The following is a 112810-nucleotide window of genomic DNA, read 5'->3' on the forward strand; positions in this document are numbered from 1 at the left end:
TCGGTCCGCCAAACCCGCCGCGCCTGAACCACCACTACCCGGCACTGCTTCGTTTGCGTCGCTGCGTCTGCAGCAGAGAAGCGAGATTATGGAGAAATTCCGTCGGATCGTCAACAGGTTTTTATCACTCGCCTAACCTGCCCACGCCGCCGAAGCCCACGCCATCAAAGGCTTCCCGCTTCTCCGCACCCCGGCGTCCGGAGCGCGAAAGTGCGGAATTCTAGTCGCCGACATCGGGACTTGCAAGCGAAATCTTGGGGTTTTCCTTAGGGGATCTTTCCCATACGACCCGGATCGTCTATCGATGGGGTTTTCACTTCGGGCGCCAGCGTCTGGGCAGCGGATGCGCCGATCGTCCAATCATGCAGCACGGTATAAGCGACCGCCAGCAACGTCGGGCCGATGAAAACACCAAGAAAACCAAACGCAAACGCGCCGCCCAGGATGCCGAGCATCACCAGAATCAACGGCATGTCACTGTTTTTGCCGATCAGGATCGGCTTGATGACGTTATCGGCCATGCCGACTACCAGCAGGCCCCATATGACCACAAAAATCGCCCATCCAGTCGACCCGCCCTGATACAGCCAGATCGCTGCCGGCAACCAGACAATGACCGGACCGCCCGGCACCACCGACAGAAAAAACGTCACGAGCCCGAGCAACGCCGGCGCCGGTACGCCCGCCATCCAGAAACCGAATCCCGCGAGAACCGCCTGTACGAGGGCCGTACCAAGAATCCCGTAGACCACCCCCTTCACCGTGCTGCCCGCCAGCGCCAGCAGATACTCGGCGCGCTCACCGGCTACTCGACGCATGCCGGCGTTCAGCCAGGCGGCCGCCCCCTCGCCACCGGTATAAAAGAAGAACGCGAGCACGATGCTCAACGCCAGCAGCCCCAGCCCATGCGTCACCGCAAGCGCCGCCGCCAGAATCCACTTCCCAGCCGGCGCGGCGAGCGTGTGCAATTGCGCGATCAACTCGGAATTGCTGCTGGTCAAGCGCTCCCAAAAGGCCTCGATGCTCGAACCAACCAGCGGGATCCGCTGCACCCACGGCGGCAGATCGGGCAACCCCGACTCGAAAAGTCTTTGCACCAGCGCAACGATGTCGTGAACATGCGCGCCGAACGCGAAACCCGCATAGACGAACGGCCCGAGCACCACGACCAGAATAATCAGCACGATCAAGGTCGCGGCCAGCTTGCGCCGCCCGCCGACCACGCCAGTGAGTCGCCGGTAGAGTCCCCAGGAACTGTAGCTGAGGATGGCGCCCCACAGCAGCGCGGTCGTAAATGGCGCCAGCACCAGCAACGACCCACCCACGAGCACAATCAATGCGAATACCGCGGCAAGTCGCTCGATCAGTTGGTCAGATTTCACGATGAATCTCCTATTGCGCCAGACCGTGGCAATGACATGACACACGCCCGTCAGGCGCCCGCTGAACGCCGTCAGTATAGAAGCGAGTTGGGCGTCCGGGGTGTCTTATACCATCCCGCCAGGGTGTTGCGAGTCGCTTGCGACTGTGCCGGTGGCGACCGCATTTTTTGAGATGAAAGCGCCCAAATTGCCCGGAGATTGCTGGCCAATCCATATAGCTGCCTGGAAAAGACTAGAATATAAGGTTCCGTGCCCCCAATTTTTCTGGATTTATGCGCTCGCGAATCACCAAACGTCTCCCTCCCGACGCCGACAAGCTCGTCGGTCTCTCGCTCGCGCTTTTCGCGTCGGGCAGCCGTACCGAAGATCGCTTCTGGGAAGCGAAGCTCGACGCGCTGCTGGCCAAAGTCGTGCGCAACGCCAACCAGACTACGCTGGACGCCGCGCTCGACCATCTGCAGCAAAACCATCCGGATGCCTACGGCGCGCTGGCCGACATGGCGGAAACGCACAGCGAATCGTTCGTGATCGAACATGAAGGCGTGTCTTATGAAGCGCTGCTGATCGCCGCGCCTGTGCTCGCCTGGACCCGCTACGTGATTCCGTCCGGCCCGCTCAAGTCCGACGCCGCCGACGCCCTGCGCGCACACCTGCAAGCGCACGTGCTCGCTGCCAACACGCGCGTGGCAATGGCTCCATTCCTGTTCAGCATCGACCAGTTGCCGCGCCATCACGTCGAAACGTGGCGCATCGCCCAGCAACTTGCGCAAGCCGCGGTCAGCGGCGGCAACGCGAAGCTCAATTTCGGCGAACTGCCGGAGACCTCGCCGATTCTGGCGGACCCGCGCTTTCTGCTCGCCGTAGTCGCCGCTCCCGTCGGCGACGCGACGTTCCGCTGGCAGGAAGAAGAGCACGGCACTCGCATCGAGCGCGGCCAATGTCTCGATCAATGGGCCACCCAAGGCGGCGCGAATCTGTCGGTCGTGCTGCCGGGCTGCGAATTCGAATGTCTGCTGCCGGATGCGTACTACTCGGCGTGCCGCGACGCCGATGAAAGTGTGCGTCCGCACACCGTGCGTACCGCCGTGCGTTATCTTTTCGACACTATTGGCGCGGCGCCGCAGGATCTGCGCGCGGTGGTCGCCGGCTTCGGCGAACGGCGCATAGACGAGTACCGCGTCGGCTTCACGCGCAAGGGCAGCAACGACGTGATCTACGGTGTCGTGTGGCCACTCTACGGCCGCGAAAACGGCGAGGCGGGCATCGACGAGGAGCCGGAGGAAATCACCGGCTCCGACGAACCGCTCGAGGAAATCGTCGCGCTGCTCAAGGAAACCGGCATCACGGATGTGCGCCGCCACGCGGGCCGCTTCGAGCCGGAATATTGCGACGACTGCGGCGTGCCGCTGTATGCGGACCCGCTCGGCGAAATCGTCCACGCGGAAATGCCCGAAGACGCCGAGCCCGCGCAACCCCATTTCCATTGACACCGAAGTCGACATCCCTGCCTTATCGCAAAAAAGCCCCGTATGTACGGGGCTTTTTTGTTGATTGTCCGCATTTCTTATGCCTTTTGGACAGCCGTCAAAACGAGGGGAATTTGTCATCATAGGCACGGTGACGCATCGCCGTGATCGAGTCAGTTCCACGAGTCCCACAGATGCGTCGCGCCATTTCGCCCGATACATCTGGAGACATGCATGCGCTTCGCGATTCTCAATTCAAACGCAGAACGACGTGATGGACTCAAGGCCTTGCTGCGGCAGATCGACCGGCTGGCACGCTTCACAGAAGCCGATGAATGGCGTCTGCTCGAACGTCCGTTCAAGCGTTATCGGCCTGATCTCGTCGTGATCGACTGGGAGGACTGGATGTCGGTTGCGCAGGTGCGCGCGTTGCTCAGCCACTTTCCGGACCTGCGCATCAGCGTGCTCACCGACGGGACTTTGCCCGCGCTCGTGCGCGCGCTGATGGACGAAGGTGTGCTCGGCGTTGTTCCACGCGACACCGATCCCTGCCTGATCGTGCGCGCATTGGAAATGGTGCTGCTCGGCGGTCACTACGTGCCGCCCGGCGCGCTGGCGATCGATCCGCCGCTGCCGACCGACACCGCGATCCGTACGTTCGACGAAGAAAGTCCGCCGCCCCGCCGCAACAAACTCTCGGGCGGGCTGTCACCGCGGCAGGAGCAGATCATGCGCTGCGTGCACATGGGCAGCACCAACAAGATGATCGCGCGCACGCTCGGCATTAGCGAAGGTACGGTCAAGATCCACCTGACGAGCATATTCCAGCAACTTGGTGCGCCCAATCGCGCCGCCGCGGTCGCGCTTTACAACGGATGGCTCACGAATCATTTGCAAGTGCTGCGCAACAACGGCGAGCACAGCGCGCGGCCGGTCATCCGCGGGCAGCCTGGCCCGGTTCCGCTCCGGCGCCGCACACGTGCGCGCTTCCAGTATCCGTTGCCGGGCAGCGACACCAGCAGCGCGCTACCGATGGCCGCGGAGCCCGCCACGTCGTACGGTGAGGCCCCACCCGGCCGGCCCGCGCGGAAGTCGGTCGGGCCGGGTTCCGCATGACGCGGGGCGCGGGGCACGCCGCGCGCATGGGTTGGAACGTCCGCATGCGCGCGGCGTCGAGGGTGGGCTGGCATGGAATCCGCTCACACCTTTTGTCGTCCAACGAGTAATATGAGACACATGGGTTTCCTCTACACACCGCTTCCGTTTTGGGTCGCTGTCGGTGGCTGGATTGCCACTGCGATGGTGATCGCGCTCGCGCTGTGGAAAAAACCTTTCAAAAGACTTCAGGACGGCACGCTCCAGCATGTCTGGCTCGCGATAATCGTCGCGGTGTCGGTGCTGTGGTCGAGCAACGCCTGGCTCGACGACGGCACCGTGATGCACCTGCTCGGCGCCACGCTCGTCGTCACGCTGTTCGACTGGGGGCTCGCCCTGATCGCGATGGCGGTGGTCGCGGGTCTGGCCGCCGTCGTCTTCGATGCGCCGTGGCAGGGCATCGCGCTGACGTTCCTCGTGTACGGAGCCCTGCCCGTCGCCATCTCGACCTTGCTCCAGCGCATCTGCACCGCGTGGCTACCGCGCAATCTTTTCATGTTCATCTTCGGCCAGGGCTTCGTTTCGCCCGCCATTGCCGTGTCGTTGACGGCCGCGGCAGCGCTCGGCATCCATATCGTCGTGTCCGGCGGTTCGATGACCGTGGTGCCAATCGGCTACGCGCTCAGCGTGCTGCTGCTCGCCACCGGCGAAGCATGGTTCACTGGCATGGCGACCGCGCTGATCGCGGTCTACCGTCCCGCATGGGTGACCACCTACGACGTGCGGCGCTATCGTCTGGGCGGCCCGCGCACCTGAGAATGCGCGCTTTGACGTCGCGTGCGGCGCATCTGTGATAATCAGCGCCTCGTCACCGGAGACTTTCCGGGCGTCCCCGCCAGGACAAGGCAGAATATTTGCAGCAACATTGAACTCAACCCTTGCGCGGGGCATCTTATTTGCCTCATCTCCCATTTGCGTCTAAAGAACTAGATGGATCGCACCAATGTACCGAGCCGGTTGCTGCGGGTGATCGGCCGGTTGGCAGCCTGCGCAGCGAGTCTCTCGCTCATCTGCGCGGCTCCCGCATTCGCTGATCAGCTCGAACAGCACAACGACCTCGTCAAAAGATTTATCACCGAAATGCACGCGGATCCGCTCGTCGCGGACTGCGCCGCGCATGGCGACTTCGTCGCGAGCACGTCGACCGCTTTCGACCACGTCGAATTCCCGTCCAGTTCGTTCGACAGTGCGCACTCGTCGGTCACACCATGGAACGACTCGTTCGACGAAGGCAAGCAGCGCGTCAAGGTGGACAGCATCGTCACCGTCGAGGGCGTCGGCGTGCGCCAGGACAACTCGGGCGAGCCGGCCGATCTGAAATTCCGCTGCGGCTACGTCGGCTCGCAGATGCTCGCGTTCAGCTGGAACGATCCGGTACCGCCAAACCGCGCGCATAGCGCGGGATCGGGCAAGCACAAAGGCGGCAAAGGCAAGCATGCGGTCGGCGGCAAGACGTCGAAGAAGTCGTCGAAGACAGGCTCGGGCCAATCGTCGCGCACGACGTCGAGCAAATCGGCAAACAAGAGCTCGAAGAAGAAGAGCCAATGACATCTGGCGCTGATCGAGCCGCGCCAACGTCCGATCAGTCGCCCCAATAAAAAACGAGGCACGCACTTTTGCCGTGCGTGCCTCGTTCTTTGTGTCCATCCGTCCGCTTCTTCAGGCGAACGTCTCCACGTGTCGCAGGATCGCTTGCAACATTGCGGCGCCAAGCGATGCGCTGCGCTCGCCGTTCCAGCCGACCCGCTCGTCGGGCAGATTTGCGTTGTCCTTGAACGGCATTTCCAACGTCAACGACAGACAGCCGAATTCGTTGCCGATGTACTTCGACGCGAGCTTCAACGCATCCTCGCGATACTTGCTCGCCGCATAGCCATACTTGTCCTGAAAATCCGGACTCGCGTGCTTGAACGCCTCGATGAACGCCGTCTGCTCGCGGCCCTGCCGCTCGGTGAAGCCCGGCAACATTTCGGAGCCCGCGACGAACACATACGGCAATGCCTCGTCGCCATGAATATCGAAGAACAGGTCGCAGCCTATCGCATGAATCGCGTCGCGCACCACCAGCACCTCGGGACTGCGCGCGGCGTCCGGTTCCATCCATTCGCGATTCAGGTTCGCGCCGGCCGCGTTGGTGCGCAGATTGCCGCGCACGCTGCCGTCCGGATTCATGTTCGGCACGATGTGAAACACCGCATGATCGTAGAGCTTGCGCGCGACCGGGTCGCCCGCCCAATCGCCCCAACCGACGAGGCGCTTCACGAACCCCTCGATGAACCATTCGGCCATCGTCTCGCCCGGATGCTGCCGGGCAATCAGCCAGATGTTCTTTTTGGGCGCGGCGTTGGCGGCATCGTTGGCGGGCGGCGTGCCGAGCGTGAGCAGCGAAATCGGCCGGCCTTCGACCGTCTTGCCGAGTTCGGTCAGCGACGCGTGCGGCATCTGCTGCACGGCGCCGAGAAACTCGGCATGACGCTCCTCGCTGTACGGTTCGAAGTACGCGTAGTAGATGCTGTCGAAATCGGGCGTATGGTCGATCGTCAGCACGCGGCCGTCGTACGACGTCGGCACGCGAAACCAGTTCACGCGGTCGTAGCTCGCGACCGCCCGATAGTCGCGCCAGCCCTCCGCGAACGCGCACGCGGCGGCGTTCTCGAAGGTCATCACGCAGCGCTCGCCCGCCGCGCCCGACAGGCGGAAATAGAACCACTGCGCAAACTCGGCGTGGCTGTCGGGCCGTACGCGCAGGCGAATATTGCCGGCGTCCTCGCAGGACAACACATCAACTGCGCCTGCGTCGAAATTGCTCGTAATCGATAACGTCATCGGAGTCTTCCCTGCCTGAATTCACGCTGCCTTTTTAGCGCAGCGGCACGCTTATTCCGCAACGCGGCGGCGAAATACGAAAGTGGAGTCGTTCGAGGCTTCGGCACTGAACGCGTAGCCTTCGGTCTCGAAGTCCTTCAACTGCTCGGGACGATCGAGGCGATTTTCCACCGCGAAACGCGCCATCAAGCCGCGCGCGCGTTTTGCATGGAAGCTGATGATTTTGTAGCGGCCGCCCTTCCAGTCTTCGAACACCGGCGTGACGACCGGCGCGTCGAGCAGCTTCGGCTTGACCGACTTGAAATATTCGCCCGATGCGCAATTGACCAGCACGCGCGAGGTGGCCGCATTCTTCTTCAACTGCGCGTTCAACGCGTGCGTGATCCGCTCGCCCCAGAACGCGTACAGATCCTTGCCGCGCGGGTTGACGAAACGCGTGCCCATTTCGAGCCGGTACGGCTGCAGCAGATCGAGCGGACGCAGCAGGCCGTAGAGGCCCGACAGCACCCGCACGTGATTCTGCGCATAGTCGAGATCGGCCGACGACAACGTCTTCGCATCGAAACCTTCGTACACGTCGCCGTTGAAAGCGAGCACCGCCTGCTTGGCGTTGTGCGTGCCGAATTGCGGCGACCAGTCCGCGTAGCGCTGAAAATTGAGGTGCGCGAGCTGATCGGAAATGCTCATCAGCGAAGCGATCTGTTGCGGCGACAAACGGCGCAGGCCGCTGATCAGTTCGGCGGCGTCATCGACGAAATCGGGGATCGTGTGCTTTTTGACGTGCGGCGGGGTGTCGTAGTCGAGCGATTTCGCCGGCGACAGAACGATTATCATAGAGGCTTGCAGGCACGCCGTGCCTGGCGGTCAAAGACGAAAGCCCGATTGTAACGAATGCCCGGTTCCCTCGCCTCAAGCGGCGCGTTGCGCGTCGTACTCGATTCCAATGTCTGGATCGACATACTCGTATTCGACGACCCGCACACGCGGCCGATCGCCGCCGCGCTCGAAAGGGGCGCGCTCGCCGCGCTGATCGACGCGCGCTGCCTCGCCGAGCTCGCCTACGTGCTCGACTATCCGCAGTTCGCGCACCGCAATGTCGACAAAGCCGCTGCGCTCGCGGTCGTCGCGCGGCTGGCGCAACTGGTTAAGCCGTGTGAGCCGACCGAGTCCGCCGCCGACGCGCGGCCGCTGCCCCAATGCAAGGATCGCGACGATCAGAAGTTTCTCGAGCTTGCGCATGCGGCGCAGGCCGACTGGCTCGTGTCGAAAGACCGTGCGGTGCTGAAGCTCGCGAAACGGATCGCGCGCGACTTCGGCTTCAGGATCGCGCAACCGGCACCGTTCGTCGCGGCAATCGGCATCGCGCAGAATGCTGGGGGCGAGCCCGTCAACGCGTGAATCCGACCGTCCGTGCGGCGCGTTGAGCCGAGCGCATGTTGAAGGTTCATCGTCAGGCGGCTTCTGACGATCAACGTGACACCCGCGGCGCGCACAGCGTGTCGCGATTCCCTACAATCAGGCTTCGCCCTTCGCAACGACAGTTCGAGAACCGGCCCACCTTATCGCCCTGCTACCCACGACGCCATGAACGCACCGCACGACACGCCCACGAGCCCCACGTTTCCGTCTCGCCTGCCGAACGTCGGCACGACGATTTTCACCTTGATGAGCGCGCTCGCCGCGGAAAAAGGCGCGGTGAATCTGGGTCAGGGCTTTCCCGACTTCGCCTGCGATCCGCGCATCGTCGACGCGGTCGCGAACGCGATGCGCGACGGTCACAACCAGTATCCGCCGATGGCCGGTGTGCTGCCGCTGCGTCAGGCGATTTCGGACAAGATCGCGAATCTGTACGGCCGCCACTACGACGCCAATAGCGAAATCACCGTGACCGCGGGCGCCACACAGGCGTTGCTGACCGCGATTCTTTGCACTGTCCATCCCGGCGACGAAGTGATCGTGATCGAACCGACCTACGACAGCTATCTGCCGTCGATCGAACTCGCGGGCGGCAAGCCGGTTTTCGTCACACTCGACGCACCCGATTACGCCATCCCGTTCGACAAGCTCGCCGCCGCGATCACGCCGAAGACGCGGCTCATCATGATCAATACGCCGCACAATCCGACCGGAACCGTGTGGCGCGAACAGGACATGCGCAAGCTCGAGGAGATCGTGCGCGGCACCAACGTGCTGATCCTGTCCGACGAGGTGTACGAGCACATGGTCTACGACGGCGCGCCGCATGAAAGCGTCGCGCGTTATCCGCAACTCGCGCAGCGCAGCTTCGTCGTGTCGAGCTTCGGCAAGACCTACCACGTGACGGGCTGGAAAGTCGGCTATGTGGCCGCGCCCGCCGCGCTGACCGCCGAGTTCCGCAAGGTGCACCAGTTCAACGTGTTCACCGTCAACACACCGATGCAGATCGGCCTCGCCGATTACATGAAGGACCCGGCGCCGTACGTGGAGCTACCGGCGTTCTATCAGCGCAAGCGCGATTTCTTCCACGCGGGCCTCGCGAATTCGCGCTTCAGGCTGCTGCCGTGCACGGGCACGTATTTTCAATGCGTCGACTATTCGGCGATCAGCGACCTGCCCGAAGCCGAATTCGCGCAATGGCTGACCGGCGAAATCGGCGTCGCGGCGATTCCGGTCTCGGCGTTCTATCACGAGGCGCACGAGTCGGGCGTGGTGCGCTTCTGCTTCGCCAAGCAGGAAGGCACGCTCGCTACCGCGCTCGAACGGCTCGCGCGGCTCTAGGATGCCTTGCGCGATGCCACGAACGAACCCACGTTACTTGCCATCGCGCTGCGCGGCACGGGTGTGCGCTTCGCAACCATGCGCGCTTCATGGCACTGCGCTCATTCCCTCAGGACGCACGCGACGCCGCGACACAGGCCTTGCGATCCTCCGTCACGCGCTGCGCAGCCGGCCGCGGGTTGATCGTCTTCACGTAGCGCTTCCAGTCGATCCCCGCTTCGAGCAGAAGATCGCGGCCGTAAATGGTCTGTGTCGCCATACCCACGAGCGGCAGGCTCACGTAGCCGGCGGTATCCGCCACGCTGAATTGCTCGCCGCACAGATACGGCGAGAACTTCGCGATCCGTTTGAAACCGGCGATGTGATGCGTGAGCAGCTTCTCGACGCGCCCTTTCGTCGCGTCGCTGACCGTGCCGCCGAAAAACGCTTCCTTGTACAGATTGCGCACTGTCAGCTCGAGATGTACATCGACGAAAAAGATCATTTCGCGTTCCTTGGCGGCCTGCCACGGATCAGCGGAGAAGATCCGCTTGTCGGGAAAACGCGCAGCCAGATATTCGACGATGCACTGCGACTCGCAGAGGTCGCCGTGCTCGGTCTGCAGATATGGCACCTTGCCGAGCGGCGAATGCTCGAGCAGCGCTTCTTCATGACTCGGCTTCACGAACTGCTCCTCGAACTCGATGCCATGTTCGAGCAGCACGAACTTGACCTTGTTGTAGTAGTTGGACAGCGCAAAACCGCACAGTTTGATCATGGGGTGTCTCCTTGTGTCATGGTGTGTGAGACCGCGCGTCGAGGTTGAAGCAGCGGCTTTCCATCGAATCATCCAAGAAATTGCACGATCGTGCTATTCTAAAATAACCATGGAGTCGGGCATCACAATGAACTCTCGCAATTTCAGCATCGCGACCATCGGCATCGTCGGCACCGGCGCGATGGGCCGCGGTATCGCGCAAATCGCGGCGCTCGCTGGCCTGCGCGTACGGCTCTACGACACCCACGCGGCCGCCGTCGGCGCCGCGCGCGACTATCTCGCGGAGACTTTCGCCAAATTGACGGCCAAAGGCAAGCTGGAGCAGTCGCGCTCGCTCGCCGCGCTCGCCAACGTGAGCGGCGTGCAGGCGATCAGCGAGCTGGTCGGCTGCGATCTCGTCGTCGAGGCGATCGTCGAAAAGCTCGAGGTGAAGCAGGCGCTGTTTCGCGAGCTCGAAACCGTGGTCAGCGGCCGCTGCATCCTCGCGTCGAATACGTCGTCGCTGTCGATCACCGCGATTGCCGCGGGCTGCACCGATCCGTCGCGCGTGGTCGGCTATCACTTCTTCAATCCGGTGCCACTGATGAAGGTCGTCGAAGTGATCGACGGCCTGCGCAGCGACCCCGAAGCCGGCGACGCGCTGATGGATCTCGCCCGCCGCATGGGCCACACGCCGGTGCGCGCGAAGGACATGCCGGGCTTCATCGTCAATCACGCGGGCCGCGGCATGAATACCGAGGGCTTGCGCGTGGCGGGCGAAGGCGTCGCGAGCTTTGCGGACATCGACCGCATCATGCGCGAGCAGGCCGGCTTTCGCCTCGGGCCGTTCGAGCTGCTGGACCTGACCGCGCTCGACGTGTCGCATCCGGTGATGGAGTCGATCTATCACCAGTTCTACGAAGAACCGCGTTACACGCCATCGCCGATCACGGGCACGCGGCTGTCGGGCGGACTGCTCGGCCGCAAGAGCGGCGAAGGTTTCTATCGCTACGTGGACGGCAAGCAGCAGGTTGCCGCCGAAGCGCCCGCGCCGACCACGCTGCCGCAAAGCGTGTGGGTCAGCCAACGCTACCGCGACGCGTATGAGGCCGTCGTGCAACTGGTCGGCAAAGCGGGCGTAAAGCTCGACGAAGGCGCGACGCCCGCCGCCGGTTCGCTGATCCTCGTCACGCCGTTCGGCCACGACGCGACCACGGCCGCGGTCGACGAAGCGCTCGACGCGAGCCGCGTCGTCGCCGTCGATGCCCTGTTCCCGCTCGTCGGCGCGCAACGCCGCACGCTGATGACCACGCCGGCCACGACACGCGCCGCACGCGATAGCGCGCATGCGCTGTTCGCCGCCGACGGCATCCCCGTCACCGTGATCCGCGATTCGACCGGCTTCGTCGCGCAGCGGGTGGTCGCGACGATCGTCAACATCGGCTGCGACATCGCGCAGAAGCAGATCGCGACGCCGGAGGACATCGACCTCGCCGTCATGCTCGGCCTCGGCTACCCGCGCGGACCGCTCGCGCTCGGCGACGCGCTCGGCGCCACCACCATTCTCACGATCCTGCGCAACATGCACAGCGTGCTCGGCGAACCGCGCTATCGTCCGTCGCCGTGGCTCGCAAGACGCGCGCAACTCGGCCTCGCGCTCACGCAGCGCGACGCCACCGACATCCCAACCGAGACCCAATCATGAGCGCCGCCCTGCTCGCTTCACGCCCGGCCAGCAGCGAATCCACGCTGGTCCTCACGCTGTCGAACCCCGGTGCGCGCAACGCGCTGCATCCGGACATGTACGCCGCGGGCATCGAGGCATTCGATACCGTCGAGCGCGATCCGTCGATTCGCGCCGTCGTGATCACCGGCGCCGATGACTTCTTTTGCGCAGGCGGCAACCTGAACCGCCTGCTCGAAAATCGCGCGAAAGATCCCTCCGTGCAAGCCGATAGCATCGACATGCTCGCTCAATGGATTTCGGCACTGCGGCTATCGTCGAAGCCGGTCATTGCCGCGGTGGAAGGCGCGGCGGCAGGCGCGGGATTTTCGCTCGCGCTCGCCTGCGATCTGATCGTCGCCGCGGACAACGCCAAATTCGCGATGTCCTACGCGCGCGTCGGTCTGACGCCCGACGGCGGCGGCTCGTGGTTTCTCGCCGAGGCGCTGCCGCGCCAGCTGGCCACCGAGGTACTGATCGAAGCCAAGCCGATCGGCGCCGCGCGTCTGCACGAACTCGGCGTCGTCAACCGGCTCACCAAAGCCGGCACCGCGCTCGATGACGCGCTCGCCTGGGCCGACGAGCTCGGCGCGATTTCGCCCAATTCGGTCGCGCGCATCAAGGGGCTGATCGCCGCGGCCGGTACGCAGCCGCTCGCGGATCATCTGGTCGCCGAGCGCGACAACTTCGTCGCGTCGCTGCATCATCGCGACGGTCTCGAAGGCATCACCGCGTTCCTCGAAAAACGCGCACCGATCTACAAATAAACGACGAGAGAGCCGCCCGACATGCCCGACTACCAACTGCCGAAACGGCGCCGCATCTTCCTGATGCGTCACGGCGACGTCACCTACTTCGACGACTCCGGCCGCGCGATCGATCCTGAAACCGTACCGCTGAACGCGAACGGCCGCGAGCAGGCGAGCGCGGCGGGCCGCGTGTTCGCCGAACAGCAGGTGCGCTTTGACCGCGTGATCGTCAGCGGCTTGCCGCGCACGATAGAAACCGCGCGGTGCGTGCTTGCCGAAACGGGTCAGCAGATCGAGCCCGAAATCGAGCCCGCGTGGCGAGAAATTCGCGGCGGACGGCTCGGCGGCATTCCGCCGAGCGATATCGAGGCGGCGTTTCTCGGCGTGTTCGACGGCATCGTGCCGGAGAGCATGCGCTTTCTCGACGGCGAAACGATCGGCGAGCTGTTCGATCGCGTTCTGCCGGCCGTCACGGCGCTGCGCGAAGACACGTCGTGGGACACCGCGTTGCTGGTGCTGCACGGCGGCGTCAATCGCGCGATCCTGTCGCACGCGCTGACGGCCGGCGGCCGCACGTTCTTCGGTCATCTGGCGCAGGCGACCGGCTGCATCAATGCGCTCGACGTCGGCGCCGCGCCGCGCGACTGGGTGCTGCGCATGCTCAACTATTCACCGCCGTCGCCGTTGCATCGCGACGTTCGCAACACCACGATGGAAATGCTCTACGCACAGTTCATCCGATACCAGCGTAGCTGACACCGAACTGGAGGAGACACATGGCGCAAGCCACGCAGACCGGCGAACCGGCACGCAGACAGGACTACTCGGCTTTCGAGGGCACCCGCCCGGTCAACGAGCGGCAACGCTTCGACAACGACGCGCTCGCCGCGTGGCTGGCCGGACATGTCGACGGATTCGAGGGGCCGCTCACGCTCGAGCAATTCGCGGGCGGACAATCCAATCCCACGTTCAAGCTGATCACGCCGTCGCGCGCGTACGTGATGCGCGCGAAGCCCGGACCCGCGGCGAAGCTGCTGCCGTCCGCGCATGCGATCGAACGCGAATATCGCGTGATGCACGCGCTCGCCGACACCGACGTGCCGGTCGCACACATGCTCGCGCTGTGCGAGGACGAAAGCGTGATCGGTCGCGCGTTCTACGTGATGGAGTTCGTGGAAGGTCGCGTGCTGTGGGATCAATCGCTGCCCGGCATGACGCCCACCGAGCGCGCGGCGATCTACGACGAAATGAATCGCGTGATCGCGGCGTTGCACAGTGTCGACGCCGCCACCGCCGGCCTCGCCGACTACGGTAAGCCAGGCAATTACTTCGCGCGCCAGATCGGCCGCTGGAGCAAGCAGTATCTGGCGTCCGAGACCGAGCCGATCGACGCGATGCACCGGCTGATCGAATGGCTGCCGCAGCATATGCCGGCGGAGACGAACGAGCGCGTGTCGGTCGTGCATGGCGACTACCGGCTCGACAATCTGATTTTCGATCGCAACGAGCCGCGCGTGCTCGCGGTGCTCGACTGGGAACTGTCGACGCTCGGCGATCCGCTCGCCGACTTTGCTTACCACTGCATGGCGTGGCATGTCGACCCGACGCAGTTCCGCGGCATCGCGGGACTCGATTGGGCCGCGCTCGGCATTCCCGATGAAGCGCGGTACGTCGAGCGCTATTGCCAACGCACCGGTTTCGAGATTCGTGGCGACTGGAATTTCTATCTGGCCTACAACATGTTCCGCATCGCAGCGATCCTGCAAGGGATCATGAAGCGCGTCGTCGACGGTACCGCATCGAACGCGCAGGCGCTCGACGCCGGCCGGCGCGCGAAGCCGATGGCCGAACTCGCCTGGCACTATGCGCAGAAGGTTCTCTAGACACAAGGGCGCGCCCTGCTCCCCATCATTCGCAGTCCGTTACCCGCGAGGTCCAAGATGAATTTCGATTACACCCCGAAGGTCCAGGCGTTGCGCGAAAAACTGCTCGCCTTTTTCGACGAGCACATTTACCCGAACGAACAGGCGTTCTATGCGGAGATCGCGCGCAACCGCCAGAACGGCAACGCATGGGTGCCGACCGAACTGGTCGAGCAACTCAAGCAGAAGGCGCGCGAGGCCGGTCTGTGGAATCTGTTCCTGCCGCAATCGGAGCGCGGCGCGGGCCTGACGAATCTCGAATACGCGCCGCTGTGCGAGATCATGGGCCGCGTGCCGTGGGCGCCGGAAGTGTTCAACTGCAACGCGCCGGACACCGGCAACATGGAGACGATCGAGCGCTACGGCAGCGAAGAGAACAAGCGCGAGTGGCTCGAACCGCTGCTGCAAGGGCAGATCCGTTCGGCGTTTCTGATGACGGAGCCGGAGGTCGCGTCGTCGGATGCGACGAACATCCAGACCAGCATCGTGCGCGATGGTGACCATTACGTGATCAACGGTCACAAGTGGTGGTCGTCGGGCGCGGGCGATCCGCGCTGCAAGGTCTATATCGTGATGGGCAAGACCGATCCCGACGCGCCGCGCCATCAGCAGCAGTCGATGATCCTCGTGCCCGCCGACGCCACCGGCATCACCGTGCATCGCCCGCTCACGGTGTTCGGCTACGACGACGCGCCGCACGGCCACATGGAGATCACACTCGACAACGTGCGCGTGCCCGCTACCAGCATGCTGCTCGGCGAAGGCCGCGGCTTCGAGATCGCGCAAGGCCGTCTCGGCCCGGGACGCATCCACCACTGCATGCGCCTGATCGGTCTCGCCGAACGCGCGCTCGAATTGATGGCGAAGCGCTCGCTGCAACGTGTCGCGTTCGGCAAGCCGGTGGCGTCGCAAGGGGTCACGCAGGAGCGTCTTGCCGAGGCGCGCTGCATGATCGAGCAGGCGCGTCTGCTCACGCTGAAGACCGCGTACATGATGGATACCGTCGGCAACAAGGGCGCGCGCGGCGAGATCGCGATGATCAAGGTGGTCGCGCCGAACATGGCGTGTCAGGTGATCGATTGGGCGATTCAGGCGCATGGCGGCGGCGGCGTCAGCGACGATTTTCCGCTCGCGTATGCCTATGCGTCGGCGCGCACGCTGCGTTTCGCCGACGGCCCCGACGAAGTGCATCGCAACGCGATCGCCAAGCTCGAACTTGCGCGTCATATGGATGCGGGCTCGGCGGCTCGCGTTGAGATGCCGGTCACACGCGTTTGAGTGCTTCGGCTCGGTGTGAGCGTGGGGACTGAGCCCGCGGCAAGCAGCGTCGCGCGATCTATGCTCTAATTTTCGGCAACGGCGGCGCCCTCTTTGCGGCGCCGCTTCGACGAACAAAGGAGCCAGGATGATCGACGTCTATAGCTGGGCGACCCCGAACGGCCACAAGATTCATATCATGCTCGAGGAAACGGGCCTACCCTACAACGTGCATGCCGTGAACATCGGTGCCGGCGACCAGTTCAAGCCGGAATTTCTCGCCATCAGTCCCAACAACAAGATTCCCGCGATCGTCGATTCCGAAGGTCCGAAAGGCGCCGACGGCCGGCCTTTCGCGCTATTCGAATCGGGCGCGATCCTGATTTATCTGGCCGAGAAAACCGGCAAGTTTCTACCGAGCGATCCGGCCGCGCGCTACGCGGCACTGCAATGGCTGATGTTCCAGATGGGCGGCCTCGGTCCGATGCTGGGGCAAACGCATCACTTCCGCGTGTATGCACCCGAGCAGATCGAATACGCGGTCAATCGCTACACCAATGAGGCGCGACGTCTGTACGGCGTGATGGACACGCAACTCGGCAAGACGCGTTACCTGGCCGGCAACGACTATACGATCGCGGACATCGCCGCGTTTCCGTGGACCCGTTCGTGGAAAAATCAGGGCATCGAGCTCGATACCTTGCCGAACGTGAAGCGCTGGCATGAAGAGATCGCTGCGCGGCCGGCGGTGGTGCGCGGCGTCGACGTGCTGGCGTCGGCGCGCGCGCCGCTGATGGACGACAAGGCGAAAGAGATCCTGTTTGGCGCGACGCAGTACGCGAAACACTAGTTTCGGCCGTCTCGCTGACGCGGCTCGACACAAACCGAAAGCGCGAGCGGCATGCCTGCCGGCTCGCGCTTTTTCATTTCGTCTGCAAAGGGAAAACGCTAGAAATAATGCCGCGTGATGAACTCCGCGACGCACACCGGTCGTTCGCTGCCCTGACGCTCCAGCGTCACGTTCCACGCGAGTTGCACGCCGCTGTTGTCGACGTCGGTCACCGACTCGACGGCAAACTTCCCGCGCAGCGACGACCCCACGAGTACCGGCGACACGAAACGCACGCGGTTCAAGCCATAGTTGACACCCATGCGCTGCTCGATCTTCACCGTTTTGCCGAGCAAAGCCGGAATCAGCGACAGCGTCAAAAACCCATGCGCGACCGGGCCGCCAAACGGCGATTCGCGTTTGGCCCGCTCGGGATCGATGTGAATCCACTGATGATCGCCGGTTGCCTCGGCGAAACGGTCGACCCTCTCCTGATCGACGCTCAGCCATTCGCTGACGAGCGGCTCGGCGCCAATGAGCGCGCGCAAAGCACCCGCATTGTCGAAAGCGACTGGCGTCGCCGCGCTCGCCGTCATGCCGCCGCTCCCGGATTGCGCAGGCCGAACATGCCGTTCGAGCGCACGGTGATCACCGTTTCGCCGTGCTGATTGATGCCCTCCCAGCGTGTCGACACGATGCCGCGATCCGGCTTGCTCTGCGACACGCGCTTGTCGACGATGACGTTCATCATCGTGATCGTGTCGCCGACTCGTACCGGCTTGAGCCAGCGGATCTCGTCGATCCCGGGCGAACCCATCGATGTCGAATCCGCCAGTACCTTGCGCACGAGCATGCCCATCATTACCGAGCAGGTGTGCCAACCACTCGCGACGAGGCCGCGGAACGGCGATTCGGCCGCGGCGGCTTCGTCGAGATGAAACGGCTGCGGATCGAACTTCTGCGCGAACTCGACAATCTCCTCGCGCGTGAACATGTGCTTGCCGATTTCGCGGCTCGAGCCCACTTCCATGTCTTCGAAACTGATTTTCATCGTGCACCTCCTTTGTCCGGTGGAACGGCCCGATCAGTCTTCGGCGACCGCAAATCCGGGCAGCGTGGCAAACCGCGCGAGATGATGATCGACGTCGCCAAGCGTGGTCTCGATGATCGCGAGGCGCTTGAACAGATGCGCGGCCGCCACTTCGTTCGTGACACCCATGCCGCCGTGCAACTGCACCGCCTGTTGACCAACGAAACGCGCGGCCTGGCCGACCCGAACTTTTGCCGCGGAGATCGCTCGACGGCGCTCGTTCGCGTCTTCACTCGCGTAGCGCATCGCAGCCAGATACGTGATCGAGCGCGCCTGCTCCGCGTGGATCAGCATCTCGACCATGCGATGCTGCAACGCCTGGAAACGCGCGATCGGCTGGCCGAACTGCTGGCGCGTTTTGGTGTACTCGACGGTGGCGTGATTGAGCGCGTCGAGCGCGCCGAGCGCTTCCGCGCACAGCAGCAGCGTGCCGTAGTCGGCGATCTGCTCGAGGGTTGCCGCCCCCGCGTGTTTGCCGGCGAGCCGGCGCGCGGGCGTGCCATTGAATTCGAGCGTCGCCGCGCGTTGACCGTCGATCGTGCGGTACTCGGTGAGCGTGACGCCGGCCGCGTCACGCGCGACGACAAAGAGTGCGATTTCGCCATCGAGGCGCGCCGGCACGATCCAGTGGTCCGCCTGCGCGCCGTGCAGCACGACCGATTTGGTGCCGCTCAGCGTGTGCTGCGCACCCTGCCCGCTCGCGGTCGTCGCGACGTCGAACAGATCGTAGCGCGCATGCGGCTCGTGAAACGCCACGGCCAGCCTCGCTTCGCCCTGGGCCGCCCGTTCGAGCAGCGCGGCATCTTCGCCGTCGCCGGCGCCGGCAAGGCGCAGCGCTTCGATGCCGACCGCGGTCGCCCAAAACGGCTCGACGACGAGCGCGCGACCGAGCTCCTGCATGACCACGAGCATGTCGATCGGACCACCGTTGAAGCCGCCCTGCGTTTCGGGCACCGGCAACGCGGTCAGCCCCAGTTCGGTGAACGCGGCCCAGTGCACAGCCGATACGCCCGCCTCCGAGCGCACGATCTGCTGGCGCGCTTCGAAGCCGTAGCTCCTGTCGAGATAGCGGCGCAGCGCATCGGCAAATTGCTGTTGTTCGTCGTTGAAAGTGAAGTCCATGCGCCGCTCCTCAAAGTCCGAGAATCATCTGCGCGATGATGTTCTTTTGAATTTCGTTCGAGCCGCCGTAAATCGACGTCTTGCGGAAGTTGAAGTAGTACGCGGCAAGCGGCGCGGCATCGTCGTCGCCGGCAAGACTGTGCTCGCGTTCGCCTTCGAGGAACGGCACGTCGAACGGCGCGGCCAGCGGGCCGATTGCTTCGAACATCAGCTCGGTGAGCCCCTGTTGCACTTCCGTGCCCTTGATCTTCAGCATCGACGCTTCCGGGCCCGGGCCGCGACCGCCCGCCTCGTTGGCTACCACCCGTTGCACGGTGACTTCCAGCGCCATCAACTCGATTTCGAGACTCGCTACCTTCGCCGCAAACACCGGATCGTGCAGCAGCGGCTTGCCGTTCTTTTTCTGATTCAGCGCGACACGCTTCAGAAACGCCAGCTCACGCTTCGACGCTCCGACTCGCGCAATGCCGGTACGCTCGTGGCCGAGCAGATATTTCGCGTACGTCCAGCCGCGATTTTCTTCGCCGACGAGATTGTCGACCGGCACTTTGACGTCCTCGAAGAACACCTCGTTGACTTCGTGATCTTCGTCGAGCGTGATGATGGGCCGCACCGTGATGCCCGGGGTTTTCATATCGATCAGCAGGAACGAGATGCCCTCCTGCTTTTTGGCGCCGCTGTCGGTGCGCACGAGGCAGAACATCATGTCGGCGTGCTGGCCGAGCGTGGTCCAGGTCTTCTGGCCGTTGACCACGTAATGATCACCGACGCGCTCCGCGCGGGTGCGCAGCGACGCAAGGTCGGAACCCGATCCCGGTTCCGAGTAGCCCTGACACCACCAGTCCGTGCCGTCGAGAATACGCGGCAGATAGTGGCGCTTCTGCGCCTCGTTACCGTACTTCATCAGCACCGGCGCAACCATCGACACACCGAAAGGCAGCACGGAAGGTGCGCCGATACGCGCGCACTCTTCTTCCCAGATATGTCGTTGCGTCGCGTCCCAGCCGGGGCCGCCGTATTCGCGCGGCCACGCGACCGCCGACCAGCCTCGCGTGCCGAGCAGCCTGTGCCAGCTTGCGAAGTCTTCGCGGGAAAGCCGTTTGTGATTGAGAACCTTGTCGCTCAGCTCGCGAGGCAGATTCGCTTCGAGCCAGGCGCGGATGTCGGCGCGGAACGCGTCTTCAGCGGGGGAATAGTCCAGATTCATGCGTAGTGTCTCCTGGCCGCCACCGCCCGGCCGCCTGGAACCACCGCGCTATTGCAATGGTTCCTTCAGCGCAGCTGGGACCGGCAGCGGCATCACTTCGATGCCTTCCTCGACCAAGGCACGCGCATCCTCCGGTGTCGTGACACCGCGAATACTGCGCACAGGCGCTTCGTTGTAGTGAATGCGTCGTGCTTCCTCGGCGAAGCGTTCGCCCACGTTCTCCGTCTTCTCCAGTACCTCGCGCAGCGCGCGCATCATGTGCGCCTGCATTTGCTCCGCGCCCGCCGGCACCTTGGAGCCGGTCGCGCCCGACAGATTCAGACGCGGTGCCGAAGGCAAACGGCTCACCTCGTTCGCACCGCAGATCGGACATTCGACGAGCTTGCGGGACTGCTGCGACTCGAAGTCATCGGTCGAAGCGAACCAGCCTTCAAACCGATGGCCATGCGGACACTGTAAATCGAGGACCTTCATATGGAATCAGGGCTTGCGTGCCAGTTTAGCGCAAAATGGAAATTTGTGAACGATCGTTCGCAAAACTTTAGAGCCGGCGTGCAACCGCCAGCGGCCGCAAGGGAATATGACGCGGGTGGGCGATTTTAACGCTTTACGGCAGGTGCTGCCGAAGGCGGCCCGGCTAGTAAGCGGTGCCACATCTGCTCCGCTCTACGGCCCGCTTGCGGCGCACTGCTACGCCACGAGATTGCTCAGTTGACGGCTCACACGCGGTTCAATCTGACGGGCCTCCTTCGTCAGATTGATCTGCTTCGCGAGTTTTGCGACATCCGCCACACCGACCTCAATCTCGTACCCGCCGCGCGCGGTCAGCCATTCGAGCACGTCCGCCAGATGCCAGACCGACGCACTGCCTTCGTGGACCGGTGACGGGAAGTCGATTGCGTTGTTCAGCATCAGCTTGCGCATGTTTTGCCGCGACACGCCGGCCACCTCGGCCACGTCGGTCAGCCCTACGAAGTCAGGTCCCGCCTCGATCAGCTGCGCGGACGGCACCGCACCTTTCACGTCCTTGAGCGCGCTGGTGACAGCCGCGAGCGCGCTCGCGCCTTCACGGGTGAAAAGCAGCCCGAGGCGGCCGGGTTGCCCGACGCCAATCGTGGCGTCGTCGCACCCCGCTTCGCCCAACCGCTCGACGATTGCGTCTGCATCGCATTCTTCCGCGGCGAGGCGATATTTCAACGTGAACACATATTCCATACGTTACTCCTGTCTTCGTTGAGCCCAGGTTGTTGCGATTCCTGCTTGATACCTGCTTGATACCTGCGTGATACCTACGAACCCACTAGCGCCGTGCCGTGCAGTTGCCGACGATGCGCCGCAAGTGCCTGGCGTGATTGCCGGCATTCTTCGGCGTACTCCAGACGCTCGATATACAGAACTCCCCGCAACGACATTCGGCGTCTCTGTACGGGCAATGGATTTTTCCCCACGCATGACCTCTTCCGCCGTCCTGAACGCGCCAGCCGTGCTGCTCCGCGTATGCCAACGCGGCCTCGATCTCTTTCTTCATGTGCCTTGCTCGAACCATCGAGACCTCCAATTTAGTCGCTCCAGCACAGGTTGTCAATTGACAACCTGTGCTGGAGCAGAAATGAGATCACTGCGATCTTTAACTTCAGTCATCCAAAACAGAATCGACGACGAATTCGGTGATCGAGAGGTTCATATTAGCCGGCCGCCGGCGCCACGACGAGCCAGCCAGATGGCATAGGAGACGGCTTATTTTTCGAGCCAGAAAGAAACCGCGAAGCCAATGAAAAGCCCCTGCCGGTCATCGACCAACAGGGGCTCCGTTCACCTGCAACGCGGATCAGCTATCGGGCAGACGCGAACTTATGCCGTTTCGGGCGCCTCGGTCGACCACGTACCCGACAGCACTTTCTCGAGCCAGAAGGTACCGATGATCGTCTTCACATCGGTGATCTTGCCCGTGCGCACCCACTCGGATACCTGCTCCACGGTCGCGGTGAAAAGTTCGAGAAACTCGCCTTCATCGAGATTGCGCTCACCCGCGGTCAAGCCCCGCGCGAGATAGATATCAATGAATTCGGTCGAGTAAGAAATGATCGGGTGAATCCGAGTCAGGTACACGTACTCGCGCGCGGTATAGCCGGTTTCCTCGCGCAGTTCCCGGACCGCGCAGGCCAGCGCGCCCTCGTTCGGGTCGAGCTTGCCGGCCGGATATTCGACCATCACCTTGCCCATCGGATAGCGATACTGACTTTCGAGCAGCACGCGAGCGTCGTCGAACAAGGGGATCACCATGACGGCGCCCGGATGCTGAACGTATTCGCGCGTTGCCTGTTTGCCGTCGGGCAGTCGGACCGTATCGTACTTGACCGTCATGAACGGTCCTTGATGGACCGTCTTGCTGTCGATACAAGTCTCGGTTAGCGCGGCGTCGTGATTGGGAAGCTCAGCCATGTGCGGACCTCAGAACAGCCAGGCGCGCGCGACGGCGAGACGCCGTCAGCGGCGTTTGACGAGATATTGGAAGGTAAAGCCGGGGAAAGAGAACACGACGAACAGCGCGAACGTGATCGCGTAGAACTGCCAGCCCTGCTCGAAGCGATTTCCCGCGCGCGCTTCGAGCAAAAAGCCCAGCGCGCCGACCACGAAATACAGCACGATCAATTCGGCAATCCGGAGCCAGGCGCTTTTCTTCGCCGCTTTCAACGGCACCGCGGCGAAGAGGCGCTGATTCAGGAACGGCAGGTTGGCGCCGACCAGCGCCAACAGCACGATAAACCAGCCCGCAGCGGACATCAGAGCAGCAGCGTGTGCTGGATCGCCTGCAGGCAGGCGCGCAACAGCGGATCCGGCACGATACCGAGCACCAGCACGGCGACGCCGTTCAACGCGAGCAACGCGCGCGTGCTCGTGTCCGCCACGATCGGCGACTTGTCTTGCGGCTCGTCGAAGTACATCAGCTTGACGATACGCAGGTAGTAGAACGCGCCGAACAGCGACGTGATCACGGCGAGCACGGTGAGCCAGGTCAGGCCGGCGTTCATCGTCGCTTGCAGCACGGCGAGCTTCGCATAGAAGCCGACTGCCGGCGGAATACCCGCGAGCGAGAACATCATGATCATCATCACGAACGCGAATACCGCGCTGCGCTGATTGAGGCCCTTGAAGTCCTCCAGCGTGTCCGCTTCGAAGTCGCGGCGCGCGAGCAGCATGATGACGCCGAAGGTGCCGAGCGTCGTGATCAGGTAGACGATGCTGTAGAACATCGCCGAGCCGTACGCGTTCGCGGCGCCCGTGGTCTTCTGGTCGACCACGCCGGCGAGCAGGCCGAGCAGCACGAAGCCCATGTTCGAGATCGCCGAATACGCGAGCATCCGCTTGACGTTGCGCTGCACGATCCCGGTGATGTTGCCGACGATCAGCGACAGCGCCGCCAGAATCACCAGCATCTGCTGCCATTCGACCGCCAGCGGCAGCAGGCCCATCACGAGGAAACGCAGGCCCCACGCGAACGCCGCGACCTTCGGGCCGCCGCCGACGATGAGCGTCATCGCCGTCGGTGCGCCCTGGTACACGTCAGGCACCCACATATGGAACGGCACCGCACCCATCTTGAACGCGACGCCCGCCACGATGAAGATGACGCCGAACAGCAGCACGGTCGGATCGTAGTGGCTCGTGCTGATCGCCTTGAACACTTCGTTCAGGTCGAGCGAGCCGGTCGCGCCATACAGCATCGAAACACCGTACAGCAGGAAGCCGGAAGCCAGCGCGCCGAGCACGTAGTACTTCATCGCCGCTTCGTTCGACGACGGCACTTCGCGACGCAGCGCGATCACCGCGTACAGCGACAGCGACATCAGTTCCAGACCGAGATACAGCGTCAGGAAGTTATTGCCCGAGATCATCACGATCTGGCCGAGCAGCGAGAACATGCCGAGCAGGAAGAAGTCGCCGCGGAACAGGCTACGGTCTTCGAGGTAGCGACGCGAATAAACGATCGTCACCGCATAGCCGAGCGACACCACTGCCTTCATCACATTGGCGAACGGATCGACCACGTACATGTGATCGAAGAAGTAATGCACTTGCGGGTCGAACGCATTGATCGCGAACCAGATCCCGGCGACGAGCGTCGAGAAGAACGCGATGAAATACGTGGTACGGCGACCCTCCTGGCCGACGAACGTGTCGTTGAGCCACGCGATGACAATGGCGAACATCACCAGTGCGTCGGGCAACAGAGCAGTCATAGGGGCGTTTTGCATGGTCTTAAATTCCTCCGCTCGTCGTTACTGAGGCAACGGCAGCTTCGATTGGGCAACGTGGGAGAGGAGGTTTTCCACGGATACGTGCATCACATCGGTAAAGGGCTTCGGGTACAGGCCCATGAACAGCGTCAGTGCGGCGAGCACAGCCAGCATGAAAAATTCGCGACGGTCGATGTCGAGCAGGTTCTTCACGTGGTCGTTCGCGACCGCGCCGAAGTACACGCGCTTGTACATCCACAGCGTGTAGGCCGCGCCGAGAATCAGCGTGACTGCCGCGCCACTCGCGATCCAGAAGTTGTACTGGACGGAAGCCAGAATCACCATGAATTCGCCGACGAAACCGGAAGTGCCCGGCAAGCCGCAATTCGCCATCGCGAACAGCATCACGAACGCCGCGAACTTCGGCATCACGTTGACGACGCCGCCGTAATCGGCGATCTGACGCGAGTGCATGCGGTCGTACAGTACGCCGATGCACAGGAACATCGCGCCCGACACGAAACCGTGCGAGATCATCTGCACGATCGCACCTTCCGCGCCGAGCTGATTGAAGATAAAGAAGCCGAGCGTGACAAAGCCCATGTGCGCGATCGACGAATACGCGACCAGTTTCTTCATGTCGGCCTGCACCATCGCGACGAGACCGATGTAGATCACCGCGATCAGCGACAGCGTGATGACGACCGGTGCGAGGAAATGGCTCGCATCAGGCGTGATCGGCAGCGAGAAGCGCAGGAAACCGTACGCACCGAGCTTCAGCATGATCGCGGCCAGCACGACCGAGCCGCCGGTCGGCGCTTCCACGTGCGCGTCCGGCAACCACGTGTGCACCGGCCACATCGGCACCTTCACCGCGAAGGCCAGGAAAAACGCGATAAACAGTAGCACCTGCGGCGTCATCGCGATCTGCGCGTGCTGCCACGTGGCGATGTCGAACGAGCCGGTCTGGTTGTACAGATAGATCAGCGCAACCAGCATCAGCAGCGAGCCCGCCAGCGTGTACAGGAAGAACTTGAATGCCGCGTACACGCGGTTCGCCCCGCCCCACACGCCGATGATGATGTACATCGGGATCAGCGTCGCTTCGAAGAACACGTAGAACAACAGGCCGTCGGCCGCGCTGAACACGCCGACCATGATGCCCGACAGGATCAGGAAGGCCGCGAGGTACTGGCCGACGTTCTTCGTGATCACTTCCCACGCCGCGATCACGACGATCACCGTGATCAACGCGGTCAACGCAACGAACCACATCGAAATGCCGTCCACGCCGAGGTGATACGTGATGTGGAAGCGCTCGATCCAGTTCGCCTGCTCGACGAACTGCAGCTCGGCGGTGCTCGAATCGAAGCTGGTGATCAGTGGCAGCGTGACGAGGAAGCTCAGAACCGAGCCGATCAGCGAAATCCAGCGCGCGGGGGCGGGGTTCTCGTCGTTGCCGATCGCGAGGACCAGCAGACCGAAGAAGATCGGCAACCAGATCGCGATGCTCAGAATCGGATAAGCGTGCATGGGTGTCCCTCGCCTTATTTGCCGCCGAGCGTTACGAACAGGGTCAGGAGCCCCAGCATGCCGATGATCATGGCGAACGCGTAGTGGTAGATGTAGCCGGATTGGAGGAAGCGGATCACGCTCGCGAACCAGCCGATAAAGCGTGCGCTGCCGTTGACGATGCCGTCGATCACGACCACGTCGCCTTCCTTCCACAGACCCCGGCCAATGGCCACCGCGCCTCGCGCAAACACGACTTCGTTGATCTTGTCCATGTAGTACTTGTTATCGAGCAACGTGTAGATCGGGCCGAATGCGCGCTTGATGACAGCGGGCAGATCCGGACGGACCAGATACAGGAACCATGCGACCACCACGCCTGCGAGCGCGAGCCAAACAGGCAGGCCCGACACCGAGTGCAGACCCATCGACGCCCAGCCCTGGAATTCTTCGGTCATCTCATGCAGCGCCGGATGGTTCTCGCTGATGTAGATCACCTTGTCGAACGCGACGCCGTGCTGGAAGAAGTCGCCGAACAGCATCGGACCGACGCCGATCGCGCCGATCACGATCGACGGAATCGCCAACAGCACGAGCGGCACCCACACGACCCACGGCGTTTCGTGCGGCTCGTGAGCGTGGTCGTCGTGACCATGACCATGGTCGTCATGCCCATGCGACTCGGCCTCCGCGCCCATCGGCGATTCCGGGTGCTTCGGATTGCGGAAGCGCTCCTCACCGTGGAACACCATGAAATACATACGGAACGAATACAACGCGGTCACGAACACGCTTGCGACCACGGCGAAGTACGCGAAACCCGAGCCTGGCAGATGCGACAGTTTCACCGCGTCGATGATCGAGTCTTTCGAGTAGAAGCCCGAGAAGAACGGCGTGCCGATCAGCGCGAGCGAACCGATCAGCGACGTGATCCACGTAATCGGCATGTACTTGCGCAGGCCGCCCATGTTGCGCATGTCCTGATCGTGATGCATGCCGATGATCACCGAACCCGCGCCGAGGAACAGCAGCGCCTTGAAGAACGCGTGCGTCATCAGGTGAAACACGGCGACCGAATATGCCGACGCGCCGAGCGCGACCGTCATGTAACCGAGCTGCGACAGCGTGGAATAAGCGACCACACGCTTGATGTCGTTCTGGACGATCCCGAGGAAACCCATGAACAGCGCGGTAATCGCACCGATGACCATGACGAACGACAGCGCCGTATCCGACAGTTCGAAGAGCGGGGACATGCGCGTGACCATGAAGATACCGGCCGTCACCATGGTCGCCGCGTGAATCAGCGCGGAGATCGGCGTCGGGCCTTCCATCGAGTCCGGCAGCCACACGTGCAGCGGGAACTGAGCCGACTTACCCATCGCGCCGATGAACAGGCAGATGCAAGCCACCGTCAGCAGGCCCCAGTCGGTACCCGGGAAGTTCAGCGCCGCGAGTTCGGTACGCTTCGCGAAGACTTCGCCGTAGTTCATCGAGCCGGCGAACGCGAACAGCAAACCGATGCCGAGCAGGAAACCGAAGTCGCCGACGCGGTTCACGATAAACGCCTTCATGTTCGCGTAGATCGCACTCTCACGCTTGAAGTAGAAGCCGATCAGCAGGTACGACATGAGACCCACCGCTTCCCAGCCGAAGAACAGCTGCAGGAAGTTGTTGCTCATCACGAGCATCAGCATCGAGAACGTGAACAGCGAGATGTACGAGAAGAAGCGCTGGTAGCCGTCGTCGTCGGCCATGTAGCCGATCGTGTAGATATGCACCATCAGCGACACGAAGTTCACCACGCAGATCATCATCGCGGTCAGCGAGTCGACCAGGAAACCGACTTCGAGCTGGGTCTTGCCGATTGACATCCATTGATAAATGGTCGCGTTGAAGCTCGCGCCGTCCATCACCTGGAAAAAGACCATGACCGACAGGATGAACGAAATCGCGACGCCGAGGATCGTGACCGAATGCGCACCCGCCCGCCCTATTGCCTTGCCGAACAGCCCCGCAATCAGGGAACCAGCGAGCGGTGCCAGCGGAATTGCCAACAGCAGGTTTTCATTGAGTATCGTGGACATAACCGCTTTTCCTGAAATTAACCTTTGAGCTGATCGAGATCCTCGACATTGATCGTGTCGAGACTACGGAACAGGGTCACCAGAATTGCGAGACCGATCGCCGCTTCGGCTGCCGCAACCGTCAGCACGAAGAAGACGAAAATCTGGCCATGCACGTCGCCCAGGTAGTGCGAGAACGCGACGAAATTGGTGTTCACCGCGAGCAGCATCAGTTCGATCGCCATCAGGATGATGATGACGTTGCGGCGGTTCAGGAAAATGCCGACGATGCTGATCGCAAACAGGATCGCGCCGAGGACAAGGTAATGGGCAAGGGTCAACATGATTTCTATCTCCTGTCCGCTCAGCTGTTCTTGGCCGGCGCCGAGTCGGCTGCTGCTGCAGCTGCCGCGGCAGCCGCTTGTTCCGCCGCGAGGGTCGCCGCGGTTTTCTCTGACGGCATCTTCACAACGCGCACGCGGTCCTGCACGCGCACCTTGACCTGTGCGCTGACGTTCTGACGCTTGCTGTCCTTCTTGTGGCTCGTGGTCAGCGCGATCGCCGCGATGATGGCAACCAGCAGGATCAGGCCGGCAATTTCGAACGCGAAGATGTAGTCGGTATAGATGACCTTGCCGATCAGGCGCGTGTTCGACCAGTCGCCCATGCCAGCGGCAGCCGCGGCCGTGTCGTGCAGCGCCGTGGTGGTCGCGCCGTAGCCGTGCCACAGGATCAGCGCGGTTTCGATCACGATGATCGCGCCCACCGCCGAGGCCATCGGCACGAAGCGTTTGAAGTCCTTGCGCAGCACGTCGAGATTGACGTCCAGCATCATCACGACGAACAGGAACAGCACCATCACCGCGCCGACGTAGACCAGCACCAGCAGGATCGCGAGGAACTCGGCCTCCAGCAGCATCCAGATCGCCGCTGCGTTGAAGAACGCCAGCACGAGAAACAGTGCGGATGACACCGGGTTGCGCGAGGTGATCACCTTCAGCCCTGAAACCACCAGGAGCAGCGCGAAGATGTAGAACAGTACGGTCGTGAATTCCATGATTACCGGTTCATCGTTAGGCCATCGTCAGGCATTGTTCTTTGGCACCCGTGGCTGGCAAAAGCGGACGAAAACGCCAGAACCGCCACACAGGTGCGCCGTGCCGCGGCGTTCAGGCCGCGGCGGTCGGCCCGACAGCAGGCCGTGTTACTGCTTTTACTGCCGCATTTGCTGCAAGCGGGAAAACGCTTCAACGATACGGTGCGTCGGCTGCCTTGTTGGCGGCGATTTCTGCTTCGTAACGATCGCCAACGGCCAGCAGCATTTCCTTCGTGAAGTAAAGGTCGCCGCGCTTCTCGCCGTGATACTCGAGAATGTGCGTCTCGACGATCGAATCGACCGGGCAGCTTTCTTCGCAGAAACCGCAGAAGATGCACTTGGTCAGGTCGATGTCGTAGCGCGTCGTGCGGCGCGTGTTGTCCGCGCGCGTTTCCGATTCGATTGTGATCGCGAGCGCCGGGCACACTGCTTCGCACAGCTTGCACGCGATGCAGCGCTCTTCGCCGTTTTCATAGCGGCGCAGCGCATGCAGACCGCGGAAACGCGGCGAGATCGGGGTCTTCTCTTCCGGGAACTGCACGGTGATCTTGCGCTGGAACGCGTAGCGTCCGGTCAGCGCGAGGCCTTTCAGGAGTTCCGTGAGGAAGAAAGTCTTGAAGAAGTTTTGGATTGCGGTCATAGGTTCGTCCGCCCTTTATTTCCAGATGTTCAACGGCGACATGATCCAGAAGCCGACCACCACGAGCCACACCACGCAGACCGGAATGAAAATCTTCCAGCCGAGACGCATGATCTGGTCATAGCGGTAGCGCGGGAACGTGGCACGCGCCCAGATGAACACCGACAACAGGAAGAAAACCTTGGCGACGAGCCAGACGATGCCCGGGATGAACGACAGGAACCCGAACGGGGCGCTCCAGCCGCCGAGGAACAGTGTTGCAGCCAATGCCGAGATCACGATCATGTTGATGTACTCGGCGAGGAAGAACAGCGCGAACGCCATACCCGAGTAATCGATCATGTGGCCCGCGACGATTTCCGATTCGCCTTCCACCACGTCGAACGGGTGACGGTTCGTTTCCGCGATGCCCGAGATGAAGTAGACGACGAACATCGGCAGGAGCGGCAGCCAGTTCCACGACAGGAAGTTCAGGCCGTGCGAGGCGAAGAAGCCCTGTTCCTGCGAGCCGACGATGCCCGACAGGTTCAGCGTGCCGGCCGTCATCAGCACGACCACCAGCGCGAAGCCCATCGAGATTTCGTACGAGACCATCTGCGCGGCGGCGCGCATCGCGCCGAGGAACGCGTACTTCGAGTTCGACGCCCAGCCGGCCAGAATCACGCCATACACGCCGATCGACGAGATCGCCATCGCGTATAGCAGACCCGCGTTGATGTCACCGAGCACCGCGCCCGCCTGGAAAGGAATCACCGCCCAGACCGCGAAGGCCGGCACCACCACCATGATCGGCGCGATCACGTAGATCCAGCGGCTTGCCTGAGCGGGCTGGATCACTTCCTTGAGCAGCAGTTTCAGCACGTCGGCGATCGGCTGCAAGAGCCCGGCGGGGCCGACGCGGTTCGGACCGAGACGCACATGCATCCAGCCGATCAGCTTGCGCTCCCACAGGATCAGGTAAGCCACGCACAGCAGGATCGCGACGGCCACCACCAGGATGCGCACGAGCGCCCACACCGTGGGCCATGCCACACCGAGAAGTTGGGCGCCGCCCGAGTTGATCGTATCGAACAAGCTCATTTACGCCTTCTCCACCACCAGTTCACCGAACAGGCTGCCCAGCGCTGCACCGGCAGGCGTAGCCGCCGATACGCGGACGACCGTGTCCGCAAGATTCGCATCGCGCACGGCCGGCAACTGCACCGCTTGCTCGCCCTGACGAACGCGCACCGCGTCGCCCTCTTTCAAACCCAGTTTGTCGAACAGCGCAGCCGGCAGGCCGACCGAATTCGCCGTACGGGCCGCCGCGGTCAGATGCAGCGACTCCGCGCGACGCACGAGCGCATCGGCATGATAGATCGGCACGTTCGCGAGACGCTCGAACTTGCCTTCCGCCGCCTTCGCGGCCTGGCCGCGCGTCACCGCGACGCTGGTGCGGTTCGATAGACGCGACTTCAGCTCGCCGTCGCCGAGCGCGGCCGCACGCACTTCTTCGACCGTGTCGTATTCGAAGCCCGGCGCGCCGAGCAGGCTGCCCAGCACGCGCAACACCTTCCAGGCCGGACGCGTGTCGCCGAGCGGACGCACGACGCCGTTGAACGCCTGCACCGTGCCTTCAGCGTTGACGAACGTACCGCCCGTTTCGGTGAACGGCGCGATCGGCAGCAGCACGTCGGCATAGTCCGCGCCCGTCTGGAACGGCGACATCACGACGACCATCTCGGCCTGCTTCAGCGCGGCAAGCGCCTGCGCCGGGTTGGCGGTATCGAATTCCGGCTCGAGATTCAGCAGCAGATAGCCCTTGCGCGGCTGCTCGAACACTTCACGCGCGCTCAGGCCGCCTTCGCCCGGCAGCGCATTCACGAGGTGCGCCCCGACCGTGTTGGCCGCTTCGGTAAGGAAACCGAGCGTTGCGCCGGTTACTTCGGCAATCCATTGCGCCGCGGCGTGGATCGCCGCGAAGTCCGGATGACGAACCGCTTCGTTACCGAGCAGCACGACGCGATGCTCGCCGGTGGTCAGCGATTTCGCGATCTGCTTGTGCGCGTCCGTCGGCTGTGTGCCGGCGAATGCTTCCGGCAATGCGACGCCCTTCGCTTCGCCCACCGCACCGGCGATGCCTGCCAACACCTCGAGCCATGCCGACGGCGCCGCGACCACGCGTTGCGCCTGAGGGATCATCGCGTCGTCGTTGGTGGCCTGGAGCAGCGTAAGTGCCGAACCGCCTCGTGCGACCTGGCGCAAACGCGCGGCGAACAGCGGATGGTCACGGCGCAGATCCGAACCGATCACGAGCGCCGCATCGACGTTCGACAGATCGGCGATCGTGCCGCCGAGCCACGGCGCGCCAGTAACGGGCGCCGAGAAATCCGACTGACGCAGACGGAAGTCGACGTTCGGCGTGCCGACCGCTTGCGCGATCTGCTTCAACAGGAACAGTTCTTCGACGGTGCTGTGCGCGCTCGACAGTGCGGCAAGCGCGTTCGCGCCGTGGTCACTCTTGATGCCCTTCAGACCCTTGACCACGTATTCGAGCGCGGTCTGCCAGTCGGTTTCGACCCACTGGCCGCCTTGCTTGAGCATCGGTTTGGTCAGACGCTCGGGGCTGTTCAGGCCTTCGTACGAGAAGCGGTCCTTGTCCGAGATCCAGCACTCGTTGATCGCTTCGTTTTCGAACGGCAAAACGCGCATCACGCGATTGTTTTTCACCTGCACGATGAGGTTCGCGCCGACGGAATCGTGCGGGCTCACCGACTTGCGACGCGACAGCTCCCATGTACGGGCGCTGTAGCGGAACGGCTTGCTCGTGAGCGCGCCGACCGGGCACAGGTCGATCATGTTGCCCGACAACTCGGAGTCGACCGTCTTGCCGACGAACGACGTGATTTCCGCATGCTCGCCGCGGCCCAGCATGCCGAGTTCCATCACGCCCGCGATTTCCTGGCCGAAGCGGACGCAACGCGTGCAGTGGATGCAGCGCGACATCTCTTCCATCGAGATAAGTGGGCCCACGTTCTTGTGGAACACCACGCGCTTTTCTTCGCTGTAGCGCGACGACGACTTGCCGTAACCGACGGCCAGATCCTGCAACTGGCATTCGCCACCCTGATCGCAGATCGGGCAATCGAGCGGATGGTTGATCAGCAGGAATTCCATCACGGCTTGCTGTCCCTTCACCGCCTTGTCCGACCTGGTGCGCACGATCATGCCGGCCGACACCGGCGTCGCGCACGCGGGCACGGCCTTCGGCATCTTCTCGACATCGACCAGACACATCCGGCAATTGGCCGCAATCGACAGCTTCTTGTGATAGCAGAAGTGAGGAATGTAGGTGTCGACCTTATGCGCAGCCTGGATCACCATGCTGCCTTCAGGCACCTCGACTTTCTTGCCGTCTATTTCCAGTTCAACCATGATGGTCAATCTTCCTTAACCTGTTACCGCTCAATCGTTCGCGTGTTCATCGCCCGCTTCGGGCGATGAATCCTGCGGTTGAGGTGTTCGTCTGGTAGTTATCCGTCAGCCAAACCTGTCGGCCCGACTCAGGCAGCCACGGTTTCGGGCGCCGCCGCCATACCGGCATGACCGCCGACGAGGCAATGCTTGTGGGCGACGTGATATTCGAATTCGTCCCAGTAGTGCTTGAGCATGCCCCGGACCGGCATCGCGGCCGCGTCGCCGAGCGCGCAGATCGTGCGGCCCATGATGTTTTCCGCGACGGAGTTCAGCAGATCCAGATCTTCCTGGCGGCCGAGACCATGCTCGATACGATGCACGACGCGATACAGCCAGCCCGTGCCTTCACGGCAAGGCGTGCATTGACCGCACGACTCTTCGTAATAGAAGTACGACAGGCGCAGCAGCGAGCGCACCATGCAGCGCGTCTCGTCCATCACGATCACTGCGCCCGAGCCGAGCATCGAGCCGGCCTTCGCGATCGAGTCGTAATCCATGTCGGTCTGCATCATCATCTCGCCCGGAATCACCGGCGCCGACGAACCACCAGGAATCACAGCCTTGATCTTCTTGCCGCCACGCATGCCGCCGGCGAGTTCCATCAGCGTCGCGAACGGCGTGCCGAGCGGAATTTCGTAATTGCCCGGACGCTCGACGTCGCCCGACACCGAGAAAATCTTCGTGCCGCCGTTGTTCGGCTTGCCGATTTCAAGGTAATTCTGCGGGCCGATGGCGAGCAGGAACGGCACCGCCGCGAACGTTTCGGTGTTGTTGATCGTGGTCGGCTTGCCGTACACGCCAAAGCTCGCCGGGAACGGCGGCTTGAAGCGCGGCTGCCCCTTCTTGCCCTCGATCGATTCGAGCAGCGCGGTTTCTTCGCCACAGATGTACGCGCCGTAACCGTGATGCGCATGCAGCTCAAACGAAAAGCCAGAGCCCATGATGTTGTCGCCGAGGAACCCGGCGCGGCGAGCTTCTTCCAACGCTTCTTCGAAGCGCTTATAGACTTCCCAGATTTCGCCGTGAATATAGTTGTAGCCGACCGTGATGCCCATCGCGTACGCGCCGATCGCCATACCTTCGATCAGCGAATGCGGATTGAAGCGCAGAATGTCGCGGTCCTTGAACGTACCCGGCTCGCCCTCGTCCGAATTACAGACGAGGTACTTCTGGCCCGGGAACTGACGCGGCATGAAGCTCCACTTCAGACCGGTCGGGAAGCCCGCGCCGCCGCGGCCGCGCAGACCCGACGCCTTGACGTCGGCGATCACCTGCTCGGGCGCGATCTTTTCTTCCAGGATACGGCGCAGCTGGGCGTAACCGCCGCGCGCCACGTAATCTTCGAGATGCCAGTTGTCGCCGTTCAGGCCGGCGAGAATCAGCGGTTTGATGTGACGATCGTGTAAAGACGTCATTTCGAAAGTTCCTCGAGCAGCTGGTCGATCTTCTCGCGGCTCATGAAGCTGCACATGCGTTGGTTGTTCACCAGCATCACGGGCGCGTCGCCGCACGAACCCATGCACTCACCCTCTTTCAGCGTGAATTTGCCATCGTGCGTGGTTTCGCCGAAGTCGATGCCGAGCTTCTGCTTCAGGTATTCAGCGGCGCTTTCGGAACCGCCGTCCGGGCCGAGCTGGCACGGCAGGTTCGTACAGAGCGTGATCTTGAACTTGCCAACCGGCGAGGTCTCATACATCGTGTAGAAGGTCGCTACCTCCTGCACGGCGATTGCCGGCATGCCGAGATAATCCGCGACGAACTGCATGAGTTCGGGCGACAGCCAGCCATGCTCCGTTTGAGCAATGGCCAACGCCGACATCACGGCGGACTGTTTCTGATCCGCGGGGTACTTTGCGACCGCACGATCGATTTCTTTCAGGCCTTCAGCTGAGATCATTTTCAGACACGACTCTTTCAATTCCTACCGAACGAAAACCTGTCGCTCACGTCAAACTGCGACAGACCCGGCGTTCCTTTGCTTGACCCGCGTGGCGGTGCGACGACCGCAGACGCGCGTCGATGAATACGTCCTAGCGATCCACTTCGCCGAACACGATGTCCTGCGTGCCGATGATCGTCACGGCGTCGGCGATCATGTGGCCGCGCGCCATTTCGTCGAGCGCGGACAGGTGCGCATAGCCCGGGGCGCGGATCTTCAAACGATACGGCTTGTTGGCGCCGTCCGAGATCAGATAGATGCCGAACTCGCCCTTCGGATGTTCGACTGCGGCATACGCCTCGCCTTCGGGCACATGGAAGCCTTCGGTGAACAGCTTGAAGTGGTGGATCAGATCTTCCATGTTCGACTTCATGCCGACGCGCGACGGCGGCGCAACCTTGTGATTGTCCGTCATTACCGGGCCCGGATTTTTGCGCAGCCACTCAATGCACTGTTTCGCGATACGCGTGGACTGGCGCATTTCTTCGACGCGCACCAGATAGCGGTCATAGCAGTCGCCATTCACGCCGACCGGAATGTCGAAGTCGAGCTTGTCATAAACCTCATACGGCTGCTTCTTGCGCAGATCCCACTCGATCCCCGAGCCACGCAGCATCGCGCCGGTCATGCCGAGCTGCAGCGCGCGCTCCGGGCTGACCACGCCGATACCAACCAGACGCTGCTTCCAGATCCGGTTGTCGGTGAGCAGCGTTTCGTATTCGTCGACACACTTCGGGAAGCGCATAAAGAAGTCGTCGATGAAGTCGAGCAGCGAACCCTGACGGTTTTCGTTCATCTTCGACAACGCCTTCGCATTGCGAATCTTCGACGCCTTGTATTGCGGCATTGCGTCAGGCAGATCGCGATAGACGCCGCCCGGGCGATAGTAGGCCGCGTGCATGCGCGCGCCCGACACCGCCTCGTACACGTCCATCAGGTCTTCGCGCTCGCGGAACGCATACAGGAACACCGCCATCGCACCGACGTCGAGCGCGTGCGAGCCAATCCACATCAGGTGATTCAACACGCGCGTGACTTCGTCGAACAGCACACGAATGTATTGCGCGCGCAGCGGCACGTCGATGCCGAGCAGCTTTTCAATGGCGAGCACGTAGCCGTGCTCGTTGGCCATCATCGACACGTAGTCGAGACGGTCCATGTACGGCACCGACTGGATGAACGTCTTGCTTTCGGCGAGCTTTTCAGTCGCGCGATGCAGCAGACCGATGTGCGGATCGGCGCGTTGGATCACTTCGCCGTCGAGTTCGAGCACGAGACGCAACACACCGTGCGCTGCCGGGTGCTGCGGACCAAAGTTGAGCGTGTAGTTCTTGATCTCTGCCATGACGTTCTCTTAGTGTTTCAGACCGCCATAGCGATCCTCGCGGATCACGCGCGGCGTGATTTCCCGCGGCTCGATCGTCACCGGCTGATAAACGACGCGCTTCTCTTCCGGGTCGTAACGCATCTCGACGTAGCCGGAGACCGGGAAATCCTTGCGGAACGGATGACCGATGAAACCGTAGTCGGTCAGAATGCGGCGCAGGTCCGGGTGGCCTTCGAAGACGATGCCGTACAGGTCGAACGCTTCGCGCTCGTACCAGTTGACCGAATTCCAGATATCGACGACGGACGGCAGGATCGGCATGTCGTCGTCCGGCGCGAACACGCGCAGCCGCAGACGCCAGTTGTTTTGTACCGACAGCAGATGCAGCACTGCCGCAAAACGCGGGCCGTCGTAAGCGCCTTCGGCATAGGTCTGATAATCGACGCCGCACAGGTCGACACACTGCTCGAAACCGAGCGAGCGATCGTCGCGCAGACGCTTTGCCACGTTGAGGTAGTCGCCGGCCTTGACGACGATCGTCAATTCACCGACCGACTCGGTCACGCTCAACAGGAGGCCGCCAAAGGCCGCCTCGAGGTTCGCTTTCAGGGTCTCGAGTTTGCTTGCCATATTGTGGGGAGGCGTTGGCCTTATTGACGGGCGATGGTGTTAGTGCGGCGAATCTTGGCTTGCAGCTGGATCACGCCGTATACCAGCGCTTCCGCCGTGGGCGGACAACCCGGCACGTACACATCGACCGGGACGATCCGGTCGCAGCCGCGCACCACCGAGTATGAGTAGTGGTAATAGCCACCGCCGTTCGCGCATGAGCCCATCGAGATCACCCACCGCGGCTCCGCCATCTGGTCGTAAACCTTGCGCAGAGCGGGCGCCATCTTGTTGCACAGCGTGCCGGCGACGATCATCACGTCCGACTGACGCGGACTCGGACGAAACACCACGCCGAAACGGTCGAGATCATAACGGGCAGCGCCCGCATGCATCATCTCGACCGCGCAGCACGCAAGACCGAACGTCATCGGCCACAGCGAGCCGGTGCGCGTCCAGTTGATCAGTTTGTCCGCCGTAGTGGTGACAAACCCTTCCTTCAAGACCCCTTCGATACTCATTTGCTTTCCACTCCAGACGGGGCGGCAAGCCTGGCCACCCACGCAAACCGGCGATTAATCCATCATTCCCAGTCGAGGCCGCCCTTCTTCCAGATGTAGGCAAAGCCAAGCAGGAACTCGAGCAGGAAAATCATCATTGCCGTGAACCCAGTCCAGCCGATGTCACGCAACGCCACGCCCCACGGGAACAGGAATGCGGTCTCAAGGTCGAAAATGATGAAGAGAATGGCGACGAGGTAGTAGCGCACGTCGAATTTCATGCGCGCATCTTCGAATGCTTCGAAGCCGCACTCGTACGGTGCGTTTTTCTCGGTGTCGGGCTTGTTGGGACCGAGGAGCTTGCCAATACTGACCAGTGCTACGCCTAAACCGGTGCCCACAATAAGGAACAGCAAAACGGGGAAATAGGCTGCGAGGTTCAAGACAATCCTCAATCGGTTGGTTCTGAGTGCCGTCAGGAGCATAGCACCCCTGACGCGAAATCACTTCCTCAACGCGCATGACGTAAGCTGTACAGCGATACGCCAGAAGTGAAAATGCCAGCCGAAGCGAAGCAAACGGCTGGCATTTAGATAACATTTGGTGCCGACGGCGAGACTCGAACTCGCACAGCTTTCGCCACTACCCCCTCAAGATAGCGTGTCTACCAATTTCACCACGTCGGCACTATATGCAATCCGGGAAAACAACTTGCAAAACCCGCGAATCGCTTCAAGACTTGAATTGTAACTTGCTTAAGCAGATTGTTCAACGCACAAGACCACGTCCGCCGAAAATTTATTTCGGCACGCCCGTCGCCGGAACCGACGCAGGCGAAGCCGGCGCTGCCGCCACCGGGGCCGAGCCCGCAGCCGGCGCCGAAGCCGCGACCGGCGCAGTAGCTGCCGCGCCCAGCACGCCTGCCGACGGCTTCACGTGATACGCACCAAGGTAAGTGAGTGCCAGTGTCGTGGCAAAGAACAGCGCTGCGAGCACTGCCGTGGTACGCGACAGGAAGTTCGCCGAACCCGTCGCACCGAACAGGCTACCCGACGCGCCGCTGCCGAAAGCCGCGCCCATATCGGCACCTTTGCCGTGCTGCAGCAACACAAGTCCGATGACCCCGAACGCCGACAACAACTGAACGACGATAATCAATGTTTTCAAATACAGCATCACACTCACCTGAGTCTTTATTTAACCGCGCCGCACACTGTGTGTTGCGCGAAATGGAGTCATCCTCGCCGAGACGCCCAGCTTAACCAGCTACGCTGGTCGCAGCGGCCGCCTTGCAGATCGCCAGGAAATCCTGATCTTTCAACGACGCGCCGCCGATCAGGCCGCCGTCGATATCGAGCTGACGGAACAGTTCTTCCGCGTTGTCCGGCTTAACGCTGCCGCCGTATAGCAACGGCACGTCCGCCGCACCCTTGGCCGCGAGACGTGCGCGCAGGAACCCATGCACGGCCTGCGCCTGTGCCGCCGATGCGCTCTTGCCGGTGCCAATTGCCCACACCGGCTCATACGCGACGACGAGGCGAGCCGCTTCCTGAGCCGACAGCTTCGCGAGCACCTCGTCGAGCTGACCGCCGACGACCTGCTCGGTGCAATCCGCTTCGCGTTCTTCGAGCGTTTCGCCGACGCACACGATCGGCGTCAAACCCGCCTCGAGCACACGCTGCGCTTTCACCGCGACCAGTTCGGCGCTTTCGCGGTGATACGCGCGGCGCTCCGAGTGCCCGACGATCGCAAACGTGGCGCCGAAGTCCGTCACCATCGGCGCAGCCACTTCGCCGGTATAGGCGCCATGCGTGAACGCGGACACGTCCTGCACGCCCCACACGACCGGGCTGCCTTCGAGCAGCGACTGAGTCTGCCCGAGATAGAGGCTCGGCACGCACACACCGACGCGCACGTCGGCCGGCAATTCACTGGCGCCCTGTGCCACTGCCTGCAGCAACGCGGCGTTCGCGGCGAGCCGCCCATGCATCTTCCAGTTACCGACTACCAGTTTGGCTCGTTGTTGATTCGACATCGTCTCGTATTGTCCTGTCTTGCCAGTCCGGCCTGCTGCCGGCGGACTTCGCTCGCGCCTCGCTGCAGTTCGTTCCTGCGCTCGCGGCCCGCCCGTCGGATTGATCCGGCGCGCGCAAAACGCGCAATTTTACTGCGTGGGGTGGATCGGGTCAAACCGATGACGTCAAGCCTCCTGACCCCACGTCAACACGATCTTGCCGACGTGCGTGCCGCTTTCCATCAGCGCATGCGCGTCGGCAGCCTGGGCGGCCGGAAACACGCGATGCACGACCGGCTTGATGCGCCCAGCTTCGAGATGCGGCCACACGCGCTCCTTCAGTTGCGCGGCGATCTGCGCCTTGAACTCGATCGGCCGTGGTCGCAGCGTCGAACCGGTCACCGTCAGACGGCGACGCAACACTTCGTTCAGGTTCAGCTCCGCCTTCGCGCCGCCGAGCAGCGCAATTAGTACGATACGGCCACCGTCGGCGAGAGCCGACAATTCGCGCGGCACGTAGCTGCCTGCCACCATGTCGAGGATCACGTCGACGCCACGATCGTTGGTCAGCGACTTGATGACTTCGACGAAATCTTCAGTCCTGTAGTTGATCGCGCGTTCGGCGCCGAGCGCTTCGCACGCGCGGCACTTTTCGTCCGAACCCGCGGTCGCGAACACACGGAAGCCGAGCGCGTGCGCAATCTGGATCGCCGTCACGCCGATGCCGCTCGAACCACCCTGCACGAGCAGCGTTTCATTCGCACCGCCCTCGCCCTGGCCGAGCTGCGCGCGATTGAAGACGTTGCTCCACACCGTGAAAAAAGTCTCGGGCAGCGAAGCCGCTTCGATATCCGACAACCCCGTCGGCACCGGCAGGCATTGCAGCAGCGGCGCGGCCGCAAATTCCGCGTAGCCGCCGCCCGCGAGCAGCGCGCACACGCGATCGCCGATCTTCAGACCAAACGGGTTGCTCTTCGCGTCGATCGTGCCGCCGACGATCTCGCCCGCCACCTCCAGCCCCGGCAGATCCGACGCTCCCGGCGGCGGCGCATAGCCGCCCTTGCGCTGAAACACGTCCGGACGATTGATGCCGGATGCCGCCACCTTGATCAGCACCTCGCCAGCCTTGAGCTGCGGCGTCGGACGCTCCGCCAGCTTGAGGACTTCCGGCGCACCGAATTCAGTGATTTCGATCGCTTTCATCTGCGTCAACTCCAAGATTGGATTGCGTTACCTACCCGTTGCCGCCGTCTGCCGTAGCGCACCGCTGCGATTCGAATGCGCAACGCAATCCATCCTGCATGAAAAACGGCCGGCGCGCATGACACGGCCGGCCGTTTGTCCGCTACCGCCTTACTGCGGCGTCGGCTCGCCTTGCGGCGCGTCGTTCAGCAATGCCTTCGCCGACAGACGCACACGACCCTTCTCGTCCGTCTGGATGACCTTGACCTTCACCTGCTGGCCATCCTTCAGATAGTCGTTGATGTCCTTGATGCGCTCGTTCGCGATCTCGGAGATATGCAGCAGACCATCCTTACCCGGCAGGATGTTCACGATCGCGCCGAAGTCGAGCAGCTTGAGCACGGTGCCTTCGTACACCTGGCCCACTTCGACTTCCATCGTGATCGCTTCGATACGACGCTTCGCTTCGGCCATGCCTTCGCTGTTCGTGCTCGCGATCGTGACGACGCCGTCATCCGAAATGTCGATCGTCGTGCCGGTTTCTTCGGTGAGCGCGCGGATCACCGAGCCGCCCTTGCCGATCACGTCGCGAATCTTTTCCGGGTTGATCTTGATCGTGATCATGCGCGGTGCGAACTCCGACAGTTGGGTGTTCGCGCCGGCCACGGCCGAGGTCATCTTGCCGAGGATGTGCATGCGGCCTTCCTTCGCCTGCGCGAGCGCGACCTGCATGATTTCCTTCGTGATGCCCTGAATCTTGATGTCCATCTGCAGCGCGGTCACGCCTTGTTCCGTACCCGCGACCTTGAAGTCCATGTCGCCGAGGTGATCTTCGTCGCCGAGAATGTCGGTCAGCACCGCGAAGCGATTACCTTCGAGGATCAGGCCCATCGCGATACCGGCGACGTGCGCCTTCATCGGCACGCCGGCGTCCATCAGCGCGAGGCAGCCGCCGCACACCGAAGCCATCGACGACGAACCGTTCGATTCGGTGATTTCCGACACGACGCGGATCGAGTAGCCGAACTCGTCGGCGCTCGGCAGGCACGCGACGAGCGCGCGCTTGGCGAGACGGCCGTGACCGATTTCACGGCGCTTCGGCGAACCGACGCGGCCCGTTTCGCCCGTCGCGAACGGAGGCATGTTGTAGTGGAGCATGAAGCGTTCGCGGTACTCGCCTTCGAGCGCGTCGATGTTTTGCTCGTCGCCCTTCGTGCCGAGCGTCGCGACCACCATCGCCTGCGTCTCGCCGCGCGTGAACAGCGCCGAGCCGTGGGTACGCGGCAGCACGCCGGTGCGGATTTCGATCGGGCGCACGGTGCGCGTGTCGCGGCCGTCGATACGCGGCTCGCCGTTCAGGATCTGCGTACGGACGATCTTCGCTTCGATGTCGAACAGCACGTTGCCGACCGACGCCTTGTCGGCCGCCACGGTGCCCGCTGCCGCCGCTTCTTCCTCGAGCTTCGCCGAGGTCGCCGCGTAGACTTCCTTCAGCTTGGTCGAGCGAGCCTGCTTGTCGCGGATCTGGTAAGCGGCGAGCAGATCGGCCTGCGCGAGTTCGGTCACGCGTGCGATCAGCGCTTCGTTCTTTGCGGCGGGCTGCCAGTCCCACTCGGGCTTGCCGCCTTCCCGGACGAGTTCGTGGATCGCGTCGATCGCGGTCTGCATCTGCTCGTGACCGAACACGACGGCGCCGAGCATCACTTCTTCGCTCAATTGCTGCGCTTCCGATTCGACCATCAGCACCGCGCGTTCCGTGCCGGCGACGACGAGGTCGAGTGCCGATTCCTTCATCTGCGGACGCGTCGGGTTCAGCACGTATTCGTTGTTGATATAGGCCACGCGCGCCGCGCCGACCGGGCCGTTGAACGGCAGACCGGACACCGCGAGCGCCGCCGAGGCGCCGATCAGCGCAGGGATGTCGGCGGGGATTTCCGGATTCAGCGACAGCACGTGAATCACGACCTGCACTTCGTTGTAGAAGCCTTCCGGGAAGAGCGGACGCAGCGGACGGTCGATCAGGCGCGAGATCAGCGTCTCGCCTTCCGACGGACGGCCTTCGCGACGAAAGAAGCCACCCGGGATCTTGCCGGCGGCGTAAGTCTTTTCGATGTAATCGACGGTGAGGGGGAAGAAGTCCTGGCCCGGCTTCGCGGTCTTCGCGCCGACCACGGTGGCGAGCACCACGGTATCTTCGACGTCGACGATCACCGCGCCGCCCGCCTGGCGAGCGATTTCACCGGTTTCGAGGCGAACGTTGTGCTGGCCCCACTTAAACTCTTTGACGATCTTATTGAACATAGTCATTGCTTTTCCTCATCGTAATGCCGCGCGGACCGGAGCGGCGCGGCAACGCCAAGCCGGCGCCGCATGGGAAGAGTCGTGCTATGCCATTCCAGAGAGCCACGTGCTGCGACTGCGCGCGAACCGCTGGAATGACACAAAACTCCGCCCTGAAGCCCGGCCTTGTTTCCTGTTACTGCTTCTTCTACTGCTGTTGTTCTGCTACTGCTACTGCGCTTGCCCGTAGACGCCGCGCGAACCGGCATACGCCGCGGATCACAGGCGGCGCGCGTTACACGAAGCGCACCGCGCAAAAACAAAATGCCTGTATCAGCGAAACTGACACAGGCATCTTGCTGAACGACTGGCCGATTACTTACGCAGACCCAGCTTCTCGATCAGGCTGCGGTAACGATCCGCGTCCTTACCCTTCAGGTAGTCGAGCAACTTGCGACGGCGGCTCACCATGCGCAGCAGACCGCGGCGGCTGTGGTGATCCTTCGTGTGCTCCTTGAAGTGGGAGGTCAGTTCGTTGATACGGGTCGTGAGCAGCGCGACCTGAACTTCGGGGGAGCCGGTGTCGTTGGCTGCGCGTGCGAATTGCGCGACGACTTCGGACTTCTTGCTTGCTTCAACTGCGGACATGTCAATTTCCTTGATAACTGGACAGGCGGTCACGGAAGAAAGGCCGTGCCGTGGGATACCCGTTTCACAATTTACTGAGTCCCGTTCGTGGCTGAATTAACTGAATCAGAACCCAGCCCAACAACGGGACGCGTATTGTAGCACAGCCGATTCCGGCCGCGAACCCCGGGCCAGCAAGGCGGATTGAGTGTCGCTCGCGGGCGCTCAGGGGCGCCGCATCCGGCAGACCGTCGGCAATAGTGTGCGCTCGGCTGGTATCGCCAGCACCGTGCGAAAGCCATAGCCCGACCCTTCGTTATCGAAATGCACGCCGGGTGTGCCTGCTTTGTCCATCTGCATCACGTAGAGGGGCTGGATCAGCTGATGGTCATCGGCGCGCATCCACGATGCGTGAATACCGTTGTCGAAGCGGATGCCCTCGAGCGCTTTCGCGACCGCCGTCGGAGCGGCGCTGCCGGCGCGGCTCATCGCGGCGGCGAGCGTTTCGATCATCAGTGGCATGCGCAGCACCGGATAGTCGTCCTGGGCGGCCGGAAAGCGCGCGCGGAACGCCGCGTACCACGCGTCGGAGGCCGCGCCACCGACATTCGGATGCCACTCGGCCACCGCGATCACGTGACCCACGCCTGCGTCGCCAAGCGCGGCCGGCGCGCCGAGGCTGTTACCGTAGAACGTGTAGAACTTCGTGTCGAGGCCCTGCTCGCGCGCCGCCTTCACGAGCAGCGTCAGGTCGTTGCCCCAGTTGCCGGTGATCACGGCGTCCGCGCCGCTCGCGCGGATCTTCGCGATGTACGGCGCGAAATCCTTCACGCGGCCGATCGGGTGAAATTCGTCGCCGACCACCGCGATGTCGGGACGCTTCGCCGCGAGCGTCGAACGCGCGAGGCTGCTCACGTCGTGTCCGAAGCTGTAATCCTGGTTCAGCAGGTACACCTTTTTCACCGCCTTGTCGCGCTCGATCACCTCGGCGAGCGCGGCCATCCGCATGCCGGCGTGCGCGTCGAAGCGGAAGTGCCAGAAGCTGCAGTCCGCGTTGGTGAGCGCGGGGTCGTCGGCGGAGTAGTTGAGGAACAGTTCGCGGTTGTCCGGCTCGCGGCTGTTCTGCTTCTCGATCGCGCCGATCAGCGCCGCGGCGACCGCCGAGCTATTGCCCTGCAGGATGTAGCCGATATGGCGATCCGCGGCCGCGCGCAATTGCGTCAGCGCTTCCTCCGTGCTGCCCTTGCTGTCGAGCACGACGAGTTCGAACGGATGCGCGCCGTCCGCGAGTTCCACGCCGCCGTGCGCGTTGACCTGCTCGACACCGAAACGCAGATTGCGCTCGACCGCCGCGCCCGCGTTCGCGAACGGGCCGGACATGCCTTCGATCAGCGCGAGCTGGATTGGCGTGCCGGTGAGTTTGCCGGCCGGCAGGCTGGCGGACTTGCTTGCGTGATTACCGGCCGGGCTTGCCGCCAGCGTGGCCGCGCGGCTCCCCGGCTTGCCGGCGGGCGGAACGGTCCCCGGCGCGGACGCCTGACTCGCGCCCGTCGAGGCCGGATTCGCCGCCTCAGCCACGCCAACTCCCGCCACTGCCATCGAAATCGCCGTCAGCGCAACCGCCGCCGCCCCTCGCCACATCGCCGTCATGGTCGTCCGCTCTGAATCTTCGAAGCGCGGATCATAGGATGACGCGCACGGAATAGGCAAGCCGGCGCATCCGTTACCGTTTGGTGGCGACGTACGTTCAAGCAACGCCGTTCTTTCGCCACAGCGCGTGTCAAAATGGTGTGTTTCGATGATAAGAACCGCTATTCAAACGCCATCGGAGGAATACATGCCGAACCGCCACCACCCCACGGCGGCTGCTATCACAGCCCCGGCCGGCGCCAGTCTGCGCCGCGCCGCGCTCGTTTGCCTGAGCGTGCTCGCGCTCGCCGGCTGCGCCCAGCCGTGGCAGCAGTATCAACAGGGAGCGGACGCATCGACGGTCATCGCGCGTCTCGGTCCGCCGCGCGAAACCTATGATCTGCCCGACGGCGGCAAGCGTCTGATGTGGCCGACCCAACCGATGGGCGAAACCACCACCGCCGCCGACATCAACGCAGCCGGCAAGATCATCAACATGCGCCAGGTGCTGCAACCCAACGAGTTCTACCGCGCCGAGATCGGCAAATGGACACGCGGCGACGTGCTGGTGAACTTCGGCCGCCCGGTCGAAACGTCGTACTTCCCGCTGATGAGGCGCGAAGTCTGGACCTATCGCTATCTCGAAGACAACGTCTGGTACATGATGTACAACTTCTACTTCGATGACCAGGGCATCTTGCGCCTCACGCAGAAGACCCCCGACCCGCTGCACGACCCCGACCGCCGCAACCTGTTCTGAGCACTGAGCACCCTCTTCGGAAGAAGCACCAAATCTCAAAAAAGCCGCCTTCGATAGGCGGCTTTTTTATTGTTTAAGCATAAAACAGAATTTTATCCTGTTTACGTCCACAATTTTGCGAAAGAAAGGTTATTGTAAACGCCGTTCGGGCACCGGCTCGCAATCACGTGCAGACGCGGTTTCGGTCCGGTGCCAGGTCAATTGCCTCTCATACGGAGTTGCTACGATGAACCGACCCAAACACCTGCTGGTCGCCAACGTCGCGTGGGCCCATGAAACCGCGACGCGTAATCCGGCATTTTTTCGCGACCTGATGCGCGGACAGAATCCACACATTCTTTGGATCGGCTGCGCGGACAGCCGCGTGCCCGCCGAAACGATCACGCATTGCGAGCCAGGCGATCTGTTCGTCCATCGCAACATCGCCAACCTGTTTCATCCCAGCGACGACAACGTCGCGAGCGTCCTTGAATACGCGGTGCGGGTGCTCAAGGTCGGCCATGTGATCGTCTGCGGCCACTATGGCTGCGGCGGCGTGCGCGCCGCGCTGCTGCCGCCGGACCCCGCGCTGCCCCATGTGAACCGCCGTATCGCGCCGCTCTGCGCGCTCGCCAAAACGCATCACTCGGAGCTGGACGGCGCGGCGACCGAGCCGGATCGCGTCAATCGCCTCGCCGAGCTGAACGTGCTCGAACAGGTGCGGCAGCTACGGGTGAGCCCGATCGTGCACGAGGCTGAGCCGGCGCCGCTCGTGCACGGCTGGATCTTTGCGCTCGACGACGGGCGCATCAAGGTTCTCACCTCCGGCTATACCGCCGACGACGCGATGACCTGCACGACCGCGGCGCACAGCGCGGCCTAGCGAAGCGCGTCGCCCGTCCCATTCGAACCGCGGACGGAGCCGACAGCGGAATCGTCATCGGGCCATACCTGTTCGTCGCCCATCGTCCCACCTCTCGCTCTTCGACACCATGGATAATCAAACCTCTTTCTCCGCGCTCCAGAGCGACGTGCTCGCCGGAACGGCCGTTTTTCTGGTGGCCCTGCCGCTTTGCCTCGGCATTGCTCACGCATCGGGCGTCGACCCGTTTGCCGGACTGGTGTCCGGCATCATTGGCGGGCTCGTGGTTGCCGCGCTGAGCGGCTCGCGTCTGAGCGTGAGCGGCCCGGCCGCGGGCCTCGTCGTGATCGTCGTCGACGGCATCGCACGGCTTGGCGGCTTTTCCGCTTTCCTGCTGGCCGTACTGCTGTCGGGCGTCATCCAGTTCGGCTTCGGCATGCTCAAGGCCGGCCGGTTCGCCGCCTACGTGCCGTCGCCGGTGATCAAGGGGATGCTCGCGGCCATCGGCGTGCTGTTGATCCTCAAGCAGTTTCCCGTTGCGCTGGGGCTGTCCGGCACCGCCGACTCCGGCCAGTCGGCGGCGGCGGTCGCAACGCCGCTCGGCCCAATCTCACCGACCGCCGTGCTGATCACACTGCTGTCGCTCGCGATCCTCGCCGGCTGGGAAACGCGCGCGCTGCGCCGCTTCGCTGTCGTGCGCATCATGCCCGCGCCGCTCGCGGTGGTGCTGCTCGGCATCGGCGCGACGCTCGCCCTCAATCTCGTCGCGCCATCGTTGGCGCCGCCCGCCGAAGGGCGGGTCGCGTTGCCGTCGCTGGAATCGTTCGCGGCACTGCAGGCCGTGCTCGCGTCGGCCGACTTCGGCCCACGGTTCGCCCAGCTCGTCAATCCCGACATATGGCGCGTTGCGATCACGATCGCCATCCTCGCAAGTCTCGAAACGCTACTGAGCCTCGAAGCGGTCGAACAGATCGATCCGGAGCGCCGCCGCGCGCCTCCCGATCGCGAGCTGAAGGCGCAGGGCGTGGGCAATCTGATCGCGGGTGCGATCGGCGGCCTGCCGATCACCGCGGTGATCGTGCGTAGCTCCGCGAACGTCCATGCCGGTGCAAAAAGCCGACTCTCGGCGATCGTTCACGGCGTGTTGCTTCTCGTCAGCGTGTTCGCGCTCACGAGCGTGATCAACCTGATCCCGCTCGCCTGCCTTGCCGCGATCCTGATCTTCACCGGGTTCAAACTCGCCAAGCCGTCGTTGTTCGCCGGGCTCGCGCGGCAGGGATTCGCGCCGTTCGCACCATTTATCGTCACAGTCGTCGGTGTGCTCGTCACCGATCTGCTGATCGGTATCGTGCTCGGCATCCTGTGCAGCATGCTGTTTGCGCTGTACGCAAACCTGCGCGGCCCGATCGTGCTCGCGCAGCATGGCGATCACTACCTGCTGTCGTTTCGCAAGGACGTGTCGTTTCTCGGTAAGGTGCCGCTCAAGCACTATCTGCAGCAGATTCCGGATGGCGCCACCGTTATCGTCGATGCGACACGCGCCGATTTCGTCGATCACGACGTGCGCGAACTGCTGGACGCGTTCGTCGCCGATGCGCCTCGCCGTGGGATTACCGTCGACGTCAGATTTCAAGTCCGCGAGCAGGCCCGCGCAACGCGCGGCTGGTCGCTGCGGCGCACCACGGCGGAGTAGTTTCGTCATATCGCGCCGCCGCAGCTGCGCGATGACGGCAGAAAAAAGCCCCGTGTGCCGAGCACCACGGGGCTTCTCCTCCGATTCACACAAGCGATCGCGCGCTACCGGCGCGCCATGCTCGCGTTACTCCGAGCGCTGCGGATTCACCTTGTCCGCATTCGAATACAGCTTGTTGAGCGCCGAAAAATATGCCTTCGCGGATGCCGCGACGATATCCGGATCAGTGCCCGTGCCGTTGACGATGCGCCCGCTCTTCGACAACCGCACGGTCACTTCGCCCTGCGCCTGCGTGCCGGTCGTGATCGCGTTGACCGAGTACAGCAGCAGTTCGGAGCCGCTGCCCACTTCCGTTTCGATCGCGTTGAGGGTGGCGTCGACCGGTCCGTTGCCGCGCGCTTCGCCGGTGATCTCTTTACCCTCTACCGAGAACACGACCTTCGCGTGCGGCTGCTCGCCGGTTTCGGAATGCTGCGACATCGACAGAAACTTGTAGTGCTCCTTCTCGTGCGCTTCCGCCGATTCCTCGTTGACGATGGCGATGATGTCTTCGTCGAAGATCTCCGCCTTGCGATCGGCGAGTTCCTTGAAGCGCGCGAACGCGGTGTTCAGTTCGGCTTCGCTGTCGAGCGCGATGCCAAGCTCCTGCAGACGCTGTTTGAACGCATTGCGGCCCGACAGCTTGCCGAGCACGATCTTGTTCGCGGCCCAACCCACGTCTTCCGCGCGCATGATTTCGTAAGTATCGCGCGCCTTCAGCACGCCATCCTGATGGATGCCCGACGCGTGCGCGAAAGCGTTCGCGCCGACCACGGCCTTGTTCGGCTGCACGACGAAGCCAGTGATCTGCGACACGAGCTTCGAGGCCGGCACGATCTGAGTCGTGTCGAGGCCGACGTCGAGTCCGAAGTAATCCTTGCGGGTCTTCACCGCCATTACGATTTCTTCGAGCGACGTATTGCCCGCGCGCTCGCCGAGACCGTTGATCGTGCATTCGACCTGGCGCGCGCCGCCAATCTGCACGCCGGCGAGCGAATTCGCGACCGCCATGCCGAGGTCATTGTGGCAATGCACGGAGAACACCGCCTTGTGCGAGTTGGGAATGCGCTCGCGCAGCGTCTTCACGAGTTGGCCATAGAGTTCCGGCACGCCGTAGCCGACGGTGTCCGCGATGTTGATCGTGGTCGCGCCTTCGGCGATCACCGCTTCCAGCACACGGCACAGGAAGTCCAAATCCGAGCGGCTGCCGTCTTCCGGCGAGAATTCGACGTCGTCGGTGAACTTGCGCGCGAAACGCACCGCAAGCCTGGCCTGCTCGAATACCTGCTCGGGCGTCATCCGCAGCTTCTTCTCCATGTGCAGTGGCGACGTTGCGATGAACGTGTGGATGCGGAAATGATCGGCCGGCTTCAGTGCGTCGGCGGCCTTCTGTATGTCCTTGTCGTTCGCGCGCGCAAGCGAGCAGATCGTGCTGTCCTTCACGAGGCCGGCGATCGTATGGATCGCGTCGAAGTCGCCGTTCGAGCTGGCCGCGAAGCCCGCTTCGATCACGTCGACTTTCATCCGTTCGAGTTGCCTGGCGATGCGGATCTTCTCTTCCTTCGTCATCGACGCGCCGGGCGATTGCTCGCCGTCACGCAGCGTGGTGTCGAAAATGATCAGTTTGTCGGACATGTCGGGCCTCCTCGGGAGTCGTTCAGATGTGGGACTTGGTTTTGGAATGGGACGATGGGCGCCACCGCTGGCAAGGTGGGGCGATCACGATGATCGCGGCCGGTGCGGACGGAACGCAAAAACGCATAAGGGCGTGAACGAAGCATGATGGCGCGGCGCAGCGAACGGCCTCACCGACCCGGCAAAATCGGCCACGCTCACGCACTGATCCGACGACTATAGCGGCATTCCAGCCACCGCGCAATGCGCGCCGGGGCGGCCTGCGGCGCTGTCCGAAGCGACCGCGTCACGGCACCAATCAACGAAAAACGGCAGCCTGCAGGCTGCCGTTTTTCGTACGCCGCTGCGATGCAGCGCGGTTCAAATCCTCAACGGTCGTGCGATATCGAACGCGCCGGATTGGCCCGGCCGCGCACCGCCTGATACGCCCAGAACACGTAGCCGGACAGACCGTACAGCACGAACAGACCGAACAGCATCAACGGCGGATCGGACGACACGAGCACGAAGGCGACCACCACCAGCAGGATCACGCCGAACGGCACGCGATGCCGTACGTCGAGCGCCTTGCCGCTATAGAACGGCGCGTTCGACACCATCGTCACGCCCGCGTAGATGGTCAGCACGAAGGCGACCCACGGCAGCCAGACGAGCTTCAGCGGCACGCGGTTGTCGGTGGCGAGCCACACGAAACCGGCGATCAGTGCCGCCGCGGCCGGGCTCGGCATGCCCTGGAAAAAACGCTTGTCGACCACGCCGATATTCGTGTTGAAACGCGCGAGCCGTAGCGCCGCGCCGGAACAATAGACGAACGCCGCGAGCCAGCCCCACCGGCCGAGGTCCTTCAGGATCCACTCGTACATCACGAGCGCGGGCGCAACACCGAACGACACCATGTCCGACAGGCTGTCGAACTGCTCGCCGAACGCGCTTTGCGTATGCGTCATGCGCGCGACGCGACCGTCCATGCCATCGAGCACCATCGCGACGAAGATCGCGATCGCCGCGATCTCGAAGCGCACGTTCATCGCCTGCACGACGGCGAAGAAGCCGCAGAACAGCGCGGCCGTGGTGAATGCGTTCGGCAGCAGGTAGATGCCGCGTTTTCTGAGGAACTGCTGACGCTGCGCGCGCCGGCTGTCGGCGACCGGCGACTCCGTGACCACCGGCGGCTTGTTGCGACGAAACGGCCGCGGCAGCGGTCCACTGCTGCGGGGTCGACGCGGTTTGAATGCGGCCATTCGGACAACCTCCTGTATGCCGCTTTACAGCTCGGCGAGGATCGTGGACGACGCCGACACCTTCTCGCCGATCGACACGCGCGGACGGCTGCCCACCGGCAAATACACGTCGACGCGCGAACCGAAGCGGATGAATCCGTAACGCTGGCCGCGGGTCAGCGGCTCGCCTGCACGGACGTAGCAAAGAATCCGCCGCGCGATCAGCCCGGCAATCTGCACCGACGTGACCGTCTGGCCGCCGGCCATTTCGATCACGACCGCGTTGCGCTCGTTTTCGAGCGAGGCTTTATCGACCGCCGCGTTCAGATAGGCGCCAGGAAAGTATTCGACTTTCGAGATCGCACCGTCGACGGGCGAGCGCTGCGAGTGCACGTTGAATACGTTCATGAACACGCTGATCTTCAGCGCTTCGCGATTCGCATAAGGATCATGCGCGGTTTCTACCGCGACGATACGACCGTCGGCCGGACACAGCACCGCGTTGGCCTGCGTCGGAATCGGACGCGCCGGGTCGCGGAAAAACTGCACGATGAAGATCAGGATCAGCCAGAAGAGCCACGCAAAGCCGAACCCCCCGAAGGCGTGAACCAGTAATGCAACGACGGCCGCGATGGCGATGAACGGCCAGCCTTCTCGCGCGATGATCGGATGAGGGTAATTCATGGATGGCTTCTGTGTTTTTGTAAAACCGTAGGATAGCAAAAGCCGCCCAGGGTTCAGCACCCTTGGACGGCTTTTTGACTGGTCCGGCCGCCGCACCGAAGCGCCGCGCCGAACCTCGTTACGTCGAGACGCTTAGTTCTTCGACTGGTCGACGAGCTTGTTCTTCGCGATCCACGGCATCATCGCGCGCAGCTTCGAGCCAACCTGCTCGATCTGGTGCTCGGCCGTCAGACGGCGACGCGATTGCAGCGTCGGTGCGCCAGCCTTGTTCTCGATGATGAAGCTCTTCGCGTATTCGCCGGTCTGGATGTCGGTCAGCACGGCCTTCATCGCCTTCTTCGTTTCAGCGGTCACGATGCGCGGCCCCGTCACGTACTCGCCGTACTCGGCGTTGTTCGAGATCGAGTAGTTCATGTTCGCGATGCCGCCTTCGTAGATCAGGTCGACGATCAGCTTCAGTTCGTGCAGGCACTCGAAGTACGCCATTTCCGGCGCGTAACCCGCTTCGACCAGCGTTTCGAAGCCGGCCTTGATCAGGTCGACGGTACCGCCGCACAGCACAGCCTGCTCGCCGAACAGGTCGGTTTCGGTTTCTTCGCGGAAGTTCGTTTCGATGATGCCGGCCCGGCCGCCGCCGTTAGCCGCTGCGTACGACAGCGCGATGTCGCGCGCCGCGCCCGACTTGTCCTGCGCAACCGCGATCAGATGCGGCACGCCGCCACCTTGGGAGTAGGTGCCGCGAACCGTGTGGCCCGGCGCCTTCGGCGCGATCATGATGACGTCGAGGTCGGCACGCGGGATCACCTGGCCGTAGTGAACGTTGAAGCCGTGCGCGAACGCGAGCGCTGCGCCCTGCTTGATGTTCGCGTGGACTTCCTTCGCGTACACGTCGGCGATCTGCTCGTCCGGCAGCAGCATCATGACGACGTCCGCGCCCTTCACCGCTTCCGCGACTTCCTTGACTTGCAGGCCGGCGTTTTCAGCCTTGCTCCATGATGCGCCGCCCTTGCGCAGACCGACCGTGATGTTCACGCCGCTTTCCTTCAGGTTCAGCGCGTGCGCATGGCCTTGCGAGCCATAGCCGATGATGGTGACCTGCTTGCCCTTGATGAGGGAGAGATCGGCGTCCTTGTCGTAGAAAACTTTCATGTCGGTTCCTTGGCTAGATTCGATGATTCAGAGAAATTCAGGTACTGCGAATGTTGTTATTGCCAGCCGGGCGATACCGCGTTGCCCGGCCTTGCGAAACGCGACGTCAGACCTTCAGAATGCGCTCGCCGCGACCGATGCCCGAACTGCCCGTGCGGACCGTCTCGAGAATCGCCGTGGAATCGAGCCCCTCGATGAAGGCGTCGAGCTTGTCGCTCGCCCCCGTCAATTCGATCGTGTAGGTCTTTTCGGTGACGTCGATGATGCGGCCGCGGAAAATGTCCGCCATCCGCTTCATCTCCTCACGTTCCTTGCCGACCGCCCTCACCTTGATCAGCATCAGCTCGCGTTCGATGTGGGCGCCCTCGGTAAGGTCGACCACTTTCACCACCTCGATCAGGCGGTTCAGATGCTTCGTGATCTGTTCGATCACGTCGTCCGAGCCAACGGAGACGATGGTCATGCGCGACAGCGAACGGTCTTCGGTCGGAGCCACCGTCAAGGTTTCAATGTTGTAGCCGCGTGCGGAGAACAGACCCACCACGCGCGACAGCGCGCCTGGTTCGTTTTCCAGCAGGACGGAAATGATGTGTCTCATGTTTCGCTTCTTCCAGATGTTTTGTCGATGTCTGCGAGCGGAGCGGCGCCGCTTCGTCTGCCCTCGCCTTTTTTGAAGGCGCGCATCACGAAGCCGGCGCTGGAGTTATCCAGACGCCCCGTCGTTAAAGATCTTCCGAACCCATGAGCATCTCGGTGATGCCCTTGCCGGCCTGAACCATCGGCCAGACGTTTTCGGTCGGATCGGTCTGGAAGTCGAGAAACACCGTGCGATCCTTCAGGCGCAGCGCTTCCTTCAGCGCAGGTTCCACATCGGCCGTGCGCTCGATGCGCATGCCCACGTGTCCGTACGCTTCGGCGAGCTTCACGAAGTCCGGCAGCGCATCCATGTACGAATGCGAATAGCGTTTGCTGTATTCGATCTGCTGCCACTGGCGCACCATGCCCAGATAGCGGTTATTCAGCGAAATAATCTTGATCGGCAGGTCGTACTGCTTGCAGGTCGACAGCTCCTGGATACACATCTGGATCGAGCCTTCGCCCGTGATGCACAGCACGTCGTCGTCCGGATGGGCCATCTTCACGCCCATCGCGGCCGGTAAGCCGAAGCCCATCGTGCCGAGGCCACCGGAATTGATCCAGCGACGCGGCTTGTTGAACTTGTAGAACTGCGCGGCCCACATCTGGTGCTGGCCGACGTCGGAGCACACGAACGCGTTACCGTCGGTCAGCTCCCACGCCTTTTCGACCACGTACTGCGGCTTGATGATGTCGCTCTTGCGGTCGAACTTCAGGCAATCTTTCGCGCGCCAGCCTTCGATGTCCTTCCACCAGTCGGCGAGCGCCGCTGCGTCGGGCCCATGCTCGGCCGTCTGCAACTGCTCGATCAGTTCCTTCAGCACTTCCTTCACGTCGCCGACGATCGGAATGTCGACCTTGACGCGCTTGGAAATGGAAGAGGGATCGATGTCGATATGGATGATCTTGCGCGGCCGCGACGCGAAGTGGCTCGGATCGCCGATCACGCGGTCGTCGAAGCGCGCGCCGATCGCGATCAGCACGTCGCAGTGCTGCATCGCCATATTGGCTTCGTACGTGCCGTGCATGCCGAGCATGCCGAGGAATTTCTTGTCGCTCGAGCGGTAGCCGCCCAGACCCATTAGCGTATTGGTGACCGGATAGCCGAGCAGATCGGCGAACTGGTTCAATTCACGCGACGCATCCGCGAGCACGATGCCGCCGCCGGTGTAGATATACGGACGCTTCGCCGACAGCAGCAGCGACACCGCCTTGCGGATCTGACCGGAGTGGCCCTTCGTGACCGGGTTGTATGAGCGCAGCGAAACGCTCTTGATCGGCTCGTATTGGCACGGCGTCTTCGACACGTCCTTCGGAATGTCGATCAGCACTGGGCCGGGACGGCCGGTACGGGCGATGTAGAAAGCTTTCTTGACCGTGGCGGCGAGATCGCGCACGTCCTTCACGAGGAAGTTGTGCTTCACGCAGGGACGCGTGATGCCGACCGTGTCGCATTCCTGGAATGCATCCTGACCGATCGCGGCAGTCGGCACCTGGCCGCTGATCACGACCAACGGGATCGAATCCATATAGGCGGTCGCGATGCCGGTCACCGCGTTGGTGACGCCGGGACCGGAGGTCACGAGACACACGCCGACCTTGCCGGTGGAGCGCGCGTAGGCGTCCGCGGCATGCACGGCGGCCTGCTCGTGGCGCACGAGCACATGCTGGAACTTGTCCTGCTTGTACAGCTCGTCGTAAATGTAGAGTACCGAGCCGCCGGGATAGCCCCAGATGAACTCGACGTCTTCGTCGGCCAGTGCCTTCATGAGCACGGTGGCGCCGATAGAGTCTGCTTCGTGATGGGGGGTAGTATCCGACGTGGAGAATTCCGCGCTGGGCATATTCATTGATTCACCTTTCGAATTTTCGGCAAAAAATTGATCGGGTGCTCTCTGCCGGGCTTGTGGCTCGGGTTCAAGCGGCGCGTCCAGTTGACAGGAGGGCTTCTTGGGCCACACCTCAATTGAGACAACTCACTTATGTTGCGAACCAGCGACGATAGCTTCTGACGCGCTCGCGGTCAAGAAAATATTGCCATTTGGCTCGCGCGTAAGAGCGCGCGATCGGACGGAATGTCGACCGTCATGCAAATGCAAGCTTGAGCAGGTTTCACCCTATCGGAGCAAAAGTTTGTTAGCATCCGCGAGTTTTACGACATTTTTCGACCGATTACGCGCACGCTTGCTGCGCCGACCCCAACCGGATGGCATCAGACAAGGAACTCGCCGATTTTCTGGCGGGCGTCGAAAGGCGCGCATTCAAGCAGACGGTCTACGCCGTGCGGGACGACGATGCGTCCCTCGACATCGTGCAAGACGCGATGATCAAGCTCGCCGAGAAATACGGCGACCGTCCGGCGGCCGAGCTACCGCTGCTGTTTCAGCGTATTCTGCAGAATGCGACGCACGACTATTTCCGCCGTGCCAAAGTACGCAACACCTGGGTTAGTCTATTCTCGTCGCTCGGCAATGCCGACGACGACGAGTTCGATCCGCTGGAAACCCTCGAGGCCGAGGCGGGTTCGGCTGGCGCCGAGAGCAACGAACAGAAGCTCGAACGAGAGCAGGTCCTGCAGTCGATCGACAACGAGATCCAGAAATTACCGGCACGTCAACGGGAGGCGTTTCTCATGCGTTATTGGGAGGATATGGATGTCGCCGAGACTGCCGCCGCAATGGGCTGCTCCGAAGGCAGCGTGAAAACGCACTGCTCCCGGGCCACTCACACGCTGGCGCAAGCGCTCAAGGCGAAAGGAATCACGCTATGAGCTCCCTTGAAAACACAGAACTCGAGTTTGCGCGTCAACTGCGCCGCGCGCTCGACGAAACCACCGCCAGCCTCCCTCCCGCCACCGTCGACCGGCTCGCTGCCGCGCGTCGTGCCGCGTTGGCGCGCAAAAAGCCCGAAGCCGTCAGCGAGCCGGTGTTCGTGCCTGCGTTCGCCGGCATGCCGGCCGGGATGGCGGGGCTACCGCAGGGAGGCTTCGAGCCGCGCCGCCGCTGGCCGCTGCGCCGCTTCGCGCTCGCGTGGCCGCTGGCCGCGCTGGTCGTGAGCCTGATCGGCATCGCGTACTGGGAAGATCACCAGCGCACCGCCGAACTTGCCGACATCGATGCCGCCATGCTAAGCGACGACCTGCCGCTCAATGCCTATCTCGACCACGGCTTCAACGCGTATCTTTCACGCGCCCACTGAGCGGGAGATTCCTCGGGTGAGTTACAAGCGCGGCCTGGCCGTTGTTTTCGGATGCGCGATCGCGGCCCTGGTGTCGTTTGTCGCGACCTATCCGCGCTTTCACCCGAGCCCATCGTCGGCGGGCAATCCGTCGCCCGGCGTCAACGTCGCCGCGCCCGCGCCCGCCCCCGCACTTTCCGTCGAATTGCCCGGCCTGCCGGGCAGCAATAGCCCCCTCGCGTGGTCACGCCTGAGCGCCGCCGACCACGCCGCGCTGGCCCCATTCGCATCGCAATGGGATTCGTTTAGCGACGAACGCAAGCGAAAGTGGATCAAGATTGCGTCGCGATACGCAAAGATGTCGCCGGATGCGCAAAAGCGTCTGCATGAGCGCATGAGTGAATGGGTGCGCATGACGCCCGATCAGCGCCGCGTCGCGCGCGAAAACTACCAGGTTTCGAAGGAGTTGCCGCGCGAAGCGCGCCAGAACGCGTGGAAAGCGTACCAACAGCTGCCCGAAGAAACGAAGGAGCGGCTCGCCGCGAGCGAACGCAAGCGTCGCCCCAGCGTCGTCAGCGCGCCGCCATCGGCTCGCAACGAGATCAAGGGCATCGACCGGTTCGTGAATGCGCGCGAGCACGGCGCCAGTGCTGCCGCGGCGGCGAGCGCCGCGCCGGCTGCCTCCGCGCCGGCCGCGGCCTCGCTGCCGGCAACGCCTGCGATTCCGGCGGCGGGCAGCTTCGTACCGGCGACGCCGGTGCCCGTGTCGCCTGCCGAAGCGCCGGCAATCTTCCACGGCTCCTGATTCCGGCCCCGAACCCATTACGTGTCCCAGCCGCTCGCCACCCCCACCCTGCCTGCCGCCGCACCCGGCGGCACGGCGCCCACCGTCCGGCGACGGCTCGCGGCACTGCTCTACGAAGCGGTCATTCTGTTCGGCGTCGTGTTTGTCGCCGGCTATCTGTTCAGCACGCTGACGCAGCAGCGTAACGGGCTCGCGCATCACAACCTGCTCGCCGGCTGGATCGGCCTCGTGGTTGGCGTGTACTTCGTCTGGTTCTGGACGCACGGCGGCCAGACGCTGCCGATGAAAACCTGGCGATTACGGGTTGTTGGCGCTGATGGCGCGCCGGTTTCGGTTGGGCGGGCGATTGCGCGGTATGTGTTCGCCTGGTTGTGGTTTTTGCCGCCGCTGGCGTTGCATCCACTTCTTGGGTTGCGGGTGCCGCAGACGCTTGTTATTGCGGGCGTCTGGTTCGTGGTGTGGGCCGCGAGTGGGCGTTTTGATCCGCAGCGGCAGTTTTTGCATGATCGGCTCGCGGGGACGCGGGTGGTAGCGGTTGGGCGCTAGCGCGCGTGGGCGATGGGCCGAATGCGGTGCTCTCCTTGGGCGTGGGAGGCCTTTTTTGCCTTTGTTCGTGCGGTGTTGGCCTTTCCTTGCTGGCTTGTCGGTCTATTAGCGTAGCCCCTGTGCGGGGCGGCACCTACTTTCTTTGCTGCTGCAAAGAAAGTAGGCAAAGAAGACAGCTAAAACCGCAAACTCTTAAGCTGGTCCCTCGGTCCGCGTGAGGTAGTGGTGCATCTGGAATCCGTGCTCCCGCACATTCCGCGCTAGTGACAAGGCAGTCATTCTTCCGGCGGCGCTACGCGCACCGAAACCCCGTTCAAAACCCACTGGTGGTTTCGGCGCATCGCCGAGGCGCAGCCGACGGCCCCCGCTGCGCGGGCAAAACCATTGGTTTCCCAGGCAGACCCGTCCGCGACGCACGTAGTGCGGAGTGGGAGGGATGACGGCTTTGTCACGAACGGCGGAATGTGCGGGGGCCCGGATTCCAGATGCACCACTACCCCCTCCAAGCCAGGGGACCCGCTTAAAAGTTTGCGGTTTTAGCTGTCTTCTTTGCCTACTTTCTTTGCAGCAGCAAAGAAAGTAGGTGCCGCCCCGCACAGGGGCAACGCTAATAGACCGATAAGACAACAAGGAAAGGCCAACAAAGCCAGAACAACGAAAAAACAGGCCCCGCCAAGGCCCCTCCGTAATAAGAACTTCTCATGACTGTCACGCCGCAGTCACGCGCACCCGGCCCAATACGGGCACCGCCACTCGACGCGTGAGCCATGGACCCCAATACGTCCGCGACTTCCCTGTTTCGTCAAACCGGACCGAGCGTCGACCCCGTCGCGTTCCGGCCCGCTCCGGGTTCTACTCAACACGGCCTGCCGCTGCCCGCGACGCCATCACTCGATGCCCGCGCCGATCATCCCGATGACGGCCACGACGATCCGCATCGCTATCGCACGATCTGGCTCTCGGATATCCATCTCGGCTCGAGCGGCTGCCAGGCGGGATATCTGCTCGACTTCCTACGCCACAACGAATCGGAGTACCTGTACCTCGTCGGCGACATCATCGACGGCTGGCAGTTGAAAAAAGGCTGGTACTGGCCGCAGGCGCACAACGACGTCGTGCAGAAAGTGCTGCGCAAAGCGCGCAAAGGCACCCAGGTCATCTACGTACCCGGCAATCACGACGAAGCCGCGCGCCAGTTCTGCGACCTCGCGTTCGGCGACATCCACGTACGCGGCGAAGCGTTCCACACGACGCTCGCCGGCAAGCGGCTGTGGATCGTGCACGGCGATCTGTTCGACGGCGTGATCCAGCACGCGAAATGGCTCGCCTATCTCGGCGACACGCTGTACACGATGATCCTCGTGCTGAACCGCTGGTTCAACCGCATTCGCAGCAAGCTCGGATTTCCGTACTGGTCGCTGTCGCAATACCTGAAGCATCAGGTCAAGAACGCGGTCAACTTCATCTCGTCGTTCGAACGCGTAATGACCGACGAAGCGCGTCGCCGCGGCTGCGACGGCGTCGTCTGCGGCCACATCCACAAGGCCGAGATGCGCGAGATCGATGGCGTGCTCTATTGCAACGATGGCGATTGGGTCGAGAGTCTGTCGGCGCTCGTCGAGACTTATGAAGGCGAGCTCAAGGTGATCTTCTGGACTGCGCTGCGCGCGCCCCAGGCGGGCACGCAAAAAGCCCGCGCCACTGCCTGAGCACTTCCACTCTCCACTTCCACAGGGCCCGCAGCGATGAACAACGCGATGAAGATCATGATCGTCACCGACGCATGGGAGCCGCAGGTCAACGGTGTCGTACGCACGCTGAAGAACACCCGGCGCGAACTCACCGCGCTCGGCCATCAGGTCGATCTGCTGACGCCGCTCGAATTCCGCACCATCCCGTGCCCGACTTACCCGGAGATACGCCTGTCGTTGCTGCCGCGCCGCCGGCTGCGCGAGCGCATCGACCGTTTCGCGCCCGACGCGTTGCACATCGCGACCGAAGGTCCGCTGGGCATGGCCGCGCGCGCGTATGCGCTCGAACACAAGCTGCCGTTCACGACCGCGTATCACACGCGCTTTCCCGAGTACGTGCAGGCGCGCTTTCGCATCCCGCTCGCGGCGACCTACAGGTTTCTGCACTGGTTCCACAAGCCGTCGCTCGCGGTAATGGCGCCGACCCCCGTCGTCAAGCAGGACCTCGAGAAGTTCGGCTTCACGAACGTCGTGCTGTGGACGCGCGGCGTCGATCTCGAAATCTTCCGCCCGATGGACTCGAAGGTGCTCAACACCGCGCGGCCGATCTTCCTGTACGTGGGACGCGTGGCGGTCGAGAAGAACGTCGAGGCATTCCTGCAGCTCGACCTGCCCGGCTCGAAGTGGGTCGCGGGCGAAGGTCCGGCGCTCGCCGAACTGAAGTCGCGCTATCCGCAGGTCAACTATCTGGGCGTGCTGTCGCAGGCCGAACTCGCGAAGGTCTACGCGGCCGCCGACGTCTTCGTGTTTCCGAGCCGCACCGACACGTTCGGACTCGTGCTGCTCGAAGCGCTCGCATGCGGCACGCCGGTGGCCGCTTATCCGGTCACCGGCCCGATCGACGTGCTCGGCGACGGCGGCGCCGGTGCAATGCACGAGGATCTGCGCGAAGCGTGTCTGGAGGCACTGAAGATCGATCGGTCGCATGCGCGCGCATGGGCCGAGCGCTTCTCGTGGGCAGCGGCGTCCGCACAATTCGCCGCGCATCTGAAGCCGCTGCGCGATACGGCGTATCGTGAGGAAAGCGCCGCTGCGTGATGCGGCGCGCGGAGCCATCCATGCGAAGCAGTCGATCCAGCGCCGAAGGCGCATCGAACGGCGCACTGCGCGCCGTCGAGTCCACCCGCGACACCACCAGCATCGAACCGTTCGACGACGTACGCGAGCCGGGTATGACCGGGCATGCGGATACCGTGCATCGGGTGAACGGCGCGAGGACCACGACCGGCGGCGCCAGCGTCGCGGGTGGCGTGCAACCTGACGCCACCCAGGACACGACTCGCGACTCAAGCCACGACGCCCCCAACGAACCGCTCAGCCCCGACGACCCGCTCGCCCCGCTGCCCTTCAACCCCTACAAAGGCAACCGCGGCCTCACGCGCGCATGGCACGCGATGAAAAACTCGCTGGCCGGTTTTCGCGTTGCGATTCGCGAGGAAAGCGCGTTTCGTCAGGAACTCACGTTGGCCGCGATCCTGATTCCGTGCGGCCTCGTCGTGCCCGTCGATCCCGTGTCGCGCGTGTTGCTGCTCGGCTCGGTGCTGCTCGTGCTGATCGTCGAGCTGCTCAATTCGAGCGTCGAAGCGGCAATCGACCGGATCTCGCTCGAACGTCACGAGTTGTCGCGCCGCGCGAAGGATCTCGGCAGTGCGGCCGTGATGGTCGCGCTCGGCATGTGTGTGATGACGTGGGGAGTCATCGTCGGGCCGCTGGTCGTCGGCTGGGTTCGCGCGTGGCTTTGAGGTTCGATGCGGGTTGAAGCGCACGCTTCGCCACGCCCCACAGGATGAAAATCCGCGCAGGCGGTTGGGTATTAGAACGCTCGGTTTATAATCGTTTGACGGTCTCACAGGAAAGCGCTCGCGCAAACGGATCCGCGCCTCGCCTCATCCTGCCCTTTCGGGGAGCCCGCCGCGTGTCGGCGGGTTCGGGAGAGCTCAATATACCAACCGCATCCGGGTGGAACACGCAGCAGCGGCACGCCGCCACGCGCCCAGCCCGGCATAACCAGGGCCGGACGACATGGAAGCCAAACCTCCCCGCCGCACGCGCGAACGGATTCTCGAACTGTCGTTGAAGCTGTTCAACGAAATCGGCGAGCCGAACGTCACGACGACGACGATCGCCGAGGAAATGGAAATCAGCCCAGGCAACCTGTACTACCACTTCCGCAACAAAGACGACATCATCAACAGCATCTTCAGCCAGTTCGAGCAGGAGATCGAGAAGCGTCTGCGTTTCCCCGACGACCATCGCGCGACCATCGACGAGATGTGGTCGTATCTGCAGTACATGGTCGATTTCACGTGGCGCTACCGCTTCCTGTACCGCGACCTGAACGACCTCCTCGCGCGCAACCGCACGCTCGAGACGCACTTCAAGCAGATCATCAGCCATAAGGTGCGCTTCGCGAGCCAGTTCTGCGAACAGCTCGTCGCCGACGGCGAAATGGTCGCGACGCCGCAGGAAATGCAGGTGATCGCGACCAACGTCGGCGTGATCGGCACGTACTGGCTGTCATATCAGTTCGTGATGAATCCGCGCAAATACAACGAGCAGGAAGCGATCCGCGAAGAGCTGCATCAGGTCAGCGTGCAGATCGTCTCGCTGATGGCGCCCTACCTGCGCGGCCGCTCGCGGCAGCTGTTCGACGACCTCGTATCGGGCAGGCTGCCCAAGCGCGAGTTCTACGACTACCTGCCGCCGCGTGAAGGCGCCGCGCCTCGCAACGAATCGAAGGACAGTTGAGCATGAAGTCGGTGTGTGTCTATTGCGGCTCCTCGATGGGAGCCAAACCGTTGTATGCGCAGGCGGCGCGCGTGTTCGGCCGTGCGCTGGTCGAGGCCGATCTCGCGCTCGTCTATGGCGGCGGCAAGGTGGGGCTGATGGGCGTGATCGCCGATACCGTGATGGCCGAAGGCGGCCGCGCGATCGGCGTGATTCCCGAGCTGCTCGTCAGCAAGGAAGTGGGGCATAACGGCCTGACCGAACTGCACGTGGTGCCCGACATGCATCATCGCAAGAAGATGATGGCCGAGCTGTCCGATGCGTTCGTCGCGATGCCCGGCGGCGCGGGCACGCTCGAGGAGCTGTTCGAGGTCTTCACGTGGGCGCAGCTCGGCTACCACGGCAAACCGGTTGCACTCCTGAACACCGACGGCTTCTACGCGCCGCTGATCGACCTGCTTCAGCACACGGTCGACGAAGGCTTCATGCGCAAGACCTATCTCGACATGCTGCAGATCGACGCCGATCCGCTCGCGTTGATCGGCAAGCTGCAACACTACGCGCCGCCCGCGCGCGACAAATGGGCGGCGGTCCAAAGCGACGCGATCTGAATCCCGGGTCCGCCGAACCCGAGCGAAGCGCGCCGCGCACGCACCACCCCAACGACGAGGTTGCGATGACGAAAGCTGTTCTGATCACCGGCGGCAGCCGCGGCATTGGCCGTGCCACCGCGCGTCTGCTTGGCGCGCGCGGCTGGTGCGTCGGCGTGAACTACGTGCGTGACCTCGCCGCCGCGCAGCAGACGGTCGCAGAGGTCGAACAAGCGGGCGGCCGCGCGGTGCCGATCGCCGGCGATGTCGCGAACGAAGCCGACGTGACCGGCATGTTCGATACGCTGCAGCAATCCTTCGGCCGCATCGATGCGCTCGTCAACAACGCGGGCATCGTCGCGCCGTCGAGTCAGCTCGCCGATATGGACTTCGCGCGTCTGAAACGCATGTTCGACGTCAACGTGCTCGGCGCCTATCTGTGCGCACGGGAAGCGGCACGGCGCATGTCGACCCAGCGCGGCGGCGCGGGCGGCGCGATCGTCAATGTTTCGTCGGCGGCGGCGCGGCTCGGTTCGCCGAACGAATACGTCGACTATGCGGGGTCGAAAGGCGCAATCGACACGATGACGCTCGGCCTCGCGAAAGAACTCGGCCCGCAGGGCGTGCGCGTGAACGCGGTGCGTCCGGGCCTGATCGACACCGAGATCCATGCGAGCGGCGGCAAGCCCGAGCGCGCCGCGCAACTGGGCGCGACCACGCCGCTCGGCCGCCCCGGCCGCGCCGACGAAGTCGCCGAAGCCATCGTGTGGCTGCTCAGCGACGCGTCGTCGTACGTGACGGGCGCGCTGTTCGACGTCGCCGGCGGCCGCTGAGCGAACGCCGCACGCAACGCGGCGCAAGCCTTAAACACTTGGCGCGGTCCACTACGGCCGCGCCTTTCCAGCCCGCTCCCCCTCTCCTCCTTCCCCACGAACCCTGGTCGATTTCTCATGAAACCGGCACAGCCGCGCATCGAATGCGCGCGCGTTCGTTCGGGCGTAATCTTCAGTAATAATGCGGCGCTACAATCGACCAGATCGTATGCATCCGCAGGCGACGTAAGCAAAGCATAAGTACGAGGCCAACGCCGCCGCGTACGCTGACCAGAGACTTCCATGCAAGACCAGCAGTCCACGCGCTGGCGCGCGCACAGTGCCAACGCGACGGCCCCGACCTCGGCCGCTCCAGCAGGTGGCTCGCACGAGGCCGCGCTTTCCGCCAGCACCGCGCACCCGTTTGCCGGCGCGCAGACCCAGCCGGCGGCCGGGGACCCCGCGGCTTCGGCCGCAGCGGTATACAGCGCCGACACCGCCCATCCATCGGGCTCCGCCGTTTCTGCCGACCGCGCAACGCGCGGCCTGCAGCGTTGGCGCGCGCTCGCGGCGATCCGCCCGCTGCTGTGGCTGGTCGCGCTGGCGATCCTGTGCGCGTGGCTCGCCCCCGGCATTCTCGGCCACGAACCGTGGAAGCAGGACGAAACCTACACATTCGGCATCGTCCAGCACATGCTCGATACCGGCGACCTCGTCGTGCCGACCAATGCCGGCCAGCCCTTCGTCGAAAAGCCGCCGATCTACGATTGGGTCGCCACGGGCCTCGCGTGGATGTTCGGCCGCTATCTGCCTCTGCACGATGCGGCACGGCTCGCGAGTGCGCTGTTCGCGGGCCTGACGGTGTATTACACCGCGCGGGTCGCGCGTCGCGCGGTCGCTGCGTCGAGCTGGTTCGACCTGCGCGTGATCGGCACGCTCGCGCTGTTCGGCGGCACACTCGTCGTCGTCAAACACGCGCACGACATGATGACCGACGTCGCGCTGATGGCCGGCGCCGCGCTCGGCTTTTGCGGACTGTTCGAACTCGTACTCGTGCATCTGCGTGACGACCCGCGCGCCGCGTCGTATTTACCGATGCACTCGCAAGCCGCCCGGCAGACCGAACCGCTCGATGCCCGCGAGCGGCGTCACGCGATCATCAGCGGCGCGACGATGTTCGGCGCGGGCGTCGGCGTGTCGCTGCTCGCCAAGGGGCTGTTCGTACCGCTCGTGTTCGGCGCCACCACCTGCGCGGCGCTGCTGCTCTATCCCGCATGCCGCAGCCGCGGCTTCGCCGGCGCGCTCGGCCTCGCCGCGCTCGTCTGCGCGCCGTTCGCGCTGATCTGGCCGATCTGCTTCTACCTGCGCTCAGAGGCACTCTTCAAGGTGTGGTTGTGGGATAACAACGTCGGGCGTTTCTTCGGTTTTTCGGTCGCCGAGCTCGGCTCCGAAAACGAGAGCCACCTGTTCGTACTGCGCACCGTGCTGAGCGTCGGCTTTCCGGTCGTACCGCTCGCGCTGGCCGCGCTCGCCGGTGGCGCATGGCGGCGCTGGCGCGATCCGCGCGTCGCGTTGCCGGTGCTGTTCGCGGGTATCGGTTTCGCGGTGCTGCAAAGCTCGGCGACGGTTCGCGAGCTATACATCCTGCCGTTCATCGCGCCGCTCGCGCTGGTCGCGATGCAGGGCGTCGAACGTTTGCCGGCGCGCCTGCATACCGGCTGGGATATGACTAGCCGAGTGCTGTTCGGCAGCGCGGCCGCGCTCGTGTGGATCGTCTGGTCGATCATGACGACCCCCGCGAACACGCATGCGTCGCTGCATCTGCTCGGCCGCTGGCTGCCGCTCGACTGGGTGCTGCCGATTTCGCCCGCGCTGATCGTCGGCGCGCTGCTGCTGACGATCGGCTGGCTGTGGCTGCTGCCGTCGTTCAAGTACGCGGGCAAATGGCGCGGCGCGCTCAGCTGGTGCGCGGGCGCGATGCTCGTCTGGGGGCTCGTCAGCACGCTGTTGCTGCCGTGGCTCGACTACGCGAAAAGCTACCGCTCGGTGTTCCGGGACCTCGGCGCGAAGATGGATATCGAATGGAACGACGGCGACTGCATGGCAAGCTCCGGACTCGGCGAATCCGAAGCGCCGATGCTCTTCTACTACACGGGCATCGTGCATCAGCCGAGCGAAGATCCGCGCACGACCGCCTGCACCTGGCTGATCGAGGAAAGCCGCCGCGACAACGCGCGGCCGCCGGCCGGCGAATGGCGGCTGTTCTGGTCCGGTGCGCGACCGGGCGATTCGGATGAGCTGTTGCGCGTCTTCGTGCGCACGCCGATGGCGGGCAAGCTGCACGGCGACGAATAGAGCCGCGCAACGCGTCGCGCTGGCCGAGTGCCTCGCGCGCGCGTCCGCGTCGAGTCAGAACGACGAACCGGGCTCGCGCAGGAACGCGATCTCCTCGTCGCTCGATTCACGTCCGAGCAACCCGTTGCGATGTGGAAAGCGGCCAAATCGTTCAATCGCTTTCGCGTGGCGCAGCGCGTACTGATAGTAGCCGTCACCGCCCGGCTCCGCCGCAAGCTGTTTGAAGAGTCGCAGCGACTCCTGCTGGCTCGCGAGCGTTTCATCGTGCTCGAACGGCAGATACGCGAACGCGCGATGCTGCACGTCCGGCAACAGCCGATCGGCGCCGCTCGCGATGATCCGTTGCGCGGTTTGCAGCGCCTTGCCGTCGGTCGCGAAGGCGCGCGGCGTATTGCGATGGCAGTTGCGGGAAAACTGGTCCAGCACGATGACGAGCGCCAACGCACCCAACGGCGTGCTCTGCCATGCGTCGAGCTGACCCGCGTTCGCCGCATCGATCAGGTTACCGAAACGTTCGCGCAGCATCGTATCGACGGCGTCATCGCGCTTGAACCAGAACTTGCGCTCCGTGCCGCGCTGCGGCGTGCCCGGCGCGCCGAACCAGCAGTCGAGAACCTCGCGCGCCCGCGGCGCGAGCGCCGCATAGTCGGCTTCGACCGAATACGGTGCCGAGGTGGCGTGCGGCGGCGTGTCAGCCATTGCGGTTGCGCATCCAGTCGGCGGTTTCGAAGAACGAGCCGAGCAGGCGCTCGCGCAGCGGTTCCGGCAAGCCGACATCCTCCATCGCCCATGCCATGCACCTCAACCACTGGTCACGCTCGCTCGACGCGATCGCGAACGGCAGATGCCGCGCGCGCAGACGGGGATGGCCAAAGCGGCCGATGTAATGATCGGGACCGCCGAGCCAGCCGCACAAAAACCAGAATAGCTTGTCGCGCGAACCCTCGAGCGACGCCGGATGCAGCGCGCGAATCCCGGCGAAATCCGCCTCGAGATCCATCAGGTCGTAAAAGCGGTCGACCAGGTCGCGCACGCGCGTCTCGCCGCCCACCAGTTCGAAGGCCGTCGGCTTGTCCGAGGACACTTCGTCGTTCAAATCGCTCATACCCTGCTCAACAGCAAAAAGACATCACCAGGAAAACTCACGCGTCGCGCAGCGACTGCAGCGCCGGCCGCGCCAACACATGCCGCAAACTCAGCCACCCGCCGACACCGGCGCACGCGATGCCGGCCGCAACGCCCACCGGCAGCAGCCACGGATCGAAGTCCAGATAAAACTCGAACACGTGCGTGGCCAGCATCGAGCCGACGATCTGCGCGCCGAGCGCCGCCATCAGGCCGGCAAGCGCACCGACCGCGACGAATTCGGACACCTGCACCGACCGCACCTGACGATGCGATGCGCCCAGCGCACGCAGCAGCGCGGATTCTCGCATACGCTCGTCGCGCGTGCCGGCGAGCGCCGCGTATAGCACCAGCACGCCGGCCGCGAGCGTGAACGCAAACAGGAATTGCACCGCGCCGATCACCTGCTGCAACACGCGCTGCACCTGCGCGAGGATCGGGCCGGTATCGATCGCGGTCAGATTGGGATACGCGGCGATCAGGCCATCGATCGTCGACTGTTTCTCCACCGGCAGATGGAAGCTCGTGATGAACGTCGCCGGAAAATCCTGCAACGAAACCGGCGGCATCAGCACGAAGAAGTTGACCTTGAAAGAACCCCAGTCGAGCTTGCGCACGCTCGTCACCGGCGCCTCGACAGTCAGCCCCGTCACGTCGAAGCGCAGCACGTCGCCGGGCTTCACGTTGATCAGCTTCGCGAGACCCTGCTCGATCGAGATCTGCGGCTTCGTCGTCTCGCCGAACCAGGTTCCCGCGGCGATCCGGTTGTCGTCGGGCAGTTGCGTCGTGTAGGACAGGTTGAACTCGCGGTCGACCAGTCGCCGCGCATCCTCGCCCTTGAACGAATCCGGATTGACCGCCTTACCGTTGATCGCGACGAGCCGCCCGCGCACCATTGGCGACAGCGCCGCGCCGGCGATGCCGTGCGCGTCCAGATACTGCGTGACCGCGTCGCGCTGATCGGGCTGGATGTCGATGATGAACTCGTTGGGCGCATCGGGCGGGGTCGATTTGCGCCAGCCCTGCACGAGGTCGTTGCGCGTCATCGCGATCAGCAGCAGGCACATCAGGCCGATGCCGAGCGCGGTGATCTGCAGCGTGCTGGTACTGCTGCGCCGCTCGAGCGACGCCAGCGCATAGCGCCAGCCGATGCCCGCATTGACGCGCTCGCTGCGCACCACGCGCGCCGCGCCCCACAACGCGAGCCGCGCGATGCCGGCGAACACCAGCAGCCCGCCCGCGAATCCACCCGCGACGATGCCCCCGAGCTTCAATTCCCCCGCGGCGAGTATCAGCAGCCCCGCGAACAGCACGATGCCGACCGCGTAGGCGGCCCACGCAGTGCGTCCCTCCTCGCCCCATTCACGCCGCAGCACGCGCACCGGCGGCACGCGCGTGAGCGGCAACAGCGGCGGCAGCGCGAAGCCGAGCAGCAGCACGAGGCCGGCCGCGATGCCTTCGAGCGCGGGCCACAGCGTCGGCTGCGGCAGCACCACGTCGATCAGGCCGCCGAGCCACGTCAGCAGCGCGAGATGCCCGAGATAACCGAGCGCCACGCCGAGCACGCCGCCGAGTACGCCCAGCCCGACGAATTCGAGCGTGAACAGCGCGCGCAGCGCGGCCTGGCTCACGCCGAGACAGCGCATCGCCGCGCAGCCGTCGAGATGCCGGCGCATATAGCGGTGCGCGGCCATCGCGATCGCGACGGCCGCGAGCAGCGCGGTCAACAGCGACACGAGCGTCAGGAAATGGCCCGCGCGATCGAGCGTCTGACGCACCTGCGGCTGGCCGTCCTGCAGCGACTCGAGCGCGACGCCGCGCAGCTTGCCGCCGTCGACGTGCTCATGCGCAAACTGCGCGAAGCGCGCGACCGCGTCGTCTGAACCGGCGACCAGCAGCCGGTACGTGACGCGGCTGCCATAGGTGATCAGGCCCGTCGACGGTACGTCAGCGGCATTCAGCATCAGGCGCGGTGAAAAGTTGACGAACGAAAAGCCGCGATCGAGCTCGCGCGTGATCAGCGCGCCGACCGTGAAGTTGCGATTGCCGAGCTTCACCGCATCGCCGATCTTCAGCTTCAGCGCGTCGAGCAACTGCTGGTCGACCCACACGGTGCCCGGCGCCGGAATGGACGTCGCCGGATGATCGGCCGCACCGGGCGCCGCCGCGATGCGCAACGCGCCGCGCAACGGATAGCCGGGCGACACCGCCTTGACGGCGGCGAGCCGCGACGCCGGCTGCGCGCCGGTCGAATTGATCATGCTGGGAAAGATCGCCGTGGTGGCGGTGCGCAGGCCCATGGCGTGCGCCTCGGCGGCGAATTGCGGATCGACCGGATGATCGGCGCGCACGATGAAGTCGGCGGCGATCATGCGCCGCGCATCGCGCTCGAGCCCCTGATGCAGCCGATCGCCCAGAAACCCGACGCTCGACAACGCCGCGACCGCCAGCACGAGCGCGAGCAGCAACATCGTCAGTTCGCCCGCGCGCCAGTCGCGCGCCGTCATCCGCATGGCCTGGCGCAACAGATCGATGCCGCCGAGCCGCCGCGCCGGTCTCGTGTCGGCGCGCGTTCTTGAACCCGCCTTGGATCCTGGTAGTGCTTCGCTCAATCGTGCCTGCTCCTCGCAAATCGCGACACCATGTGCGTGGCCATGCCGCGAAAACCGCCCTGCACGCCACGCCACAATCGCGGCAATGCCCACGCCGCGAGCAGAAGGAAGCCTACCATCAAGACCAGAAACACGAGCGGCACGAACAGCGCAAGCAGTACGCCGCCGACCACGAGGCCGTCCTCGGCGGTCGACGTGACGAGGTTCGACACCGGCTCCGGCGACAGGTTGATCAGCGCGCGCGTGCCCGCCTTCGCGAGATGCGCGGTGCCGGCGAGCGTGCCGCCCGCGAGCGCGGCAACGCTCAGCAGCGTCGGATCGGCGTGGCCGAGCGCGCCGGCGGCCAGAACGGCGCCGGCCGGAATGCGGATGAAGGTGTGGATCGCATCCCACAGCGAATCGAACGCGGGGATCTTGTCGGCGAAGAATTCGGCCAGCGTCAGCACGGCCGCCGCACCGATCACCCATGGCGATGACAGCGCGGACAATGTGTTCGGCAAGTGAATCAGGCCAAGACGTTCGAACACGCCGGCCAGGAGGACCGTCAGATAGAGGCGCAGACCGCTGCCCCATGAAAGGCCCGCTGCAAGTGAAAGTGATTCAAGCATGGCCGCCTCCACGCGCTAAGTGCGTGCCAGGCGCCGCGGCGGGAACGAGCGGGCGTTCCGCGCCGAAGCCATCAGGCTCGCCAAGCTGGCCGCGCCAGCCAGGCCGCGGGCAATTTCAAGGTCGTTTCTGTCTCATTATAGCTACGATAATTCGCAGAACGCAGAGCGGCGAAGCCTTCGCTGTGGCTTGCAGGCAATGGCGGCCGCGCCCCGAGCGGACGTGGCCGCCCGGTCAGTGCCCCGACGACAGCTTCAGGCCGACGAGACCGATCACGATCAGCGACGCACTGGCGACGCGCGCGACCGTCAACGCCTCGCCCATCATCACGACGCCGAAGATGAACGCGCCGACCGCGCCGATCCCTGTCCAGACAGCATAGGCTGTGCCGAGCGGCAACTGGCGCATCGCGAGCGCGAGCAGCACGAAGCTGCCGAGCGAGGTCACGACCGTGAAGACGGACGGCCACAAGCGGGTGAAACCTTCGGAAGTTTTGAGACCGGCCGCCCACGCGACTTCGAGCAGACCGGCAATCAGGAGAAGAAACCAGGACATCGACACAGCTCCATGAAAAATGGGGCCGTCCCCGATGATTGATGCAGGCGCAAGGTCGTCCTTACGTCGGGAGATTATAGCGAAGCGGCATCGCGGACGAATTCACACCGCGCCCACCAGCCGGTACCCGACGCCGGTCTCCGTGACGATATGCTCCGGCTGCGCCGGATCGCGCTCGAGCTTGCCGCGCAGATGCGCCATGTAGATGCGCAGATAGTGGTGACTCTCGACGTGCGACGGCCCCCACACGTCGCGCAGCAACTGCCGGTGCGTGAGCACGCGGCCCGCATGGCGCACGAGCGTCGCGAGCAGCCGGTATTCGATCGGCGTCAGATGAACCGCGGCGCCGTCGCGCGTAACCTGGCGCAGCGCGAGGTCGACGGTGACCGCACCGAAACGCACCTGCGGCGATTCGTTCGCGCCGCCGTGATTGCGCCGCCGCAGATGCGCGCGGATCCGCGCAAGCAACTCGGACACGCCGAACGGCTTGGTCAGGTAATCGTCGGCGCCTGCGTCGAGCGCGGCGACCTTTTCGCTTTCCTGGGTACGCGCCGACAGCACGATCACCGGCAGCTCGCTCCAGCCGCGCAGCTCGCGGATCACGTCGAGGCCGTCGGTGTCGGGCAGGCCCAGATCGACGATCACGAGATCGGGCTTGCGCGTCGCCGCTTCGACGAGCCCCTGCTTGCCGGTCTCGGCGTCGTACACGGCGATGCCCTCGCCTTCGAGCGCCGTGCGCACGAAGCGGCGAATCTGCTTCTCGTCTTCGATCAGAACGACGGTGATGCTCAGGTCACTCATGGGCGGGGCGGGTGAGCGGGTTGAGGTCGGCGGCGGTGTCGGTGTCGGTGGCTGCGCCTTCGTCTTCGAGCGTATCAAACGTCTCGGGTGCGTCGGGCGGCGTCTTGACCGGCAGCGTGAACCAGAAGCGCGCGCCCTCGACGTGGCCATCCGCGGCCAGCCGGTTGAGCGCGCCGATTGTACCGCCGTGTGCCTCGACGATCGCGCGGCAGATCGCGAGCCCAAGGCCGATGCCTGGTTTCGCCGACTCCTTCTCGCCGCGCGTGAACTTCTCGAACACGCGCGCTTCCATGCCGGCGGGCAGGCCGGGGCCGTTGTCGTCGATCGTGATGCGCACGAACGGCGTGCCGTCCGCGTCGATCTGCTGCGCGCCGATCGCGAGCAGCGTGCCGGACGCCGTGTATTTGGCCGCGTTCTCGAACAGGTTCGAGAACAGGCGCTCCATCAACACCGCGTCGAGATGCAGCAGCGGCAGATCGGCGGGCAGCGTAACCCGCACCGGATGATCCGCGAGCACACGCTTGCACGCGCGCAGCGCGGCGCCGACGGTCTCCTCGAGCAGCGTCCATTGCTGGTTCAGTTGCAGGCTGCCGGCCTGCAAGCGCGCCATGTCGAGCAGATTCGTGACGATGCCGGTCATGCGCAGCGCTTCTTCGTGGATTGCGTCGACGAGTTCGTCGTCACGCCGCGCGGCGGATTGCGCGTCGGTCCGCAAAGAAGCATTCACCTCGCCTGCTGTCCGGCCCTGTCCCGCCTGCCGCCCCTGTGCGAGCATCGACGAAAACCCGACTATCGTCGTCAGCGGCGTGCGCAGATCGTGCGAAATCGCCGACAGCAGCGAATTGCGCAGCCGCTCCGACTCCATGTTGACGAGCGCATCGCGCGCGATATCGACGTAGTGCACCCGTTCGAGCGCGAGCGCGATCTGCGCGGCGAACGCATCGAGCATGCGGCGCTGTTCGGGCACGGTCAGCTCACGCTCGTCACGCACGACCACCGCGAGCACGCCGCGCGTGCGCATCGGCGCCTTCAGCGGCAGATACAGCGCCGCGGCGGCCGGCAGCGTATCGGTGCCGTGGCCGGCCGGCTTCTGCTGATCGTAGACCCATTGGCCGACGTCGAGATCGAGCGCGTCGCCTTCGAGCGTGATCGCCGCGTCGGGGTCCTCGATCTTCTGTTTGATCTGGTCGGCGCTGTCGGGCAGCAGGATCGCCACACGCGCGCCGAACACCTCGCTCACGTGCCGGGTGCCGATGCCGACGATCTGCTCGGTCGCGAGCGCCGCGGCGAGCTCGCGCGCCATCTCATACATCGCGCCGGTGCGCTGCTCGCGGCGTCGCGCGACGCTCGCCTCGTGGCGCAGGCTCGAAGTCAGATGGCTGATCACGAGCGAGGTCAGCAGCATGCCGAAGAACGTCAGCAGGTATTGCGTGTCGGAGACCGACAGCGACATGCGCGGCGGCACGAAGAAGAAATCGAACGCGGCGACGCTCGCGAACGACAGCACGACACCCGGCCCGCGCCCGAGCTTCACCGCGGTGAAGATCACGCCGAGCAGATACAGCATCACGAGGTTGGTCAGATCGATGCGGTCGATCAACTGGCTCGACAGCAACGTGATCGCCGCGCCGATCGCGAGCGCGAACGCGTACGCGCGCGGCGGCGAGCGACGCTCGCGGGCCGCGCTCAACGCCTCGCGCCACGCGTTCGCGGTCGTGTTCAACAGCCGCCGCTGCTCGCCGCCGTCCCGCTCCGACGACACGCGAATCAGCGTGAGATCGAGATCGCCGCTCTTCTCGGCGATGCGCTCGCCCAGCGGCCGGCGCAGCCAGCGGCTCGCGCCCGTGCGCGACGATGCGCCCGCCACCAGCTTCGATACGTTGCGCGCCTGCGCGTAACCGATCAGCGCGTCGAGCGCATCGGTGGCGGCGAGCGTCGCGGTTTCGGCGCCGAGCTCGGCGGCGAGCTTCAGCGCGTTCAACGTGCGTTCGCGGCGCGCGTCGGGCAGGCGCTGCAACGCGGGCGTTTCGACATAGACCGCGAGCCAGTCGGCCCTCAGGCTCGCGGCGAGGCGCGCCGCCGAGCGCACCAGCGCCGGCGCTTCGGGACCAGGACCGACGCACACCAGCAGCCGCTCGCGCGCCTGCCAGATACGCTGGATCGAACGATCGGCGCGGTACTCGCGCATCTGCGCGTCGACCCGATCGGCGGTGCGGCGCAGCGCGAGTTCGCGCAGCGCGATCAGGTTGCCCTTGCGAAAGAAGTTGCGCACCGCGCGCTCCGCCTGCTGCGCCATGTAGACCTTGCCGTCGCGCATGCGGTCGAGCAGTTCCTCGGCCGGCAGATCGACGAGCGTGACTTCGTCGGCATGATCGAACACGCGATCGGGCACGGTCTCCCACACCCGGATGCCGGTGATCTGGCCGACCACGTCGTTCAGGCTCTCCAGATGCTGCACGTTGACGGTCGTATAAACGTCGATGCCCGCGTCGAGCAGTTCGTAGACGTCCTGCCAGCGCTTCAGATGACGCGCGCCCTGCACGTTCGAATGCGCGAGTTCGTCGACGAGGATCAGTTGCGGCTTGCGCGCGAGCGCGGCGTCGAGATCGAACTCGCCGAGCTTGCGGCCGCGATACTCGATCTGCGCGAGCGGCAGCACGTCGAGCCCCGCGAGCAACGCGGCGGTTTCGCTGCGTCCATGCGTTTCGGCGATGCCGACCAGCACGTCGAGACCTTCTTGCTGGCGGCGGCTCGCGGCCTGCAGCATCGCATAGGTCTTGCCGACGCCGGCCGACGCGCCGAAGAAAACCTTCAGCCGGCCGCGCTGGCGTTTTTCTTCGTCGCGCTGCAGCTTGTCGAGCAGTTGGTCAGGATCGGGGCGGTTCATGCGCAGTGGTTTTGATAGTCGTACGAGCGGCGGTGTCTGCATGGTGGCACGGCCCGCGCCGGCCCGCAAATGGCGGCGCGGCGCCACGCGAAACGCCGCTGTTTCATCGATGAACCGCAATTGCGGCTGGTGCGTCGTCGATGCGTTCAGTGTCAGCCGCGCTTCATTTCATCGAGCGCGAGATTGAGCTTCAGCACATTCACGCGCGGCTCGCCGAGCACGCCGAACTGGCGCCCCGTCGTGTAGCGCTCGACGAGCGCCTGCACGTCGTTCGGCGCGAGGTGACGGGCCTGCGCGACCCGCTCGAGCTGATACGCGGCCGCGGCCGGACTGATCTCCGGATCGAGCCCGCTGCCCGACGACGTGACCAGATCGACCGGCACCGGCTTCGACATGTCGGTGCCCGCCGCCTTCAGCGCCGCGAGACGGCCCTTGATCTCGTCGAGCAGCGCGGGGTTGTTCGGCCCGAGGTTCGAGCCGCCCGAGCTTTGCGGGTTGTACGGCATCGGGCTCGTCGCCGACAGCCGGCCCCAGAAGTACTGGGGCGCGTCGAACTGCTGGCCGATCAGCTGTGAGCCGACCACCTTGCCGTTCTGCTCGATGAGGCTGCCGTTGGCCTGTTCGTGGAACGCCGCCTGGCCGAACGCGGTCATCACGGCGGGATAGGCGAGTCCTGTGATCGCGGTCAGCACCGCGAAGATCACGATCAGCGGACGGAACAGATTTTTCATGATGGGTCTCTTTCCCTTTTCATCACATGGTCACTGCGCTCAAACCCAACCGAACGCGGCGAGCACCATATCGATCAGCTTGATGCCGATGAACGGCACGATGATCCCGCCAAGGCCATAGATCAGCAGATTGCGGCGCAGCAGGATCGCAGCGCCTAGCGCGCGATAGCGCACGCCCTTCAGCGCCAGCGGAATCAGCAGCACGATGATCAGCGCGTTGAAGATCACCGCCGACATGATTGCCGAGGTCGGCGTCGCGAGATGCATCACGTTCAGCGCGTTCAACGCCGGATACGTCGATGCGAACGCGGCCGGAATGATCGCGAAGTACTTGGCGACGTCGTTGGCGATCGAGAACGTGGTCAACGACCCGCGCGTCATCAGCATCTGCTTGCCGATCTCGACGATCTCGATCAGCTTGGTCGGATTCGAATCGAGATCGACCATATTGCCGGCCTCTTTTGCCGCCTGCGTGCCGGTGTTCATCGCGACCGCGACGTCGGCCTGCGCGAGCGCGGGCGCGTCGTTGGTGCCGTCGCCGGTCATCGCGACCAGACGCCCTTCGGCCTGATGCGCGCGAATCGTCGCGAGCTTCGTTTCGGGTGTCGCCTCGGCAAGGAAGTCGTCGACGCCCGCTTCGGCCGCGATCGCGGCGGCGGTCAGGCGGTTGTCGCCCGTCACCATCACGGTCTTGATGCCCATCTTGCGCAGCTCGGCGAAGCGCTCCTTGATGCCGCCCTTCACGACGTCCTTCAACTCGATCACGCCGAGCACGCGCGCGCCCTGCTCGCCTTTCTCGGCAACCACCAGCGGTGTGCTGCCGCGTCGCGCGACATCGGCGACCGCGTTGCTGACTTCGTTCGGGAAACGGCCGCCGTTCGCTTCGACATAGTGCTTGACCGCATCGGCCGCGCCCTTGCGGATTTCACGGCCATGAGTCCCGTACGGAGTCCCTTGCGGAGACAGATCGACGCCACTCATGCGGGTCTGCGCCGTGAACGCGAGAAACACCGCATGCAGCGAGGCCATATCGCGCTGACGGATATTGAAGCGCTGCTTCGCGAGCACGACGATGCTGCGGCCTTCCGGCGTTTCGTCGGCAAGCGACGACAGCTGCGCGGCATCGGCAAGCGCCTCTTCGGTCAGACCCGGCGCGGGCAGAAACTGCGACGCCTGGCGGTTGCCGAGCGTGATCGTGCCCGTCTTGTCGAGCAGCAGCACGTCGACGTCGCCGGCCGCTTCGACGGCACGGCCCGAGGTCGCGATCACGTTCGCCTGCATCATGCGGCTCATCCCGGCCACGCCGATCGCCGACAACAGGCCGCCGATCGTCGTCGGGATCAGACACACGAGCAGCGCGGCGAGCGCGGTGATCGTCACCACGTGGCCCGCTTTCGCGGCTTCGACGGAGAACATCGAGAACGGCAGCAGCGTCGCGGTGGCGAGCAGCATCACGATGGTCAGCGCGACGAGCAGGATGGTGAGCGCGATTTCGTTCGGCGTCTTCTGACGCTTCGCGCCTTCGACCATCGCGATCATGCGGTCGAGGAACGCCTCGCCCGGGTTGGCCGTGACGCGCACGACGATCCAGTCCGACAGCACCCGCGTGCCGCCCGTCACCGACGAAAAGTCGCCGCCCGACTCGCGGATCACCGGCGCCGATTCACCGGTGATCGCCGATTCGTCGACCGAAGCGACGCCCTCGATCACTTCGCCGTCGGCCGGGATCACGTCGCCGGTCTCGACCAGCACGACGTCGCCACGGCGCAGATCGGTCGCGGTCGTGATGCGGATCGGCGACTTCGGATGCGGCTCGTTGAGCTTCTTCGCCATCACGTCTCTCTTCGCGCTGCGCAGCGACGCGGCCTGCGCTTTCGAGCGGCCTTCGGCGAGCGCCTCCGCGAAGTTCGCGAACAGCACCGTGAACCACAGCCACAGCGTGACCGCGAGGATGAAGCCCGCGGGCGCCTCGGCCTGACCGCCGAGCGCGGCGATCCACAGAATGGTCGTCAGGATGCTGCCGACGTACACGCAGAACATCACCGGGTTGCGAAACTGCGTGCGCGGCGTGAGCTTTTTAAAGGAGTCCACGATCGCCGGGCGCAGCAGCGCCGGGTCGAACATGGACCGGGTAGCGTTATGTTCAGTCATTGAATCCTCGAATGTCCGTGGGCGCTTGCAGGCTTGCGGCGTGCAAGCGCCTGTTCGGTCGTTGGCTCGCTGCCGTGGGTCACTGCCGTGGGTCAGTGCGCGCCGATCATCATCAGTTGCTCGACGCCGGGACCGAGCGCGAGCGCCGGGACATAGGTCAGCGCGCCGACCAGCAGCACCGTGCCGAGCAGCAGCACGACGAACAGCGGTCCGTGCGTCGGCAGCGTGCCGCCGGTGACGGCGATGCGCTTCTTCGCGGCGAGCGAACCGGCGATCGCGAGCACCGGCACGATCGTGCCGAAGCGCCCGAACCACATCGCGATCGCGGTGAGCCAGTTGTAGAACGGCGTATTCACCGTGAGACCCGCGAACGCGCTACCGTTGTTGTTCGCCGCCGAGCTGAACGCATAGAGGATCTCGGAGAAGCCGTGTGCGCCAGGGTTTGCGATGCCGGCCTTGCCCGCCTCGCTGAGCACCGCGATCGAGGTGCCCACCAGCACGAGCAGCGGCGTGAGCAGCACGACGATCGACACCATCTTCATCTCGTAGGCCTCGATCTTCTTGCCGACATATTCAGGAGTACGCCCGATCATCAGTCCCGCGACGAACACCGCGAGCAGCGCGAACACGAGCATCCCGTACATGCCGGAACCGACACCGCCGAAGATCACTTCGCCGAGCTGGATCAGCAGCATCGGATACAGGCCGCCGAGCGGCGTCAACGAATCGTGCATGTTGTCGACCGCGCCGCACGAAGCCGCCGTCGTCGCGACCGTGAAGATGCCCGACTGCGCGATGCCGAAGCGCGTTTCCTTGCCCTCCGCATTGCCGCCCGCCTGCAGCGCGTTCGCCGACTGGTCGATGTTGAGCGCCGTGAACGCGGGATTGCCGCTCTGCTCGGCGCTGATCTCGCCGAACACGCAAACGCCGAACGCGATCGTCATCGCCGCGAGCACCGCGACGCCCTGCCGCCGGTCGCCGATCACGCGGCCGAACACGAGCGCGAGCGCCGCCGGGATGATCAGGATCGAGATGATCTGTACGAAGTTCGAGAACGGCGTCGGGTTTTCGTACGGATGCGCGGAGTTGCCGTTGAAGAAGCCGCCGCCGTTGGTGCCGAGCATCTTGATCGCTTCCTGCGACGCGACCGGGCCCATCGCGATGGTCTGCGTCTTCACGGGCGTGTCGAGCGTCACCGGATCGCCCTTCGCGTCCTTCACCGGATTGCCTTGCGCGTCGAGCTTCGGCGCGGCGTAGGTGGTGGTCTGCAGCGTCGGCACCTCCTGATATGCCTTGAAGTTCTGGATCACGCCCTGACTCATCAGCAGTGCGGCGATGATCGCCGCCATCGGCAGCAGGACGTACATCGTCACGCGCGTGATGTCGACCCAGAAGTTGCCGATCGTCTTCGCCGTATGACGCGCGAAGCCGCGCATCAACGCGAACACGACGACGATGCCGGTCGCCGCCGACAGGAAGTTCTGCACGGTCAGGCCGAGCATCTGCGTCAGATAGCCGACGGTCTGCTCGGGCGTGTAGTCCTGCCAGTTGGTGTTGGTCACGAAGCTGACCGCGGTGTTGAACGCGCTGTCGACCGACATCGCGCCGAACTGCTGCGGATTGCCGGGCAGCCACCCTTGCACGCGCAGCAGCACGTACAGGAACGCCGCGCCGAGCACGTTGAATGCGAGCGTGGCGACCGCGTAGTGCCTCCAGCCCATTTCCGCCGCTGGATCGACGCCCGCGATACGGTAAAGCAGCCGTTCGAGCGGCGCGCCGAAGCGCACCACGCGCGAACTGCCGTCCATCACGGCGCCGAGATAGCTCGCCATCGGCACCGCCGCGGCCAGTAGCACGACAATAAAAAGACTCGCCTGCAGGACATCGTTCGTGTTCATTCAATGTCCTCCGCGCGCAGCAGCGCATACACGAGATAGACGAACAGCAGCGCGGTGGACGCGCCGGCCAGCCACAGCATCCAGGTCATCAGCGCGCTCCTTGTCCGCGGCGCAACTGCATCAGCTTCTCGCAGCCGCCAATCAGCCCAAAGGTCAGCAAGGCAAACAGCGCCAGGCCCCCGACATACAGCACATCCATTCTCGTTCTCCATTCACGGACTTTGGATGGATAGAACGGTATGCCGATCGGCCTAAAGGGCTGGTCAAAGATCGTGGGGTGCGCGTAAAAATCGCGTAAACGGACAAGGCCGTTTCATCTCGCGATGAAACGGCCCTGATGGATGACGTGCAGCGCAGCCCGAGGCCGCGCTGCCACTTCTTTACGGCAGCAGGATCGTCGACCCCGTCGTGCGGCGCCCTTCGAGGTCCGCATGTGCCTGCCCGACGTCCGGCAGCGCATAGCGCTGATTGATGCTCGTCTTGACCTTGCCCGAGCTCAGCACGTCGAACAGCTCGGCCGACATCGCCTCGTAGTCGCTGCGTTTCGCCATATAGGTGAAGAGCGTCGGTCGTGTAAAGAACAGCGAGCCGCGTCCCGCGAATTCCGACGAATCGATCGGCGGCAGCGGACCCGACGCGTTGCCGAAGCTCACGAACAGGCCGAGCGGCGCGAGACAGTCGAGCGATTTTTCGAAGGTGTCCTTGCCGATCGAATCGTAGACGACCGGCACGCCCGCGCCGTTGGTGATCTCGCGTACGCGCTTCGTGAAGTTCTCGCGCGTATAGACGATCGCGTGATCGCAGCCGTGCGCTTTCGCGATCTCGGCTTTCTCGTCGGAACCGACCGTGCCGATCACCGTCGCGCCGAGCGCCTTCGCCCACTGGCACACGAGCAGGCCGACGCCGCCCGCTGCGGCCTGAATGAGGATCGTGTCACCGGCCTTCACGCGATACGTGCGGCGCAGCAGATATTGCGCAGTCAAGCCTTGCAGCATCACCGACGCGGCCTGCTCGTCGCTGATCGCATCGGGCAGCTTGACGACCAGCGCGGCCTGCAGCACGCGCTCCTGCGCATACGCGCCGGGCGGCCGCGCGACGTACGCGACGCGATCGCCGACCTTCAGACCGGTCACGCCCGAGCCCACCGCGCTGACCTCGCCGGCCGCTTCCATGCCGAGTCCTCCCGGCAGCGGCAGCGGATACAGACCGGTGCGGAAATACACGTCGATGTAATTGAGGCCGACCGCCGTCTGGCGAATGCGGATCTCGCCCGCGCCGGGCTCGCCCACCTCGACGTCGACCCATTTCATGACTTCGGGGCCGCCGGTTTTGTCGAAACGGATTGCCTTGACCATCACGTCTCCTTCATCTGTCATCTGTATGGATGTGGGTGCGGCGACGCGCGCGCTCACGCCTCGCCGGACAGGCGCAGCGTCAGCACGTCGAGCACCATGCGGGCGGTCGAAATGTTCGTCGCGCACGGAATGTTGTGCACGTCGCACGCGCGCACTAGCGCGTTGATGTCCGGCTCGTGCGGCTGCGGCGTCATCGGGTCGCGCAGGAAAATCACCATGTCGACGCGCCCTTCGGCGAGCTGCGCGCCGATCTGCAGGTCGCCGCCGTGCGGGCCCGACAGCATGCGCTCGACCGTCAGGCCGTGCGCGTCGCTGATGCGTCCGCCGGTCGTGCCGGTTGCGACGATCTCGCAGCGCGCGAGCGTGTCGACGTATTCGCCGGCCAGTTTGACGATGTCGTCCTTCTTGTGATCGTGCGCGATCAGCGCTATGCGGGTGCTCATGACGTAAGACTCCTCAAACCCTTGTGGCTATCGTTGTTGTGATGTGACGGGTGTCGTTCGCGCGCGGCGGCTCGGTACGGGCCTGCTCGGTACGCACCAGCTCAGTACGTACCGGGATAGGCGCCGCCGTCGATCAACCAGTTCTGCCCGGTGATGTAACCCGCGTGCGTGCTGCACAGGAACGCGCAGGCGCGGCCGAATTCTTCGCGATTACCGAAGCGGCCGGCGGGGATCGTCTTCATGCGCTGTTTGCGCGCTTCGTCGATCGAAATGTTGTGCGTCTTCGCCTGCGCCTCGAACGTGACCGCGATACGGTCGGTATCGAACAGGCCCGGCAGCAGGTTGTTGATCGTCACGCCGGTCGGCGCGACCTTGCGCGCGAGCCCCGCGACGAAACCGGTCAGGCCGGAGCGCGCGCCGTTCGACAGACCGAGCACGTCGATCGGCGCCTTCACCGCTGAGCTCGTGATGTTGACGATGCGCCCGAAGCCGCGCGCGCTCATCGTGTCGATGGTCTGACGGATCAGCTCGATCGGCGTCAGCATGTTGGCTTCGAGCGCGCGGATCCAGTCCTCGTGCGTGAAGTTGCGGAAATCGCCCGGCGGCGGACCGCCCGCGTTGTTGACGAGAATGTCCGGCTGCGGGCAGGCCGCGAGCGCGGCCGCGCGCCCTTCAGGCGTGGTGATGTCGCATGCGACGGTCTTCACCTCGACGCCGCTCTGCTTGCGGATCGCCTCGGCGGTCGCTTCGAGCGTTTCGGCGGTGCGCGCGACGATCGTCAGGTCGACGCCCTCGGCGGCGAGCGCTTCCGCGCAGCCGCGTCCCAGACCTTTGCTCGCCGCGCAAACCAGCGCGCGGCGTCCTGCGATTCCCATGTCCATGTGTATGCCCTCGTGGCGAAGTTTCCCCAGATTCTAGAAGAATCGGTGCCGGACTGTGCCGCGTCGCTACAATCTCAGGTATCGCCGGGCGGTACTCTTTCGGTAAACTCGCGCGGTGGCGCGCTTTTCCACCGTTCGTCCGACCTTCGAGCGCGGACTGAGCCAACGGATGAGCGCGCCGAACCGATCCACCTTGCCGCCGCGCGCGAGCCCGCCATGACCCAGGACAGCCGTTTCCCCAATCTCTTCATCCTCGATCACCCGCTGATCCAGCACAAGCTGTCGCACATGCGCGACCGGGACACGTCGACCCGCACGTTCCGCGAACTGCTGCGCGAAATCACGCTGCTGATGGGCTACGAAATCACCCGCAACCTGCCAATGACCACGCGCCGCATCACCACGCCGCTCGTCGAGATCGACGCGCCGGTGATCGCCGGCAAGAAGCTCGCGATCGTGCCGGTGCTGCGCGCGGGCGTCGGCATGTCGGACGGCCTGCTCGAGCTGGTGCCGTCGGCGCGCGTCGGCCATATCGGCGTGTATCGCGCGGAGGATCATCGGCCGGTCGAATACCTGGTGCGGCTGCCGGACCTCGAAGACCGCGTGTTCATCCTCTGCGATCCGATGGTCGCGACCGGCTACTCGGCCGTGCACGCGGTCGATGTGCTCAAGCGCCGCAACGTGGCGGCCGAGAACATCATGTTCCTCGCGCTCGTCGCCGCGCCCGAGGGCGTGCAGGTGTTCCAGGACGCGCACCCGGACGTCAAGCTGTTCATCGCGTCGCTCGATTCGCATCTGAACGAGCATGCGTACATCGTGCCGGGCCTGGGCGACGCGGGCGACCGGTTGTTCGGTACGAAGAACTGACGCGCCGGGGGCCAGCGGGGTGGCCTGGCGATGCCGCCGCCCCGGAACCGGCCCCGCTTTCGCCCGCATCCGGCCCTCGCGGCGACACATCCGCGCCGCCTCCATTCATTTTCGCGTCGATTTCATGGCATTTGCGGCCGGTTTCGCGGCGCGGCCCCCTCTGCCGCACCCTCGCGGCATGATAAAATTCGAATCCGCTCGACGGAGCGCCTCGACCCGCACGATCACTCGCACCACCGCCTGCAATTTCGACTGGCGCCCCGCGCTTTCGCATCAGGTCATGCGGCGCCTGGCCGCGCAAGCTGCGCCGCTCCGCCGCGTTGCCGCCCTGCGGCTCCGCCTGGCCGGCCGATCATGCACGAACCGGCACGAACACCTACCGGCGGGCAAGCGCGGAACGACGCGCGGGAACGGCCAGGCTGAGATCGGCGGCACAGGTGGCCGCCTCGACGGGCCAACACGAGCGACAAGCACAAGCGGCCGGCAGCCTTTCACCTGACGGATTGACATCGAGGCGCAACACGCGAGGCGCCCGACATCGCAACGACAATTGCACTATGCGTGCGCCCCGCTGGCGCGCGCGACGGAGAAAAGTATGGCGGGTCATTCGAAATGGGCCAACATCAAGCATAAGAAAGCAGCGGCCGATGCCAAGCGCGGCAAGGTCTGGACGCGGCTCATCAAGGAAATCCAGGTTGCGGCCCGTCTGGGCGGCGGCGAAATCGACTCGAACCCGCGTCTGCGGCTCGCGGTCGACAAGGCGTACGACGCCAACATGCCGAAAGACAACATCAACCGCGCGATCCAGCGCGGTGTCGGCGGCGCGGACGGCGCGAACTACGAGGAAATCCGCTACGAAGGCTATGGCATCGGCGGCGCGGCGGTGATCGTCGACACCATGACCGACAACCGCACCCGCACGGTCGCGGAAGTGCGTCACGCGTTCTCGAAGAACGGCGGCAACATGGGCACCGACGGCTCGGTGTCGTTCATGTTCGATCACGTCGGCCAGTTCCTGTTCGCTCCCGGCACCGCCGAAGACGCGCTGATGGAAGCCGCGCTCGAAGCGGGCGCCGACGACGTCGTGACGAACGAGGACGGCAGTATCGAGGTGCTGTGCCCGCCGAACGATTTTTCGAAAGTGAAGGCTGCACTCGAAACGGCGGGCTTCAAGGCCGAACTGGCCGAAGTCACGATGAAGCCGCAGACCGAAGTCGAATTCACCGGCGACGATGCCGTGAAAATGCAGAAGCTGCTCGACGCGCTGGAAAATCTGGACGACGTGCAGGAAGTCTATACAAACGCGTCGATCGCCGGCGAGTGATGGCGCGCCGGGCTCTGGCATCGTTTGCCCTTGCTGTTGATGGTTTATTGCACGGCTGAGCACACCGCTCGGCCGTTTATGGTTTTCAAGTCTCGGGGATTCACATGAAGTTACTCGTCGTCGGTTCCGGCGGTCGCGAACATGCGCTGGCATGGAAGCTCGCGCAATCGCCGCGGGTCCAGCTCGTCTACGTCGCGCCGGGCAACGGCGGCACCGCTCAGGATGAGCGTCTGCTCAACCTCGACATCACCGAGCCGGCCGCGCTCGCTGATTTCGTCGAAAAAGAACAGATCGCGTTCACGCTGGTCGGGCCGGAAGCGCCGCTCGCGGCAGGCATCGTCAACCTGTTCCGCTCGCGCGGTCTGAAGATCTTCGGGCCGACCAAAGAGGCCGCCCAGCTCGAAAGCTCGAAAGATTTCGCCAAAGCGTTCATGAAGCGCCACGGCATCCCGACGGCCGAGTACGAAACCTTCGCCGACGTCGCCGCCGCGCACGCGTATCTGGACGCCAAGGGCGCGCCGATCGTGATCAAGGCCGACGGCCTCGCCGCCGGCAAAGGCGTGGTGGTCGCGCAAACGCTGCAAGAAGCGCACGCCGCGGTCGACATGATGCTGTCGGACAACAAGCTCGGCGACGCCGGCGCGCGCGTCGTAATCGAGGAGTTCCTCGCCGGCGAGGAAGCGAGCTTCATCGTGATGGTGGACGGCAAGCACGTGCTCGCGCTCGCGTCGAGCCAGGATCACAAGCGTCTGCTCGACGGCGACCAGGGCCCGAACACGGGCGGCATGGGCGCCTACTCGCCCGCGCCGATCGTCACGCCGCAGCTGCATGCGCGCGTGATGCGCGAAATCATCCTGCCGACCGTGCGCGGCATGGAGAAGGAAGGTATCCGCTACACCGGCTTCCTGTACGCGGGCCTGATGATCGACGCGCAAGGCAACCCGAAGACGCTCGAGTTCAACTGCCGGATGGGCGACCCCGAAACGCAGCCGATCATGGCGCGTCTGAAAGGCGACTATTCGAAAGTGGTGGAACACGCGATCGCCGGCACGCTCGACACCGTCGAGCTCGAATGGGACCGCCGCACCGCGCTCGGTGTCGTGCTCGCCGCGCACAACTACCCGGACACGCCGAGGAAGGGCGACCGCATCAACGGCATTCCCGCCGAAACCGCGGATTCAGTCACGTTCCACGCCGGCACCACGCTGACGGACGGCAAGCTGACCACCTCGGGCGGGCGCGTGCTGTGCGTCGTCGGTCTCGCGGATTCGGTGCGCACCGCGCAGGCGGCCGCGTACCACACGATCAACCAGATCGCGTTCGACGGCATGCAGTACCGCCGCGACATCGGCTATCGCGCGCTCAACCGCAAGCACGACGGCAAGTAAGCTTCGCTAGCGCTGGACGCCGTGCGGGCGGCGCACTGCCGGTGCCACAGGCGCCGCCGTGCGGGCACGTTACACGACGCGCGCTACACTGAATCTGTCCCGCTCGTCGCGGCAGACGGGCCCGGAGCCCGCGAATCGACTGAAGCGGCAAGCCGCCTCTGATGTTCGCCTCCGGCAACCAGGCAATCCGAACCAGCGGTCCAAGTTCGCAGAGACCCGGCGCGAACGCGGCCATCGCTTTCTTTCGAAGAACCCGCGGCACGACGAGCGTGCCGCCCCAGCACCTGCATTCATGAGCAATTCGAGCTACGACGCACAAGCCGTGCGCAGCTGGCTGCAAGGCCTGCAATCGCATATCGCGGACACGCTCGGCGCCTTCGACGGCTCCGCGTTCGCTACCGACGCGTGGCAGCGCGCGCCCGGCGAGAAGCTGCGCGGCGGCGGCGTCACGCGGATTCTCGAAGGCGGCCAGTTCTTCGAGCGCGCGGGCATCGGCTTCTCGGACGTCGCGGGCGACGCGCTGCCGGGCTCGGCAAGCGCCGCGCGGCCGCAACTGGCCGGGCGCGGCTTCGAGGCGATGGGCGTGTCGCTCGTGCTGCATCCGCACAATCCGCACTGCCCGACCGTGCACATGAACGTGCGCCTGCTCGTCGCGACGAGGGAAGGCGAAGAACCGGTGTTCTGGTTCGGCGGCGGCATGGACCTGACGCCCTACTACGGCTACGAAGAGGACGCCCGGCAGTTCCATCAGGTCTGCCGCGACGCGCTCGCGCCGTATGGCGCGGATCTGTACCCGCGCTTCAAGCGCTGGTGCGACGAGTACTTCTTCCTGAAGCACCGCAACGAGCCGCGCGGCATCGGCGGGATTTTCTTCGACGATTTCTCGGTGCCGGGCTTCGAGCAATCGTTCGCGATGCTCAAAAGCGTCGGCGAAGGCTTTCTCAAGGCGTACCTGCCGATCATCGAGCGGCGCCGCGACACGCCGTACGGCGAAGCCGAGCGCGCGTTCCAGGCTTACCGGCGCGGCCGCTACGTCGAGTTCAATCTGGTCTTCGACCGTGGCACACTGTTTGGGCTGCAGAGCGGCGGACGCACCGAATCGATCCTGATGTCGATGCCGCCCGTGGCGAACTGGCGCTACGACTGGCACCCCGAGCCGGGCACGCCGGAAGCGCGTTTGTACAGCGATTTCCTCGTGCCGCGCGAGTGGGTATGACGCGCCACCTGTCTCGCTTACGGTCACGACAAAGGACCCTCACCTGAAGCCGAACGCTCACCCTGTCGCCCTGCCTCGCCGGATCGGTCTGCTGGGCGGCACATTCGATCCGATCCACGACGGCCACCTCGCGCTTGCGCGGCGGTTCGCCGACGTGCTGCGGCTGACCGAACTGGTGCTGCTGCCGGCCGGCCAGCCGTGGCAGAAAGCCGACGTGTCGCCCGCCGAACATCGGCTCGCGATGACGCGCGCGGCGGCCGCGTCGCTCGCGATCCCCGGCGTGACGGTACGCGTCGCGACCGACGAAATCGAGCACGTTGGCGCGACCTACACGGTCGAGACGCTGCAATGCTGGCGCGAGCGCGAAGGCGACGACGCATCGATCACGCTGCTGATCGGCGCGGATCAACTGGTGCATCTCGACACATGGCGCGACTGGCGGCGCCTGTTCGAGCTCGCGCATATCGGCGCGGCCACGCGGCCCGGCTTCGACCTCGCGTCGGTCGCCCCCGCGGTCGCCAAGGAAATCGCCGCGCGCCGTGCGCGCGCCGACGTGCTGCAGGCCACACCCTGCGGCCATCTGCTGATCGACACGACGCTCGCGTTCAACGTATCGGCCACCGACATTCGCGCGCATCTGCGCGAGCAGGTCAACCAGCGGCTCGCCCACGCGGGTGCGGGCGGCACAAGCCAGGATCGGGCCGCGAGTCACGTCCCCGCCGCGGTGTGGGACTATATTCTTCAACATCATCTGTACCACCGGTAACTCCATGGATATTCGCAAACTGCAACGCGTAATCGTCGACGCTCTCGAAGACGTCAAGGCGCAAGACATCAAAGTGTTCAACACCAGCCACCTGACCTCGCTGTTCGATCGCGTGATCGTCGCGAGCGGCACGTCGAACCGGCAAACCAAGGCGCTCGCGTCGAGCGTGCGCGAAGGCGTGAAGGAAGCCGGCGGCGAGATCATCAGCACCGAGGGCGAGGATATCGGCGAATGGGTGCTGGTCGATTGCGGCGACGCGATCGTGCACATCCTGCAGCCGGCGCTGCGCCAGTACTACAACCTCGAGGAAATCTGGGGCGACAAGCCGGTGCGCATCAAGCTGTCGACGCCGAATCCGTTTGGCGGCGCGCGCGCAAGCGAGCCCGACGACGAGGAAGACGAGGAAGCGCCGGCCGCGAAGCCCGCGCGCAAGACCACGGCGCGCCGCAAGTAAGCGGGCCGTGTCAGGCACACCGCTACTGTCCTCGCGATGAAACTGCATATCCTCGCCGTCGGCCACAAGATGCCGGACTGGATCGCGACCGGCTTCGACGAATACGCGAAACGCATGCCGCCGGAGTTGCGCATCGAACTGCGCGAGATCAAACCGGAGCAGCGCTCGTCGGGCCGTTCGGCCGAAAGCGTGATGGCCGCCGAACGGCAGAAGATCGAAGCCGCGTTGCCGAAGAACGCACGCATCGTCGCGCTCGACGAACGCGGCAAGGACTGGACCACGATGCAGCTCGCGGGCGCGTTGCCGGGCTGGCAGCAAGACGGCCGCGACGTGGCCTTTCTGATCGGCGGCGCGGACGGGCTCGATCCCGAGCTGAAGGCACGCGCCGATATGATGCTGCGTGTGTCGAGCCTCACGCTGCCGCACGCGATGGTGCGCGTGCTGCTGGCCGAACAGCTTTATCGGGCGTGGACCATCACGCAAAACCATCCGTATCATCGCGCGTAGGTGCTGGAGCCTCGCGCGGCGACGCCTGGCAACGATTCGTTGCTGCTGACGCGTCGCGGGCGCTCAGCTCCATACGCTTGAGCGTATTGCGGCTGCTTCATGCGATGATGCGCCCGACGCGCCGTGCATCGATGCCGCTAATGGCTGCAGCGCATCGATCGGATCACCGGGTCAACCTCGCCCCGCTCACTCTTGCACGCCCACCCGCGTTCACCACTCGCGCCATCCGTTTCCCGCTCCATCGAGACCCGTTCATGCCCACGCCCTCCGCTTCGCTGCATCCGTTCGTCTACCTCGCCTCGCAAAGTCCGCGCCGCCAGGAACTGCTGCAACAGCTCGGCGTGCGTTTCGAACTGCTGCTGCCGCGCCCCGATGAAGACGCCGAAGCGCTCGAAGCCGAACGGCCCGGCGAACACGCGCGCGACTACGTGCAGCGCGTGTGCATCGCGAAGGCGCAGGCGGCCCGCGCGCGGCTCCTCGACGGCGGTCACGAGGTGCGGCCGATACTCGTCGCCGACACCACCGTCACGATCGACGACGCGATTCTCGGCAAGCCCATCGATGCCGACGATGCGGTCGCCATGCTCACACGTCTCGCGGGCCGCACGCACGAAGTGCTGACCGCGCTCGCCGTGATCGATGCCAACGGCGCGCTGCTGCCCGCGGCGTTGTCGGTCTCGAAGGTGCGTTTTGCTGCAGTGCACGCAGACGCGTTGCGTCGCTACGCGGCGAGCGGTGAGCCGCTCGGCAAGGCGGGGGCGTATGGCGTGCAGGGACGCGCGGCGGAGTTTATCGAGCATATAGACGGGTCCTATTCGGGTATTATGGGTTTGCCGCTTTTTGAAACCGCTGCCCTCCTGCGTGCAGCGCGCATCGACTTCTAGAACAACACCATGAATGAAGAAATCCTGATCAATGTCACGCCGCAGGAAACGCGCGTCGCGCTCGTTCAACAGGGCGCCGTCCAGGAACTTCATGTCGAACGAACGCTGTCGCGCGGCCGCGTCGGCAATGTCTATCTCGGCAAGGTCGTGCGCGTGCTGCCCGGCATGCAATCGGCGTTCATCGACATCGGCCTCGAACGCGCCGCGTTTCTTCATGTCGCCGACATCTGGCATCCGCGCATCGCCGGCGAAGCGCAACATCAAACACCGCATCAGCCGATCGAAAAGATCGTCTTCGAAGGTCAGACGCTGATGGTGCAGGTCGTCAAGGACCCGATCGGCACCAAGGGCGCGCGGCTGTCCACGCAAGTGAGCATCGCCGGGCGCACGCTCGTGTATCTGCCGCAGGAGCCGCACATCGGCATCTCGCAGAAAATCGAAAGCGAAGCCGAGCGCGAGGCCGTGCGTGCGCGTCTGACCGCCGTGCTGCCCGCCGACGAGAAAGGCGGCTACATCGTGCGCACGATCGCCGAGGATGCGACGAGCGAAGAGCTCGCAGCCGACGTCGCGTATCTGCGCAAGACATGGGCGACGATTCTGTCGCAGGGGCAGCGCATGCCGCCCACCAGCCTGCTCTACCAGGATCTGAATCTCGCGCAGCGCGTGCTGCGTGATTTCGTCAACGATGAAACGTCGCGCATCCAGGTCGATTCGCGCGAGACGCATCAGATGCTCGCCGATTTCGCGGCCGAGTTCACACCGGCGGTATCGTCGAAGCTGCACCACTACACCGGCGAGCGGCCGCTGTTCGATCTGTACAACATCGAGGCCGAGATTCAGCGCGCGCTATCGCGTCGCGTGGATTTGAAGTCGGGCGGCTACCTCGTGATCGACCAGACCGAGGCGATGACGACGATCGATGTGAACACCGGCGGCTACGTCGGCGCGCGCAACTTCGACGACACGATCTTCAAGACCAACCTCGAAGCCGCGCATACCATCGCGCGGCAACTGCGGCTAAGGAATCTTGGCGGCGTGATCATCATCGATTTCATCGATATGGAAAACGTCGAGCATCGCGACCAGGTGCTAGGCGAATTGAAGAAGGCGTTGTCGCGCGATCGCACGCGGGTGACCGTCAATGGTTTCTCGCAACTCGGGCTCGTCGAGATGACGCGCAAGCGTACGCGTGAGTCGCTCGCGCATGTGCTGTGCGAGCCTTGCCCGATTTGCCAGGGCAAGGGGCAAGTGAAGACTGCGCGCACGGTGTGCTATGACGTGTTGCGGGAGATTTTGCGCGAGTCGCGGCAGTTCAATCCGCGCGAGTTTCGCGTGGTCGCTTCGCAGCAGGTGATCGATCTGTTTCTCGAGGAAGAGTCGCAGCATCTGGCGATGCTGATCGATTTCATCGGCAAGCCGGTGTCGTTGCAGGTGGAGTCGAATTTGAGTCAGGAGCAGTATGACATTGTGTTGATGTAATCGCCAAATGCTGAACGAGGATCAACGGGCCGTTCCCGTGACCGTCAGAATTCGAACTCAGAAAAGAAAGGCCCGCACGGATCGCTCCGGCGAGCCCTTCCTGTACTGATGACGCTCTATCGACATTCGCCCAGTGATGTCCACCCATCGAGCAGAATCGCGCCAATAGCGATCAACGATAAAAGGGTCGCGGCAAGGACATAGGCGCTCCATGCGGCCATGGGCTGCCGGTTAGGTCTGCATTCGTTGCTCGTCATGCTGCGTGATGTTTCGGCCGCGCGGCGTCGCAGCGTTGATCAATTGTGGCACGCACGATCGGATTGGCAAGCAGCTGGCGGGAATTAAGCACGCCATAACGGGCGCGAAGCGCTTTTTCAACCGCCTGACAGTCTGCATAGTTGCCGCTGTCGGCAAGGCTATACGCGATGCGTCTTACGGCCTCGCGCCGAGCCGTCGCTAGCCTATCCCGATTCTTGACGGTTTGCCTGTGACGTAACGGTGTCGGTTACATCATAGGGCGCACAGCGACACGCTGCCGCCATGCCTCGCCGTGTCTCGTTCAATCCAGATCGAACAGCGCCCGGTCGGCGGGCCGGGATAGCGCATCGTCCATCATCTGCCTGAATTCAGCCTCAGCCCACTCGCCGCGATCCACGCGCCGCAGAACCGCTTCGCCGACGAGCTGCACCTTGCGCTCGCGGTCCGCCTTCGTCTGCTTGTGCGCCTGGCGGCGCGCTTTGTCAGCGACCTTGCGGGTCTGCTTCAGTTCGTCGAGCTTCCTGTCGGTCGCGGTAACGCGGCTTTTCAGCAGAGACATCGGTTACTCCTTCGTATCGGTCAATGTGTGATGGCATCGAAGCGGTTTTGGACCCGGCCGGCGGCGCGCTTGATCTTTAGAAGCGGGATTTCCCCGGTTCGAAGCAGCGCCTCCCTCTCGCGACGCGAGGGAGGTCAATCAATCTCCTGAACCCCGTGGCACACCGCGACGACTTCCGCACCGACGGACGGCTCCAGTACGAACAGGATGGACTTTTTTGCAGCAATGGCTGCATCGATTGTCTGCGCTTTCTCGTCCGTCATCGCTGCGCGATAGTCGTGCTGGCTGTTTGCCCAATTTACATAGGTGCGAATCTCGTCGGACGCGAACGCATGCGACGTCGAAATGAGCAGGCGCGACACCACGTTCTGCTGGCAGAAATCGTTGATGCGTACGGCCGAGACTCCGGAGAACAACAGTTTCGGCACAGCGCCGTCCGCGCATTCGAAGCTGAGCAGCAGGGTGGAATCCGTGCGCGAATATGCGCAGCCGACCAGCTCGGCGTCGTGATAGCTATGTCTGGTTTTCATGAGTGGCAAAGGTAGGAAAGGGTGTGATTGCTTGCAGGATGGTCGGCTACCGGCGTTCACGGTAGCGGCGAAAACCGCACACCGGGCCCACGAATGGGAAAGGGGCCGCCCGCGTCCTCCCAGTTGTGGGCATGCGGGATGCCTTGCCCGTGGTCGTGGTCGAAATCAAAATCAACGACTGGAAAACCGTCTTGCCCGTACATCCGCATTTGGCCGCTGCCGGGGTTCGTGTACCAGCTGCCGGCCGCGCCCTTGTTAGGCGTCAGGTTGCCCGCAAGATCGAAGGAATCACCGGACACAGCGTCGTCGCCGTACTCGAACGGATGCGCACCGCTGAACGGCGTCGATGTACCCTCGGCCGATTCAGCGAACCCCTCGGCCACACCGTCACCTTCGCCCATGTCCGCGTTGCCGCCGACAAGTGCACCGGCCACGGCCTCGACTACCCCAAGCAGGGCGCCGCCGCTGCTACTGCCGCCCATCGCAGCGCGCGCGGCGACCAGTCGCGATTCCCACGTGGCCGGATCGTACGGGCCTGACAGGACCGGCTCGCCGTTGAATGAGGTGATGCCGGGCGGAAACAGATTGGGTGAGCGGCTCCAGTAGGTTCCACCTCCACCCCCTGATGACGGCCAGCGCAGCGGTGCAGGGGTGGGGCTGTACACACGCCCCAGCGCGGAACGCCGGTCACGGTGGACCACCGGGACGAGCCGCCCATCATTCACCGCCTGCCTGAGAACGCGCTCGATACTCGCGTTGTCGGTCGGCAGGTTCCAGTGCGCGAGACCCAGCGCATCCCTGACATAGATCTGGATTTCGCGTAGAGCCTGACCGCCCGTGATCGTCCGCAGGTCCAGGCGTGGCCGGAAATACCTGTCGAAATCCCGCCGGTCCTGTTCAAGCTGCCTGCGCGCGTCTTCTTCGTCCCGCCTGTCGTCCCTCATGAACGACGACCAGCCTCGCGAGCGGCTGCTATCTCGATCCCAAAACAGGCTGCTGCGCCGTTCTCGCTCCATGCTGTGATACTGGCTGGCGGCATGCAGCGTGCACTGCCAGCTGCACTCCAGCGGAATTTCTAGCGAGTTCCAGGGCATACGATGGTCTCTATCCGTGTGACGGCGTAAACCTAGCAGATGATTGCCGCGCTGGGTTTTCGGGATATGGCCTCCAGGTCTTCGGGTGGGGCCTAACGAGCCGTGTATCTCAGTCGGCACGCGTTAACCGGTGGGGGTTGACGAAATAACCTCATGAGGTTAAATTAACCTCATGAGGTTATTTCACGTGGTCGCGAGGGGGAAATCATGATTACTGCGTTTGGGGAGTTTGTCCGTAGCTTGCGGCACCAGCACTCGGAGCTGCTCAAGGACATGGCGGAAAAGCTGCTGGTTACATCGGCGTTCCTGTCGGCCGTGGAAACTGGCAAGAAGAGCGTTCCGGCCGAATGGGGCACAAAACTGTCTTTGATGTACGCCCTTCCGAAGAAAGAAGCATTGAAGCTTCGGAAAGCGATCGACGAATCGCAACGAAGCGTCACGATCGACCTGGACGGACAGTCGGCAGACCGGCGTGGCGTTGCCGTGGCGCTTGCTCGCCGCTTCAATGAACTGTCCGACGAAGAGCTTTCGCAGTTGAAACAGAACATGTTCTTGTTCAAGCCGAAGGGAGATAAATGATGCATGCCTTCCGTGCTTTGCCGATGAAGCGCGCCGAAATCAGGGTGGTTGCCCACAATCTTCGGCGGTCGTTGGGCCTGGAAGGCAGGTTATGGTTCCCTGTGCTTCAACTGGTCGAACATGCGTTTCCGCGCCTGGATAAGAAATACCACTTCGAAGTGGCGGAATATGATGAGCTTGGCGACTCGCATGGGCTAACCGAACGGGATGGCGATTCAGTATGCATTAAGATCCGCGAGGACATTTACGACCGGGCATATGCAGATGAAGGCCGGGATCGCGGGACAGTTGCGCACGAAGCGGGGCACTACCTGTTGCACGCTCGATCGCCCGCCTTGCACCGTCATTTCGGAGGCGAACTCAAGTCGTATGAAGATCCGGAATGGCAGGCCAAAGCGTTTCAGGGAGAACTGCTGGTCCCGAAACACCTTGTAGTCGGCATGAGCGCGGTCGACGTTACCCGCGAGTGTGGGGTGTCGTACGACGCTGCGGAGTATCAACTCAAGCCGTACGCTGCGGGAAAATAAAAAGCGCATTGAAGAGCGCCAACTCTCCAATGCGCCTGCAGCAAAGGAATGCCAAACCGCTCCTGGCGTTCCCTCGCGACCTACCTGTGTGCGACCGGAATAATAGGTATCCATTTCCGGACAGTCAAGTTGTGAGTTTCTATCGGGGCGCGCTTTACGGAGGTGTTGCATGTTCGCAAAGAGCCTGCACCCGAAGGTCGTCCGTGTAAGCAGCTATGTTCGTGTCCGGTTCGGCCGGCGGGAACATGTCTGTCAACACTGGCGGTCAGCACCAAGCGCTTAACTAGTGACACGGGGCCGGGTATGACCCGGCCCCTGTAACGCCGAAGATATTCAATCAACTTGGAAATTACGATATGGCAAGCAACTTCAAACCAGGCGCAATCGCGCAGCGATCGGGCGAATACGGGATCAAGGGGCCTCAAGGTGGCGACACGGGGCAAGAGCGGACCGTAGTGAAAGGGGAGCGCTTCCCGCCGACGCCGAAGCCGAAGCAGACGTATCAACTGAACCGACCCGCGCACAACGGCGCAGGAAAACCGCCGAAGAAGTAAATGATTGGGGCCGCGTGGGCATTCGTGTCCCCTGCGGCTTCTTCATTTTGATCATCGTTTCGGGAAAACACGCGACACAGCGCTGTTTTTCAAAGCTCGACGTGGCTCGTGCCGACGTTTCCGACGAATCCTGCCTTGCTCGCGTCGACGTCGGTCTGCCACCACTTGTCGGGGAATGCCGGCGTTCGTCAGCGGAGCGGCAGCCCGTCATTCCCTCGGCCGGATCGTTCTAGATCCACTTTTATTTCCGATGATTGACCGTCAGCGCTTAACGGGTCGACGCGCGGCAACGTCGGTGCGGTCTCCGTTTTCACCCGCAGCCGGCTGTTTGTCAGGCGTGACAATCGCCAACGCGTTCCTGTATAGATCAGCGCGTACGCTCGTCACTTTGCGCACCAGTTCGCTGACCTGTTCCGGCGTCAATCCAGCCGACCGCTCGAGCACATCGGGCAGCGTATCCAGAAACGTCGCGAAATACTTCGCGAGATCCGCCATCTGTTCGGCGTGCTGCGCAACCGGCATCAGTTCGCCCTCGAGCTTCGACAGTTCGAGATCGTTAATCCGCGTGCGGCTGCACAGGCTGTCGATCTGCGCCTGCCTGAGCGGGTCGTCGTCGAACCGCGCCTCGGCCTGCTGGTCGAGCGTGCGCCGCCAGAGGTGGCGCAGACTCAGACCGGCGAAGTAGTGCCCATGGGACGCTTTGACGGTCACGCCCTCGGCGGCCAGTCGCGCAATCTGCTCAACGGTCGCGATCGGGCCGAACTGCGTGAGCCAGTGGGCCGTGACCTCGAAGTCCGGCTCGGCTGCTGTTGCTTTAAACCGCCGTCCCGAGATCACGTCGATGCATTCATCAAAGCAGGACTCTCGACTGGTGGCAAATCCCACGGAGAGCCTAGCTTGAGGCCTCACTATCACCGCGACTATTACGCGGCATTTCTGGTCGACCCGGCTGGCAATCGCGTCGAGGCCGTCTGTCATACCTCAAGCCCTAACCTCTCAGCCGCCACGTCACACCCCTTCTGCTCCAACACAGCCTGCGCCCTCTGGTGCAGATTGCGGCCAGCCAACGACGCATCCGGCGACCTGGCCCACGTGCCCAACGCGGCCACAACATCGGCGCGAGGGTCGGGTCCGCATACGTGCGCGCGTGCGCCTTCGCGAACATCGCGCCGACGCGTGATGCGTTCCTGCCCCTCCGTTACACCTCGCGGTACGCGACTTGCTCGCCGAAGCGGAGCGGACCGGCGACGCTACACGCCGCGCGGCAGCGCTGCCTCGATGAACACCGCGCACAACGCTTCCATGCCCTTCGCGTCCTCCTCGTCGAAGCGCGCGACGACCGGGCTATCGACATCCCACACGCCGATCAGCGTGCCGTCGGGCGCGACGAGCGGCACGACGATTTCCGATTGCGACGCCGAATCGCATGCGATATGGCCGGGAAACTCGTGCACGTCGCGCACAACCTGGGTCTGACGGGTTTGCGCGGCCGTACCGCAGACGCCCTTGCCGAGCGCAATGCGCACGCACGCGGGCTTGCCCTGGAACGGGCCGACCACCAGTTCGCGGCCGTCGTGAAAGTAAAAGCCGGCCCAGTTCAGATCGCTCAACGAATGAAAGACGAACGACGAGAAATTCGCGGCGTTGGCGATCCAGTCGGTTTCGCCGGCTAGCAGCGCGCGCGCCTGCGCGACCAGTTCTTCATATTGCGCGGCTTTGGGCAGATGCGAGGTGGGGGAAACTTCGAACATGACGGCGTCCGTGATCAGAGCGGGATGGCAAGCGGTAAGGGGTGAAGTGTAAAGCAAGCGCAATCCCCGCGCGCGGGTGTCGAACGCTGTGACACGCGCCGCGCGTCTACGCTCGCCGTCCCCGTCGGTTCTCGACTATCCCTTCTTATTAATAGTTTCTATCTTGATAACATCAATATTCATTTCGCATTAGTTTAAATCGAACGGGTTTTTGTCGACTCTATTTTTGCTATATTACCGGCCGTGTCTTTTGCTGATAACTCGTCATTGCCAGAACACACGCGACGCGTCAGTCCCGCAAATACCGGAGACATGATAGCGGTAGCACAAAAAATGATGCTTAATGTGATGATTACCCCGCGTGATCGCAATGGCCGAAAGATAGGTCCCGCGAAGATAAGCCGGGGACTAATGAGCCGCCGTCAACGAGAATCCGCGCCCTTCCGGCAGTCGGCACAATGACAGGCCACAAGCTTTTTTCGTATGTGGCTCTCACGCTGACCGCCTCGGCAAGCGTGTGCACGGCACAAACACCACCACACGCTACGATTAATGATTTCATCGGCAATTGGGTCGTGACCGATGTAGTTGACTATGCCGATATTTCTGGTGGCATCCCCGAAGCAAAACGGATTCTCGGCATGACGATGACAATTACGCCGCAATCCATGAGCTTCGACAGTGAAACCTGCAAGCCCAACACAGGTTTTACCGTCAAACGAATTGACACGCTTTCGGCGTTGAGGAAACAGTTCGACCTTCGCGTGAATGAAACCGGGTTGCCCGCTACAACCGTTGTCGTAGATAGCGACAATTGTTTTGCGATCTTCCGGATGGACGCTCACAGGATTGTCTTTGGATGGGACGGGATCATCGTTCGCGCCATCCGCGATCAGTGAGAGCTCGTTGAGTACCCGTCCCAGAGGCCCGGGACTTTTACTGATCGACCCCAATAATCACGCTCGACGCCTTGAAAACCGCCGTCGCCGCCTTGCCGCTCGCGAGGCCGAGGCGCTCGACGCTGTCGTTCGTGATGATCGCCGCGATCTGCGCGCTGCCGGCACTGATCGTCACTTCCGAATTGACGGCGCCTGTCGTCACCGCCGCGACGGTCCCTTCGATGCAGTTGCGCGCCGACACCTGCTGCCTCGCGACATCGACCATTACGATCACCGACGATGCCTTCACGAGCGCAAACGCCTGCTTGCCGGTCGCCAGCCCGAGCGACTTCGCGCTGCCGTGCGTGATGATCGCGACGACCTCGAGACCGTCCGGCGTGCGCAGCGTGACTTCGTCGTTGACTGCACCGTGCTTGACGTCGGTGACTTCGCCGCTGAACTGATTGCGTGCGCTGGTTTTCATGGCGGACTCCCTGGCGATTGTCGCGCGTGGCGACGCGCGGGTGGGCGGATAAAGCGAGTGTAATCGAAGCCGCGCGCGTCCCCGCCCAACATCCGATGCGCCGTGCGCATCGCCGACACCGTATCATCTTGGCCGTGCACCTCATACGCCGAATCTTTATGCCCGTCGCCGTTCTCTCCCGCCGTGCCTGCCGCGCCGTCGTGCTGTGCGTCGCGGTCACGACGCTCGCCGCGTGCAGCACGCCAACGCCGCCGCGCGGCACGCACGCGTTCGTCGACAACGTCACGCTGTTTTCGCTCGCCCATTACGACCAGAACGTCGATCACTGGCTCGATCCGAACAGCCCCGACTACGATCGGCCGTTTCTCAGCGCCGCCGAGCAGCGCGCACATTTCGACGCGCTGTTCGCGCGCTACTTCGGCACGGGCGAGAACGCGCCGTCGCCGTGGAATCCCGCCTGGGTGACGACACGCGTGTTTCGCGAGCAGGGCGAGGACATTGCCGCACTGCAACAGCGCCGCATCGACAGATTCGACAACACCGGCAAGCGTGGCAGCATCATCGGTTACGGCGAAAACTTCCGGCCGCACGACAAGGCGTGGATCGACGCGATCGCGCGCAACATCAACGTCGCGCAGTTCACGCAAACGCCGGTCTATCAGCCCGAGCGGCGCGCGATCGCGACCGGCAACCTGATGGTGCGCGAGTTGCCTACCACCGATCCGTCGTTCTACGACCATCGCCTGGCCGGCGAGGGTTATCCGTTCGACAACCTGCAGATCTCGGCGGTGCGACCCGGCACGCCGCTCTATGTGCTCGGTAGCAGCGTCGACGGCGCGTGGCATTACGTGCAGACGCCCGACGTGCAGGGCTGGGTGCGCAGCGACGGCGTCGCGTTCGCCGACGATGGTTTCATCGATCAATGGCGCGCGGCGGCCGGGAAGTCGCTAGGCGCGGTGATCGTCGCGTCGGCGGCGGTCAACGACAGCCACGGCGTGTTCCGCTTCGCTGCCCCGGCCGGGACGATGCTGCCGCTGGTGGCGGGTGCCTCGGCATCGCCAGCCGCGACCAGCACCAATGCAGGCACACTCCAGCTCCTCGTTCCCGCGCGCGACGTCGACGGCCGCGCGCTGATCCGCGCCGCGTCGCTCGACGCCACGCAGATCACGCCGATGCCGCTCGCCGCGACGCCGCGCCATCTCGCGATGCTGTTGAAGGCGCTGATCGGCCGGCCGTACGGCTGGGGCAATAGCGGGCTCTACAACGACTGTTCGTCGGAACTGCAAAGCATCTTCGCCGCGTTCGGCGTGTGGCTGCCGCGCCATTCGTCGACGCAGATGAGCGCCGGCCGCATGGTCGATCTGTCGGAGTCGACACCCGCCGAACGGCTCGACTATCTGGCGCGGCATGGCCTGCCGCTGCGCACGCTGATCTATATCGGCGGCCACGTGATGCTGTACCTCGGCAACACGACGCGCGACGGCGCCACGGTCCCCGTCGTCTATCAGGACGTGTGGGGCCTGCGCCCGGCCGACAACAGCCGGCGCGCGGTCATCGGCGGCTCGGTGATCCTGCCGCTCGACGAGCGCATCCCCGAGGACGCGACGCTGCAGTCGCTCGCCGCGACGCCCACGTTCCAGATCAGCATCCTCGGCGCGCCGGCGGGCAGCACGGCGCCGTCCGCGCCGCCGGCGGACGAGGACAATCCGGCGGGATAAATGGCGGGCCGCCCTCCCCCGCGCCTGAAAATATTTTTTTCGGAGTGTCGATCCGACGGTGACCAACTCGTCGTAACGTTGAAGACCCAGCTCATGCAGCCGGTCTTTCCCCTGAGGAACCGTTACTTCAAGGAGTCACCGTCATGTCCAGCGCCGCAGCCAAACCGATCCCGGACGGGATGCACTCGCTCACGCCGTACCTGATCTGCAAGAACGCCGCCGAAGCGATCGCGTTCTACACGAAAGCCTTCAACGCCGTCGAACAGATCCGTCTGCCGGGCCCCGACGGCAAGGTGATGCACGCGACCCTGAAAATCGGGGACTCCATGCTGATGCTGACCGACGAATGGCCCGAGCACCAAACCTTCGGCCCGAACACGCTGAAGGGCACGCCGGTCACGATTCACCACTACGTACCGGACGTCGACGCGAGTTTCAAACAGGCGGTCGACGCGGGCGCGACCGTCACGATGCCCGTCACCGACATGTTCTGGGGCGACCGCTACGGCCAGGTCAAGGACCCGTTCGGCCACAGCTGGTCGCTCGCGACGCACAAGCGCGACCTGAGCGCCGAGGAAATCCAGCAGGCGATGGCCGCGATGGACTGTTCGTCCCAAGAGAAGAAGTGAGCGGCCGATGGGCGTCGGGCAATCGCACGCCCACGCCCACCGACACCAATCCCGAAGGAGCAACGTCATGCAGAAAATCGCGCCGTGCCTGTGGTTCGACGGCAACGCGGAAGAAGCCGCGGAGTTCTACACGTCGGTGTTTTCGGCGTCGCGCATCGCCACCACGCTGCACGCCACGGACGCCGGCCCAGGACCGGCCGGCAAGGTCGTCGCCGTCACCTTCGAAATCGAAGGCCAGGAGTTTATGGCGCTGAACGGTGGCCCGCAATATAAATTCACGCCGGCCATCTCGCTGTTCGTGCACTGCGACTCGCAGGAGGAAATCGATCGCTACTGGTCGAAGCTGCTCGACGGCGGCGGCGAGCCGTGGGCCTGCGGCTGGCTGCGGGACCGCTTCGGCGTGTCGTGGCAGATCGCGCCCAACGTGCTGCTGCAGATGCTGCGCGACCCGGATCGCGCAAAGGCAAGCCGCGTGATGGCGCAGATGATGAAGATGGTCAAGCTCGATATCGCGCCGCTCGAACAGGCGTATCGCGGCGAATAGGACGGCGGCCAGCGGGCGCCCCGCCTCGCCCGCGCGATCTTTTGATAGGATCGGTCTCGACCCAACACGGCGAGACAACTACGGTGCGCGTCAACCATCAGGCCTTCTTCTGCTCGCTGTTCATCGCGCGTCTCGCCGATCAGATCCTGCTCTTCCTGGTGCCGCTCGTGGTGTTTCAAACGACGCGCCAGGTCTCGTGGTCGGGGCTCGCGTTTTTCATCGAAACGCTGCCGCGCTACCTCGTGTTCCCGTTCTTCGGCGCGCTCTGCGACCGCTTTCCACCGCTGCGCCTGATGCGGCTGAGCCAGGCGGTGCGTGCGCTCGCATGCTTCGGCGGTATCGCCGCGTATGCGCTGTTTGGCGGCATCGGCTGGCTGATCGCGCTGTCGGCCGCGTGCGGCGTGCTGACGAGCCAAGGGCTCGTCGCGCGCGAGGTGATGCTGCCGCAGATCTTCAGCACGCAGCAGATCCAGAACGTGCTCGCGTATTCGCAACTGGCCGATCAGCTCGGCTTCGTGCTTGGGCCGATGCTCGCCGCGTTGCTGCTCGGTGTATGGCATTGGGAATCGGTGGTCGCCGCGACCGGTGTGCTGTTTCTGTGCGCCGACGCCGCACTGTTCGTCTGGCAGCGACTGAGCGGCTTTCGCGCGCCTTCGCCTGTGTCCGCTCGATCGCTCACGCCCGCCGCTCACTGGAGCACGCCGCTGCGCATCGCGCTCGATCACGTGTGGACGCTGCCGGGCCTGAAGAAGGTCATCATGCTCGCGGCCGCGGAGAACCTCGTCATCGGTGTCACGCTTGCGACGTCGGCGGCGATGGTGACGGGTTTGCATGCGCAATCGAGCCGCTACTACGCCGGTCTGCAAACGGCCGGCGCGATCGCCACGGTGCTGGTGCTGCTGACGGTTGCGCGCGCCGGATGGCCGGCGCGCGTGCTCGGTGTCGTCGCATTCGTGACGATCTGCGCGGGCGGCGTGATCGCAGGCGCGAGCGCGTCGCCGTGGGGCTATGCGCTCGGCTTCCTGCTGATCGTCGGCTTCGACAAGATGTTCAACGTCTACATCCGCAGCGCGCGTTTGCAGATCATCCCGCCCGAGGACTACGGCAAGACCATCGGCGTCGCGATTCTGCTGAACAACCTGACGCAGCCGCTCGCCGGCCTGCTCGTCGGCGTGGTCTCGGCGCGCACCCAAACCGGCCCACTGATCGTCGCGCTGTCGCTGACGATGGGCGGCATCGGCGCGGCGGTATCGATCGGCTCGGCGCTGCTGCGCCGCAGGCGCGCGTGGGCGCTCGAAGACTAACGGCGCTTCGACGCGCGACGACACGCTCGAAGTTACCCACAGTTTTTGTTGGCAAATCTGTGCATAACTTCCCGGAAAAATCCGCAAGCCTTTGATACGCCTGTCGTTTTTTCGTCTGCATCGAAGGTGCGGCAGCGCACGGAGTTTTACCGGGGTTCATGAGTGGCCGGCTGTGCGCAGACCGTCGTCAGCGCCGTGCGCATGCGAAGAGTTTCATCAGATTTACACGCTCGTCAGCTAAACCCGGCACGCTGTAATTCGTGACAAAAATGCCACGTTCTATTGCAGCGAAATTAGCCGCATTTCTGCTTAAGAATTCACGAAAATTAACGATCCACACATAGCCTAAATTTTTTGTATCGATGACAATGGGTCTGCATGCCCTGACGCAATCGGGGCCCACGCTTCCGCTTAGGATAAGGTATTGAGTCAATTCGCTGTGAACTCGATCCGAATATCCGCCGCAAATCATTATTAACAGATATAAATCTTTAAATCCCGATCTGCTAAATTCAATTTAAATCACATTTGTCAAATGCGTCCGGAGTACCGCATCTTTAACCAAATGCTTCGGCGAGCGCAGCAATTACGGCGCGAAACCGGCGCCGTGCCCGCGGACGTCGGCCCCGCGCTACGCGAAGACGCGGATGCTGCCGGCCTATCGCAGGGACGGCGGCGCGCGCTGAAAACGCTCTGGGGGCTTGCGATCGCCGCGCCCGCGGGCTGGCTCGCGAGCCGCTTGCCGTGGCAGATGTGGACCGCCGAATTCCACACCGGGACTGGCGAACTGGACGACGTGCTGCTGGCGGACGGCACTCAGATCACGCTGGGCAGCGCGAGTGCGATCAACGCCGCGTTCGAGGCGAAGGTTCGGCGCGTCGATCTGCTCGGAGGGGAAATCATGGTGCGGCCCGTGAGCGATGTTGGCGGCGCACCGGGCGCCCGAACGACTCATGCGCCTTTGCTCGTGCAGACGGCCGAAGGCGTCGTCCAAGCGCGCGGCGCGCAGTTCAGCGTGAGGCAAGGGGATGGTTTCACACGCGTGGCCGCGTTTCGCGGCGACGCGCTGGTGAGGCCGGCATCGGGCGCGGCGCTGGTGCTGACACAAGGCCAACGGTGCACGCTGACACGCTTCGGCGTCGCGGCGCCGCAAGCGCTCGACCCGCGCGAGGCGATGTGGACGCGTGGCCTGCTCTACGCGAACAACATGCGTATCGCGGATCTCGTCGACGAACTCGCGCGCTATCACACCGGCGTATTGCGCTATGCCGACGACGTCGCCGATCTGCGCGTGTCGGGCATCTATCAGCTCACCGATACCGACGCGACGCTCGCGCTGCTGCAGCGGACCTACCCGATCCGCTTGCGCTCGATCACGCCTTACTGGACCCTCGTCGAAGCGCTCGACAGCGCGAAAATCTGACGCTCAGGCCGCGACGGCCTGCGGCAACGCGAGCCCTTGCTCGCCCTGCTCGCCGCCCAGCGCATCGAGCAGATCGCGCAGCATGCGGTCGAGCTCGGCCGTCATCAGCGCAACGTCGGAATCGAAGCGCTCGTCGTCGTTCTGCGCGGTCGGGTCGCTCGCTTCCTTGAGCACGTCGAGCGGCGCGACGCGCTTGATCGTCAGCGACGGCGTCAGCACGAACGACACGCGATCGTTCCACGTCATCGCAAGCCGCATGCATTGCTTGCCCGCCTCGATGTGGCGGCGCATGTCTTCGGCGTCCAGCGCATGCCCGACATAGCGCACCGTCGCGTTGCCCTCGGCGGGCGAACGCAGCTCGGTGTCCTGATCGAGCGTGAAACCCGCCGGCGCGTCGCCGTCGAGCAGCCAGCTGGTCATCGCCGCGACCGGCGACTGCGCGACGCGCACCGTCATCAGCGGCAACTGGTCGATCGACTTCACGAGCAGACCGCGCACATCGTCGGCGACCGCCTGCGACGCCGCGTCGATCACGAGCCAGCCATTCGTGCAATCGATCCACACGCGCGTATCGCGGCGGATGCTGAACGCGCGCGGCCGCAGTTCGTCGGTGACCTGCTCCTTCAGGTCGCGCATCTGCTTGCGGCCCGGCTTGAAGCCCTGCTGCTCCTCGAGCTCGGCCGCGCGCTCGCGCGTGACCTGGGTGACGACCGACGCGGGCAGCAGCTTCTTCTCGGCACGGAACGTCAGCAGCATCTGACCGTTCATTGCGTAGACCAGCGAGTCGCCGTCGCGCGGGGGCGCCCAGCCTTGGGCCTGCATCTCGACGCTCTGGCCGGGCGCGAACGCGTACGGCGCGAGCCACTTCTGCATCTGTTCAGGGTTAACGGACCACGGCGCGGGCAGACGGTGCAGCTGAAGGTTTTTGAACCACATGAGCGAAGTCGGATTTAGGCAAAGCGCAACATTTTATCCGAGGAGAACCAGCCGGGGCGTTCTGGCGGACGCAATCCTGCAGACCGCCTAATTTCAAAAATTAAACGAAAATCTCTCCAACTGCGGCCCAATTATCAAAACGTCGCCGATCTCAGCAGAATGCGCTTCGTCAACCCACTTCCCAAGAGCGCCTCCATAGTCGAAGCCGTCATGGTTTGACCGTAGCCGGCCGCCCGCGCGTTTTGGCGGCAAATCACCTAGACTTTTGGACAGGACAGACCCAGACGGAGGCGGTCATGGCCGACCAAACCGCAAGCTGGCAGACGGTGCAATACGAGGGCTTCGAGATACACGTGTCACCTGTCGCGAAGGATCCGCCCGACCCGGCGCATGCCGCCGATGCGGCCGCGAAAAACAGCCGCTACACGTATCTAGGCTACGTCTGCCATCCGGGCGCCAACCCCCAGCTTCCCGGCCATGCGGTGCCGTTTCACGCGGACGGCGAGGAGAGCTTCGCGAGCCTGGCCGACGCGCTCTCCGAAGCGGTGCACGTGGGACGCAGCATCGTCGACGGCACGCATCCGGATCTGACGGTGCTGCCGCTCGTAACGCGCGGCGTTTGACACACGCAGCGCGTCAATCAGCCGTTTTCGGCTCGCCGCCCGTCAGCCCAACGCGCGCTTGATGCGCGACTTCAGCAGTGCACGGCGCAGCCGGCCGGTGCGCTCGGGCTCGCTGACCGCGAGCGTGCCGTCGATGGCGGTGCCGCGGCGCAGGTAATAGCGGTCGAAGGTCGCCTGCGTCATCCCCCACTTGTTGAGGAACTGGCGACGCCCGTCGTTCTTCACGATCTTGCCGGTGCTCTTCTGCTGGAAGTGATAGACGAGACTGTCGCCGACGCCGACGAACACGCGGCAGCCCGCGTCCCACAGCTTCATCGAGAAATCGTTGTCGCTGCTCATGCCGGGGCTCAGTTCGCTGCTGTAGCCGCCCACCTTGAACCACCAGTCCCGATGCACGAGCGTCGGCGGCCACGTCGCGCCGCGCCAGTCGGCGCGCACGAGACCGGCCGCGGCGGCGACCAGTTCGTCGGCGCGAAACGCCTGCGCGTCGCGGCCGAAGTCGCGCACGACCACGCATGGATTGCCCGAATCGACCGGCTCGATCATCGTGCCCGACAACATGAACAGGTTGTCGGCCGGCATCTGCGCGAGACGCTTGACGAGCGCGTCGTCCCAGCCGGGGCAGCAGTACATGTCGTCGTTCATGTAGACGATGTAGTCCTGCGTCGCGCGCGCCGCCGCGATATTGACCGCGTGGCAGATGCCGATATTGCCGGGCGACGCCGTGTGCTCGATGCCCTCGTCGCGCACCCACGCGAGCGTGCCGTCCGAACCGTCGTTCACGTGCACGAGGAGCTGGTGCGGATGCGTCGAATGACGGCGCAGGCTTTTGATCACGAGGCGCAGATAAGGCAGGTTGTTCCAGGTCGGGATGATGATTGAGAACATCGAGTCGGTCCGTTGAGCTGGGCGCGGGGCGCGGCATGCGCCGCGCCCCGGCCATGAATGTCGCGCGATTGTACCGCCCCCGCCTGCTCGCACGACAGACGCCGCCCGCCCCACCCGCATGCCGCGGACCAGCGGAACCTTCCCGCGTGCGGCAGCAAGCATTTCGCAAGGAAGCGCATGGTTATAATCCGGATCGCTCTACCGTCTTGAGAAACTCAAATGGTCCGGCACCCCCTGCAATTTCACCACCGGAACGGTAGTGTTTTCATCGATAACGTAGACCTATGATTTTTGCTTCCAGTCTGGTCTGGCTCACGTCGGCTCTGCTGTTTCTCGCGCCCGCCGTCAATCTGATGTGGCGCGGCGGCACCGGCTACTGCTTTTTCGCGCTCGTCGCGCTCGCGCTCGGCGCGGCCATCGTCAACCGGCGCATGCCGGGCTATTTCTCCGCGTTGCGGACCTACCGCTGGTTCACGATCGGCATGCTCGCGTTCGTCGTCGGGATCGGCGCGCAGCAGTTGGTGCTCGGCTACTGGCTGCCACGCGAGTTCGACAATGCGTCGCGTTTCGTGCTCGCGCTCCTGGTGTTCCTGCTGCTGCGGCAATTGCCGTCGCGCAATCTGCGCTTTATCGGCTGGGGCTGCGCGGCCGGTGCGCTCGCGGTCGGCGCATGGGCGTTCATCGATCAGCCGCCCGGCGGCTGGACCGACGCGAACCGGCTGAACAACTCGTACACGAACGCGATTCCGTTCGGCGATACCGCGCTGCTGCTCGGGTTCCTGTCGGTGTTCACGCTTGGCTGGGACAATCCGCGCGACTGGCGCGTGCTGGTGCCGCGCGTGCTCGCGCTGGTGTCGGGCGGCTATGCATCGTTTCTGTCGGGCTCGCGCGGCGGCTGGGTTGCCGTGCCGGTGTTCGTCGTGCTGCTCGGCATGCAGTACCACTGGTTCACGCACAAGAAGCGCCTGCTGATCGCGACGCTCGTCATCGTGATCGGGGCGGGCGGTCTGTTGTCGACCGAACGGGTTCAGAAACGCTTTGCCGAGGTGCCGAACGACGTGTCGATGATGCGCAAGGGCGAGGACGACACGGCCACCGGCCTGCGCCTGCAACTGTGGAACGCGTCGCGGATGATGTTCGAGCGGCATCCGGTGTGGGGCGTCGGCAAAGGCCATCTGGTCGACGAGCTCGGCGTGATGGCGAAGCGCGGCGAAGTGAAGGCCGAGATCGTCAACGAGCGCGCGCATAGCGACTTTTTCTCGACGCTCGCCGAGATGGGCGCGGTCGGCGTGATCTGCCTGTTGCTGTTCTACTACGGGATCACGGTGTATTTCTGGCAACACCGGCATGCGACCGATCCGGCGATTCGCGCCGCGTCGTACGCGGGTCTCGCGGTCGCGGCGAGCACGGTGATCTTCGGGCTCACTATCGACGTGCTGGTGCCGATGATGGTGGCGGTGCTGCTCGCCTCGCTGGTGGCGACGCTGCTGGCGGTGATCGATGCACGCAAGCGCGAGTTGCGAAGCGAAGCGCGGACCACGCCGGCGCCAGCCGCGGTCGTGCGCGAGACGCAGCCGCGCGATTGATTTTGATTTGACGAGAAGCGGCAACCCGAGCGCGGCGCGCCGCCCTCATCCCCGCGTGAACACCTCGTAAAGCGCCGCGACGTGCGCGTCGACGCTCGGGTCGTACACGAGGCTGTCGCGCGGCGTCGCGATGCGCGCGGCGCCGCTCTTCACGCGCTCGACCGCCTGCTCGATCGCGCGCTCGAAACTACCCGCGGTCTGCCGTGAGAACTCGATCTTCACGGCACCGGTCACCGTCTCCGCCGAGCCGACGTTGTCGGCGATCACGAGCGGCGTGCCGCACATCACCGACTCCACGCCGACGAGCCCGAACGGCTCGTACGCCGACGCGACGACCGTGAAATCGGCGGCCGCGAACAATTTCTCGATCTCCTTGCTGTAACCCGCGTAACGAATTGTGTCGCCGGTTTTCGGCACCGGGCGTCCCGCGACGACGAGGCAGACCGGCAGCGTCGTGCGCGAGAAAAACGCTTCGAGCAGCGGATAGCCCTTGCGCTCGTGACTCGTCGACGAGAACACGAACATCACGCGATCGTCGGGCACGCCGAGCTGGCGGCGCACGGCCGCGCGCGCGGCGGCGTCGAGCGGCCTGAAGCGTGCGGTATCGACGGGCGGATAGAGCACGTCGATCCGCGCGGCCGGCACGTCATAAAAACGCTGCAACTCGCGGCTCATCAATTGCGAATGCGCGACGATCGAGCGCGCCCGCGTGTAGACGCGCCGCTCGAGCTCGATCTGCCATTCGTCGCTGCGGCGCGGCGCGCGGCCCGCAGCTTCGAGCGAACCCGGATGCGTGCCGCCGCACAACGCGACATCGGCATGCGTCGAGTGATTGATCGAGAACACGCACGCCGGCCGATGCCGCTTCAACCGCTGCTTCAGACGCCAGTCGAACGCGAGGTTGCGCAGCTTGCGCGGCGCCCAGCGTACGTCGAGCGGCTGCGCATCGATCCACGCGGCCTCGGGCAGCGCGCGGTCGATCTCGCGCGCGAACAGCGTCGGGCGCAAACCCATGCGATGCAGGCCGGCGATCACGTCGCGCGTGTAACGCTCGGCGCCACCGCTGTTCTTCAGCGCCTGGGCGGTCAGTGCGATGTCGGTGAGGGGGCGGCGGTTCGGGTCGAGGGCTGCGTCGCGGGTTGGCTCTGACAAGGATCGGTCTCGGTGAGGCGCACGCGCGGGCGAGGCCGTGGGTGCGCAGTTTCGGGGCAGCGGCAATTGTAAAGGATGGGTTTCGCCGGGCTCAGCTCGGGGTGCCCGGGTTTGCCGCGTGCGTCGCGCGGCGCGACCGTCAGCGGCTAGAATCTAGGCCAATCGCCTTCGTCCCGACTCCATGACCGATAGCCCGCCGTCCGCCGCAACCGCCGACACCGCCCGCCCGCTCGTCTCGATGCTGCTGATCGCCTACAACCAGGCAGAGCAGATCGGCGACGCCGTGCGCAGCGCGCTCGCGCAAACCTACGAGCCGCTCGAAATCATCGTCTCCGACGACGCGTCCAGCGACGCCACCTACGCCGCGATCGAAGCGGCGCTCGCCGGCTACGCGGGCCCGCATCGCGTGATCGCACGGCGCAATACCGTGAACCAGGGCATCAGCGCGCACCTGTCGCAACTCGCGCAGCTCGCGCACGGCGAGCTGCTGTTCGTCGCCGCCGGCGACGACATGTCGGCGCCCGAGCGCTGCGAGCGCGTCGTCGACTGCTGGCTCGCGCATGGGCGCCGCCCCGACCTGATCGCCACCGATCTCGCCGACATGGACGAAGCGGGTCACGTGCACGAGCGCGTGAGCCCGACCGAGCTCGATCGCTATCGCAGCTTCGACGACTGGCTCGTCGAGCGTCCATGGCTGATCGGCGCGGCACATACGTGGTCGCGACGCCTGATCGAGCGCTTCGGGCCGATGCTGCCGGGCGCCGCGGCCGAGGATCAGATCATGGTGCTGCGCGCGATCCTGTCGGGCGGCGCGATCAGTCTGCGCGAGCCGCTGGTGCGCTATCGGCGCGGCGGACTTTCGCGCAAGCGTCGCTACCAGTCGGTCGACGAGCTGATCGCGCGGATGCGGCAAAGCAATCGCTACGGACTCGCGGAGCTCGCGCAACTGCAGCGCGACGCTCAGATCGCCGGTGTGGGCGAACGCATGCGCGCGGCGATGGCGCCGAAGCTCGCGCGCGAGCAGTTCATCCATGCGATGTTCGAAGCGGGCAGCCTCGGCGAACGCCTCGGGCTGGTGACGCGCAGCGCCGGCGTGAAGCTCGGGCTGCGGATTCGGATGTTCCTGTATGCGAGTTGCCCGATGGTCTACGCGCCGGGCATCTGGATCAAGCGGGTCGTGCGGGGCAGAAAGGCCTGAAGACGACGATAGGATCTCGCGGTGCCTGGCGACGCCACATCGGTCACGAAAGTCCGCGCGACGCGCCGCGCCGCTGCCGCAAGCGTCGCGCGAGACTCGGCCTTCGCACCTCGACGCCGAAGCTCAGCACGCTCGCGCGCAAGCGCCGCAGGATCTTCACCGAGCGCACGAAGGTCTCGCCGGTGTGGCTGATCATCACGAACTCGAATGCGCCACGCCAGCTCGCGACACCCCGCGAAAACGCATACATGTCGTGACGCGCATCGACGGGCAGCTCGGCGCCGAAGCGTCGCGCGAACACCCGCACCTGATCCGCGATGGCTTCGATCTGCCGCTGCCGGCTCGCGCCGCGCCGTCGTGCCGCCTCGGCGCCGCATTCGTCGCGCGCCGCGCCGCGCTCGTTGGTCGCGCTCGCGCCGACCGCATTGCCGTCATGCTGCCGATACTTCAGATGCGGCGCCGCGACGTGGCGAATCTCGCCGAACGACGCGACCACCATCGCGAGCCACCAGTCGTGCATCACGATGCCGGGCGGGAACGGCAGCGCGCGTTCGAGCGTCGCGCGATTGACGAGCATCGCGCAGCCGGGCACATGGTTGCTCAGCAGAAAATCGCGCAGTCGCGTCGCGCAGCGCGACTTCGCGGTGATATCGAACAGCGAGCGTGACATACAGCACAGCGTCGAGTCGACGAGCTCGATGTCGCAGAACGCGAGCGCCGGCGTCGCGGCGGCGTCGTCCGCGCTTTCCACGCGCCGCAGCTCGCGCATCAGATCGGTGACCTTCTCGGGCGCCCAGACGTCGTCCTGGTCGGCGAGCGCGATGTAGTCGCCGCGGCAGCCGGCGAGCGCGCGCTCGAAATTGCCGACGATGCCGGCCCGCGTGCCATCGCCGACGAGCCGCACCGGCACGCGTCCCGTATGGGACGCGAGCAGTTCGCGGGTGCCGTCGCAGGAGGCGTCGTCGGATACCACGACTTCGAGATGGGGCCAGCTCTGCGCTTCGAGCGAAGCCAGCAGCTCGGGCAGATAAGTGCGGCCGTTGTACGTCGCGAGCGCGATGGAGACGAGCGGCTTGCTCGGATCGTCGTGAGACATGGGCAGTCGATTTCCGCGAGGCGGACCGTGATTGCCCGCCAGCATGCGATTAGCGCCGAAAAAGCGCAATAAATTGAGACTTAAACGCAACACCGGCCCGCGCTCCCGTTCGCAATGGCCGGATCAAACCGGGCTTTGCTGGAACTGGATGCGATGCAGATGGGCGTACAAGCCGTCGTGCTCGAGCAGCTCGCGATGGCTGCCGCGCTCGACGATCCGCCCCGCCTCCATCACGAGGATGCGGTCGGCGCGCTCGATCGTCGACAGGCGGTGCGCGATCACGAGCGTGGTGCGGCCTTTCATCAGCGTTTCGAGCGCCGCCTGCACGTGGCGCTCGGACTCGGAATCGAGCGCCGACGTCGCTTCGTCGAGAATCAGGATCGGCGCGTTCTTGTAGATCGCGCGCGCGATCGCGAGACGCTGGCGTTGGCCGCCCGACAGCATCATGCCGTTGTCGCCGACGAGCGTCTCGATGCCCTGCGGCATCGCCTGCACGGTGTCCCACAGGTTCGCCGCGCGCAACGCCGCCTTGACCTTCTCCGCATCGACTTCCTGACCGTACGCGACGTTGTGCGCGATGGTGTCGTTGAACAGCACGACGTCCTGGCTCACCATCGCGATCTGGCTGCGCAGCGCATGCAGGTCGTATTCGGGCAGCGCGACGCCGTCGACCAGAATCGCGCCGCCGGTCGGATCGAAGAAGCGCGGCAGCAAGTTCACGAGCGTGGTCTTGCCGCTGCCCGACGGCCCCGCGAGCGCGACCATCTCGCCCGGCGCGATCTTGAACGACACCTGGTCGAGCGTATGGCGGTT

At 64.1% G+C, this 112810-nt stretch carries 112 protein-coding genes, 1 tRNA gene and 1 pseudogene (1 of these 114 cut by a window edge); 48 read left to right on the forward strand and 66 right to left on the reverse strand.

Going from position 1 to position 112810, the window contains the following annotated elements; translation table 11 throughout:
* Window positions 1-266: 266 nt before the first annotated feature.
* On the reverse strand, window positions 267-1382 hold the full coding sequence (locus HDG34_RS08670; protein ID WP_090803817.1) for an AI-2E family transporter: 1116 nt from the start codon (window positions 1380-1382) through the stop codon (window positions 267-269).
* 272 nt (window positions 1383-1654) lie between these two features.
* On the opposite strand from HDG34_RS08670, the gene HDG34_RS08675 reads away from it, so the two are divergent.
* From HDG34_RS08675 to HDG34_RS08690, 4 genes are all read left to right on the forward strand, one after another.
* On the forward strand, window positions 1655-2869 hold the full coding sequence (locus HDG34_RS08675) for a DUF2863 family protein (protein ID WP_184059282.1): 1215 nt from the start codon (window positions 1655-1657) through the stop codon (window positions 2867-2869).
* A gap of 213 nt (window positions 2870-3082) precedes the next feature.
* Window positions 3083-3964 carry a response regulator transcription factor gene (locus HDG34_RS08680; RefSeq protein ID WP_090803814.1) on the forward strand — a complete coding sequence of 294 codons (882 nt, stop codon included), beginning with the start codon at window positions 3083-3085 and terminating at the stop codon, window positions 3962-3964.
* Between the two features lie 120 nt (window positions 3965-4084).
* Window positions 4085-4759 carry an energy-coupling factor ABC transporter permease gene (locus HDG34_RS08685; RefSeq protein WP_184028785.1) on the forward strand — a complete coding sequence of 225 codons (675 nt, stop codon included), beginning with the start codon at window positions 4085-4087 and terminating at the stop codon, window positions 4757-4759.
* Window positions 4760-4933: 174 nt separating this feature from the next.
* Complete coding sequence (locus HDG34_RS08690) at window positions 4934-5551, forward strand: BspC domain-containing protein (protein ID WP_018420043.1); 618 nt, start codon at window positions 4934-4936, stop codon at window positions 5549-5551.
* A gap of 111 nt (window positions 5552-5662) precedes the next feature.
* Here the strand turns inward: HDG34_RS08690 and HDG34_RS08695 are convergent, their stop codons facing one another.
* Together HDG34_RS08695 and yaaA are read right to left on the reverse strand one after the other, a co-directional pair.
* The gene (locus HDG34_RS08695) at window positions 5663-6829 is read right to left on the reverse strand and encodes a carboxypeptidase family protein (protein ID WP_184059284.1); all 1167 of its coding nucleotides are present in this window, start codon (window positions 6827-6829) and stop codon (window positions 5663-5665) included.
* 51 nt (window positions 6830-6880) lie between these two features.
* On the reverse strand, window positions 6881-7663 hold the full coding sequence (gene yaaA / locus HDG34_RS08700) for a peroxide stress protein YaaA (protein ID WP_184059287.1): 783 nt from the start codon (window positions 7661-7663) through the stop codon (window positions 6881-6883).
* 57 nt (window positions 7664-7720) lie between these two features.
* On the opposite strand from yaaA, the gene HDG34_RS08705 reads away from it, so the two are divergent.
* Window positions 7721-8227, forward strand: a complete 507-nt coding sequence (locus HDG34_RS08705; RefSeq protein WP_184059289.1) for a putative toxin-antitoxin system toxin component, PIN family — start codon at window positions 7721-7723, stop codon at window positions 8225-8227.
* A gap of 186 nt (window positions 8228-8413) precedes the next feature.
* Window positions 8414-9586: a pyridoxal phosphate-dependent aminotransferase gene (locus HDG34_RS08710; RefSeq protein WP_184059291.1), complete on the forward strand. Its 1173-nt coding sequence runs from the start codon at window positions 8414-8416 to the stop codon at window positions 9584-9586.
* Window positions 9587-9695: 109 nt separating this feature from the next.
* Here the strand turns inward: HDG34_RS08710 and HDG34_RS08715 are convergent, their stop codons facing one another.
* Window positions 9696-10343: a glutathione S-transferase family protein gene (locus tag HDG34_RS08715; protein WP_184059292.1), complete on the reverse strand. Its 648-nt coding sequence runs from the start codon at window positions 10341-10343 to the stop codon at window positions 9696-9698.
* A gap of 127 nt (window positions 10344-10470) precedes the next feature.
* Here HDG34_RS08715 and HDG34_RS08720 point away from each other — a divergent pair, with 127 nt between their 5' ends.
* The 6 genes from HDG34_RS08720 to HDG34_RS08745 all read left to right on the forward strand — a co-directional run bounded on the left by HDG34_RS08720 (window position 10471) and on the right by HDG34_RS08745 (window position 16823).
* Complete coding sequence (locus HDG34_RS08720) at window positions 10471-12027, forward strand: 3-hydroxyacyl-CoA dehydrogenase (RefSeq protein ID WP_184059294.1); 1557 nt, start codon at window positions 10471-10473, stop codon at window positions 12025-12027.
* A complete protein-coding gene (locus tag HDG34_RS08725; protein WP_184059295.1) occupies window positions 12024-12812 on the forward strand; it encodes an oxepin-CoA hydrolase, alternative type in 789 nt (262 codons plus the stop codon). Before HDG34_RS08720 ends, HDG34_RS08725 begins: the two co-directional genes overlap by 4 nt.
* A gap of 21 nt (window positions 12813-12833) precedes the next feature.
* Window positions 12834-13550, forward strand: coding sequence for a histidine phosphatase family protein (locus tag HDG34_RS08730; RefSeq protein ID WP_184059297.1), 717 nt, complete (start codon window positions 12834-12836; stop codon window positions 13548-13550).
* A 20-nt stretch (window positions 13551-13570) separates the two neighbouring features.
* Complete coding sequence (locus HDG34_RS08735; RefSeq protein WP_184059299.1) at window positions 13571-14677, forward strand: phosphotransferase; 1107 nt, start codon at window positions 13571-13573, stop codon at window positions 14675-14677.
* Window positions 14678-14734: 57 nt separating this feature from the next.
* Window positions 14735-15994, forward strand: coding sequence for an acyl-CoA dehydrogenase family protein (locus tag HDG34_RS08740; RefSeq protein ID WP_184059302.1), 1260 nt, complete (start codon window positions 14735-14737; stop codon window positions 15992-15994).
* 127 nt (window positions 15995-16121) lie between these two features.
* The gene (locus HDG34_RS08745; RefSeq protein WP_018420032.1) at window positions 16122-16823 is read left to right on the forward strand and encodes a glutathione binding-like protein; all 702 of its coding nucleotides are present in this window, start codon (window positions 16122-16124) and stop codon (window positions 16821-16823) included.
* A gap of 98 nt (window positions 16824-16921) precedes the next feature.
* On the opposite strand, the gene HDG34_RS08750 is transcribed toward HDG34_RS08745, so the two are convergent.
* The 30 genes from HDG34_RS08750 to HDG34_RS08895 all read right to left on the reverse strand — a co-directional run bounded on the left by HDG34_RS08750 (window position 16922) and on the right by HDG34_RS08895 (window position 45357).
* Entirely contained in the window at window positions 16922-17398 is a 477-nt protein-coding gene (locus HDG34_RS08750; protein ID WP_090803792.1) for a MaoC family dehydratase, read from the reverse strand.
* On the reverse strand, window positions 17395-17853 hold the full coding sequence (locus HDG34_RS08755) for a MaoC family dehydratase (RefSeq protein WP_090803790.1): 459 nt from the start codon (window positions 17851-17853) through the stop codon (window positions 17395-17397). Before HDG34_RS08755 ends, HDG34_RS08750 begins: the two co-directional genes overlap by 4 nt.
* Window positions 17854-17886: 33 nt before the next feature.
* The gene (locus HDG34_RS08760) at window positions 17887-19014 is read right to left on the reverse strand and encodes an acyl-CoA dehydrogenase family protein (protein WP_184059304.1); all 1128 of its coding nucleotides are present in this window, start codon (window positions 19012-19014) and stop codon (window positions 17887-17889) included.
* A gap of 10 nt (window positions 19015-19024) precedes the next feature.
* Window positions 19025-20221 (reverse strand): acyl-CoA dehydrogenase family protein, encoded by a 1197-nt coding sequence (locus tag HDG34_RS08765; RefSeq protein ID WP_090803787.1) that lies wholly within the window; start codon window positions 20219-20221, stop codon window positions 19025-19027.
* A 48-nt stretch (window positions 20222-20269) separates the two neighbouring features.
* Complete coding sequence (locus HDG34_RS08770; protein WP_184059306.1) at window positions 20270-20695, reverse strand: DUF1178 family protein; 426 nt, start codon at window positions 20693-20695, stop codon at window positions 20270-20272.
* A 216-nt stretch (window positions 20696-20911) separates the two neighbouring features.
* Complete coding sequence (locus HDG34_RS08775) at window positions 20912-21436, reverse strand: AlpA family transcriptional regulator (RefSeq protein ID WP_184059308.1); 525 nt, start codon at window positions 21434-21436, stop codon at window positions 20912-20914.
* Window positions 21437-21521: 85 nt separating this feature from the next.
* Window positions 21522-21767, reverse strand: a complete 246-nt coding sequence (locus HDG34_RS08780; protein ID WP_090805657.1) for a hypothetical protein — start codon at window positions 21765-21767, stop codon at window positions 21522-21524.
* 305 nt (window positions 21768-22072) lie between these two features.
* Window positions 22073-22663, reverse strand: a complete 591-nt coding sequence (locus HDG34_RS08785; RefSeq protein ID WP_184059310.1) for an NUDIX domain-containing protein — start codon at window positions 22661-22663, stop codon at window positions 22073-22075.
* 45 nt (window positions 22664-22708) lie between these two features.
* Complete coding sequence (locus HDG34_RS08790; protein ID WP_184059312.1) at window positions 22709-23005, reverse strand: DUF2818 family protein; 297 nt, start codon at window positions 23003-23005, stop codon at window positions 22709-22711.
* On the reverse strand, window positions 23005-24477 hold the full coding sequence (nuoN, locus tag HDG34_RS08795) for an NADH-quinone oxidoreductase subunit NuoN (RefSeq protein ID WP_184059314.1): 1473 nt from the start codon (window positions 24475-24477) through the stop codon (window positions 23005-23007). The genes HDG34_RS08790 and nuoN overlap by 1 nt, the downstream gene beginning before the upstream one ends.
* A gap of 24 nt (window positions 24478-24501) precedes the next feature.
* The gene (locus HDG34_RS08800; RefSeq protein WP_090803779.1) at window positions 24502-25992 is read right to left on the reverse strand and encodes an NADH-quinone oxidoreductase subunit M; all 1491 of its coding nucleotides are present in this window, start codon (window positions 25990-25992) and stop codon (window positions 24502-24504) included.
* Window positions 25993-26006: 14 nt separating this feature from the next.
* Window positions 26007-28058, reverse strand: a complete 2052-nt coding sequence (gene nuoL / locus HDG34_RS08805; RefSeq protein ID WP_184059316.1) for an NADH-quinone oxidoreductase subunit L — start codon at window positions 28056-28058, stop codon at window positions 26007-26009.
* 17 nt (window positions 28059-28075) lie between these two features.
* The gene (nuoK, locus tag HDG34_RS08810) at window positions 28076-28381 is read right to left on the reverse strand and encodes an NADH-quinone oxidoreductase subunit NuoK (RefSeq protein WP_006052894.1); all 306 of its coding nucleotides are present in this window, start codon (window positions 28379-28381) and stop codon (window positions 28076-28078) included.
* Window positions 28382-28401: 20 nt separating this feature from the next.
* Window positions 28402-29094 carry an NADH-quinone oxidoreductase subunit J gene (locus HDG34_RS08815; protein WP_090803774.1) on the reverse strand — a complete coding sequence of 231 codons (693 nt, stop codon included), beginning with the start codon at window positions 29092-29094 and terminating at the stop codon, window positions 28402-28404.
* A 190-nt stretch (window positions 29095-29284) separates the two neighbouring features.
* Window positions 29285-29773 (reverse strand): NADH-quinone oxidoreductase subunit NuoI, encoded by a 489-nt coding sequence (gene nuoI / locus HDG34_RS08820; RefSeq protein WP_090803773.1) that lies wholly within the window; start codon window positions 29771-29773, stop codon window positions 29285-29287.
* 15 nt (window positions 29774-29788) lie between these two features.
* Window positions 29789-30853, reverse strand: a complete 1065-nt coding sequence (gene nuoH, locus HDG34_RS08825) for an NADH-quinone oxidoreductase subunit NuoH (RefSeq protein WP_184059318.1) — start codon at window positions 30851-30853, stop codon at window positions 29789-29791.
* Window positions 30854-33187 carry an NADH-quinone oxidoreductase subunit NuoG gene (nuoG, locus tag HDG34_RS08830; protein WP_184059320.1) on the reverse strand — a complete coding sequence of 778 codons (2334 nt, stop codon included), beginning with the start codon at window positions 33185-33187 and terminating at the stop codon, window positions 30854-30856.
* Window positions 33188-33315: 128 nt separating this feature from the next.
* The gene (gene nuoF / locus HDG34_RS08835; protein ID WP_090803768.1) at window positions 33316-34644 is read right to left on the reverse strand and encodes an NADH-quinone oxidoreductase subunit NuoF; all 1329 of its coding nucleotides are present in this window, start codon (window positions 34642-34644) and stop codon (window positions 33316-33318) included.
* Window positions 34641-35126, reverse strand: a complete 486-nt coding sequence (gene nuoE / locus HDG34_RS08840; RefSeq protein ID WP_184059322.1) for an NADH-quinone oxidoreductase subunit NuoE — start codon at window positions 35124-35126, stop codon at window positions 34641-34643. The genes nuoF and nuoE overlap by 4 nt, the downstream gene beginning before the upstream one ends.
* Window positions 35127-35259: 133 nt before the next feature.
* Window positions 35260-36513, reverse strand: coding sequence for an NADH-quinone oxidoreductase subunit D (locus tag HDG34_RS08845; RefSeq protein ID WP_184059324.1), 1254 nt, complete (start codon window positions 36511-36513; stop codon window positions 35260-35262).
* A 9-nt stretch (window positions 36514-36522) separates the two neighbouring features.
* Window positions 36523-37125 carry an NADH-quinone oxidoreductase subunit C gene (locus HDG34_RS08850; protein WP_090803764.1) on the reverse strand — a complete coding sequence of 201 codons (603 nt, stop codon included), beginning with the start codon at window positions 37123-37125 and terminating at the stop codon, window positions 36523-36525.
* A gap of 20 nt (window positions 37126-37145) precedes the next feature.
* Window positions 37146-37625, reverse strand: a complete 480-nt coding sequence (locus HDG34_RS08855) for an NADH-quinone oxidoreductase subunit B family protein (RefSeq protein WP_006052903.1) — start codon at window positions 37623-37625, stop codon at window positions 37146-37148.
* Window positions 37626-37687: 62 nt separating this feature from the next.
* Entirely contained in the window at window positions 37688-38047 is a 360-nt protein-coding gene (locus HDG34_RS08860) for an NADH-quinone oxidoreductase subunit A (RefSeq protein ID WP_184059326.1), read from the reverse strand.
* A gap of 158 nt (window positions 38048-38205) precedes the next feature.
* Window positions 38206-38290 (reverse strand) — tRNA-Leu (locus tag HDG34_RS08865).
* 112 nt (window positions 38291-38402) lie between these two features.
* Window positions 38403-38780, reverse strand: coding sequence for a preprotein translocase subunit SecG (gene secG / locus HDG34_RS08870; RefSeq protein WP_184059328.1), 378 nt, complete (start codon window positions 38778-38780; stop codon window positions 38403-38405).
* A gap of 82 nt (window positions 38781-38862) precedes the next feature.
* Window positions 38863-39639, reverse strand: a complete 777-nt coding sequence (gene tpiA, locus HDG34_RS08875) for a triose-phosphate isomerase (RefSeq protein WP_184059330.1) — start codon at window positions 39637-39639, stop codon at window positions 38863-38865.
* Between the two features lie 165 nt (window positions 39640-39804).
* Complete coding sequence (locus HDG34_RS08880) at window positions 39805-40821, reverse strand: NAD(P)H-quinone oxidoreductase (RefSeq protein WP_090803759.1); 1017 nt, start codon at window positions 40819-40821, stop codon at window positions 39805-39807.
* Window positions 40822-40971: 150 nt separating this feature from the next.
* Entirely contained in the window at window positions 40972-43107 is a 2136-nt protein-coding gene (gene pnp, locus HDG34_RS08885; protein WP_176078899.1) for a polyribonucleotide nucleotidyltransferase, read from the reverse strand.
* Window positions 43108-43455: 348 nt separating this feature from the next.
* Window positions 43456-43728 carry a 30S ribosomal protein S15 gene (gene rpsO, locus HDG34_RS08890; RefSeq protein WP_008920609.1) on the reverse strand — a complete coding sequence of 91 codons (273 nt, stop codon included), beginning with the start codon at window positions 43726-43728 and terminating at the stop codon, window positions 43456-43458.
* 204 nt (window positions 43729-43932) lie between these two features.
* Window positions 43933-45357, reverse strand: a complete 1425-nt coding sequence (locus HDG34_RS08895; protein ID WP_184059332.1) for a branched-chain amino acid ABC transporter substrate-binding protein — start codon at window positions 45355-45357, stop codon at window positions 43933-43935.
* Between the two features lie 187 nt (window positions 45358-45544).
* On the opposite strand from HDG34_RS08895, the gene HDG34_RS08900 reads away from it, so the two are divergent.
* From HDG34_RS08900 to HDG34_RS08910, 3 genes are all read left to right on the forward strand, one after another.
* Complete coding sequence (locus HDG34_RS08900) at window positions 45545-46096, forward strand: hypothetical protein (RefSeq protein WP_184059334.1); 552 nt, start codon at window positions 45545-45547, stop codon at window positions 46094-46096.
* Window positions 46097-46322: 226 nt separating this feature from the next.
* On the forward strand, window positions 46323-46958 hold the full coding sequence (locus tag HDG34_RS08905) for a carbonic anhydrase (RefSeq protein ID WP_184059336.1): 636 nt from the start codon (window positions 46323-46325) through the stop codon (window positions 46956-46958).
* 109 nt (window positions 46959-47067) lie between these two features.
* Window positions 47068-48630: a SulP family inorganic anion transporter gene (locus HDG34_RS08910; RefSeq protein ID WP_184059338.1), complete on the forward strand. Its 1563-nt coding sequence runs from the start codon at window positions 47068-47070 to the stop codon at window positions 48628-48630.
* Between the two features lie 126 nt (window positions 48631-48756).
* On the opposite strand, the gene HDG34_RS08915 is transcribed toward HDG34_RS08910, so the two are convergent.
* The 6 genes from HDG34_RS08915 to HDG34_RS08940 form a co-directional block, all read right to left on the reverse strand.
* Window positions 48757-50304, reverse strand: coding sequence for a 2-isopropylmalate synthase (locus HDG34_RS08915; RefSeq protein ID WP_018420003.1), 1548 nt, complete (start codon window positions 50302-50304; stop codon window positions 48757-48759).
* Between the two features lie 368 nt (window positions 50305-50672).
* Window positions 50673-51545, reverse strand: a complete 873-nt coding sequence (gene pssA / locus HDG34_RS08920) for a CDP-diacylglycerol--serine O-phosphatidyltransferase (RefSeq protein ID WP_184059340.1) — start codon at window positions 51543-51545, stop codon at window positions 50673-50675.
* A 24-nt stretch (window positions 51546-51569) separates the two neighbouring features.
* Entirely contained in the window at window positions 51570-52208 is a 639-nt protein-coding gene (locus tag HDG34_RS08925) for a phosphatidylserine decarboxylase (RefSeq protein ID WP_184059342.1), read from the reverse strand.
* 132 nt (window positions 52209-52340) lie between these two features.
* Window positions 52341-53357, reverse strand: a complete 1017-nt coding sequence (gene ilvC / locus HDG34_RS08930) for a ketol-acid reductoisomerase (protein ID WP_008920617.1) — start codon at window positions 53355-53357, stop codon at window positions 52341-52343.
* Window positions 53358-53463: 106 nt separating this feature from the next.
* Window positions 53464-53955, reverse strand: coding sequence for an acetolactate synthase small subunit (ilvN, locus tag HDG34_RS08935; protein WP_018420000.1), 492 nt, complete (start codon window positions 53953-53955; stop codon window positions 53464-53466).
* A 124-nt stretch (window positions 53956-54079) separates the two neighbouring features.
* Window positions 54080-55843, reverse strand: a complete 1764-nt coding sequence (locus HDG34_RS08940; RefSeq protein WP_184028488.1) for an acetolactate synthase 3 catalytic subunit — start codon at window positions 55841-55843, stop codon at window positions 54080-54082.
* Between the two features lie 356 nt (window positions 55844-56199).
* Between HDG34_RS08940 and HDG34_RS08945 the strand changes: the two genes are divergently transcribed.
* The 11 genes from HDG34_RS08945 (at window position 56200) to HDG34_RS08995 (ending at window position 66756) form a co-directional block, all read left to right on the forward strand.
* Window positions 56200-56763 (forward strand): RNA polymerase sigma factor, encoded by a 564-nt coding sequence (locus tag HDG34_RS08945; RefSeq protein ID WP_184059344.1) that lies wholly within the window; start codon window positions 56200-56202, stop codon window positions 56761-56763.
* The gene (locus HDG34_RS08950; protein ID WP_184059346.1) at window positions 56760-57191 is read left to right on the forward strand and encodes a DUF3619 family protein; all 432 of its coding nucleotides are present in this window, start codon (window positions 56760-56762) and stop codon (window positions 57189-57191) included. Before HDG34_RS08945 ends, HDG34_RS08950 begins: the two co-directional genes overlap by 4 nt.
* A gap of 16 nt (window positions 57192-57207) precedes the next feature.
* Window positions 57208-57975: a DUF3106 domain-containing protein gene (locus HDG34_RS08955; RefSeq protein ID WP_184059348.1), complete on the forward strand. Its 768-nt coding sequence runs from the start codon at window positions 57208-57210 to the stop codon at window positions 57973-57975.
* Window positions 57976-57996: 21 nt separating this feature from the next.
* The gene (locus HDG34_RS08960) at window positions 57997-58521 is read left to right on the forward strand and encodes an RDD family protein (RefSeq protein WP_184059350.1); all 525 of its coding nucleotides are present in this window, start codon (window positions 57997-57999) and stop codon (window positions 58519-58521) included.
* Window positions 58522-59288: 767 nt separating this feature from the next.
* A complete protein-coding gene (locus HDG34_RS08965) occupies window positions 59289-60230 on the forward strand; it encodes a UDP-2,3-diacylglucosamine diphosphatase (protein WP_090803742.1) in 942 nt (313 codons plus the stop codon).
* A gap of 48 nt (window positions 60231-60278) precedes the next feature.
* Window positions 60279-61310, forward strand: a complete 1032-nt coding sequence (locus tag HDG34_RS08970) for a glycosyltransferase family 1 protein (RefSeq protein ID WP_184059774.1) — start codon at window positions 60279-60281, stop codon at window positions 61308-61310.
* A 20-nt stretch (window positions 61311-61330) separates the two neighbouring features.
* Window positions 61331-62014, forward strand: coding sequence for a diacylglycerol kinase (locus HDG34_RS08975; RefSeq protein ID WP_184059352.1), 684 nt, complete (start codon window positions 61331-61333; stop codon window positions 62012-62014).
* 280 nt (window positions 62015-62294) lie between these two features.
* A complete protein-coding gene (locus HDG34_RS08980; protein ID WP_090803741.1) occupies window positions 62295-63020 on the forward strand; it encodes a TetR/AcrR family transcriptional regulator in 726 nt (241 codons plus the stop codon).
* 2 nt (window positions 63021-63022) lie between these two features.
* Entirely contained in the window at window positions 63023-63610 is a 588-nt protein-coding gene (locus HDG34_RS08985; protein WP_184059354.1) for a TIGR00730 family Rossman fold protein, read from the forward strand.
* A 65-nt stretch (window positions 63611-63675) separates the two neighbouring features.
* The gene (locus HDG34_RS08990; RefSeq protein WP_184059356.1) at window positions 63676-64422 is read left to right on the forward strand and encodes an SDR family oxidoreductase; all 747 of its coding nucleotides are present in this window, start codon (window positions 63676-63678) and stop codon (window positions 64420-64422) included.
* A 282-nt stretch (window positions 64423-64704) separates the two neighbouring features.
* Window positions 64705-66756 (forward strand): glycosyltransferase family 39 protein, encoded by a 2052-nt coding sequence (locus tag HDG34_RS08995; protein ID WP_184059358.1) that lies wholly within the window; start codon window positions 64705-64707, stop codon window positions 66754-66756.
* 54 nt (window positions 66757-66810) lie between these two features.
* Here HDG34_RS08995 and HDG34_RS09000 read toward each other — a convergent pair whose 3' ends face one another.
* The 15 genes from HDG34_RS09000 to HDG34_RS09070 form a co-directional block, all read right to left on the reverse strand.
* Window positions 66811-67455 carry a DUF924 family protein gene (locus HDG34_RS09000; RefSeq protein WP_184059360.1) on the reverse strand — a complete coding sequence of 215 codons (645 nt, stop codon included), beginning with the start codon at window positions 67453-67455 and terminating at the stop codon, window positions 66811-66813.
* Window positions 67448-67861 carry a group II truncated hemoglobin gene (locus tag HDG34_RS09005; protein WP_184021737.1) on the reverse strand — a complete coding sequence of 138 codons (414 nt, stop codon included), beginning with the start codon at window positions 67859-67861 and terminating at the stop codon, window positions 67448-67450. Before HDG34_RS09005 ends, HDG34_RS09000 begins: the two co-directional genes overlap by 8 nt.
* A gap of 37 nt (window positions 67862-67898) precedes the next feature.
* Window positions 67899-70388 carry an ABC transporter permease gene (locus HDG34_RS09010; protein WP_260321114.1) on the reverse strand — a complete coding sequence of 830 codons (2490 nt, stop codon included), beginning with the start codon at window positions 70386-70388 and terminating at the stop codon, window positions 67899-67901.
* 101 nt (window positions 70389-70489) lie between these two features.
* Window positions 70490-71101, reverse strand: coding sequence for a DUF4126 domain-containing protein (locus tag HDG34_RS09015; protein ID WP_184059364.1), 612 nt, complete (start codon window positions 71099-71101; stop codon window positions 70490-70492).
* Window positions 71102-71333: 232 nt separating this feature from the next.
* Window positions 71334-71654 (reverse strand): quaternary ammonium compound efflux SMR transporter SugE, encoded by a 321-nt coding sequence (gene sugE / locus HDG34_RS09020; RefSeq protein ID WP_184059366.1) that lies wholly within the window; start codon window positions 71652-71654, stop codon window positions 71334-71336.
* Between the two features lie 102 nt (window positions 71655-71756).
* On the reverse strand, window positions 71757-72455 hold the full coding sequence (gene kdpE, locus HDG34_RS09025; RefSeq protein WP_176109149.1) for a two-component system response regulator KdpE: 699 nt from the start codon (window positions 72453-72455) through the stop codon (window positions 71757-71759).
* Window positions 72448-75342, reverse strand: a complete 2895-nt coding sequence (locus tag HDG34_RS09030; protein ID WP_184059368.1) for a DUF4118 domain-containing protein — start codon at window positions 75340-75342, stop codon at window positions 72448-72450. Before HDG34_RS09030 ends, kdpE begins: the two co-directional genes overlap by 8 nt.
* Window positions 75343-75494: 152 nt before the next feature.
* A complete protein-coding gene (gene kdpC / locus HDG34_RS09035) occupies window positions 75495-76073 on the reverse strand; it encodes a potassium-transporting ATPase subunit KdpC (RefSeq protein ID WP_090803729.1) in 579 nt (192 codons plus the stop codon).
* A 39-nt stretch (window positions 76074-76112) separates the two neighbouring features.
* Entirely contained in the window at window positions 76113-78224 is a 2112-nt protein-coding gene (kdpB, locus tag HDG34_RS09040) for a potassium-transporting ATPase subunit KdpB (RefSeq protein WP_184059370.1), read from the reverse strand.
* A 92-nt stretch (window positions 78225-78316) separates the two neighbouring features.
* Window positions 78317-80122: a potassium-transporting ATPase subunit KdpA gene (gene kdpA, locus HDG34_RS09045; protein ID WP_184059372.1), complete on the reverse strand. Its 1806-nt coding sequence runs from the start codon at window positions 80120-80122 to the stop codon at window positions 78317-78319.
* Window positions 80119-80211, reverse strand: coding sequence for a K(+)-transporting ATPase subunit F (gene kdpF, locus HDG34_RS09050; protein WP_013088901.1), 93 nt, complete (start codon window positions 80209-80211; stop codon window positions 80119-80121). The genes kdpA and kdpF overlap by 4 nt, the downstream gene beginning before the upstream one ends.
* On the reverse strand, window positions 80211-80321 hold the full coding sequence (locus HDG34_RS09055) for a hypothetical protein (RefSeq protein ID WP_018419977.1): 111 nt from the start codon (window positions 80319-80321) through the stop codon (window positions 80211-80213). Before HDG34_RS09055 ends, kdpF begins: the two co-directional genes overlap by 1 nt.
* Before the next feature lie 181 nt (window positions 80322-80502).
* A complete protein-coding gene (locus HDG34_RS09060; RefSeq protein WP_184059374.1) occupies window positions 80503-81477 on the reverse strand; it encodes a quinone oxidoreductase in 975 nt (324 codons plus the stop codon).
* Between the two features lie 53 nt (window positions 81478-81530).
* Entirely contained in the window at window positions 81531-81920 is a 390-nt protein-coding gene (locus HDG34_RS09065; RefSeq protein ID WP_013088898.1) for a methylglyoxal synthase, read from the reverse strand.
* Between the two features lie 101 nt (window positions 81921-82021).
* A complete protein-coding gene (locus tag HDG34_RS09070; RefSeq protein ID WP_090803723.1) occupies window positions 82022-82801 on the reverse strand; it encodes an SDR family oxidoreductase in 780 nt (259 codons plus the stop codon).
* A gap of 216 nt (window positions 82802-83017) precedes the next feature.
* Here HDG34_RS09070 and upp point away from each other — a divergent pair, with 216 nt between their 5' ends.
* The 9 genes from upp to rng all read left to right on the forward strand — a co-directional run bounded on the left by upp (window position 83018) and on the right by rng (window position 91686).
* The gene (upp, locus tag HDG34_RS09075; RefSeq protein ID WP_026225693.1) at window positions 83018-83668 is read left to right on the forward strand and encodes a uracil phosphoribosyltransferase; all 651 of its coding nucleotides are present in this window, start codon (window positions 83018-83020) and stop codon (window positions 83666-83668) included.
* A gap of 595 nt (window positions 83669-84263) precedes the next feature.
* On the forward strand, window positions 84264-84992 hold the full coding sequence (locus HDG34_RS09080; protein ID WP_018419973.1) for a YebC/PmpR family DNA-binding transcriptional regulator: 729 nt from the start codon (window positions 84264-84266) through the stop codon (window positions 84990-84992).
* Window positions 84993-85096: 104 nt separating this feature from the next.
* The gene (purD, locus tag HDG34_RS09085) at window positions 85097-86380 is read left to right on the forward strand and encodes a phosphoribosylamine--glycine ligase (protein WP_184059377.1); all 1284 of its coding nucleotides are present in this window, start codon (window positions 85097-85099) and stop codon (window positions 86378-86380) included.
* A 292-nt stretch (window positions 86381-86672) separates the two neighbouring features.
* Window positions 86673-87596 carry an oxygen-dependent coproporphyrinogen oxidase gene (gene hemF, locus HDG34_RS09090; protein WP_184059379.1) on the forward strand — a complete coding sequence of 308 codons (924 nt, stop codon included), beginning with the start codon at window positions 86673-86675 and terminating at the stop codon, window positions 87594-87596.
* A gap of 43 nt (window positions 87597-87639) precedes the next feature.
* Window positions 87640-88362 carry a nicotinate-nucleotide adenylyltransferase gene (locus tag HDG34_RS09095; RefSeq protein WP_221309091.1) on the forward strand — a complete coding sequence of 241 codons (723 nt, stop codon included), beginning with the start codon at window positions 87640-87642 and terminating at the stop codon, window positions 88360-88362.
* Window positions 88363-88366: 4 nt separating this feature from the next.
* Window positions 88367-88816 carry a ribosome silencing factor gene (gene rsfS / locus HDG34_RS09100; RefSeq protein ID WP_018419969.1) on the forward strand — a complete coding sequence of 150 codons (450 nt, stop codon included), beginning with the start codon at window positions 88367-88369 and terminating at the stop codon, window positions 88814-88816.
* Window positions 88817-88852: 36 nt separating this feature from the next.
* Window positions 88853-89323, forward strand: a complete 471-nt coding sequence (gene rlmH, locus HDG34_RS09105; protein ID WP_008919684.1) for a 23S rRNA (pseudouridine(1915)-N(3))-methyltransferase RlmH — start codon at window positions 88853-88855, stop codon at window positions 89321-89323.
* 254 nt (window positions 89324-89577) lie between these two features.
* A complete protein-coding gene (locus HDG34_RS09110) occupies window positions 89578-90207 on the forward strand; it encodes a nucleoside triphosphate pyrophosphatase (protein WP_184010124.1) in 630 nt (209 codons plus the stop codon).
* Window positions 90208-90216: 9 nt separating this feature from the next.
* On the forward strand, window positions 90217-91686 hold the full coding sequence (gene rng / locus HDG34_RS09115; RefSeq protein ID WP_184059381.1) for a ribonuclease G: 1470 nt from the start codon (window positions 90217-90219) through the stop codon (window positions 91684-91686).
* A 559-nt stretch (window positions 91687-92245) separates the two neighbouring features.
* Here the strand turns inward: rng and HDG34_RS09120 are convergent.
* The 3 genes from HDG34_RS09120 to HDG34_RS09130 form a co-directional block, all read right to left on the reverse strand.
* Window positions 92246-92503, reverse strand: coding sequence for a hypothetical protein (locus HDG34_RS09120; RefSeq protein ID WP_184059383.1), 258 nt, complete (start codon window positions 92501-92503; stop codon window positions 92246-92248).
* 134 nt (window positions 92504-92637) lie between these two features.
* Window positions 92638-93093: a hypothetical protein gene (locus HDG34_RS09125; RefSeq protein WP_311734844.1), complete on the reverse strand. Its 456-nt coding sequence runs from the start codon at window positions 93091-93093 to the stop codon at window positions 92638-92640.
* Window positions 93090-94127 (reverse strand): hypothetical protein, encoded by a 1038-nt coding sequence (locus tag HDG34_RS09130; protein WP_184059385.1) that lies wholly within the window; start codon window positions 94125-94127, stop codon window positions 93090-93092. Before HDG34_RS09130 ends, HDG34_RS09125 begins: the two co-directional genes overlap by 4 nt.
* 207 nt (window positions 94128-94334) lie before the next feature.
* Here HDG34_RS09130 and HDG34_RS09135 point away from each other — a divergent pair, with 207 nt between their 5' ends.
* The 3 genes from HDG34_RS09135 (at window position 94335) to HDG34_RS09145 (ending at window position 95787) form a co-directional block, all read left to right on the forward strand.
* The gene (locus HDG34_RS09135; protein ID WP_184059387.1) at window positions 94335-94706 is read left to right on the forward strand and encodes a transcriptional regulator; all 372 of its coding nucleotides are present in this window, start codon (window positions 94335-94337) and stop codon (window positions 94704-94706) included.
* On the forward strand, window positions 94703-95233 hold the full coding sequence (locus HDG34_RS09140) for an ImmA/IrrE family metallo-endopeptidase (protein ID WP_184059389.1): 531 nt from the start codon (window positions 94703-94705) through the stop codon (window positions 95231-95233). The genes HDG34_RS09135 and HDG34_RS09140 overlap by 4 nt, the downstream gene beginning before the upstream one ends.
* A gap of 356 nt (window positions 95234-95589) precedes the next feature.
* Window positions 95590-95787, forward strand: coding sequence for a hypothetical protein (locus HDG34_RS09145; protein ID WP_184059391.1), 198 nt, complete (start codon window positions 95590-95592; stop codon window positions 95785-95787).
* 261 nt (window positions 95788-96048) lie between these two features.
* Here HDG34_RS09145 and HDG34_RS38995 read toward each other — a convergent pair whose 3' ends face one another.
* Window positions 96049-96672, reverse strand: a complete 624-nt coding sequence (locus HDG34_RS38995) for a DUF1441 family protein (protein ID WP_311734851.1) — start codon at window positions 96670-96672, stop codon at window positions 96049-96051.
* On the opposite strand from HDG34_RS38995, the pseudogene HDG34_RS39000 reads away from it, so the two are divergent.
* Window positions 96598-96771, forward strand: a pseudogene (locus HDG34_RS39000) (VOC family protein); the annotation flags it as partial. The gene HDG34_RS38995 and the pseudogene HDG34_RS39000 overlap by 75 nt on opposite strands.
* 266 nt (window positions 96772-97037) lie before the next feature.
* Here the strand turns inward: HDG34_RS39000 and HDG34_RS09155 are convergent.
* On the reverse strand, window positions 97038-97538 hold the full coding sequence (locus HDG34_RS09155) for a GAF domain-containing protein (RefSeq protein WP_184059394.1): 501 nt from the start codon (window positions 97536-97538) through the stop codon (window positions 97038-97040).
* A gap of 458 nt (window positions 97539-97996) precedes the next feature.
* Between HDG34_RS09155 and HDG34_RS09160 the strand changes: the two genes are divergently transcribed.
* Complete coding sequence (locus HDG34_RS09160; RefSeq protein ID WP_184059396.1) at window positions 97997-98437, forward strand: hypothetical protein; 441 nt, start codon at window positions 97997-97999, stop codon at window positions 98435-98437.
* A gap of 37 nt (window positions 98438-98474) precedes the next feature.
* On the opposite strand, the gene HDG34_RS09165 is transcribed toward HDG34_RS09160, so the two are convergent.
* On the reverse strand, window positions 98475-98900 hold the full coding sequence (locus tag HDG34_RS09165) for a molybdopterin-binding protein (RefSeq protein WP_184045857.1): 426 nt from the start codon (window positions 98898-98900) through the stop codon (window positions 98475-98477).
* Window positions 98901-99058: 158 nt separating this feature from the next.
* Here HDG34_RS09165 and HDG34_RS09170 point away from each other — a divergent pair, with 158 nt between their 5' ends.
* From HDG34_RS09170 to HDG34_RS09190, 5 genes are all read left to right on the forward strand, one after another.
* Window positions 99059-100618, forward strand: coding sequence for an SH3 domain-containing C40 family peptidase (locus tag HDG34_RS09170; protein ID WP_184059398.1), 1560 nt, complete (start codon window positions 99059-99061; stop codon window positions 100616-100618).
* A gap of 143 nt (window positions 100619-100761) precedes the next feature.
* Window positions 100762-101247, forward strand: a complete 486-nt coding sequence (locus tag HDG34_RS09175) for a VOC family protein (protein ID WP_184009671.1) — start codon at window positions 100762-100764, stop codon at window positions 101245-101247.
* 67 nt (window positions 101248-101314) lie between these two features.
* Window positions 101315-101791, forward strand: a complete 477-nt coding sequence (locus HDG34_RS09180; RefSeq protein ID WP_184059400.1) for a VOC family protein — start codon at window positions 101315-101317, stop codon at window positions 101789-101791.
* Window positions 101792-101874: 83 nt separating this feature from the next.
* Complete coding sequence (locus tag HDG34_RS09185) at window positions 101875-103095, forward strand: MFS transporter (protein ID WP_184059402.1); 1221 nt, start codon at window positions 101875-101877, stop codon at window positions 103093-103095.
* Between the two features lie 565 nt (window positions 103096-103660).
* Window positions 103661-104518 carry a FecR family protein gene (locus HDG34_RS09190; RefSeq protein ID WP_260321102.1) on the forward strand — a complete coding sequence of 286 codons (858 nt, stop codon included), beginning with the start codon at window positions 103661-103663 and terminating at the stop codon, window positions 104516-104518.
* Between the two features lie 3 nt (window positions 104519-104521).
* Here the strand turns inward: HDG34_RS09190 and HDG34_RS09195 are convergent, their stop codons facing one another.
* Window positions 104522-105454: a recombination-associated protein RdgC gene (locus HDG34_RS09195; protein ID WP_184059406.1), complete on the reverse strand. Its 933-nt coding sequence runs from the start codon at window positions 105452-105454 to the stop codon at window positions 104522-104524.
* A 296-nt stretch (window positions 105455-105750) separates the two neighbouring features.
* Between HDG34_RS09195 and HDG34_RS09200 the strand changes: the two genes are divergently transcribed.
* Window positions 105751-106077: a hypothetical protein gene (locus HDG34_RS09200; RefSeq protein WP_090803681.1), complete on the forward strand. Its 327-nt coding sequence runs from the start codon at window positions 105751-105753 to the stop codon at window positions 106075-106077.
* Window positions 106078-106119: 42 nt separating this feature from the next.
* Here the strand turns inward: HDG34_RS09200 and HDG34_RS09205 are convergent, their stop codons facing one another.
* Complete coding sequence (locus tag HDG34_RS09205; protein ID WP_184059408.1) at window positions 106120-106965, reverse strand: glycosyltransferase family 2 protein; 846 nt, start codon at window positions 106963-106965, stop codon at window positions 106120-106122.
* A gap of 284 nt (window positions 106966-107249) precedes the next feature.
* On the opposite strand from HDG34_RS09205, the gene HDG34_RS09210 reads away from it, so the two are divergent.
* On the forward strand, window positions 107250-108551 hold the full coding sequence (locus HDG34_RS09210) for an O-antigen ligase (protein WP_184059410.1): 1302 nt from the start codon (window positions 107250-107252) through the stop codon (window positions 108549-108551).
* Between the two features lie 45 nt (window positions 108552-108596).
* On the opposite strand, the gene HDG34_RS09215 is transcribed toward HDG34_RS09210, so the two are convergent.
* Complete coding sequence (locus tag HDG34_RS09215) at window positions 108597-109703, reverse strand: glycosyltransferase family 4 protein (protein WP_184059412.1); 1107 nt, start codon at window positions 109701-109703, stop codon at window positions 108597-108599.
* Between the two features lie 181 nt (window positions 109704-109884).
* Between HDG34_RS09215 and HDG34_RS09220 the strand changes: the two genes are divergently transcribed.
* Entirely contained in the window at window positions 109885-110901 is a 1017-nt protein-coding gene (locus tag HDG34_RS09220; RefSeq protein ID WP_184059414.1) for a glycosyltransferase, read from the forward strand.
* Between the two features lie 43 nt (window positions 110902-110944).
* Here the strand turns inward: HDG34_RS09220 and HDG34_RS09225 are convergent, their stop codons facing one another.
* Window positions 110945-111997 carry a glycosyltransferase family 2 protein gene (locus tag HDG34_RS09225; RefSeq protein ID WP_184059416.1) on the reverse strand — a complete coding sequence of 351 codons (1053 nt, stop codon included), beginning with the start codon at window positions 111995-111997 and terminating at the stop codon, window positions 110945-110947.
* Window positions 111998-112120: 123 nt separating this feature from the next.
* A protein-coding gene (gene msbA / locus HDG34_RS09230) for a lipid A export permease/ATP-binding protein MsbA (protein ID WP_090803670.1) crosses the window boundary here: on the reverse strand, window positions 112121-112810 show its final stretch. The gene runs 1104 nt beyond the window's last position; only the last 690 of its 1794 coding nucleotides appear in the window; the start codon falls outside the window, past its right edge; it ends in the stop codon at window positions 112121-112123.

It is taken from the genome of Paraburkholderia sp. HC6.4b, from assembly GCF_014200875.1.
Taxonomy (GTDB): Bacteria; Pseudomonadota; Gammaproteobacteria; order Burkholderiales; family Burkholderiaceae; genus Paraburkholderia; species Paraburkholderia tuberum.

What these genes read in the sequence shown, in the direction of transcription:
- HDG34_RS09070 (WP_090803723.1), bottom strand. Translation starts at nt 82,801, where the DNA reads ATGGACATGGGAATCGCAGGACGCCGCGCGCTGGTTTGCGCGGCGAGC.
- HDG34_RS08770 (WP_184059306.1), bottom strand. Translation starts at nt 20,695, where the DNA reads ATGAAGGTCCTCGATTTACAGTGTCCGCATGGCCATCGGTTTGAAGGC.
- kdpC (WP_090803729.1), bottom strand. Translation starts at nt 76,073, where the DNA reads ATGAAAAATCTGTTCCGTCCGCTGATCGTGATCTTCGCGGTGCTGACC.
- HDG34_RS08765 (WP_090803787.1), bottom strand. Translation starts at nt 20,221, where the DNA reads ATGAATCTGGACTATTCCCCCGCTGAAGACGCGTTCCGCGCCGACATC.
- HDG34_RS08945 (WP_184059344.1), top strand. Translation starts at nt 56,200, where the DNA reads ATGGCATCAGACAAGGAACTCGCCGATTTTCTGGCGGGCGTCGAAAGG.
- HDG34_RS08975 (WP_184059352.1), top strand. Translation starts at nt 61,331, where the DNA reads ATGCGAAGCAGTCGATCCAGCGCCGAAGGCGCATCGAACGGCGCACTG.
- pssA (WP_184059340.1), bottom strand. Translation starts at nt 51,545, where the DNA reads ATGGCCGCATTCAAACCGCGTCGACCCCGCAGCAGTGGACCGCTGCCG.
- HDG34_RS09195 (WP_184059406.1), bottom strand. Translation starts at nt 105,454, where the DNA reads ATGTGGTTCAAAAACCTTCAGCTGCACCGTCTGCCCGCGCCGTGGTCC.
- HDG34_RS08735 (WP_184059299.1), top strand. Translation starts at nt 13,571, where the DNA reads ATGGCGCAAGCCACGCAGACCGGCGAACCGGCACGCAGACAGGACTAC.
- HDG34_RS08675 (WP_184059282.1), top strand. Translation starts at nt 1,655, where the DNA reads ATGCGCTCGCGAATCACCAAACGTCTCCCTCCCGACGCCGACAAGCTC.
- nuoK (WP_006052894.1), bottom strand. Translation starts at nt 28,381, where the DNA reads ATGTTGACCCTTGCCCATTACCTTGTCCTCGGCGCGATCCTGTTTGCG.
- HDG34_RS08970 (WP_184059774.1), top strand. Translation starts at nt 60,279, where the DNA reads ATGAAGATCATGATCGTCACCGACGCATGGGAGCCGCAGGTCAACGGT.
- HDG34_RS09145 (WP_184059391.1), top strand. Translation starts at nt 95,590, where the DNA reads ATGGCAAGCAACTTCAAACCAGGCGCAATCGCGCAGCGATCGGGCGAA.
- HDG34_RS08815 (WP_090803774.1), bottom strand. Translation starts at nt 29,094, where the DNA reads ATGGAATTCACGACCGTACTGTTCTACATCTTCGCGCTGCTCCTGGTG.
- rlmH (WP_008919684.1), top strand. Translation starts at nt 88,853, where the DNA reads ATGAAACTGCATATCCTCGCCGTCGGCCACAAGATGCCGGACTGGATC.
- HDG34_RS09140 (WP_184059389.1), top strand. Translation starts at nt 94,703, where the DNA reads ATGATGCATGCCTTCCGTGCTTTGCCGATGAAGCGCGCCGAAATCAGG.
- HDG34_RS08995 (WP_184059358.1), top strand. Translation starts at nt 64,705, where the DNA reads ATGCAAGACCAGCAGTCCACGCGCTGGCGCGCGCACAGTGCCAACGCG.
- HDG34_RS09030 (WP_184059368.1), bottom strand. Translation starts at nt 75,342, where the DNA reads ATGAACCGCCCCGATCCTGACCAACTGCTCGACAAGCTGCAGCGCGAC.
- pnp (WP_176078899.1), bottom strand. Translation starts at nt 43,107, where the DNA reads ATGACTATGTTCAATAAGATCGTCAAAGAGTTTAAGTGGGGCCAGCAC.
- nuoF (WP_090803768.1), bottom strand. Translation starts at nt 34,644, where the DNA reads ATGACGTCTTTACACGATCGTCACATCAAACCGCTGATTCTCGCCGGC.
- HDG34_RS08940 (WP_184028488.1), bottom strand. Translation starts at nt 55,843, where the DNA reads ATGAATATGCCCAGCGCGGAATTCTCCACGTCGGATACTACCCCCCAT.
- HDG34_RS09005 (WP_184021737.1), bottom strand. Translation starts at nt 67,861, where the DNA reads ATGAGCGATTTGAACGACGAAGTGTCCTCGGACAAGCCGACGGCCTTC.
- HDG34_RS08685 (WP_184028785.1), top strand. Translation starts at nt 4,085, where the DNA reads ATGGGTTTCCTCTACACACCGCTTCCGTTTTGGGTCGCTGTCGGTGGC.
- nuoE (WP_184059322.1), bottom strand. Translation starts at nt 35,126, where the DNA reads ATGATCTCAGCTGAAGGCCTGAAAGAAATCGATCGTGCGGTCGCAAAG.
- ilvC (WP_008920617.1), bottom strand. Translation starts at nt 53,357, where the DNA reads ATGAAAGTTTTCTACGACAAGGACGCCGATCTCTCCCTCATCAAGGGC.
- nuoG (WP_184059320.1), bottom strand. Translation starts at nt 33,187, where the DNA reads ATGGTTGAACTGGAAATAGACGGCAAGAAAGTCGAGGTGCCTGAAGGC.
- HDG34_RS09220 (WP_184059414.1), top strand. Translation starts at nt 109,885, where the DNA reads ATGACCGATAGCCCGCCGTCCGCCGCAACCGCCGACACCGCCCGCCCG.
- HDG34_RS09060 (WP_184059374.1), bottom strand. Translation starts at nt 81,477, where the DNA reads ATGGTCAAGGCAATCCGTTTCGACAAAACCGGCGGCCCCGAAGTCATG.
- HDG34_RS08750 (WP_090803792.1), bottom strand. Translation starts at nt 17,398, where the DNA reads ATGACGGCGAGCGCGGCGACGCCAGTCGCTTTCGACAATGCGGGTGCT.
- HDG34_RS08800 (WP_090803779.1), bottom strand. Translation starts at nt 25,992, where the DNA reads ATGCACGCTTATCCGATTCTGAGCATCGCGATCTGGTTGCCGATCTTC.
- HDG34_RS08740 (WP_184059302.1), top strand. Translation starts at nt 14,735, where the DNA reads ATGAATTTCGATTACACCCCGAAGGTCCAGGCGTTGCGCGAAAAACTG.
- HDG34_RS09015 (WP_184059364.1), bottom strand. Translation starts at nt 71,101, where the DNA reads ATGCTTGAATCACTTTCACTTGCAGCGGGCCTTTCATGGGGCAGCGGT.
- HDG34_RS08790 (WP_184059312.1), bottom strand. Translation starts at nt 23,005, where the DNA reads ATGTCCGCTGCGGGCTGGTTTATCGTGCTGTTGGCGCTGGTCGGCGCC.
- HDG34_RS08915 (WP_018420003.1), bottom strand. Translation starts at nt 50,304, where the DNA reads ATGTCCGACAAACTGATCATTTTCGACACCACGCTGCGTGACGGCGAG.
- HDG34_RS08785 (WP_184059310.1), bottom strand. Translation starts at nt 22,663, where the DNA reads ATGGCTGAGCTTCCCAATCACGACGCCGCGCTAACCGAGACTTGTATC.
- rng (WP_184059381.1), top strand. Translation starts at nt 90,217, where the DNA reads ATGAATGAAGAAATCCTGATCAATGTCACGCCGCAGGAAACGCGCGTC.
- sugE (WP_184059366.1), bottom strand. Translation starts at nt 71,654, where the DNA reads ATGTCCTGGTTTCTTCTCCTGATTGCCGGTCTGCTCGAAGTCGCGTGG.
- HDG34_RS08950 (WP_184059346.1), top strand. Translation starts at nt 56,760, where the DNA reads ATGAGCTCCCTTGAAAACACAGAACTCGAGTTTGCGCGTCAACTGCGC.
- upp (WP_026225693.1), top strand. Translation starts at nt 83,018, where the DNA reads ATGACCCAGGACAGCCGTTTCCCCAATCTCTTCATCCTCGATCACCCG.
- HDG34_RS09110 (WP_184010124.1), top strand. Translation starts at nt 89,578, where the DNA reads ATGCCCACGCCCTCCGCTTCGCTGCATCCGTTCGTCTACCTCGCCTCG.
- HDG34_RS08850 (WP_090803764.1), bottom strand. Translation starts at nt 37,125, where the DNA reads ATGGCAAGCAAACTCGAGACCCTGAAAGCGAACCTCGAGGCGGCCTTT.
- hemF (WP_184059379.1), top strand. Translation starts at nt 86,673, where the DNA reads ATGAGCAATTCGAGCTACGACGCACAAGCCGTGCGCAGCTGGCTGCAA.
- HDG34_RS08705 (WP_184059289.1), top strand. Translation starts at nt 7,721, where the DNA reads ATGCCCGGTTCCCTCGCCTCAAGCGGCGCGTTGCGCGTCGTACTCGAT.
- purD (WP_184059377.1), top strand. Translation starts at nt 85,097, where the DNA reads ATGAAGTTACTCGTCGTCGGTTCCGGCGGTCGCGAACATGCGCTGGCA.
- HDG34_RS09190 (WP_260321102.1), top strand. Translation starts at nt 103,661, where the DNA reads ATGCTTCGGCGAGCGCAGCAATTACGGCGCGAAACCGGCGCCGTGCCC.
- HDG34_RS08895 (WP_184059332.1), bottom strand. Translation starts at nt 45,357, where the DNA reads ATGACGGCGATGTGGCGAGGGGCGGCGGCGGTTGCGCTGACGGCGATT.
- HDG34_RS09205 (WP_184059408.1), bottom strand. Translation starts at nt 106,965, where the DNA reads ATGTTCTCAATCATCATCCCGACCTGGAACAACCTGCCTTATCTGCGC.
- HDG34_RS08855 (WP_006052903.1), bottom strand. Translation starts at nt 37,625, where the DNA reads ATGAGTATCGAAGGGGTCTTGAAGGAAGGGTTTGTCACCACTACGGCG.
- HDG34_RS08680 (WP_090803814.1), top strand. Translation starts at nt 3,083, where the DNA reads ATGCGCTTCGCGATTCTCAATTCAAACGCAGAACGACGTGATGGACTC.
- HDG34_RS08720 (WP_184059294.1), top strand. Translation starts at nt 10,471, where the DNA reads ATGAACTCTCGCAATTTCAGCATCGCGACCATCGGCATCGTCGGCACC.
- HDG34_RS08910 (WP_184059338.1), top strand. Translation starts at nt 47,068, where the DNA reads ATGGATAATCAAACCTCTTTCTCCGCGCTCCAGAGCGACGTGCTCGCC.
- HDG34_RS09210 (WP_184059410.1), top strand. Translation starts at nt 107,250, where the DNA reads ATGATTTTTGCTTCCAGTCTGGTCTGGCTCACGTCGGCTCTGCTGTTT.
- HDG34_RS08880 (WP_090803759.1), bottom strand. Translation starts at nt 40,821, where the DNA reads ATGAAAGCGATCGAAATCACTGAATTCGGTGCGCCGGAAGTCCTCAAG.
- HDG34_RS08755 (WP_090803790.1), bottom strand. Translation starts at nt 17,853, where the DNA reads ATGAAAATCAGTTTCGAAGACATGGAAGTGGGCTCGAGCCGCGAAATC.
- secG (WP_184059328.1), bottom strand. Translation starts at nt 38,780, where the DNA reads ATGCTGTATTTGAAAACATTGATTATCGTCGTTCAGTTGTTGTCGGCG.
- HDG34_RS09000 (WP_184059360.1), bottom strand. Translation starts at nt 67,455, where the DNA reads ATGGCTGACACGCCGCCGCACGCCACCTCGGCACCGTATTCGGTCGAA.
- HDG34_RS08745 (WP_018420032.1), top strand. Translation starts at nt 16,122, where the DNA reads ATGATCGACGTCTATAGCTGGGCGACCCCGAACGGCCACAAGATTCAT.
- HDG34_RS08725 (WP_184059295.1), top strand. Translation starts at nt 12,024, where the DNA reads ATGAGCGCCGCCCTGCTCGCTTCACGCCCGGCCAGCAGCGAATCCACG.
- HDG34_RS09175 (WP_184009671.1), top strand. Translation starts at nt 100,762, where the DNA reads ATGTCCAGCGCCGCAGCCAAACCGATCCCGGACGGGATGCACTCGCTC.
- nuoH (WP_184059318.1), bottom strand. Translation starts at nt 30,853, where the DNA reads ATGAGCTTGTTCGATACGATCAACTCGGGCGGCGCCCAACTTCTCGGT.
- HDG34_RS09200 (WP_090803681.1), top strand. Translation starts at nt 105,751, where the DNA reads ATGGCCGACCAAACCGCAAGCTGGCAGACGGTGCAATACGAGGGCTTC.
- HDG34_RS08760 (WP_184059304.1), bottom strand. Translation starts at nt 19,014, where the DNA reads ATGGACTTCACTTTCAACGACGAACAACAGCAATTTGCCGATGCGCTG.
- HDG34_RS08905 (WP_184059336.1), top strand. Translation starts at nt 46,323, where the DNA reads ATGAACCGACCCAAACACCTGCTGGTCGCCAACGTCGCGTGGGCCCAT.
- HDG34_RS08715 (WP_184059292.1), bottom strand. Translation starts at nt 10,343, where the DNA reads ATGATCAAACTGTGCGGTTTTGCGCTGTCCAACTACTACAACAAGGTC.
- HDG34_RS08780 (WP_090805657.1), bottom strand. Translation starts at nt 21,767, where the DNA reads ATGGTTCGAGCAAGGCACATGAAGAAAGAGATCGAGGCCGCGTTGGCA.
- HDG34_RS08900 (WP_184059334.1), top strand. Translation starts at nt 45,545, where the DNA reads ATGCCGAACCGCCACCACCCCACGGCGGCTGCTATCACAGCCCCGGCC.
- HDG34_RS08990 (WP_184059356.1), top strand. Translation starts at nt 63,676, where the DNA reads ATGACGAAAGCTGTTCTGATCACCGGCGGCAGCCGCGGCATTGGCCGT.
- HDG34_RS09165 (WP_184045857.1), bottom strand. Translation starts at nt 98,900, where the DNA reads ATGAAAACCAGCGCACGCAATCAGTTCAGCGGCGAAGTCACCGACGTC.
- tpiA (WP_184059330.1), bottom strand. Translation starts at nt 39,639, where the DNA reads ATGTCGAATCAACAACGAGCCAAACTGGTAGTCGGTAACTGGAAGATG.
- HDG34_RS09180 (WP_184059400.1), top strand. Translation starts at nt 101,315, where the DNA reads ATGCAGAAAATCGCGCCGTGCCTGTGGTTCGACGGCAACGCGGAAGAA.
- kdpE (WP_176109149.1), bottom strand. Translation starts at nt 72,455, where the DNA reads ATGAGTGACCTGAGCATCACCGTCGTTCTGATCGAAGACGAGAAGCAG.
- HDG34_RS09120 (WP_184059383.1), bottom strand. Translation starts at nt 92,503, where the DNA reads ATGTCTCTGCTGAAAAGCCGCGTTACCGCGACCGACAGGAAGCTCGAC.
- HDG34_RS08690 (WP_018420043.1), top strand. Translation starts at nt 4,934, where the DNA reads ATGGATCGCACCAATGTACCGAGCCGGTTGCTGCGGGTGATCGGCCGG.
- HDG34_RS09080 (WP_018419973.1), top strand. Translation starts at nt 84,264, where the DNA reads ATGGCGGGTCATTCGAAATGGGCCAACATCAAGCATAAGAAAGCAGCG.
- nuoN (WP_184059314.1), bottom strand. Translation starts at nt 24,477, where the DNA reads ATGCAAAACGCCCCTATGACTGCTCTGTTGCCCGACGCACTGGTGATG.
- HDG34_RS09160 (WP_184059396.1), top strand. Translation starts at nt 97,997, where the DNA reads ATGACAGGCCACAAGCTTTTTTCGTATGTGGCTCTCACGCTGACCGCC.
- rsfS (WP_018419969.1), top strand. Translation starts at nt 88,367, where the DNA reads ATGGATATTCGCAAACTGCAACGCGTAATCGTCGACGCTCTCGAAGAC.
- kdpF (WP_013088901.1), bottom strand. Translation starts at nt 80,211, where the DNA reads ATGACCTGGATGCTGTGGCTGGCCGGCGCGTCCACCGCGCTGCTGTTC.
- nuoL (WP_184059316.1), bottom strand. Translation starts at nt 28,058, where the DNA reads ATGTCCACGATACTCAATGAAAACCTGCTGTTGGCAATTCCGCTGGCA.
- HDG34_RS08695 (WP_184059284.1), bottom strand. Translation starts at nt 6,829, where the DNA reads ATGACGTTATCGATTACGAGCAATTTCGACGCAGGCGCAGTTGATGTG.
- HDG34_RS09155 (WP_184059394.1), bottom strand. Translation starts at nt 97,538, where the DNA reads ATGTTCGAAGTTTCCCCCACCTCGCATCTGCCCAAAGCCGCGCAATAT.
- HDG34_RS08775 (WP_184059308.1), bottom strand. Translation starts at nt 21,436, where the DNA reads ATGGAATATGTGTTCACGTTGAAATATCGCCTCGCCGCGGAAGAATGC.
- HDG34_RS08965 (WP_090803742.1), top strand. Translation starts at nt 59,289, where the DNA reads ATGGACCCCAATACGTCCGCGACTTCCCTGTTTCGTCAAACCGGACCG.
- HDG34_RS08925 (WP_184059342.1), bottom strand. Translation starts at nt 52,208, where the DNA reads ATGAATTACCCTCATCCGATCATCGCGCGAGAAGGCTGGCCGTTCATC.
- kdpA (WP_184059372.1), bottom strand. Translation starts at nt 80,122, where the DNA reads ATGAACACGAACGATGTCCTGCAGGCGAGTCTTTTTATTGTCGTGCTA.
- HDG34_RS09135 (WP_184059387.1), top strand. Translation starts at nt 94,335, where the DNA reads ATGATTACTGCGTTTGGGGAGTTTGTCCGTAGCTTGCGGCACCAGCAC.
- HDG34_RS08845 (WP_184059324.1), bottom strand. Translation starts at nt 36,513, where the DNA reads ATGGCAGAGATCAAGAACTACACGCTCAACTTTGGTCCGCAGCACCCG.
- HDG34_RS08730 (WP_184059297.1), top strand. Translation starts at nt 12,834, where the DNA reads ATGCCCGACTACCAACTGCCGAAACGGCGCCGCATCTTCCTGATGCGT.
- HDG34_RS09170 (WP_184059398.1), top strand. Translation starts at nt 99,059, where the DNA reads ATGCCCGTCGCCGTTCTCTCCCGCCGTGCCTGCCGCGCCGTCGTGCTG.
- rpsO (WP_008920609.1), bottom strand. Translation starts at nt 43,728, where the DNA reads ATGTCCGCAGTTGAAGCAAGCAAGAAGTCCGAAGTCGTCGCGCAATTC.
- HDG34_RS08985 (WP_184059354.1), top strand. Translation starts at nt 63,023, where the DNA reads ATGAAGTCGGTGTGTGTCTATTGCGGCTCCTCGATGGGAGCCAAACCG.
- HDG34_RS09065 (WP_013088898.1), bottom strand. Translation starts at nt 81,920, where the DNA reads ATGAGCACCCGCATAGCGCTGATCGCGCACGATCACAAGAAGGACGAC.
- HDG34_RS09055 (WP_018419977.1), bottom strand. Translation starts at nt 80,321, where the DNA reads ATGGATGTGCTGTATGTCGGGGGCCTGGCGCTGTTTGCCTTGCTGACC.
- HDG34_RS09130 (WP_184059385.1), bottom strand. Translation starts at nt 94,127, where the DNA reads ATGCCCTGGAACTCGCTAGAAATTCCGCTGGAGTGCAGCTGGCAGTGC.
- nuoI (WP_090803773.1), bottom strand. Translation starts at nt 29,773, where the DNA reads ATGACCGCAATCCAAAACTTCTTCAAGACTTTCTTCCTCACGGAACTC.
- ilvN (WP_018420000.1), bottom strand. Translation starts at nt 53,955, where the DNA reads ATGAGACACATCATTTCCGTCCTGCTGGAAAACGAACCAGGCGCGCTG.
- HDG34_RS08980 (WP_090803741.1), top strand. Translation starts at nt 62,295, where the DNA reads ATGGAAGCCAAACCTCCCCGCCGCACGCGCGAACGGATTCTCGAACTG.
- HDG34_RS09010 (WP_260321114.1), bottom strand. Translation starts at nt 70,388, where the DNA reads ATGACGGCGCGCGACTGGCGCGCGGGCGAACTGACGATGTTGCTGCTC.
- kdpB (WP_184059370.1), bottom strand. Translation starts at nt 78,224, where the DNA reads ATGACTGAACATAACGCTACCCGGTCCATGTTCGACCCGGCGCTGCTG.
- HDG34_RS08710 (WP_184059291.1), top strand. Translation starts at nt 8,414, where the DNA reads ATGAACGCACCGCACGACACGCCCACGAGCCCCACGTTTCCGTCTCGC.
- yaaA (WP_184059287.1), bottom strand. Translation starts at nt 7,663, where the DNA reads ATGATAATCGTTCTGTCGCCGGCGAAATCGCTCGACTACGACACCCCG.
- HDG34_RS09225 (WP_184059416.1), bottom strand. Translation starts at nt 111,997, where the DNA reads ATGTCTCACGACGATCCGAGCAAGCCGCTCGTCTCCATCGCGCTCGCG.